Raw genomic sequence first — 115,101 nt, forward strand, 5'->3', positions numbered from 1 at the left:
GCGCTGCTCCATCCAGTACTCGTGCCACTTCTCGTCCTCGCCCGGCTTGACGAAGAACTCCATCTCCATCTGCTCGAACTCGCGGGTGCGGAAGATGAAGTTGCCCGGCGTGATCTCGTTGCGGAACGACTTGCCCATCTGGGCGATGCCGAACGGCGGCTTGCGCCGCGAGGTGGTCTGCACCTGGGAGAAGTTGGTGAAGATGCCCTGCGCGGTCTCGGGCCGCAGGTAGGCGATGGAGCCGGAGTCCTGCGTCGGGCCGAGGTGGGTGGAGAGGAGCCCCGAGAACTGCTTGGGCTCGGTGAACTGGCCCTTGTTGCCGCAGTTGGGGCAGTTGACGTCCGCGAGGCCGTTCTCCGGCAGGCGGCCGTGCTTGGCCTCGTAGGCCTCCTCCAGGTGGTCCGCGCGGAACCGCTTGTGGCAGGAGGTGCACTCGGTGAGCGGGTCCGTGAAGGTGGCGACGTGGCCGGAGGCGACCCAGACCTCGGGGGCCAGGATCACGGACGAGTCGATACCGACCACGTCCTCGCGCGACGTCACCATGTAGCGCCACCACTGGCGCTTGAGGTTCTCCTTGAGCTCGACACCCAGCGGCCCGTAGTCCCAGGCGGCGCGCTGACCGCCGTAGATCTCACTACAGGGGAATACGAAGCCACGGCGCTTGCTCAGGCTGACGATGGTGTCGATCTTGTCGGCGGCCACGGTGCTCTCTTCATTACGACGACGGGCGACGAAGCGAGATGCTTCCAGCGAATGATTCAGATTACCGGCGGGGACGGCCCCTCGACCAAATCGAGGCCCCCTTCGGGCCGCCCGGGGCCCGCCTCGTACGGGCTGCTCACGTGATTTGTTGACAATGGTTTCCATCTTTGCTGAAAATGAGTGTCATGAACGTACGACGACACCACATATCCGGGATCGCGGTCGCGGCGGCCACCGCTCTCGCGCTCGGCACCCTCTCCGCCTGCTCCGGCGACAGCAAGGCGGCCGGAAGCGCGGGCAACGCCGGCAACGCCGGCAACTCGGACAAGTTCGACGTCGTCGCGTCGTTCTACCCGATGGCCTTCCTCGCCGAGCAGATCGGCGGCGACCACGTGCAGGTCAGCAGCCTGACCGAGCCCGGCCAGGAGCCGCACGACCTGGAGCTGAGCACCCAGCAGCGTGCGCAGATCGAGGAGTCCGACGCGGCGCTCTTCCTCAAGGGCCTGCAGCCCTCCGTCGACGAGGCCGTCACCCAGTCCGGGGTCGAGACGAAGATCGACGCGGCGACGCTCACGAAGCTGGAGGACCTCGGCATCGAGGACGGCCACGGCCACGGCGGCGAGGAGGGCGAGTCCGAGGAGCACGCCCTCGACCCGCACGTCTGGCTCGACCCGGCGAAGTACGCCGAGATCGCCCAGGGCGTCGGCAAGGCCTTCGAGAAGGCGGACCCCGACCACGCCGCCGACTACAAGAAGAACACCGAGACGTTGGTCGGCAAGCTGAACGACCTCGACGCCCGGTTCGAGGAGGGCCTGAAGAGCACCAGGAGCAAGGTCTTCTTCACCAACCACGCCGCCTTCGGCTACCTCGCCCACCGCTACGGCCTGACCCAGGAGGCCATCTCCGGCCTGGACCCGGAGAGCGAGCCCAGCGCGGCCCGCGTCAAGGAACTCCAGCAGGAGGCCAAGGCGGACGGCGTGACCACCGTGTTCTGCGAGACACTGGTCTCCGACAAGACCGCGAAGACCCTCGCCAAGGACGCGGGCCTGAAGACGGACGTCCTCGACCCGGTCGAGGGCATCACGGACAAGTCCCGCGGCGACGACTACTTCCAGGTCATGGAAGCCAACCTCAAGGCCCTGCAGACGGCCCTGGGAGCCAAGTGATCGACCCATCGGAGGGCGGCATGACCGAGCCCGTCATATCCCTGCGCGGCGTCCGCGCGGAGCTGGGCTCGCGCCCCGTCCTGCGCGGCATCGACCTCACCGTGCGCCGCGGTGAGGTCGTCGCGCTGCTCGGCGCGAACGGTTCCGGCAAGTCGACGGCCGTGCGCGGCATCATCGGCCAGGTGCCGGTCAACGACGGCGAGATCGAGCTGTTCGGCACCCCCCGCCGCCGGTTCCGCGACTGGTGGCGCGTGGGCTACGTGCCGCAGCGCACCACGGCCGCGGGCGGCGTGCCCGCCACGGTGAGCGAGGTGGTCTCCTCGGGCCGCCTCTCCCGCACCCGCTTCGGCGTCCTGCGCAAGGCCGACCGCGAGGCCGTGCGCCGGTCCCTGGAGCTGGTCGGCATGGCGGACCGGGCGAAGGACTCCGTCGACGCCCTGTCCGGCGGCCAGCACCAACGCGTCCTGATCGCCCGGGCCCTGGCCCCGGAGCCCGAGCTGCTGATCATGGACGAGCCGATGGCGGGCGTCGACCTGGCCAGCCAGGAGGTCCTCGCGCGAACCCTGGAGGAGCAGGTCGCCCAGGGCGCGACCGTCCTGCTGGTGCTGCACGAACTCGGCCCCCTGGAGCCCCTGATCGACCGGGCGGTCGTCCTGCGCGACGGCTGCGTGGTGCACGACGGGCCGCCGCCCGAGGCGGTCGGCCAGCACGCGCTGCCCGGCCACGACCACGTACACCCGCACGCACCGGCGGGCACCGAACCGATCCGCACGGGACTGCTGAGCTGATGGACTTCCTCGACTACGCCTTCATGCAGCGGGCGCTCATCGCCGCCGTCCTGGTCGGCGTCACGGCCCCCGCCGTCGGCATCTACCTCGTGCAGCGCCGCCAGGCCCTGATGGGCGACGGCATCGGCCATGTGGCCATGACGGGCGTCGGCCTCGGCTTCCTGCTGACCTGGTCGCCGGTGTGGATGGCGACACTGGTCTCCGTGCTCGGCGCGGTGCTGATGGAGCTGATCCGCTGGTACGGCAAGACCCGCGGCGACATCGCCCTCGCGATGCTCTTCTACGGCGGTATGGCCGGCGGCGTGATGTTCATCAACCTCGCGCCGACCGGCTCCAACGCGAACCTGACGTCCTACCTCTTCGGGTCCCTGTCGACGGTCTCGCAGTCGGACGTGACGGCGATCTGCGTACTGGCCGCGTTCGTGGTGCTGGTCACGCTCGGACTGCGCCGCCAGCTGTTCGCGGTCAGCCAGGACGAGGAGTTCGCGCGGGTGACCGGCCTGCCGGTGCGCGCCCTGAACCTGCTGACGGCGATCACCGCCGCGGTGACGGTGACGGTCGCGATGCGTGTGGTCGGGCTGCTGCTGGTGAGCGCGCTGATGGTCGTCCCCGTGGCGGCGGCCCAGCAGCTCAGCCGCAGCTTCGCGGCGACGTTCGTGATCGCCGTGGCGATCGGTGTGAGCGTGACCATCGGCGGCACCGTCACCTCGTACTACCAGGACGTCCCGCCGGGCGCGACGATCGTGCTGCTGACCATCGGGGCGTTCATCGTGCTGACGGCGCTGGCAGCGCCGCTGGCCCGCCGTCGTGCCCGTGCCGCGGCCGCCGCGCACCCCGGCGGGGACCCCGCGGAGTGCGCGATTCCGGCCACCCGGAAGACCGCCGAGGACGTCGGCGTCTGACCGGGCCCGGCCCGGGCTGGCACAATGGCCCGGGCACAGGCAGTCAAAGGAGGCAACCGGTGACGACCGCTGGACCGTCCGTGAAGGGCCGCGCCACCCGGCAGCGTGCCGCCGTGGCGGCGGCCCTCGAAGAGGTCGACGAGTTCCGCAGCGCGCAGGAACTGCACGACATGCTCAAGCACAAGGGCGACTCGGTCGGGCTCACCACGGTCTACCGCACCCTCCAGTCCCTCGCCGACGCCGGCGAGGTCGACGTGCTGCGCACCGCCGACGGCGAGTCCGTCTACCGCCGCTGCTCCACCGGCGAGCACCACCACCACCTCGTCTGCCGCGGCTGCGGCAAGGCGGTCGAGGTCGAGGGCCCGGCCGTGGAGAAGTGGGCGGAGGCCATCGCCGCCGAGCACGGCTACGTCAACGTGGCCCACACGGTGGAGATCTTCGGCACCTGCGCGGAGTGCGCGGCAGCCTCCGACGGTTGAGCCGGGCGCCGTTCCGCCGTGGGGCAACGCCGGTCGGCGGGTGCGGGTCCGGTGTGGCTGGTCGCCGTAGCTGCGGGCGGTCGTGCCGCTGGGGCGGCGCGGGTGGGCACAACGGCACCCCGCCGGCGGCGCGGTGCGCGGCCCACCCCCCAGCTGCACGCCGGGTCCGCCGTCAGCCGCCCTCGGAGGGACGCCCCTCCATGGCCAGCAGCTCCTCGTTGGGAATGGCCCCGCCGAAGCGCCGGTCGCGTGAGGCGAACTCCACGCAGGCCCGCCACAGGTCACGCCGGTCGAAGTCCGGCCACAGCACGTCCTGGAAGACCATCTCGGCGTAGGCGCTCTGCCACAGCAGGTAGTTCGACGTGCGCTGCTCGCCGCTCGGCCGCAGGAACAGGTCCACGTCCGGCATGTCCGGGTAGTACAGGTACTTCGCGAAGGTCTTCTCGGTGACCTTCGACGGGTCGAGCTTGCCGGACCTCACGTCCTCCGCCAGCGCCTTGGCCGCGTCCGCGATCTCGGCTCGGCCGCCGTAGTTCATGCAGAAGTACAGCGTGAGCCGGTCGTTGCCCTTGGTCTGCTCCTGGGCGATCTGGAGCTCCTTGGCCACCGACCGCCACAGTTTCGGCATCCGCCCGACCCAGCGCACCCGCACACCGAGCTCGTCGAGCTGGTCGCGGGTCTTGCGGATGAAGTCCCGGTTGAAGTTCATCAGGAAGCGCACCTCGTCCGGCGACCGCTTCCAGTTCTCCGTCGAGAAGGCGTACAGGGAGATCGCCCCCACGCCCATCTCGATCGCGCCCTGGAGCACGTCCAGCACGCGCTCCGCGCCGACCTTGTGCCCCTCGGTGCGCGGCAGTCCCCGCTCCTTGGCCCACCGCCCGTTGCCGTCCATGACGATCGCCACATGGTTGGGGACCAGCTCACCGGGGAGCTTCGGCGGCCGCGCGCCGGACGGGTGCGGCTCCGGCGTCCTGTACTCCCGGCGCTGGCGCCCCAGGATCCCGCGTACGGCCATGTGTGTCTCGTCTCCTCGGGTGGATCTTCTCGTGGATCTACTTCTCTACGTAACGCAGCGAGCGCAGCCCGCGCTCCAGATGCCAGTGCAGGTACGCGGACACCAGCCCGCTCCCCTCCCGGACGTACCGCGGCTCGCACGCGTCTGCGGTCTCCCAGTCTCCCGTAAGCAGCGCGCCGAGGAGCTCCAGGGCCTGCGGCGAGGGTACGACGCTGCCGGGCACCCGGCAGTCGGCGCAGACGCTGCCGCCCGACGCCACCGAGAAGAACCGGTTCGGCCCGGGCATGCCGCACTTGGCGCAGTCGCCGAAGCTGGGCGCGTACCCGTTGACGGCCAGCGACCGCAGCAGGAAGGCGTCCAGCACGAGGTGCGGCGCGTGCTCACCCCGGGCGAGCGTCCGCAGCGCCCCCACGAGCAGCAGGTACTGCTGCACCGCCGGCTCCCCCTCGTGATCGGTGAACCGCTCGGCCGTCTCAAGCATGGCGGTCCCGGCGGTGTACCGCGCGTAGTCGGTCACGATGCCGCCCCCGTACGGGGCGATGGTCTCGCTCTGCGTGCACAGCGGCAGCCCGCGCCCGACCAGCTCACTGCCCTTCGCGAAGAACTGCACGTCGACGTGGGAGAACGGTTCGAGGCGGGCCCCGAACTTCGACTTCGTCCGCCGCACACCGCGCGCCACGGCGCGTACCCGCCCGTGACCGCGCGTGAGCAGCGTGATGATCCGATCCGCCTCACCCAGCTTCTGGGTGCGCAGCACGATGCCGTCGTCGCGGAACAGACTCATGGAGCCATTCTCACCCACCCGGAGCGCGCGAAGGGCCGTGCCCGGTCAAGGGACCTCACCGCGGCTGCGGGCGTTGGCGTACGCCGTCGCCGCGCGCAGCCGCTCGGCCGGGGTCGCGTGCCGCACGGCACGCGGGTCGGCGTCCCACTCCCTGCCTCCGCCGTACGGTCTCAGCTGGACGTAGGGCCCCTCGTGCCCCATGACGATGCCGACGCGCCCCGTAGAGGTGTCCACGACGTACGCCCCGACCGGCGGCTTCATCGGAGCACCGCCGCGTGCCGCCGGGCGGTCTGCATCGAACACCGGCCCAATTCGATGAGCGGACAGGGCGTCTCACGCGCAAGACTCACCGGGGCGATCCCCAGTGACGGCAGGGTAATTCCTGCCCTGGCGAGTTCCGTCCGCAATTCTTTCACCGCATCCTCCGCTTCTTCGACGCAGGGCGCCGAGGGCCGTACGTTCACCGTGCTCCCCTCCTGTTTCGGTCTTTACTCTTCGCGTCTCCACGGCGGGGCTCCGCCCTTACACTCGGGAAGGTTCTGTGCCCCTACAAGTGCTGGGCTGCGCAAGGGGGTTCATCAATGGCCAATGGTTCGCGCCAGGCATCCTGGGAGTTCTTCGGCACGCAGCTGAAGCGGCACAGGAAGGAGGCGGGGCCGACGAAGGTAAAGTCGGGGGCACGGGTGTGTGTCTCCGGCGGCTATACCGACCAATTCGAACATGCCATTCGTAAGCCGTACTCGGATGTGCCCCAGCGGATTGGAGAGGGCACTCCAGACCGACGCTGTTTTTCGTGCGGTTGTGCAGGAAACTCATCGACGACGAGCGGTATGCGGATTACTTCGCGAGGGCGGCGGATCTGGAAGCGCCGGCGACGAAGATCTGCGGGTTCGCTCCTGTGTTGTACCCGGGCTGCTGCAGACAGCGGCATACGTCCGCGCGGTAACCCTGGCGATGAACCCGTACGCAGCGGACGAGTACATCGAGGAAAAGGTGTCGGTGCTGGTGGTCGGGGCCGCTGCCGGGGCCGAGTTCATACGTACGGTCGGGGCCGACGGGGGGTAAACCCCCGGAAGAACAGGGACGTTGCCCGGATGGGGCGTCCGGGCAACAGCCGCGAGGCTGTTGCGCATGGAGCAGAGCACGCGCACACGCGCCCCGCAGAGCCGCCGCAACGCCGCCTACGTCACCTTCGTCGCCGCCACGGCCGCCCTCGCCGGGCTCACCACGCCGTTGGCGGCCTCCGGGTCCCCGCAGGCCGCTCCACCGCAGTTGCTCGAATGGACCGCTTGCGACGGCACGACAGCCGACCCCCGCCAGCAGTGCGCCACCCTCCGGGTCCCACTGGACCACGCCGACCCGGCCGGTCCCCAGATTGGCCTCGCGGTGTCCCGCATCCCCAGTGAGCAACCCGGCGCCCGTCGCGGTGCGCTGTTCCTCATCCCCGGCGGGCCGGGCGGGTCCAGCCTCAACGACCCGTCCGGCAAGGGGCAGAAGCTGCCGCAGGAGGTCCGCGACCGGTACGACCTCATCGGGTTCGCACCCCGCGGGATGGCGCCCTCCACCTCCCTCACCTGCGGGCTGGACCACGGCGACCTCGCCGTCTCCAAGCTGCGGCCCTGGCCCGCCCCCGACGGCTCCCTCACCGGGAACTTCGCCACCGCGCGGCGCGTGTCGGACGCCTGCGCCCGCAACGGCGGAGAGCTGATCAAGCACATCGACAGCGCCACCAACGCCCGCGACCTCGACCGCATCAGTGCCGCGCTCGGCGAACGCAAGCTGTCCGCCTGGGGCGTCTCGTACGGCACGTACGTCGGCGCCGTGTACAGCCGGCTCTTCCCGCACCGTACCGACCGGATCGTGCTGGACAGCAACGACAACCCCGACCACACCCGGGTGCAGCGTGCCTGGCTCGCCGCCTACGAGGCGGGGGCCGAGGACAACTTCCCCGAGTTCGCCAAGTGGGCGTCCGCGCCCGGCAACCCGGACCGGGTGGCCCGTACGGCGGCCGAGGTGCGGCCGCTGTTCCTGCGGCTCGCCGCCCGCCTGGACCACGAGCCGCTCCCCCGGCCCGGCGCCAACCCCCCGCGGGTGGACGGCAACGAGCTGCGCCAGACCATGCTGAACAGCCTCCACGACCCCGACGGCTACCCCACGCTGGCCCAGCTGATCAACGCCGCCCGCGAGGGCACCGTCCCGCCCGCGCCCCCGGCCCCCGCGGAGCCGGTGCTGCAGAACGTCACCGCGGTCGCCACCGCCACCGTCTGCAACGACCTGGCGTGGCCCGGCTCGCCCGCCGCCTACGAGAAGGACGTGGCCGAGAGCCGGGCCGCATACCCGCTCACCGCAGGCATGCCCCGCAACGGCACGGTCTGCGCCGCCTGGCCGTTCCCGCCGAAGCAGGCGCCGGTGCGGATCACCGACCGTGGCCCGTCCAACGTCCTGCTCGTCCAGAACGAGCGTGACGTGGCCACCCCGCTCAGCGGCGCCCTGAAGCTGCGCGAGGCCTTCGGCCGACGGGCCGTCATGGTCACCGTGAACGCCACCGGCCACCGCTCCTACCTCGACAACGGCAACGCCTGCGGCGACCGCCTCGTCTCCCGCTTCCTGGCGACCGGCGAGCGTCCCGAGCAGGACACGTACTGCCGTTAGGGCCGCGGCCCACCCGGCCCGCGCTGTCGACCGTCGGTCCACGGCGCCGCAACCGGAATCGGGGTTCCCGCGTCGATCACTGGCGAGATCGTTGACGCGTCCCGGACGAAGGAGAGCACCATCTTGAGCGCCCGCCTGTCACCGAGGTCCCCCCTGACCCGCCGTACGCTGCTCACGGCCGGCACCGCCACGGCCGCCGCCCTGCTGACGGCCCCGCCCGCCCGCGCGTCGGACGACGTCACCGCGCGGCTGCGCGCACTGGAGGAGCAGCACGGCGCCCGCCTGGGCGTTTACGCCCACAACCTCCGTACGCGGCGCACCGTGCGGTACCGCGCCGACGAACTGTTCCCGATCTGCTCGCTGTTCAAGACGCTGGCGGCCGCCGCCGTCCTGCGCGATTTGGACCGGCACGGCGAGGTCCTGTCCCGCCGGATCCACTACACGGCGGCCGACCTGCCGAAGGAGGGCTCCGACAAGACCAGGGAGCACCTGGCGGAGGGCATGACGATCGCCGAACTGTGCGACGTGGCGATCCGGTTCAGCGACAACGGCGCCGGCAACCTGCTGCTGCGCGAGCTGGGCGGCCCGACCGCGATCACCCGCTTCGCCCGCTCCCTCGGCGACCCGGTGACCCGCCTGGACCGCTGGGAGACGGAGCTCAACTCGGCCGAGCCGTGGCGGGTCACCGACACGACGAGCCCGCGCGCGATCGGCCGTACGTACGCGCGTCTGGTCCTCGGCGACGCGCTGAACCGCCGGGACCGGGCGCTGCTGACGCACTGGCTGGTGAACAACACCACCAGCGGCAACCGGCTCAGGGCGGGTCTGCCTTCGACGTGGACCGTCGCCGACAAGACGGGCGCCGGCTCGTACGGCACCAACAACAACGCCGGTCTCGCCTGGACGGAGGACGGCACCCCGCTCGTCCTCGCGATCCAGTCGACGAAGCCGGACCAGGACGCCCCGTGGGACCACCCGCTGATCGAGAAGACGGCGGCCCTGCTCGCGGACGTCCTGGTCTGACGGCCTAATCCGACGCGGCGCCGAAGCCGCGCACGTAGCGCCGCTGCCAGGGCGTCTCGACGGCGTGCCGGTCGTAGTTCCGGCGGACGTACGCCACCGCCTGCTCGGCCGGCACGCCGTCCAGCACCGCCAGACAGGCCAGCGCGGTTCCGGTGCGGCCCCGCCCGCCCCCGCAGGCGAACTCCACCCGTTCCCGCGCGGAGCGCTCCCAGGCCCGCCGCAGCACCGCGCGGGCGTCCGCCCGGTCCGCCGGGAGCCGGAAGTCGGGCCAGCGGATCCAGTGGGACTCCCACGAAACCTCGGGCGGCCGCCTGCCGAGCAGGTAGACGCCGTACGAGGGGACGGGCGCGGCCGGGTCGAGGGGGCGGCGCAGGGCCCGGCCCCGCACCAGCCTCCCGGACGGCAGCCGCAGCACACCGGCGTCCCGCTCGTCCCACTGTTCGCCCATCCACGCCTCCCCCCGTACGCCTCGGACTCCATTCCAGATCAGGTGCGGGAAACGGGCAACCGATTCCGCCGAAACCGTGGTCTGGAGGGCGAGGGGGTGACCGATGCAGGCCGAAGAAGAGGCCCGGTACCAGGAGTTCGTCCGAGCGCGCTGGGGGCATCTGGTGCGCACCGCGTACCTGCTCACGGGCGATGTGCACCACGCCGAGGACCTGACCCAGACGGCACTGGCGAAGGCGTACCGCTCCTGGCGGCGGGTCTCACGCAGCGACAACCCGGAGGCGTACGTCCGGCGGATGCTCGTCAGCTGCAACAGCGACCGTTTCCGCAAGCGCCGGGTCACGGAGGCGCTGACGGCGGCGCCGCCGGAGCGGGCGGGGCCCGAGGACGCGGTGTCGCGGGCGGACGAGCGGGGCGCGCTGCTGTCGGCCTTGGCCCAACTGCCGCCCAGGCAACGGGCGGTGGTGGTCATGCGGTACTGGGAGGACCTGTCCGAGGCCGAGGTCGCCGAGGTGCTCGGCTGCTCGACGGGCACGGTCAAGAGCCAGGCGTCCAAGGGCCTGGCGAAGTTGCGGACGTATCCGGGGCTCGCCCAGGTGGCGGGCGGGCCCGGTCTCAACCGGGTGGCGGCGAGCGGGCAGGGAGGCAGCAGGTGAGCGAGGAACAGCGCCGGGACGACCCGGGGCGACAGGAGGAGGCCACGGACTTCGAGGAGCGGCTGCGGGAGCTGCTCGCCGAGGACGCGTACACGATCCGCCCGTCACCGGCGCCCTATCCGGCGATCCGGCGCCAGGGCGTGGTGGAGCGGCAGCGGCGCATGGCGGTGACGGGAGCGGTGCTGGTGACGCTGGCGGCGCTGCCGGTGGGGGCGTACGCGCTGACCGGCCGGAGTGCCGGGACGGACACGGCGGCACCCACCCCGTCGGTCAGCGCCCCGCAGCGGACGGCGGCGAAGCCGAGCCCGTCCGCGTCGCCGTCCGGTCCCGCGGCGCCGGCCACCGAGGGACAGCTGCTGGACGGCATCACGTACGAGCGGGCCGTGTCCGGGCTGGAGTCATGCTTCGCCTTCGATCGCGCCCACACCCCGCCGGGCAGCCCGGGCACGAACCTGGGCGACAGCGCCGGCTACCGCATCCTGCTCGCGATGCGGAGCACCGGGGACAGCAACGCCCCGGGCGACGGCTACTTCGTCGTCGCCGTGAAGGAGCGGCCGACCCCCGTCCGGGTCATCTGCAACGTCAAGGACGGCGAGGGGTCCGGACTCAACGTCGACAGCGGCGATCCCGGGCTGCCGGACGCCGGTCCGGTCCAGCCGGACGCCAACGGGGGGAAGCTGTACATGCAGTCTGTCCTCGACAAGGGCAACTGGAAGCTTCCGTTCCGATGGGGCAGCATCGGCCGGGTCGACCCGTCGGTGGACAGGGTGACCGTCTCCTACGGCGGCCGGACCAGTGAGGCGGCCCTGGACCACGGCTGGTTCGTGGCCAGCGGCACCCTGACCGAACAGGTCACGCTCGCGCCGCACATCAAGGGCTACGGCGCTGACGGCAAGCTGGTCTACGACTCCGACGACGACAAGTCCTACCAGCCGGCCCTGCCGTAAGACCCGCCCCGGGTGGGGGCGCCGCACAGGGGACGGCGCCGCCACCCGGGGCCGGGGCCTGACACCCGTGCCAGGACGGAGGGCGTCGTGTCTCCGGCTCTCCCCCGCTCCTCTCCGTCGCCGGGCCTCTCGGCCGCGCCCGCGCCGGGACAGCGCTTGCGCTGCCACCATCGTGCGGAGGAGAACGAGTCGACCCGCGACCTCGTACGCCAGAGCACCACCAGGGAGCCTTGATGACCTTGCCCGCCCCGCTGACCGGTGTCGTCCCGCCCGTCTGCACCCCCCTCACACCGGACCGCGAGGTGGACGTCCCCTCGCTGCTCAGACTCGTGGACCATCTGGTGGCGGGCGGTGTGCACGGGCTGTTCGTGCTCGGTACGACGTCGGAGGCCGCGTATCTGACCGACCGGCAGCGCCGGCTGGTCGTCGAGTCGGTGACCGCGCACGTGGGCGGTCACCTCCCGGTGCTGGCGGGCGCGATCGACATGTCGACGCCCCGGGTCCTGGACCACGTACGGCAGGTCACGGCGGCGGGCGCGGACGCCGTCGTGGTGATCTCCCCGTTCTACAGCCGCACCCACCCGGCGGAGATCGCCCGCCACTACCGCCTGGTCGCCGCCGCCAGCCCGGTCCCGGTGCTGGCCTACGACCTCCCGGTGGCCGTGCACACCAAACTGGCCGCCGAGCTGGTGCTGGAGCTGGCCGCCGACGGTGTGCTGGCCGGGCTCAAGGACTCCAGCGGCGACCTGGCCGGTTTCCGCGCGGTCGTGACCGGGGCCCGCGACCATCCCGGCATCACCGGCTTCAGCGCGCTGACCGGCTCGGAACTGATCGTCGACGCGGCGCTCGCGGTGGGCGCCGACGGTGCGGTGCCCGGCCTGGCCAACGTCGACCCGCACGGCTACGTCCGCCTGGACGCGCTCTGCCGCTCCGGCGACCGGGAGCGGGCCCGCGCCGAACAGGAGCGCCTGTGCGCGCTGTTCGGCATGGTGTCGGTCGGCGACCCGGCCCGTATGGGCGCCGGTTCCTCGGCCATCGGCGCCTTCAAGGCGGCGCTGCACCTGCGGGGCGTCATCGACTGCCCGGCGACGGCGGAACCGCAGGTGCCGCTGTCGCCGGACGAGGTGCGGCGGGTGGCGAAGTTCCTCACAGGGGCGGGGCTCCTTTAGGCGCCGTGGCCGGCCGGCCCGGTCCACCGACCGTGTCCGGCCGGCTCAAGCCCCTTGTCCGCCCGGCCCCAGGCCCCCGGTCCGCCCAGCTCAAGCCTCCTGTCCACCCGGCTCCAGCCCCCCGTCCGCCCGGCCGGCTCCAGCCTCCGTCGCCCGGCTCCAGCTAGGCCCCCTGCCCGCCGGCGTCACCAGGCCCGACTCGTACGCCACGATGACCAGCTGGGCCCGGTCCCGGGCGCCGAGCCTGCCCATGATCCGGCTGACGTGGGTCTTCGCGGTGAGCGGGCTGAGCCCGAGTGCCTCACCGATCTCGGTGTTGTTCAGGCCGCGCGCCACGAGCGCGAGCACCTCCCGCTCCCGGTCCGACAGGCACGCCGGGCCGACGTCCGCGACCGGGGCCGGCGACGGGCTGCGCAGGAACCGTTCGATGAGCCGGGCTGTCGGCCCGGGGGACAGCAGGGCGTCACCGGCCGCCACCGTGCGGATGGCGTCGAGGAGGTCGGCGGGGCGGGTGTCCTTGACGAGGAAGCCGGAGGCGCCGGCGCGCAGCGCCTCCACGATGTTCTCGTCGGTGTCGTAGGTGGTCAGGACGAGGACCCGCACACCGGCCAGGTCCTCGTCGGCGGCGATCAGCCGGGTGGCCTCGATACCGTCCAGATCGGGCATGCGGATGTCCATGACGACGAGGTCGGCCCGCTCCGAGCGGGCCAGCGCCACGGCCTGCCGGCCGGTCGCCGCCTGGCCGACGACCGCCATGTCGCGGGCCGACTCGACGAGCATGGCGAAGGCCTCCCGCACGAGGGTCTGGTCGTCCGCGAGCAGGACACGGATGGTCACGCGACTCCTTCCAGGGGCAGTACGGCACGCACCTCGAAACCCTTGCCGGGCAGCGGCCCTGCCCGCAGTGTGCCACCGACGCTGCGCGCCCGTTCCCGCATGCCGACGAGCCCGAAGCCGGGGGTGGTGCCGGGGGTCGGCCCGGTGCCGTCGTCGGTGACCGACAGATGCAGGGCGCCGTCCCGCTCGTCGAGTTCGACACGGACGGCCGGCCGGGGCCCGGCGTGCCGTACGGCGTTGGTCAGCGCCTCCTGCACGATGCGGTAGGCGGCGGCGCCGACGGCCGACGGCACCTCCCCGGCCCGCACCGACAGCTCCGTCCTCGCGCCCGCCACCCGGGCGGCCTCCGCCAGGTCGGGCAGGCCGTGCAGGCCGGGCAGCGGGCCGCGGGCCTCCGCCGCGCCGTTCTCCCGCAGCACCTCCAGCGTCGTCCGCAGCTCTCCGCGGGCGGCCCGGCAGGTCTCGGCGATGTCGTCGAGGGCCTGGGCGACGGCGGCCCGGTCGAGCCGCTCCGGGTCGGCGTTGAGCACGTGCGCGGCGACCGAGGTCCGCACGCCGACGAGGGTGATGCTGTGCGCGAGCAGGTCGTGCAGATCGCGGGCGATCCGCAGACGCTCCTCGGCGACACGGCGGCGGGCCTCCTCCTCGCGGGTGCGTTCGGCGCGTTCAGCGCGCTCCACGATGGCGGCGACGTACTGGCGGTAGTACCGGACGTCGACGCCGAAGAAGAGCACCGCGATGACCCAGCCGGAGATCTGCAGCAGTTCGACGGCCTGGTGCGTGCTGACCGTGAGCATCAGGCTGGTGGAGACGCCGAGCACGGCGATGCCGGTGAGGATCGTGCGCAGCGGACGGCTGGTGGCGGCGACCGTGTAGAGGGCGACGTACGCGGCCGGGGTCGGCGCGGCGTGGTTGTTGTCGAGGGCGTGGTACGGCCCGATCAGCGCCACCACCGCCCACAGCACGAGCAGCGGGTGGTGCCGCCGCCACACGATCGGCACGTGCGCGGCGAGCAGCAGCGTCCAGCCCAGCGGGTCCGGGCGGCGGCCCTCGTCGGTGAGCAGGGCGAGGCAGACGGCCGCCACGGCGAGTGCCGCGGCGAGCAGGGCGTCGTTGCGGGTGCGGTGCGGCGCGGTCAGCGGATCGCGGTTGATCGCCGCCATGATCCGCTCGCCCGGGCGGGGCCGCGTCGCTGTGGTGGTCTGCTGCACGGTGCCCATCCTCCGGGAGGAGGGCGCCCCTCCGGGAGGGAGGGGCGCCCGCGCGTCAGGCACCGGCCGGCTCGCGCTCACGGCTCTGTGCCTGCTCCGGGGCCCGGGACAGCCGTCCCGGCCACCACACCGTCCGCCCCAGCGCGACGCTGGCACTGGTGACGAGGTAGGTCCGGACGAGGAAGGTGTCGAGCAGCACCCCGACCGCGATGACGAAGCCCAGCTCGACGACGGCCACCAGCCCCATGTTGGTGAGCACGGCGAACGTCGCGGCGAGCACGAGCCCGGCGGAGGCGATGACGCCGCCGGTCGTCCGGAGCGCGGTCAGCGCGGCGGTCACCGGCTCCGCGCCCCTCAGCGCCTCCTCCCGCATGCGGTGCATGAGGAAGATGCCGTAGTCGACGCCGAGCGCGACCAGGAACACGAAGGACAGCAGCCCCAGCCCCGGGTCCGTGCCCTCGAAGCCGAACAGCGGCCCGAACACCAGCCCACCGAGGCCCAGTGCCGCACCCCACACGGCGACCACGGCGGCCGTCAGGATCAGCGGGGCGACCAGCGAACGCAGCAAGGCGATCAGGACGAGCAGGACGGAGCCGAGGACGAGCGGTACGACGACGAGCGTGTCGCGGGCGTTGCTCTTCTCCAGGTCGATCTGCTGGGCGCTGGGCCCGCCGACCCAGGAGCCGTAGAGCCGGTCCCGCAGTTCCTCGATGGTCCGCGTCTCCCCGGCCGACTCGGGGGCGGCCTCGGCGATCACGGAGATCTCCGTCCAGCCGTTCCCCGTGCGTCCCTTCCGCGCGCTGTCGACGCCGTCGGTGCCGCGGATCGCGGTCAGTGTCTCGTCGGCCCGGTCCGCCGGGGTGATCACGTCGATGGGCTGGCTGGAGCGCTCGGGGTAGGCCCGGGCGAGCGTCTGCAGGGCGGCGACGGACTCGGGCTTGTCGACGAAGGAGTTCTCCTGCTTGAGCGAGCCGGGCAGGGCCAGGGCGCCGAGCGCGAGGGCACCGAGCAGGGCGGCGCCCGAGGCGAGCACCGTGACCGGCCGCTGCCCCGCCGAGCCGCCCATCGCGGCGAACAGCGACCGGCGCGCCTTGGGCGTGCTGCCGTACGCGGGGACCAGCGGCCAGAACACCCGGCGGCCCAGCAGGACGAGCACGGCCGGCAGCAGGGTCAGCATCGCGACCAGGGCGCACAGCACGCCGACGGTGCCGAGCGGGCCCATGCCCCGGTTGGAGTTGAGGTCGGCGGCGAGCAGGCACAGCAGCCCGGCGGCGACGGTCCCGGAGGAGGCGAGCACGGCGGGCCCGCAGCCGCGCAGCGCGGCCCGCATGGCGTCGTAGGGCCGCTCGACGCGCCGCAGTTCCTCCCGGTAGCGGGAGACCAGCAGCAGCGCGTAGTCCGTGCCGGCGCCGAAGACGAGGATGGTCATGATGCCGGCGCTCTGGCCCGAGACGGAGGTGCCGAAGGCCTGGTTGAGCCCGTAGGCGACGCCCATGGACAGGTAGTCGGCGATGCCCGCGACGGCGAGCGGCACGAGCCACAGCACGGGGCTGCGGTAGATGAGGATCAGCAGGACGGCGACGACGGCCACGGTGGTGTAGAGCAGGGGCCCGCCGAGCGAGTCGTACACCTTCGCGGCGTCGGTGGTCAGCGCGCTCGGCCCGCCCACCTGCACGCTGAGCCCGCCTGCGCCGCGGGCGACGTCGCGGACCTCCTCGACGAACGCATCCCGTTCGTCCTCGTCGGCGCCGGGCTCGTTGGTGGCGACCGGGTACATGAGCGTGGTGCCGTCCCGGGACGGGACGCCCCGCGGTGTCCCGGCGAGCGCGTGCTCTCCGGCGATCCGCGCGACCTGCTCCCCGGCCTTCTCGCGGTCGGCGGCGGTCAGTCCGCCGTCGCGGTGGTAGACCAGCACCAGCTGGGTGGTCTCGCCGCCCGGCAGCTGCTCCTGGATCTTGGCGACCTGCGTCGAGTCGGCGCTCACGGGCAGGTAGTCGGTGGGGCGGTCGCGCTGTACGTCGCCGAGTTTCGCGGCGAACGGCGCGACGATCGCCAGCACGCCGATCCACAGCGCGAGTACCGCCCACGGAACGGCACGCCACTTGCCTGTCGTCTGTCCGGCCCCCATGGAACGGGCCCTCCCTCCGGCACGGATGTCTGGATGCGGTCTCCAGGCTTCCGTCGGGCGGGAGCGGACGCGTCAGGCGTGAGGGCGAGGTGACGGGTACTGCCCTGGGCGGCCGGACGGCCGGACTACTCCCCGGGGAGTAGCGCGGGACTACGACGGGGTCCGCGCCGCCACGAGCAGCCGTGTCACGTCGTCCGAGCAGATGGTGAGGGCGGCGCCCACCGTGGCGAGGACGTCCCGCTCGGCCGGGGTGTACGGCCCGTCCGCCAGGGCGATGCGGGCCCCCGTCAGCAGGATCGATTCACGGCCGGTGGAAGCGAGGTGCGGGGCCAGCGGGTCCAGCGCCTCGTGCAGCTCTATGGCCAGCCCCGCGCCGCAGGGCTCCCCGGTGATCCGGCCGGTGTCCGCCTCCAGCGCCTCGACGAGGGCGGCCAGCTGCTCCTCGGTGCAGTCGTCGAAACCGGCCGCGCGCACAGCGCCGACGGCCGTCTCCAGGGCCGTACGGGAACTCGCCCCGCCCGCGGCGAGCACCGCCAGGGCGACGGTGTGCACGGCGTCGCGGAGCATCGCGGAGAAGCGGGTGGTGGTCGGATGGTCGAGGACGTCGGTGCCGAAGTGGCGGCGGCAGGCGGCGCACTCCACCACCGGCCCGGTCTCGCCGCGCGACAGCACCGGCACACCGAACAGGGCGAAGCGGCGCTGGCCGGTCAGCCGCTGGTAGTTGCGGTCGCCGCCGCAGCCGGGGCAGAAGAACTCCCCGTCGCCGACGGCCGTCCACGCGGTACGGGTGCCCAGGATGCGGGCAAGCCTGGTGGCACGGCCGTTTCGTCCCCGTCCTGGCAGCACGTCGCACCTCCGTAACGCCGCGCGGCGACGTCGCCGCGCTGGCGTGATGTTAGCCACATCCGTGAGGCGGAGTCAGTACCCCGGAGGAGACCTTTCCGTGACCTCCACAGCAATTGGCCGGTATACGACGGGGCTCTGTCCGCCGGACAACGGCGGACAGAGCCCCCAAACCCCCGATTCAGCTGGTCAGCGAGCCGCGCGGTTGACGGCCGAGACGACCGCCTTCAGGGAGGCGCGCGTGGTGTTCGCGTCGATACCGATGCCCCACAACACCTTGTCGTCAATGGCGCATTCGATGTAGGAGGCGGCCTGCGCGGAGGCGCCCTCGCTCATCGTGTGCTCCTGGTAGTCCAGCAGGCGTACGTCGATGCCGATGGACTGCAGCGCGTCGAAGAAGGCCGAGATCGGACCGTTGCCGGTGCCGGTCAGAACGGTGTCCTCGCCGTCGACCGTGGCCTCGACGGTGAGCGTGTCGATGCCGTCCCGGTCGGTGGTGGACTGGCCGTTCTTGACCTGGATGCGGCCCCAGGGGTTGTCGGGGTTGGGCAGGTACTCGTCCTCGAAGATGGCCCAGATGTCCTTCGGCGTGACCTCGCCGCCCTCGGCGTCCGTCTTGGCCTGGATGATCCTGGAGAACTCGATCTGCATCCGGCGCGGCAGGTCCAGCTTGTGGTCGTTCTTCAGGACGTAGGCGATACCGCCCTTGCCGGACTGCGAGTTGACCCGGATGACCGCCTCGTACGAACGGCCCACGTCCTTGGGGTCGATGGGCAGGTACGGCACGGCCCACTCGATGTCGTCGACGGTGACGCCCTTGGCCTTGGCGTCGGCCTCCATGGCGTCGAAGCCCTTCTTGATGGCGTCCTGGTGGGAGCCGGAGAAGGACGTGTAGACCAGGTCGCCCACGTAGGGGTGGCGCGGGTGGACCTCCATCTGGTTGCAGTACTCCCACGTACGACGGATCTCGTCGATGTCGGAGAAGTCGATCTGAGGGTCGACGCCCTGGGAGAACAGGTTCATGCCCAGGGTGACCAGGTCGACGTTGCCGGTGCGCTCGCCCTGCCCGAACAGGCAGCCCTCGACGCGGTCGGCGCCGGCCATCAGTGCCAGCTCGGCGGCGGCGACGGCGGTGCCGCGGTCGTTGTGCGGATGCACGGACAGGCACACGAACTCGCGGCGGGAGAGGTGACGGCCCATCCACTCGAAGCGGTCGGCGTGCGTGGAGGGCGTCGAACGCTCCACCGTGGCGGGCAGGTTGAGGATGATCTCGCGGTCCGGGCCGGGCTGCCAGACGTCCATGACGCCCTCGCAGACCTCCAGCGCGAAGTCCAGCTCGGTGTCGGTGAAGATCTCCGGGCTGTACTGGTAGCCGAAGTGGGTCTCCTCGCCCAGCAGCTTCTCGGCGTACTCCATCACCAGGCGGGTGCCGTCGACGGCGATCTGCTTGATGTCGTCCTTGGAGCCGCGGAAGACGACCCGGCGGAAGACCGGGGCGGTGGCGTTGTACAGGTGGACGGTGGCGCGGTGGGCGCCGCGCAGGGACTCCACGGTCCGCTCGATCAGGTCCTCACGGGCCTGGGTCAGGACGGAGATCGTGACGTCCTCGGGGATGGCCCCGGGCTCCTCGATGATGGAGCGTACGAAGTCGTAGTCGGTCTGGCCTGAGGCGGGGAAGCCGACCTCGATCTCCTTGTAGCCCATCTTGACCAGCAGGTCGAACATCGCGCGCTTGCGGGCGGGCGACATCGGGTCGATCAGGGCCTGGTTGCCGTCGCGCAGGTCGGTGGAGAGCCAGCGGGGGGCGACGGTGATCCGGTTGTCCGGCCAGGTGCGGTCCGGGATGTCGACCTGCTCGTAGCGGCCGTACTTGTGGATCGGCATGGAACTGGGCTGCTGGCGGTTGGCCATGATGCTTCGGGCTCCTCAGGGTGTCCGGATGGACGGCCGACGACGCAACGCCAAAGCTCCGCGGGGAGGGAGTCGGCCTCGACTACAGGCCCTCGCCGCGGCAGCTAAGGAGAAGCAGCCCGAAACGCATGATGCGCAGCATGCTAGCCGAGGCCCCTCCGGATGCGCGGGTCCGTATCAGTATGCGGGACCGGGGGCGCATACGGGACAAAAAGTGCGCCATACCACTTCGCCACGGAGCGTGAGTGCCTGTGTCCCCGTATTTCACCAATCATGGTGGCGGCTGGTGACAGGCCCGTGACGCAGTGCAAAGGTGCCGGGCATGACGACGACCCACGGGGGCTTCGAGCCCGTCTTCTGCGCCATCGTGCCGCCCCATGTCCTCGACCGGCTCGCGCAGGCCGAGGACCCCGCGCTCGCCCGCCCCGCGCGGCGGACCCTGGAGCGTGACGCCTTCGAGCGCACCCACCGCCGCCTGACCACGGTCGTCGGCGCCCCGCCCGCCGCCCCGCCCGCCGGCGCGGAGCCAGCCAGGCCGCACCGCACCGTCCACGACGCCCGGCACGGCACCGACCTGCCCGGCCGCAAGGTGCGCGGGGAGGGCGACGAGCCCGGCAGGGACGCCACCGTCAACCGCGCCTACGCGGGCCTCGGCGCCACCTTCGAACTGTTCCTGACCGCGTACGAACGCGACTCCATCGACGGCGCCGGCCTGCCGCTGAACGCGACCGTGCACTACGACCGCGACTACAACAACGCCTTCTGGAACGGCGAGCAGATGGTCTTCGGCGACGGGGACGGCGAGATCTTCCTCGACTTCACCCTCCCGATCGACGTCATCGGCCACGAACTCGCCCACGGCGTCACGCAGTACACGGCCAACCTCACCTACTTCGGCCAGCCCGGCGCCCTCAACGAGTCCCTGTCGGACGTCTTCGGCTCACTGATCAAGCAGTACACGCTCGGCCAGACCGCCGCCGAGGCCGACTGGCTGATCGGCGCGGGCCTGCTCGCTCCGCGCGTGACGGGCACGGCGCTGCGCTCCATGAAGGCGCCGGGCACCGCGTACGACGACGACGTGCTCGGCAAGGACCCGCAGCCCGCGACGATGGACGCGTTCGTGCGCACCGGCCGCGACAACGGCGGCGTCCACATCAACTCGGGCATCCCCAACCACGCCTTCTACCTCACCGCCACGGCCCTCGGCGGCCACGCCTGGGAGCGGGCCGGGCAGATCTGGTACGACGTGCTGACCGGCGGCGAGCTGAAGCAGGACGCCCTGTTCGCGGACTTCGCGACACTGACGCTGAAGGCGGCGCGGGCACGCTACGGGCAGGGCCAGGAGCTCGACGCCGTGACGAAGGCGTGGGAGCAGGTCGGGGTGCGCACCCCGTAGTTCCGTACTAGACAGGAACCCATGCGGATTCAGGTGAGGCGCACGGGCGGATTCGCGGGCATCGAGCGGCACGCCGAGGTGGACACCTCCTCGCGCCCCGATGCTCCCGCATGGCACGCCCTGGCCGAGAAGGCGGTCGCCGCCGCCCGGAGCACACCGCCGGTCGGGGTGCCGGACGGCTTCAGCTACCAGATCACGGTGGACGGGAAGACGGTGTACTGCGCGGATCCCCGGCTGACGGAGGAACAGCGCGAGCTGATCTCGCGGGTACTGAAGGAGGGGGCGTAAGTCGGGTTTCCCGTCGGGGCGTTGACTTCCGTTACCGCCGGTACGGATGATCCGCGCATGGCGACTGACGCAGGTACTCCGATCCCCCGCTTCCCGGCCGGCTTCCTGTGGGGCGTGTCGACCTCGGCCCACCAGATCGAGGGCGCGGCCGACGCGCGCGAACCGTCCGTCTGGGACGTCTTCACGGCCGAACCGGGACGGGTGAAGGACGGCTCGACGGCGGCGGTGGCCTGCGACCACTACCACCGCTACCGCGAGGACGTGGCGCTGCTGGCCGGCCTCGGCGTGGACGCGTACCGCTTCTCGGTCTCCTGGCCGCGCGTGAACTCGCCGGGCGGCCTCGACTTCTACGACCGCCTGGTGGACGAGCTGTGCGCGGCGGGCGTACGGCCGGTGCCGACCCTGTTCCACTGGGACCTGCCGGCCGGGCTGGACTGGCTGGAGCGGGACACGGCGGCACGGTTCGCCGACCATGTCTCGGCCGTGGCCGGGCGGCTCGGCGACCGCGTGACGACGTGGATCACCCTCAACGAGCCCGCCGAGCACACCCTGCTGGGCCACGCGCTGGGCACCCACGCGCCCGGCAAACGGCTCCTGTTCGACGCCCTTCCGGCCGCCCACCACCAGCTCCTGGCCCACGGCCTGGCCGTACGGGCCCTGCGCGCCCACGGCGCCGCCGGCATCGGGATCGCCAACTCGCACGGGCCGACATGGCCGGCGTCCGGGGAGGGGGCCGATCTGGAGGCGGCGGAGTTCTACGACCTGCTGCTGAACCGGCTGTTCGCCGAGCCGCTGCTCCTCGGTGCCTACCCCGGCGGCCTGGGCGAGCTGATGCCCGGGGACGTCGAGGCCGACCTCCAGGTCATCGCCGAGCCCCTCGACTGGTACGGCGTCAACTACTACGCGCCGACCCGGGTGGGCGCCCCGCAGGGCACGGAGATCGAGTTCGGCGGGGTGAGGATGCCCGCCGAACTGCCCTTCTCGGTCCGGGAGATCGAGGACCGGCCGGTCACCGACTTCGGCTGGCCGGTGGTGCCGGAGGGGCTGACCGAGCTGCTCGTGGGCTTCCACGAGCGGTACGGCGAGAAACTCCCCCCGGTCGTCATCACCGAGAACGGCTGCTCCTACGAGGGCGTCGACGACCGGGAGCGGATCGCCTTCCTCGACGGCCACATCCGCGCCCTGCACCGGGCGATCGAGGCCGGCGTGGACGTGCGCGGCTACTTCGTGTGGTCGCTGCTGGACAACTTCGAGTGGGCGGAGGGGTACGCACGGCGGTTCGGGCTGGTGCACGTCGACTTCGAGACACTCAAACGCACGCCGAAGGCGTCGTACGGGTGGCTGCGGGAGGTGCTGCGGCAGCAGAAGGGCCGGCACGGGGGCCGGTGACTCAGAGCGCTCCGGCCTCCCGGGCCGCCCACACGGTCGGATACAGCGGCCGGTAGCCGAGGTCCCGGCGGATCCGGTCGGTGGACATGATCCCGAACCAGGGATCGGGGTCGGTCCGGGTGGAGAGCTCGGCGGGCACCTCCACGCCGTTGAGCTGGTGCAGGTCGACGGCCGTGACGGGGGCGTCGTCGGCGATGTTGTAGATGCGGCCGACGGTACCGGGGGCGTACAGCAGGCGCAGCAGCCCCTGGGCCACGTCGGCGTGATGGCCCATGTGCAGCCGCTGCCCCGCAGCCCAGTGCGCGGCCCACCTCAGGGACTGGGCGAGGTGCGGGTCGCCGTCGCCGTAGACGAAGGGGAGGCGGCCGACGCGCACCTCTAGGCCCTCCAGGGCGAGCAGCTCCCGCTCGGCCGCCGCCTTGGACTCGGCGTAGGCGCCCCACATCTCGCCGCCGGGCCGGATCTCGTCGTCCTCGACCAGGGGGCGGCCCCGTCCGGTGCCGTACACGAGGCCCGTGCTGACGTGCACGAAGCGCCGCACACCGGCGGCCAGGGAGGCGCGGCCCAGTTCCACGGCGGCGTCCCGGTTGACCGCCCACGCCTCCTCGTCGGGCACCCCGCGGAAGGACGCCGCGACGTTGACGACCGCGTCCGCGCCGGCCACCGCCTTGCCGAGCGCATCGGCGTCCCGCAGGTCGCCGACCACGACTTCGGCTCCCCGTTCCGCGAAGTGCTCGGCGCGCGCCGCGTCGCGCACCAGGACCCGTACCTGCTCGCCCGGCCGCCGCCGCGCCAGCAGCCTCGGTACGAAGCGCCGGCCGACCTGTCCCGTCGCGCCCGTCACCAGTGTCAGCATGATCTGCTCCTCTCGACTGTGCTGCCACCACCCTCAGGCGGCCGGGAGCCCGGCGGGAGAGACCCGTCGATCAGAGGACCGGGAGTCCCTGGATAACCCGGCCCGCCTGCCGCAGCCTGGAGGGGTGAACCGAGCCGAACTCGCCGACTTCCTCCGCCGCAGCCGCGCCCGCCTGGAACCGTCCGACGTGGGCCTGGCCGCGGGCGCCCGGCGCCGCACCCCGGGCCTGCGCCGGGAGGAGGTGGCGGCGCTGGCCGGCATGTCGGTCGACTACTACACGCGCCTGGAGCAGTCGCGCGGCCCGCGCCCGTCCCGGCAGATGCTCACCGCCCTGGCCCGGGCCCTGCGCCTGACCGACGACGAACGGGACCACGTGTTCCACCTGACCGGCGCGGAGCCCCCGCGCCGCGCGACGGCGTCCGGTCATGTCCGCCCCGGACTGCTGCTGGTCCTGGACCGGCTGCACGACACACCGGCGCAGGTGGTGACCGACTGGGGTGAGGTGCTGGCGCAGAACGCGATGGCCAGGGCACTCGTCGGTGACGTGATCTCCCGCCCGCCGGGTGGGCGCAACCTGGCCCGTCTGTTCTTCCTGGACCCGGCCACCCGGGAGCTGTTCCCGCCGGAGGACCGGCCGGAGCACGCGCGCGGGCACGTGGCGAGTCTGCGCGCGGTGACCGCCGCCCGCCCGGGCGACCCGGAACCGGCCGCCCTGGTCGCGGAACTGCGGTCGGCGAGCGAGGAGTTCGCCCGCCTGTGGGAGGAGCACGAGGTGTCCCTGCGGCGCCGGAACACCAAGCGCTTCCAGCACCCCGTGGTCGGCCTGCTGGAGCTGGACTGCGAGGTGCTGCTCAGTCACGAGCACCACCAGCTGCTGATCATCCATACGGGCCGCCCCGGCACGGAGGCCCACGAGCGGCTGCGGCTGCTGCGTGTGGTGGGCCTGCAGGACCTCACCCCACGGCGGACAGCCGGCTAGCAGGCCAATGGGCAGGAAGAACAGGAGACGGGGAGACCGTGAGACCGGGAGGCTAGAACCCGAGCCGGCGCAGCTGCTTGGGGTCGCGCTGCCAGTCCTTGGCCACCTTCACATGCAGGTCGAGGAAGACCGGCGTGCCCAGCAACGCCTCGATGTGCTTGCGGGACTTCATGCCGACCTCCTTCAGCCGCTTGCCCTTGGGGCCGATGATGATGCCCTTCTGGCTGGGCCGTTCGATGAAGAGGTTGGCGTGGATGTCCAGCAGCGGCTTGTCGGCGGGACGGTCCTCGCGCGGGAGCATCTCCTCCACGACCACGGCGATGGAGTGCGGCAGCTCGTCGCGGACGCCCTCCAGGGCCGCCTCCCGGATCAGCTCGGCGACCATGACCTGCTCGGGCTCGTCCGTCAGATCGCCCTCGGGGTAGAGCGCCGGGCCCTCGGGCAGCAGCGGGATCAGCAGGTCGGCGAGCAGGTCCACCTGCTTGTTGGCGGTCGCCGACACCGGCACGATCTCCGCCCAGGTGATGCCCAGCTCCTTGCCGAGCTGGTCGACCGCGATCAGCTGCTCGGCCAGCGCCTTGGAGTCGACGAGGTCGGTCTTGGTGACGATCGCGACCTTCGGGGTCTTCCTGATCCCGGCGAGCTCCTTGGCGATGAAGCGGTCGCCGGGCCCGATCTTCTGGTCGGCGGGCAGACAGAACCCGATGACGTCGACCTCGGCCCACGTCGTACGGACCACGTCGTTGAGGCGCTCGCCGAGCAGCGTGCGCGGCTTGTGCAGCCCCGGGGTGTCGACGAGGATCAGCTGCGCGTCCGGCCGGTGCACGATGCCGCGCACCGTGTGCCGGGTGGTCTGCGGGCGGTTGGAGGTGATCGCCACCTTCTGCCCGACCAGAGCGTTCGTGAGGGTGGACTTGCCCGCGTTGGGCCGCCCGACGAAGCAGGCGAAACCGGCCCGGTGGAGGGCCTCGGCCGGTTGCTCGGATGACTGGGTACGAACGCTCATGCCGCCCATTCTCCCTGATCCCCGAAGGCCCGCCGTACCACCGGGGAGCGGGAGCGCACCGGCCTGGACCTTCCGGTGCGCGCCGGGGACGGCCTACGATCACGGGGTCCTGGGCCACGGCGCCCCGGCCAGCCCGTTCCCGTCCCCACCGCGCAGAAGGTCACGACCCAGGCATGAAGCTCATCACCGCGATCGTCAAGCCGTACCGCCTCGACGAGGTGAAGACCGCCCTGCAGGACATCGGCGTGCACGGCCTGACCGTGACCGAGGCCAGCGGCTACGGCCGGCAGCGCGGCCACACCGAGGTGTACCGGGGCGCCGAGTACCAGGTCGACCTGGTGCCCAAGGCGCGCATCGAGGTGGTCGTCGAGGACGCGGACGCCGACGCCGTGATCGACGCGGTCGTGAAGGCCGCGCGGACGGGGAAGATCGGCGACGGCAAGGTGTGGGCGGTGCCCGTCGACACGGTCGTCCGGGTCCGGACGGGCGAGCGCGGCCCCGACGCGCTCTGACCCCGGGGCCGCGCCCGCCCCCGGGTCAGTCGAACACGAACGGGCCCGGCGACTGCGGCCCGGTCGCCGTGCAGGTGATGGTGATCCCGAACACGGTCATCCGCAGCGAGCCGCCGAAGGCCTCCAGGCTGTCGCCGGAGGCCACGGTGCCGCTGAGCGGACCGACCTGCACCGGGTCCCCGGCGGCCATCGCCGGGTTCTCGGTGCCGGTGAAGACGGTGCTGCCGCCGCCTGCCTTGACCAGGGTGAGCGTCGACGCGATGGAGTCCTCCGCGAGCGCGATCGGCGCGGTGATCGCGGAGGTGTTGACGGTGAGGGTGGCGGCGGTGCCGTTCTGCGTCGCCGTGAGTGTGGCGGCGCCGCCGCCGAAGGTGCCGCAGTCGGCGGTGATCGTCGCCGTCTGGGGGGTGACGGCGACGGCGGTGGGCGCGAGGGCGAGGTGGCAGGCCGCGAGGGCTCCGGCCACCACGGCCGCACCTGCTCCGATTCGCTTGCCTCTCATGGGATTCCGGTTCCCTTTCCGTGGGGGGACCGCTCGGCAGGCGGGTGCGGTCTCCCTGCACGAGCGGTGGAAGTGACGGACCATCAGGACTGTCGGTTCCATTGATGCGCGAGGGGCAGGCGACGGCAAGGATGAATTCCGGACTACTGTGCCGCCCACGGAGAGCTCAGTACCCGGTGGGGTCAGGACACGGACGGGTCAGGACAGGGAGGGGTCGGGACACGGAGAGGTCAGTCGGAGCGGGTCAGGCCACGCCGCGTCAGGCCACGGAGACGCGGCCGGCGGAGACCCGGCCCCCGGTGTCAGCCCGCGGGAACCGTCTCCCGGACGGTCCCGTCCGGCCCGGCCAGCAGCACCGGCGTCCCGGCCCCGCCCAGCTCCCGTACGGCCGCCAGGTCCTGCGCCGACACCGACTCCGCCTCCGTGACCACGGCCGCCGCCTCCAGCGACTCGGCGCCGGAGGCCACCGCCATCGCCACCGCCGTCTGCAGGGCGCTCAGCTTCAGGGAGTCGAGGGCGACGGTCCCCGCGACATACGTCCGTCCGGTCTCGTCGCGTACGGCGGCTCCCTCGGGCACACCGTTGCGGGCCCGCGTGGAACGGGCCAGGGTGACGATCTTGCGGTCCTCGGGGTCGAGCGCGCTGCTGTCGGTCATGAGCTGAGCATACGTAACGCGCGGGACGGCCTCAGGGGCGGTCGAGGCGCAGACGCTCGGCCCGCGGCAGGCCGGCGACGACCAGGTCGTAGGAGTCCTCGACGAGCTCCCGGACCAGGCCGTCCGGGAGGTCGCCGTCGACGGTCACCGTGTTCCAGTGGCGCTTGTTCATGTGCCAGCCGGGGACGATCAGGCCCGGGTACTCCTCGCGCAGCCGGAGCGCGTCCTCCGGGTCGCACTTGAGGTTGACCGTCAGGGGCCGCGCGTCGAGGTGGGTCAGGGCGAACATCCTGCCCAGCACCTTGAAGACGGAGATCTCCGGGTTGAACGGGAAGTCCTCCACCGCCGCGTTGAACGACAGGCAGAACGCGCGCAACTCCCGCGGGGTCACTCCGGCTTCTCCTCCTCGGGCGGCTCCGCCGGGCCGACCGGCTCCACCAGCACCGTGACGATTTTGTTCCGGCGGCCGGCCGCGGCCTCCGCGGTCAGACGCAGATCCCGGCCGTCCGGCAGTTCCACGACGGACGACGCCCCGGCGATGGGCACCCGGCCCAGCGCCTTGGCCAGCAGACCGCCGACGGTCTCCACGTCCTCGTCGTCGAAGGACTCCAGGCCGTACAGCTCGCCGAGGTCGCCGATGTCGAGGCGGGCGGTGACGCGGTGGCGGCCCTCGCCGAGGTCCTCCACGGGCGGCAGTTCCCGGTCGTACTCGTCGGTGATCTCGCCGACGATCTCCTCCAGGATGTCCTCGATGGTGACGATGCCGGCCGTGCCGCCGTACTCGTCGATGACGACGGCGACGTGGTTGCGTTCCTTCTGCATCTCGCGCAGCAGGTCACCGGCGTTCTTGGTGTCGGGGACGAAGAAGGCCGGGCGCATCGCCGTGGACACCAGCTCGTTCTCGGCGTCCCGGCTGATGTGGGTCTTGCGGGCCAGGTCCTTCAGGTACACGATCCCGACGATGTCGTCCTCGTTCTCGCCGGTCACCGGGATACGGGAGAAACCGGAGCGCAGGGCGAGCGTGAGGGCCTGGCGGATGGTCTTGTACCGCTCGATCACGACCAGGTCGGTGCGCGGGACCATGACCTCGCGGACCAGGGTGTCGCCCAGTTCGAAGACCGAGTGCACCATGCGGCGCTCCTCGTCCTCGATCAGGGACTCGGCCTCGGCCAGGTCGACCAGGGCCCGCAGCTCCGCCTCGGAGGCGAACGGGCCGCGCGGGAAGCCCTTGCCGGGGGTGAGGGCGTTACCGATGAGGATAAGCAGCGGGGGGATCGGGCCCATGATCCGCGCCAGCGGCACCAGGACGTACGCCGCCGCCGTCGCCGTGTTCAGCGGGTGCTGGCGGCCGATGGTGCGCGGCGAGACACCGACGGCGACGTACGACACGAGGACCATGACCCCGATCGCGATCAGCAGCGCCTGGGCGGTGCTCTCGAACTGCTCCAGACAGGCGTACGTCACCAGGGCGGCGGCGGCCATCTCGAAGGCGACGCGGACCAGCAGCGCCACGTTGAGGTAGCGGGTGGGGTCGGCGGCGACCTGGGCGAGCTTGGCGCTGCCGCGCCGCCCGGAGCGGACGGCCTCCTCCGCACGGAAGCTGGACACGCGCGCGAGGCCGGCCTCCGCGCAGGCGGCGAGCCAAGCCAGCACGACCAGGGCGATCGCGCCGAGGACGAGTTGCACGGTCATGGGCGGCCTACGAGACGGTCGGCGCGGGCGACGGGCCGGTCATGCCCCGCTCGGCCCGCCAGCCGTCGACGATGGCGGCCTGGAGACCGAACATCTCGGCCTTCTCGTCCGGCTCCTCGTGGTCGTAGCCGAGGAGGTGCAGCACACCGTGGACGGTGAGGAGCTGGAGCTCCTCGTCCATGGTGTGCTGCGTCGGCGCCTCGGCGCCCTGCTTGGCGGCGACCTCGGGGCAGAGCACGATGTCGCCGAGCAGCCCCTGCGGGGGCTCGGCGTCGTCCTTGGACGGTGGCCGCAGCTCGTCCATCGGGAACGACATGACGTCCGTCGGCCCGGGCAGGTCCATCCACTGGATGTGGAGCTGCTCCATGGCGGCGGCGTCCACGATGATCACCGAGAGCTCGGAGAGCGGGTGGATGCGCATCCGCGCGAGCGCGTAGCGGGCGATGTCGAGGATCGCCTGCTCGTCGACCTCGGTGCCGGACTCGTTGTTGACGTCGATCGACATGCTGGTGCTCGGTCTACTTCCCCTTGTGCCCGGACTTGCCCCGGCCGCCCTTGTGGGCGCCGTTCTGGGTGCCGTGCTTGCTGTCGTACTGCTCGTACGCGTCGACGATACGGCCCACCAGCTTGTGTCGTACGACGTCGTGGGACGACAGCCGGGAGAAGTGGACGTCCTCCACTCCGTCCAGGATCTCCTGGACCTGCCGCAGGCCGGACTTCTGGCCGTCGGGAAGGTCCACCTGCGTCACGTCACCCGTGATCACGATCTTCGAGTCGAAGCCGAGGCGGGTGAGGAACATCTTCATCTGCTCGGGGCTCGTGTTCTGGGCCTCGTCCAGGATGATGAAGGCGTCGTTGAGCGTGCGTCCGCGCATGTACGCCAGGGGCGCGACCTCGATCGTGCCCGCGGCCATGAGCCTCGGGATCGAGTCGGGGTCGAGCATGTCGTGCAGCGCGTCGTAGAGCGGGCGCAGGTACGGGTCGATCTTCTCGTACAGCGTGCCGGGCAGGAAGCCGAGGCGTTCGCCCGCCTCGACCGCCGGGCGGGTCAGGATGATGCGGTTGACCTGCTTGGACTGCAGGGCCTGCACCGCCTTCGCCATGGCGAGGTACGTCTTGCCGGTGCCCGCCGGGCCGATGCCGAAGACGATCGTGTGTTTGTCGATCGCGTCCACGTAGCGCTTCTGGTTGAGCGTCTTGGGGCGGATCGTGCGGCCGCGCGAGGACAGGATGTTCTGGGTGAGCACCTGGGCCGGGGTCTCCTGGCCGTCGCTCTCCCCGTTCTCGCTCGCCTTCAGCATGGCGATCGAGCGTTCCACAGCGTCCTCCGTCATCGGCTGCCCGGTGCGGAGCACGAGCATCATCTCGTCGAACACGCGGGATACGAGGGCGACCTCCGCCGGGTCGCCCACCGCGCTGATCTCATTGCCCCGGACGTGGATGTCGGCCCCCGGGAAGGCCTTCTCGATCACGCGCAGGAGGGCGTCGCCGGATCCCAGCACGGTCACCATGGGGTGCTGGGCGGGGACGGTGAACTGTACTCTCGCCTGCCCCTGCGCGGGGGTGTGAGCTGTGGGTGTCTGAGTCATGGGCCGGCGCTGAAGGCCTGCGGTTCCTCCTCTTCACGGCCGCGTAGCTGAGGGCGGCCTCGCGATACCCAGGGTACGACGGTGGACTGACAAGACCGTAGGCTTTTTCGCCCACCCGGGTGCGTTGCCCGAGTGCGTCGCCCGGCACCGGGCGCCCGTGCCCTCAGGCCGACCGGCGGAACCCGATGGTCGGCACGGCTCTGCGCAGCGGCCAGGGCCGCACCAGCTCCGGCGGCACCAGGTCCGCCAGGAACGCGTACCGCCGCAGCGCCGCCTGCTCCTGGCCCTCGACCGACTGGACCCGGCGCCACCAGGCCGCGATCTCGGACCAGCCGGGCGCCGACAGCGACCCGCCGAACTCCTGGACGGACAGCGCGGCGGTCAGCCCCGCGAAGGCGAGACGGTCGGCCAGCGGCCAGCCGGCCAGCGTCCCGGTGACGAAGCCGGCGACGAAGACGTCTCCGGCGCCGGTCGGGTCGAGGGCCTCCACGGCGATGGCGGGGACCTCGGCGGTCTCGCCGGTACGGCGGTCGACGGCGTACGCGCCCTCCGGTCCGAGGGTGACGACGGCGACCGGCACATGGTCGGTCAGGGCGTGCGCGGCGGCGCGCGGGCAGTCGGTGCCCGTGTACCGCATGGCCTCCTGCGCGTTCGGCAGGAACGCCTCGCAGTACCGCAGGTCGGGCAGGCCCGCGAGGTCCCACGCGCCGGTGTCGTCCCAGCCGACGTCGCCGAAGATGCGGGTGCCCTTGCTCGCGGCCTGGGCGATCCAGGGGGCGCTGCGGCCGGGTGTGAGGGAGGCGACGGCGGCACGCGCGCGGGGCGGGCAGTCGGGCGCCGGCTCCTCGGGGGGCGGCTCGTGACCGTGGGAGACCATCGTGCGCTCGCCTTCGTACGCCATCGAGACCGTGACCGGGGAGTGCCAGCCGGGCACGGTGCGCGACGGGGAGAGGTCGATGCCCTCGCCCTGTTCGAGGGCATCCCAGCAGTACTCGCCGTAGTGGTCGTCGCCGAAGGCCGCCGCGAGGCAGGTGCGCAGGCCGAGGCGGGCCAGGGCGGTGGCCATGTTGGCGACGCCGCCGGGGCTCGACCCCATACCGCGGGCCCAGGACTCCGTCCCGCGCACCGGGGCGGAGTCGAGCCCGGTGAAGACGATGTCGAGGAAGACGGTGCCGGTGAGGTAGACGTCCCAGGGCGGGTCGTCCGGCACGCGCAGCGCGGCGAGGGGGTCGACCTGGGTCTGGCGGTGCGATCCCTCTCCGGTCGACACGATGGACGCGGTGGACGCGATCACGGTGCGCTCCCTGACGTGGTGCTGGTCTGGCCAGTGTGCACCACGCCACTGACAGCGCGACGGCGATCGCACCGCAGCCACCCCTGAGGGACGGCGCTACCAGCGGGGCGTCGGGGGTGTCTGCCAGCCGGGGTCGGCGACCCGCATGGCGGCCGCGTCGTCGCGGTCCCGGAGCGAGCCGTCGTCGTCCAGCCACCGCCGGTGCAGCGCGGCCAGCCGGTCGCGGTCGAGGTGGACGCCGAGACCGGGGGCGTCGGGGACGGCGACGGTGCCGCCCTGGAAGGTGAGGCGTTCGGTGAGGACGTCCTCCGCCTGCCAGGGGTAGTGGGAGTCACAGGCGTGGTGGAGGTTCGGCACGGTCGACGCCACATGGGTCATGGCGGCGAGGGAGACGCCCAGGTGGGTGTTGGAGTGCATGGAGACCCCGACGCCGAAGGTGCGGCAGACGGCGGCCAGGTGCTGGGTGTTGCGCAGGCCGCCCCAGTAGTGGTGGTCGGAGAGCACGACCTGGACGGCGTCCCGTGTGAAGGCCTCCTTGATCTCGGCGAAGGTCGTCACGCACATGTTGGTGGCGAGCGGCACGCGTGTGCGTGCGGCGACCTCGGCCATGGCGGCGGTGCCGAGCGCCGGGTCCTCCAGGTACTCCAGGACGTCCCCGAGTTCCTCGGCCACCTTCACGGACGTCTCCACGGACCAGGCGCCGTTGGGGTCCAGCCGCAGCGGATGCCCGGGGAACGCCTGCGCCAGCGCGCGTACGGCGGCGATCTCCTCGTCGGGCGGGAAGACGCCGCCCTTGAGCTTGAAGGAGGTGAAGCCGTACCGCTCGGTGAACTTCCGGGCCTGTTCCACCACTCCGGCCGGGTCCAGGGCGGCGCCCCAGTCGTCCGGCTCGGCCGCCACGCCCTCCGGGTGCCCGGCCCACTTGTAGAACAGGTAGGCGCTGTACTCGACCGTGTCGCGGACCCTGCCGCCGAGCAGGACGTGCACGGGCAGCCCGAGCGCCTTGCCGAGGGCGTCCAGGCAGGCCACCTCGAAGGCGGACAGGACGGACAGCCGCAGTTTGTCGGCGCTCTGCACGCCGCGCAGCCCGCCGACGTCGACGGCGTCCCGGACCCGCGAGGCGTCCACGGCGACCTCGTCGGCGAGCGAGAACAGGCCGTTGAGGTCGCCGACCCGCCGTCCCTTCAGCCGCTCGGCGAAGGGGCGGGCCAGTTCCAGGTACTTGGTGTCGCCGTACGTCTCGCCGACGCCCGTGACGCCGTCGGCCGTGACCAGCTCGACGATCAGGCGGGGGGTGTACGGCTGGTGCACGCCCTGTGTGTTCAGCAGCGGCGGGTCGGCGACCAGGACGGGGGTCAGCCGCACGTCGGTGATGGTCAGGTCGCTGTGCACGGGGCGGCTCCCACGAGGTCGAGTCCGGCGGCGAGGAGGGTCCCGAGGCCGGCCGGGTCGGCGGCCGGCGGGTCGGTGAGCGGGCCCGTACGGGGCCCACCGGGCGACCGCGCCGCCGGGCCGCTGCCTGCACGAGTGACACCGCGTACGGCCAGGGCGGCGAAGGAGGCGTCGGCGGTCTCGGGGGCGAAGGCGTGCACGGCGGAGGAGTAGGCGGGGACACCGACGGCGGCGATGGGGGTCCCCCCTGCGCGAGCGCGGTCGAGAGCTTGGGGGAGCGGGCCTGGACCTCGGCGGTGGCGGCGCCCTTGGAGAACAGGAAGTCCTCGGGGGCGGCGAGCGTGAGGCGTCGCAGCCGGCCGAGGTCGCTGTGGCCGTCCTTGAGGCCGATGACGTTCGGCAGGGCGGCGAGACGCTTCAGCGCGTCGACTCGGCAGGAGACCTGACCGCTCTGGTGGGCGACGAGCGGGAGCCGGGTGCGGGCAGCGATGCGTTCCGGCCGGACGACGCCCCCGTCCTGCGGGGCGGTGACGAGGGAGTGCGGAACCGTCGGTGTGGGAGCTGGTCAGCGGGAAGGACGGCACCCCGTGGGCCATCCCCTCAGGCAGCCGTCGCCCGACGGCCTCCGGTCCTGCCCGCTCGGCCACAGCCCCTCTCCCCACCGCCACCTCATCCACGTATGAAGACGAAGGTTAGATAGGCGAACAGGAGGCGTCAATGGCTCCGCCTGGGGGGCTTCGGCTCGCGCTGTGGTACGACAGGCCCGCGCAGGACGCGATCAGCTGCTCGTGGGCCGGTGGCTCGGCTGACGCCGGGGCACGAGGAGCGGATCGTCGCCGTGATGGGGGAAGTACGGGCCGATGGAGGCCACGGTTCCCGCGGGTGGCGGCTCGGTGCACTGGCGTCAGCGCGGAGTTGGCGCGGCCGGGGCGGTGACGCCGCCCCGGCGATGACGCGCGTCTCGACGGTGGCATGGCTCGGCGGGGACGCGTCTCGACGATGGTGCGGAACCTGCGGTGGCGCGCGCTTTTACCCACCCTTGTTAGCCCCAAACGCATACGTGGGCCACATCACACCCTCTCAGCTCCCGTCTCCCTCCCGCCGCTTGATACAAATTGCCCGCGCGTTCCTGTCCGTCGACGGTCGTCGCCCATCCCCCTTTCGACCAGCTTCTTTCGCATGCCCTGGGAACGCCCGTGTTCGCCCCCCGTACCACTCCCTGGCCCCTCGTCGCCCTTTTCACGGCCGGGTACCTCGCTCCGTATCTGCTGCCGACGACCGTCGGACGGCTGGACTCGGGCCTTCCGCTGACGGCCACGCAGGCGGGTGCCGTCGGCAGCGCGCTGCTGCTGAGCTCGGCGACGGCCGGGTTCGCCCTGGCGTCGAGGGTGGAGCGGATCGGCCCGCGCACGCTGGCCCGCGCCGGGCTCCTGATCGCGGTGCTCGGGTACGGCGCCGCCGCGCTCACCGAGTCGGTCCCGGCCGTCGTCGCCGGCGCGGTCGTCGGCGGGTTCGGATCGGGGACGGCCACCACGGTCGCCGCGACCCGGATCGCCGCCCAGCGCGATCCGCACCGGGCCTCCACGCTCGGCCTGCTCAGTGTCTCCGCGCTCGCGGGAGCGGTGTATCTGACGGTGCCGCACCTGGGCCCGGGGCACGGTCTGCCGCTGGCCGCCATCGCGCTCACCGCGCTCGCCGTGTGGCCGTTGACCGGTCGGCTCGCCGCCGAGACGGCGTCCCGGCCGACCCGGCACGACAACGCGCCGCTCCCGCACCGCCGTTCCGGGCTGGTGCTCGCCGCCTCGATGCTGTGCTGGTCGCTGGCGCAGAACTCGTTGTGGGGCGTGAGCGGCAGGATCGGACTGGCCCAGGCGCACCTGAGCGAGACCACCGTCGGTGCCGTGTTCGCCGTGGCGCTGGGCGCCGGGCTGCTGGGAGTGACGGGGGCGGGCGCGCTCGGGGCGCGGCTGGGGCGGGCCGCGCCCATCGGGGCCGGGACGGTGCTCATCGCCGGGTGCATCGCCCTCAGCGCGTCCGCGACCGGTCTGGCGAGCTTCGCGGCCGGTGAGATCGCCTGGAACGCGCTCTACCCGGTCGTCCTGTCGTACCTGATCGGGCTCGCCGCCTCGCTGGATCCGCGCGGCCGGTGGGCGGTGCTGGTCGGGTCGGCGTCCTCGCTCGGCACCGCGGCCGGGCCGCTGACCGGCAGCGCGCTGGCCGCTCAGGCCGGGTTCCCGGTCATGGGCGTGGTGCTCGGCGCCGGTCTGCTGGTGGTCGCCCTGCCGATGACCGCGGTCGCCCTGCACACCGGCGGGCGCCCGCTGCTGCCCGGCGCGGTCCGCCGCCGCGGCGGCACTCCAGGGGCCGTGGTCGCCGCCGCCCCCGGCACACCCACCGGCACGGTCCCCGAGATCGGCGCCCGGGAACAACCGGTGGTCGACATCCCGGTGGACGCTCCGGCCGTCCGCACCCGCCATGCCTACGACACGGCGGCGGCAGCCGCGGCGCCCCCCGGAGCCGGCTGACGGCACACGACGAACACCAGACGCCGTGCGGCGGCGGGCAGCGGACGGCAGCGGTCAGCGGCTCTTCGGGCCGGCTGCGCCCCGCGCCCACGGCGCCACCCCGTCAGTCGAAGGCGTACGCCTCCACCTCCGCCAGGTACCGGGTCCGGCGGTCCTCGTCGTGTTCCAGGAAGGACGCGAGGAAGGAGTTGCGGGCCAGTTCGCGCAGTCGGTCGGCGTCGAGGCCGAGTGTGCGGTGGACGGCGTCGAAGTTGTCCCCGACGTAGCCGCCGAAGTAGGCCGGGTCGTCGGAGTTGACCGTGCACAGCAGGCCCGCGTCCAGCATGGCGGGCAGGGGGTGGGCGGCGAGGGTGCCGACCGTGCGCAGCCGGACGTTGGACAGGGGGCACACGGTGAGCGGCACGCGTTCGCGCACCAGCCGTTCCACCAGCGCGGGGTCCTCCATGCAGCGCAGGCCGTGGTCGACGCGCTCGACGCCGAGGACGTCCAGCGCCTCGGTGATGTACTCCGGCGGGCCCTCCTCGCCCGCGTGCGCCACCCTCCTCAGACCCAGCGCCGCGGCCGCCTCGTACACCGCGCGGAACTTCGCCGGCGGGTGCCCGACCTCGGCCGAGTCCAGGCCGACACCCGTGATCCGGTCCAGGTAGGGCCTGGCGGCGTCCAGCGTCGCCAGCGCCGACTCGGCGGACTCGTCGCGCAGGAAGCACAGGATCAGCTGGGTGGAGACACCGTGGTTCTGCTCGCTGCGGCCCAGCGCCCGCCACAGTCCCTCGACGACCGTGCCCAGCTCCAGCCCCCGCTGGGTGTGCGCCTGCGGGTCGAAGAAGATCTCCGCGTGCCGCACGCCCTGCGCGGCGGCCCGGGCGAGGTAGGCGTCGGCGAGGTCCTCGAAGTCCCGCTCGGTGCGCAGGACGGCCATGAGCTCGTAGTACAGGTTCAGGAAGGACTGCAGGTCCTCGAACCGGTACGCCTCGCGCAGCTCGTCCGTGTCGGCGTACGGAAGCGTGACACCGTTGCGCGCGGCGAGCTCGAAGGCCAGCTCCGGTTCCAGGGTGCCTTCGATGTGAAGGTGCAGTTCGGCTTTGGGGAGGGGCATTAGATCATCGTACGGCCGTTTCACCGACGCTTCGGGAGCGGCACCCTGAGCAGATCGTGTGCCACGGTCAGCTCGCCCTCGTACCCGGCGGCCCGCGCCTGCCGCTCGAACTCGTCCGGGTCGGTGTAGCGCTGGCTGAAGTGGGTCAGCACCAGGTGCCGCACACGGCTCTCGCGCGCGACCCGTGCCGCCTGACCTGCCGTGAGATGGCCGTGCTCGACGGCGAGTTCCTCGTCCTCGTCGAGGAAGGTCGACTCGATGACGAGCAGGTCGCAGCCCTCGGCGAGCGCGTACACGCCGTCGCACAGCCGGGTGTCCATGACGAACGCGAACCGCTGGCCTCGGCGCACCTCGCTGACGGCTTCCAGGGGGACGCCGTCCAGCGCGCCCTCGCGCTGGATGCGGCCGACGTCCGGTCCCTTGATGCCGTGCGCCGCGAGGCGGTCGGGCAGCATGCGGCGGCCGTCGGGTTCGACGACGCGGTAGCCGTACGACTCGACGGGGTGCGACAGCTTCCGGGCGTGCAGCGTGTAGCCGGGGGTCACCGCGAGGACGCCGTCAGCGGCGACCGGCACCTCGGTCAGCTCGACGGTCTCCCGGTAGGCGGTGGCGTACCGCAGGCGGTCGAAGAAGCGGCGGCCCGAGCGCGGGTAGTGGGCGGTGATCTCGTGCGGCACCTTGTCGAGGTTGATGCGCTGGATCACCCCGGCCAGGCCCAGACAGTGGTCGCCGTGGAAGTGGGTGACGCAGATCCGGTTCAGGTCGTGCGCGGCGACGCCGGCGCGCAGCATCTGGCGCTGCGTGCCCTCGCCGGGGTCGAACAGGATGCCCTCGCCGTCCCAGCGCAGCAGGTAGCCGTTGTGGTTGCGGTGCCGGGTGGGGACCTGGCTGGCGGTGCCGAGGACCACGAGTTCGCGTACGGACAAGGCTGCTTACCCCGGGGGCCACTCGAGGCCGCGGCCGCCCAGCACGTGTGCGTGCGCGTGCCAGACGGTCTGACCGGCGCCGCTGCCCGTGTTGAAGACGGTGCGGTAGCTCTCCAGCTTTTCCTCTTCGGCGACGACCTGCGTCTCGCGCAGCACGTCGGCCGCGAGGTCCGGGGCGCCGGCTGCGAGGGCGGCCGCGTCACGGTAGTGCGCCTTCGGGATCACCAGGACGTGGGTGGGCGCCTGGGGGTTGATGTCCCGGAACGCGACGGTGGTGTCCGTCTCGCGGACGATCGTCGCCGGGATCGTACCCGCGACGATCTTGCAGAACAGACAGTCGTCCTGGGGTTCCCCTGCCATGCGTGTGCCTCCTCACGCCGGTGATCTCTTACGGGCATGGTAACGAGAGCGGCCGCCCACGGGCCGGGACGGCCTACGACGGGAGGCTCGGCGGCACCTTCGCCGGCGCTCCCTCCAGCGTCTCCAGAGCGATCCTGACCGCTTCGTCCAGCTGCGCGTCCCGCCCCGCCGCGTGGTCCTGCGGCCGCTGCACGACCTCCACATCCGGGTCCACCCCGTAATTCTCCACGCCCCACTCGTAGCCCTCCAGCCAGAACGCGTACTTGGGCTGGGTGACGAGCGTGCCGTCGACGAGGCGGTAGCGGCTGTCGATGCCGATCACGCCGCCCCAGGTGCGCGTGCCGACCACCGGTCCCAGCCCGAGCGCCTTGATCGCCGCGTTGACGATGTCGCCGTCGGAGCCGGAGAACTCGTTGGCGACGACCACGACCGGCCCGCGGGGCGCGTCGCGCGGGTAGCTCTCGGCGCGCATGCCGCGCGGCAGGTCCCAGCCGACGATCCGCCGCGCCAGCTTCTCGACGACCAGCTGGGAGGTGTGCCCGCCGCGGTTCTCCCGGACGTCGACGACCAGGCCCTCCCGGACGACCTCGACGCGCAGGTCGCGGTGGATCTGGGCCCAGCCGGGCGCCTGCATGTCGGGCACGTGCAGATAGCCGAGCCGGCCGCCGGACTTCTCGTGCACATAGGCACGCCGGTCGGCGACCCAGGCGTGGTACCTGAGCTGCTCCTCGTCGGCGACGGGGACGACCACGACGTGCCGTGGCTCGCCGCCGCCGGACGGGGAGACGGTCAGTTCCACCGGTTTGCCGGCCGTGCCGACCAGGAGCGGCGCGGGGCCGGTCACCGGGTCGACCGGCTGCCCGGCGACCGCGACGATCGCGTCGCCGGGGCGCACCGCGACGCCGGGAGCAGCCAGCGGGGAGCGGGCCTCCGGGTCGGACGTCTCCGAGGGAAGGATGCGGTCGACACGCCAACTGCCGTCCTCGTGGCGGGAGATGTCGGCGCCGAGCAGGCCCTGCCGGGCGCCGCCGCCGTGGCCGCCGCGCGGCATGACGTAGGCGTGCGAGGTGCCGAGTTCGCCCTGCACCTCCCACAGCAGGTCGACGAGGTCGTCATGGGTGGCGACCCGCTCCAGCACCGGCCGGTAGCGGTCCAGGACGCCGTCCCAGTCCACGCCGTTCATGTCGGGCCGCCAGAACTGGTCCCGCATGATGCGGCCTGTCTCCTCGTACATCTGCCGCCACTCGGCCGCCGGGTCGCAGAACTGGCGGACCCGGCCGAGGTCGACGGTGATGTTGGTGTCGCTGTCGTCGTCGTTCGAGGCGCGTCGGTCGCTGGGCACGACCTTGAGCCGGCCGTCGGTCCACAGCAGGACCCGCTTGCCGTCGCCGCTGACCTCGAAGTGGTCGGCGTCGGCGGCGAGATGCTCGATGCGCTGCTGGGCGAGGTCGTAGCGCTCCAGCTCGGTCTTGGGGTCCGGGTCGTCGGGCGTGGCCCGCGCGTGGCCGAGGACACCGCGCACCGGGTGGCGCAGCCACAGCACGCCGTCCTTGGCGGCCCGCAGGTTGGAGTAGCGGGCGGCCTCCACCGGGAAGGGCACGATGCGGTCGGCGAGCCCTTCGAGGTCGACGCGGGTGGTGGGGGTGCCCTCGCTGTCGGGGGTCTCCTCCCGGTCGGGCGTCTCGAAGGGGCGGCCGTGCCGCTGCGGCCCGAACGGCGACGGGGTCGTCGCGGCGAGCGTGATCAGATGCGGGCGGGCGCCCTCCACGAAGGCCAGGTCGAAGACGTGCTCGTCGTAGACCGGGTCGAAGGAGCGGGTGGACAGGAACGCCAGGTGCTTGCCGTCGAGGGTGAACGCCGGGGCGTAGTCCTGGAAGCGCAGCGGCGTCGCCTCGGTGACGGACAGGTCGGTGGTGTTGGCGAGTTTCAGCTGGCTCAGCGGGCTGGGCCCGGGGTGGGACCAGGCGAGCCATGCGGAGTCCGGTGAGAAGACCAGTCCGGACACGTCGCCGTTCTCGCTGCGGTCCACCTCCCGCACCTCGCCCGTCTCGCGTTCGACGAGCAGGAGGCGTCCGTCGTGCGAGGCGACGGCGGCCCGGCCGCCGTCGGGCGCCATGGCGAGCTCCAGGACGCGGCCCAGCTGTCCGGCGGCGAGCCGGCGCGGGGTGGCGCCGGGGACCAGGCCGGTGGCGGGCGCGAACTCCAGGGCGTCGTCGCCCTCGGCGTCCGTCACCCACACCACCCACTCCTCGCCGTCCGCGCGGAAGGCACGCGGCAGCCGGGCCCGTACGCCGGGTGCGGCGGCGAGCGCGCGGGCCGGTCCGGAGCGGTGGGTGACCCAGTGGACCGCGCCGCGGACGCAGACGGCGCTGCCGCGCGCGGTGTGGTCGGGGGAGGCCGAGCCGAACCAGCGGGAGGCGTTGACCGGGAACGGCTGGAGGTCGACGCGCTGCCCGCCGAGCCGGATGCCGAGCCGCCGCGGCTCTGCTCCGTCCAGGTCGTCCAGCAGCCACAGTTCACCGGCGGAGGAGTAGACGACGCGGGAGCCGTCGGTCGCGGCGTGCCGGGCGTAGAAGCCCTCCCCGTGCGGCGTGTGCCGCCGCAGGTCGGAGCCGTCCGCGAGGGAGGAGTACAGCGCGCCGGTGCCCTCGTGGTCGGAGAGGAACGCGATCCTCTCCCCCACCCACAGCGGGTACTCGATGTTGCCGTCCAGCTCCTCGTGGAGCCGGACGAACTCCCCGTCGCCGTCACGGTCGATCCACAGCTTGCCCGCCGTACCGCCCCGGTACCGCTTCCACCAGGCGGCCTCGCGGCCCATCGGCGCGGACAGCAGCACGGTGTGCGGCCCGTACGCGATGTCGCCGACGGGCCCGTACGGCAGGCGGGTGGCCGGTCCGCCGTCGAGCGGGACGGCGTGGGCCCAGGTGCGGCGCAGGCTGGCCTGGCCGTGGGCGGTGAGGGCGAGCACCTGCCCGTCGGGTGTCCAGCCGCGGACCTGGGTCCTGCCGCTGCCCCAGTGGGTGAGGCGTCGGGTGGGGCCGCCGTCGACGGGGGCGATGTGCACCTCGGGGGCGCCGTCCCGGGTGGAGGTCCAGGCGACGGTGGTGCCGTCGGGCGAGATCCGCGGCTGGGTCACCGGGACGTTGTCGGCGCTGACCCGCCAGGCCCGCCCGCCGTCGAGGGGCGCGAGCCACACGTCGTCCTCGGCGGTGAAGGCGACCAACTCGCCGTGCACGTGCGGGAACCGGAGATACGCAGGCGTTGCGGACTGTGTCACCCGATCACCCTATGCAAGGGGCGCCCTGCCCGACAGAGGTTTGGATCAGTTGCCGGGGCCGTCACCGTCACTTGCCTTCCACCGGTCGGCACTTGGGGTACTGGTCGCACCAGACGGTCGTCGTGACGGTCACGGTGACGGTGGGTCCGGGCCGCCCGTACGTGGGGTCGCCGCCGACGGGCGGGGGGCTGGTGGCGTCGCAGTCGCCGAGCCCCTTCACGTGGAACACCACCTTGCCGTCCACCTTGGCGGTGATGTCACCGCGGACGCACGCGCCGTCCACCGCGTGGGTGACCTTGCCGTCGACGGTGATCTCCTTGCCGTCGTTCGTCTCCCCCTGGCAGTCGACGGTGGCGACGGTGTCCTCGCTCGCCGACGGCGAGGACGTGCCGCTGTCCCCGTAGGAGCCGGTGCAGCTGAGCCAGCGCACCCCCGTCTTCTGCCGGTCGAGTTCCCGCGTCACGGTCTCGTCGGTCGTGTACGCCACGGACGCGGAGCTCAGTCCGCCCGGCTCGCACGCGACGACTCCGCCCACGGCGACGACCGCGAGCCCCGCCACGGCCGCCACCCTGGTCCCACGCTGTCGCCGCTGTCGCCGCTCTCGACACCAAATCGGCCTCAGTGCCCCCATGAAGGGCAGCCTGCCACCGGACCGGGGCGGCGCGGTAGGGCGCATACGGCCACGCTGCGCTCCCGCACGTCGCGTTCGCGTAGCCCAACTCCTGCTCGCCCAACGCCCCTCGCCCCCGCCCCACCGCCGCGCATCCGTCCCGCCGGACCGCTCGGCTGCCCGGCTGCCCGTGCAGCCGGGGTCAGCCGCGTGGCAGGAGCCACTCCTGGAGTTCGACCAAGTTGCCCTCCGGGTCCTTGAGGTGGGCGACGCGCATGCGGTCGGTCATGGGGGCGGGGCCGTGCAGCAGGGTGGCGCCCCGGGAGGTGATCCGGTCGCAGCAGGCGTCCAGGTCGTCGACGCGCAGGACGACCAGCGAGCGGTGGCCGGCCGCCGTCTCGCCGAGTTCGTCCAGGACCCCGGCCATCATCGCCCGGTTCTGCAGGGCGATACCCGCCGAGCCGGAGTCGGGGCTGAACTTCTCGTACGGTCCGTCGGCCGCGCCCGACTGCGGCGTGAGGGAGAGGACATCGGCGTAGAAGCGGTAGCAGGCCGGGAAGTCGGTGACGAAAAGACGTACTTGGGCGAGTTCCACGGTTCCCCCGGTGTCAGGACCAGCGGCCGGTGCGGCCGAGCAGCAGGGCGGCGGCGGCCGTACCGGCGGTCGAGGTGCGCAGCACGGTGGGGCCGAGCACGTACGCCTTCGCTCCCGCCCCCGCGAACAGCTCCAGCTCCTCCGGGGCGACACCGCCTTCGGGACCGACGACGAGCACGATCTCGCCCTCGGCGGGGAGTTCGGCCGTCGCCAGCGGCTCCTCGCCGCTCTCGTGGAGCACGGCGGCGAAGTCGGCCCGGGCGAGCAGCGCGGCGACCTGCTTGGTCGTCGCCGCGTCCGCGACCTCGGGGAAGCGCACCCGGCGGGACTGCTTGCCGGCCTCCCGGGCCGTCGCCCGCCACTTGGCGAGGGACCTCAGTCCCCGGTCGCCCTTCCACTGCGTGATGCAGCGCGCCGCCGCCCACGGCACGATCGCGTCGACACCGACCTCGGTCATCGTCTCGACGGCCAGCTCACCGCGGTCGCCCTTGGGCAGCGCCTGGACGACGGTGATGCGGGGCTCCTCCGGCGGCTCCTCGCTCACCGAGTCCAGCTGGACGACCAGCCGGTCCTTGCCTTCGGTGCCGAGCACCACGCAGTCCGCCCAGTGCCCGGCCCCGTCGGTGAGGATCACGTCCTCGCCGGGCCGCAGCCGCTTCACGGAGACGGCGTGCCGCCCCTCCGGGCCGTCGAGGACGTACCGTCCGCCGCCGCCCGCCCGGAAGTGCTCGACCACGAACACCGGCGCGGTCATCGGCCCGTACCTCCCGGGTATCCCGACAACGCTGTCCGGGCGACCGCGAGTTCACCGGCCAGCACCTCCACGAGCTGCCCCGCGGGCATCTCCCGCGCCATCCGGTGCCCCTGCCCGGCCCACAGCGCCATGCCCTGCGCGTCGCCCGCCTTGGCGGCGGCCTTGCGCAGCGGCGAGGTCAGGTGGTGGATCTCCGGGTAGGCGGCGGGCGCGTAGGGGCCGTGCTCGCGCAGGAAGCGGTTGACCAGGCCGCGGGCCGGACGTCCGGAGAAGGCGCGGGTCAGCTCCGTGCGGACGAACAGGGGGTTGGTCAGAGCCTGCTTGTGCAGGGCGTTGGCGCCGGACTCGTGGGTGGCGAGGAAGGCCGTGCCCAGCTGGGCCGCGCTCGCACCCGCCGCGAGTACGGCGGCGATCTGGCTGCCGCGCATGATGCCCCCGGCGGCGACGATGGGCAGGCTCACCGCCTCGCGGACCTGGGCGACCAGCGACAGCAGGCCGAGACCGGAACCGTCCGTCTCCGGGACGTCCCGGTGCGTGCCCTGGTGGCCGCCCGCCTCGACGCCCTGCGCGATCACCGCGTCGGCGCCCGAGCGTTCGACGGCGCGGGCCTCCTCGGCGGTGGTCGCGGTGACGAGCGTGAACGTGCCGACGCGGTGCAGGGAGTCGATGACCTCCCGGCTCGGCACACCGAAGTGGAACGAGACCACCGGCACCGGGTTGTCGCGCAGGACGGCGAGCTTGGCCTCGTAGCCGTCGTCGCGGCCGCTGTCGGGGTCGCCGAGCTCGGTCTCGTACCAGGAGGCCTCGCCGGCGAGCTGGTGGGCGTAGACGTCGACGGCGGCCGGGTCGGCGTACTCCGGCTGCGGCATGAACAGGTTGACGCCGAAGGGCCTGCCGGTGAGGCTGCGCAGCTGTTTGATCTCCTGGTACATCCCGTCGGCGGTCTTGTACCCGGCGGCGAGGAACCCGAGGCCGCCCGCCTCGGACACGGCGGCGGCGAGCTGCGGCACGGAGACGCCGCCCGCCATGGGGGCCTGCACGATCGGATGCGGGAAGAGATCGGTCAGCGCGGAGGACATGACCGCATGTTGTCACGTCCTCCGAGCGAGTCCGAATCCGGCCTTCCGACTGGCATGGACCAGCGGCACACCCGCGCGCCCCGGCCCACGGCCGCCCGCGTCAGCGCCCGTTGAAGGCGTCCTTCAGCCGCGAGAACAGCCCCTGCTGCCCGGGCTGGAACTGTCCCTGCGGGCGCTCCTCGCCGCGCAGTTTGGCCAGCTCGCGCAGGAGCCTCTCCTGCTCGGGGTCGAGCTTGCTCGGGGTCTGCACCTCGACGTGGACGATGAGGTCACCGCGTCCGCCGCCCCGCAGGTGCGTCACACCGCGCCCGTGCAGCGGGATCGACTGGCCGGACTGGGTGCCCGGGCGGATGTCGACCTCCTCCATGCCGTCCAGCGTCTCCAGCGGCACCTTGGTGCCGAGGGCCGCCGCCGTCATCGGGAGCGTGACCGTGCAGTGCAGGTCGTCGCCGCGCCGCTGGAACACCGGATGCGGGAGTTCGTGGATCTCGACGTACAGGTCACCGGCGGGACCGCCACCGGGCCCCACCTCGCCCTCGCCGGCGAGCTGGATGCGGGTGCCGTTGTCGACACCGGCCGGGATCTTGACGGTGAGGGTACGGCGGGACCGTACGCGGCCGTCGCCGGCGCACTCCGGGCACGGCGTGGGCACCACGGTCCCGAAGCCCTGGCACTGCGGGCACGGGCGCGAGGTCATGACCTGGCCCAGGAAGGACCGGGTGACCTGCGAGACCTCACCGCGGCCCCGGCACATGTCACACGTCTGCGCCGAGGTCCCCGGCGCCGCGCCGTCGCCGTTGCAGGTCGTGCACACGATGGCCGTGTCGACCTGGAGGTCCTTCGTGGTGCCGAAGGCGGCCTCGTCGAGCTCGACCTCGATACGGATCATCGCGTCCTGGCCGCGGCGGGTGCGCGAGCGCGGACCGCGCTGCGACGCCGTGCCGAAGAACGCGTCCATGATGTCGGAGAAGTTCCCGAAGCCGCCGGCCCCGAAGCCGCCCGCGCCGGCCGCGCCGGCCTGCGAGAGCGGGTCGCCGCCGAGGTCGTAGACCTGCTTCTTCTGCGGGTCCGACAGCACCTCGTAGGCGGCGTTGATCTCCTTGAACCGCTCCTGGGTCTTCGGATCGGGGTTGACGTCCGGGTGCAGCTCGCGCGCGAGCCGCCGGAAGGCCTTCTTGATCTCTTCCTGCGACGCGTCGCGGCGCACGCCGAGTACGGCGTAGTAGTCCGTGGCCACTACGACTCCGCCAGGATCTGTCCGACGTACCGTGCCACTGCGCGTACCGCTCCCATCGTTCCCGGGTAGTCCATGCGGGTCGGTCCGACCACGCCGAGCTTGGCGACAGCCTCGCCGCCCGAACCGTAGCCGACCGACACGACGGACGTGGAGTTGAGTCCTTCGTGGGCGTTCTCGTGACCGATACGGACGGTCACGCCCGGATCCTTGGCCTCGCCGAGCAGCTTCAGGAGCACCACCTGCTCCTCCAGCGCCTCCAGCACCGGCCGGATCGTGAGGGGGAAGTCGTGCGAGAAGCGGGTCAGATTGGCGGTGCCGCCGATCATCAACCGCTCCTCGTTCTCCTCGACGAGCGTCTCCAGAAGTGTGGAGAGCACCGTCGAGACCGTACCGCGGTCCTCGACCTCGAAGGCCTCCGGCAGGTCCTCGACCAGGCTCGGCACGTCCGTGAAACGACGGCCCGCGACCCGGCTGTTGAGCCGCGCGCGCAGATCCGCCAGCGACGTCTCGCCGAAGGGCGCCGGGCAGTCGACCACACGCTGTTCGACCCGCCCGGTGTCCGTGATCAGCACCAGCATCACACGCGCCGGCGCGAGGGAGAGCAGCTCCACGTGCCGCACGGTCGACCGGGTCAGCGACGGGTACTGCACGACGGCGACCTGCCGCGTCAGCTGCGCCAGCAGCCGCACGGTCCGGGCCACGACGTCGTCCAGGTCGACGGCGCCCTCGAGGAAGTTCTGGATGGCCCGCCGCTCCGGCGCGGACATGGGCTTGACGCCCGCGAGCTTGTCCACGAAGAGCCGGTAGCCCTTGTCGGTGGGGATGCGCCCGGCGCTGGTGTGCGGCTGGGCGATGTAGCCCTCGTCCTCCAGGGCGGCCATATCGTTGCGGACGGTGGCCGGGGAGACACCGAGGTTGTGCCGCTCGGTGAGCGCCTTGGAGCCGACGGGCTCCTCGGTGCCGACGTAGTCCTGGACGATGGCGCGCAGCACCTGAAGCCTGCGTTCACTGAGCATGCGCGCACACCTCCAGAAGTCGTCCGCCCGGTGTCCTGCCTGGTTTCGCCTGACACTCCTGGCACTCGGCGCGTGCGAGTGCCAGACTTCCCCGGCCCAGTGTACGGCGGTGGGGTACGGCACGGGCAAGGCCGGTGCCGTGGCGGCGCCACGGCGCCGCTCCCCGGCTAGCGTCGCCGTATGACGGTGACTTGGGAAGAGCTGGGATGGGAGCGGGTCGCGGCCGGGGTGGGGCGGTGCCGGCTCCCGGTGTGGGACTGCACGGCCGGGCTCGTCGTCGGGGAGGGCGCGGCACTGGTGATCGACGCGGGGTCGAGCCTGGCCGAGGGCGCGCGGTTGCGCGCGCAGGCGCGGGAACTCGCCGGTCATCGTGTGACGCATCTCGCGCTGACCCATCCACACTTCGACCACGTCCTCGGCTCGGCGGCGTTCGCGGGCGCGGAGGTGTTCGCGGCGGTGGGCGTGGACGGGGTGTTCACGCGCGCGCGTGACCGCGAGGAGCTGCGCGCGGACGCGGTGACCCACGGCCTGGACGCCCGGCAGGCCGAGGAGGCGGCCGACGCGCTGGCCCCGCCCCGCCACCTGGTCTCCGGGGAGCGGACCCTCGACCTGGGCGCGGGCCGCCAGGTGCTGCTGGCGAACGTGGGCCCGGGCCACACCGCCCACGATCTCGCCGTGCTGGTGCCGGGCGACCCGGAGGTGGTCTTCTGCGGCGACCTGGTGGAGGAGTCCGGCGCGCCGCAGGCGGGCCCGGACGCGGTGCCGTCCCACTGGCCGGCGGCCCTGGACCGCCTGCTGGACCTGGGCGGCGAGGACGCGCTGTACGTGCCCGGTCACGGAGCGGTGGTGGACGCGGCGTTCGTCCGGGCGCAACGCGACGCCCTCGCCGCGCGGTTCGGCGTGTCTCCGTGAACGCCCGCCGACTTCTCCTATCGTCATCCGAATGCGCCAGTACTCTCCGGACCTGACCCCGCCGTGGAAGAAGCCCAAGCCGGTTCCCGAGGTCCCGGCCGAGCCGGGCCTGGTGGTGGAGGAGCAGGTCACCGGTTTCTGCGGCGCGGTGATCGGCTGTGAGGCGGGCACGGTCACGCTGGAGGACCGCTTCGGCAAGCACCGCGTGTTCCCGATGGAGCCGCGCGGCTTCCTGCTGGAGGGCCGGGTGGTGACGCTCGTACGGCCCTCCTCGGGCGGTCCGGTGCGCCCCACCCGCACGGCCTCCGGTTCGGTCGCCGTCCCCGGCGCACGCGCGCGCGTGGCCCGGGCCGGGCGCATCTACGTGGAGGGCCGGCACGACGCCGAGCTGGTCGAGAAGGTGTGGGGCGACGACCTGCGCGTCGAGGGCGTGGTCGTGGAGTACCTGGAGGGCGTCGACGACCTGCCGTCCGTCGTGGACTCCTTCTCCCCCGGCCCGGACGCCCGTCTGGGCGTCCTGGTGGACCACCTGGTCCCGGGTTCCAAGGAGTGGCGCATCGCCCGGTCGGTGACGAGTGAGCACGCGCTGGTCGTCGGCCACCCGTTCATCGACATCTGGGAGGCGGTCAAACCGTCGTCCCTGGGCATCGAGTCCTGGCCGCGGGTACCGCGCGGCCAGGACTGGAAGACCGGGGTGTGCCGGGCCCTGGGCTGGCCGGAGAACACGGGGGCGGCCTGGCAACGGATCCTCGGCCGGGTGCGCTCCTACAGGGACCTGGAGCCGGAGCTGCTGGGGCGGGTGGAGGAACTGATCGACTTCGTCACGGCGCCGACGTAGCCCGACACCCGACCCCACTCCGCCGCCCGCGACCGTTCGGCTGAGGCCGCGGGCATGCGTGCCGGGCGCGACACGGCGCTGAGCCGCGGCACGCGTGCCGCTGCGTGCGACACGGCGCCGGGCCGCGGCGGCACAGGCGGGCAAAGCAGCACCCCACCCACCGCCGTTCGGTTGAGCCGCGGGCACACGTGCCGACCGGAGCTGTACAGATGGGCGAAGCGGCACCCGGCCTCGGGTGACCCCGCAGCACCTCGGGACACCGGCCGGGGCACCGGAGCTCACCGGGTCGTTGCCCCTCACCGCCGGGTTGCGGACCCACCCCCGCCTAGGCGGGGACGCCGAGCCCGCCCCTCAGTCCACCAGATCCCTGACCACGGCGTCCGCCAGCAACCGCCCCCGCAACGTCAGCACCGCCCGGCCCTCCTCGTAAGGCCCGCCTTCCAGCAACCCCTCGGACAACGCCCGGCGCGACGCCGCAAGCCCCTCCTTCCGCAGCAGCGACAACGACACGCCCTCCCGCAGCCGCAGCTCCAGCAGGATCCGCTCGACCCGGCGGTCCTCCTCCGACAGCACCTCACGCCCGGCCCCCGGCGACCGCCCCGCCGCCAGCGCCGCCGCGTACGCGCCCGGGTGCTTCACGTTCCACCAGCGCACCCCGCCTACGTGGCTGTGCGCCCCGGGCCCGGCCCCCCACCAGTCGGCGCCGCGCCAGTACAGCTCGTTGTGCAGGCAGCGCCCGGCCCGCGACGTGGCCCAGTTCGACACCTCGTACCAGTCGAAGCCCGCCGCCGACAGCGCCTCGTCCGCGATCAGGTAGCGGTCGGCGTGGACGTCGTCGTCGGTCATCGGGATCTCGCCCCGGCGGATGCGGCGCGCGAGCCCCGTGCCCTCCTCGACGATCAGGGCATAGGCGCTGATGTGGTCGGGGCCGGCGGCCAGGGCGGCCTCCAGCGACGCCCGCCAGTCGTCGTCGGACTCCCCCGGCGTGCCGTAGATCAGGTCCAGGTTCACATGGGTGAATCCCGCGGCGCGGGCCTCCGCGACGCACGCCTCCGGACGCCCGGGCGTGTGCGTGCGGTCCAGGATCCTCAGCACGTGCTGCCGGGCGCTCTGCATGCCGAAGGAGATCCGGTTGAAGCCGCCCTCCCGCAGCCGCGCCAGATACGCCGGGTCCACCGAATCGGGGTTCGCCTCAGTCGTGACCTCCGCGTCCGGCGCCAGCCCGAACTCGTCCCGGAGCGCGCCCAGCATGCGGACGAGGTCGTCCGCGGCCAGCAGGGTCGGCGTACCGCCCCCGACGAAGACCGTGCGGACCGGCCGCGGGTCGTCGCCGAGCACCTTGCGGGCCAGGCGGATCTCGTCGATCAGCGTCTCGGCGTAGTTGTCGCGGGAGGCGAGGACGCCGCCCGTGCCGCGCAGCTCGGTCGCGGTGTAGGTGTTGAAGTCGCAGTAGCCGCAGCGGGTCGCGCAGTACGGAACGTGCAGGTAGAACCCGAGGGGGCGGTCGGCGGCCCCGGCGAGCGCCCGCGGGGGCAGCGCGCCGTCGGCGGGGACGGGCTCGCCGTCGGGGAGTGCGGAAGGCATGTCTTCCATTGTCCAGCACCCCGGCCGGCGCCTCGCCCGCTCACCCGGAGGCTCACTGCGCCTGGAGCACCAGCAGCGCCAGGTCGTCCGCCGGAGGGCGCGCGCCGAACTCGTGCACCAGCCGCTTGATCCGCTCCGCTATGAGCTCCGCGTCCAGTCCCGCGCAGCCCGCCAGCGCCGCGGCGAGCCCGTCCCCGTCGTCGAACTGGCGTGAGCCGCTGCGCCGCTCGGTCACCCCGTCGGTGACGCACAGCAGCGTGTCACCGGACCGCAGCTCGAAGGTCTCGCTGGTGTACGTCGCGTCCTCGATGACTCCGAGGAGGGTCTGCGGCTCGGCCGCCGTACGGACCGTGCCGTCGGGGCCGAGGTGCAGCGGCAGCGGATGTCCGGCGGAGGCGAGGGTGCAGCGGACGCCGCCGTCGAAGGGCACCAGCTCGCCGTAGAGCAGGGAGAGGAAGCGGGTCTGCGGGCCGTCACCGGGTGTCGTGGGCCGGGCCCCGGCGGCCACCAGGGCCCGGGCCGCGGCGTCCGCGGCCTCCGTCGCGTCGTCGAGGAGGAGCTGGTTGAGGCGGTCCAGGACGTCGGCAACCCGGTAGCCCTCCCGGGCCAGCAGCCGCAGCCAGGGGCGGGCGAGCCCGATGACGACGGCGGCCTCGGGCCCCTTGCCCTGGACGTCGCCGACCGCGAAGCACCAGCGGCCGTCACCGGCGGGGAAGACGTCGTAGAAGTCCCCGCTCGGGCCGCCCTTGTCGTACGGCTCGTACACGAGGGCGCTGCGCACCCCGGGGATCTCGGCGACGACGCCGGGCAGCAGCCCGCGCTGGAGGACGGCGCTGATGGTGGCCTGCCGGGCGTACTGGCGGGCGGCGCCGATGGCGAGCGCCACCCGGCGGCTGAGGTCCTCGACGAGGCCGGTGATCTCGTCGGGGAAGCGGGGGATGCCGGTCCGCCCGATGACGAGGGTGCCCAGCGGGCGGCCCCCGGCCACCAGCCGGTAGGCGAGCGCCGCGCCGGTCCCGCCCAGGCAGTCACCGGGCCAAGGGTAGGCGGCGGGACGGGATGCCGGCGGGTCGTGCGGGTGCGGCGGGTTCTTCTCCAGGGCGTGGCGCAGCTCCTCGATGTGGTTCTCGCTGGTGTGCCAGACGCGGGCGAGGCGGCCTCCGGTACCGGTGCCGTCGGTCCAGCCTCCCCCGATCCCGGCTCCGTTCGAGCGGGGGGACCCCCAGTGTCCGGAGGTCTCGTCCTCCAGCCACACCGCGCACCAGTCGGCCAGCCGCGGCACGATCAGCTGACCGGCGAGGGCGGCGACCAGGTCCTCGTCGAGCTGCCCGGCGAGCAGGTCGGAGGCCTCGGCGAGGAAGGACAGGGCGCCGCGGCCGAGCCAGTCCCGGTCGTCCTCGGGCCGCCGCGCGTCGGGGGCGAGCAGCGCGGCGACCCTGAGCCCGCGCTCCAGGGCGCGTTCCTCCGCGTACGCCTCGATGTCCTGGCCGGGCGACCGGTCCGCGGCGGGCAGCCGCGCCCAGACCGTCTTGCTGCCCGTGCGGTAGGTGACCCCCCAGGCCTCCGCCAAGGTGGCCACGAGCCGCAGGCCGCGCCCGTACTCCGGCGCCTCGAACGCCGTCTCGGGCTCGCCGCCGCGCGGGGCGCGCGAGGGGTGGTGGTCGCGGACCTCGACGACGACGGCGCCGGTGTCCTCCAGGTAGCACGTCAGCTCCACGTCCGTGCCAGCGTGCACGACGGCGTTGGTGACGAGTTCGCTGACGACGAGCGTGGCGTCGTCGGCGAGGCGGTCGGTGAAGTGCTCGGTGCCGGGCAGGCCGAGGCCAATCCAGTCGGCGAGCGCCGTGCGCACCAGCGCGCGGGCGGAGCCGGGGGCGAGGGAACTGCCGGGCAGGGTGGTGTGCGCCCGCGCGTGCGTCGGCGCGCACGCCTCGGACGCGTGCGCGGGCACCTCGGAGGCACGGAGCAGCGTCTCCCGTTGCGTCGGAATGGCCCCCATGGGCAGCTCCCCGGACAGTTCGCACGAATACGCCTCAGTCGATGCCGACAGGGTGACAGACTGGCCGCGCCCATAAGCGCCGAGTTACCGAAGTGGGCCGTCATGAGTGAGAACACTGCTACGGGTGTGCTCGAAGAAGGGCAGGAAGACGGCCACATTCGAGCATCCGATCCACGTCCTCCACTCGACGCGCTGACCGCCGCCCGCGACGGCGGGTTCGCGAAGGTGCCGCGGACCGGCCACGGGATCGTGGCCGAACTCAACGCGCTCTACGGCCGGATCGTGGACCGCCCCCCTGCACTTCCGCACGGAAGTGCGGTGCGTCAGGCGGGAGTCGGCGCGGTACGACCGGATCGACGAGCGGCTCACCGCCGGCCCCGAGCAGGGCGTGTGGACGGCCCGCGTCAACGAGGTCGACCAGTCGCTCGACGCCTGGTCGCCCCGGCGGCGAACGCCACCCGGGTGCTGGACACGGTGGCGGACGGCGGTCTGATCCAGCGGGTCGATCCGCACGACGGCCCGGCAGTCACGCGGTGACCTGCGGCGTCTGGGCCGCGCCGTGCACACGGTGGTCGACCGGCTCTCGCGGTTCACGGGCGAGGTGAGGGTGCGGCACGGGTCGCCCGAGAGGTCGGCACCGAGGGGCGGTTCGCCGGCCGGACCGAGGTGCGGGGACCGTCCGGCAGTGGGCGGGATACGACCGAGGCGGTCTGCACGATGGCGGCCCGGTCGACGGCGCGGGCACGGGGACGCCTTCCGCGGCTACGCGACCGGCGCGGCAGACTGCCTGACCAAGGCGTTCGATCCCTGGGTCCTGCGCGCGAAGGTGTCCGTCTTCCTGCACCTGCACCGCAAGACCCGCGAGGGGGAGGTCTTAGGACGAGAGGTAACGGAGCTACGGCAACTGGTGGCCGAGGGGGCGGACGGACCTGAAAGGCGGGGAACCGCGCGGGCGACCACGACCGGTCCGCAGCCGCCGCGCAGCTCCCCGCCACCTCCCTACGCCTCGCGAGTCCCCTCGTACATCTCGTCGATGAGGTGCTTGTACTCGCGCTCCACGACCGGCCGCTTCAGCTTCAGGCTCGGTGTGATCTCGCCGTGCTCGACGTCGAGGTCGCGCGGCAGCAGACGGAACTTCTTGATGGTCTGCCAGCGCTGCAGACCCGCGTTGAGCTGCTGCACGTACTCGTCGACCATCTGCACGGTCTGCGGCGCGGCGACGATCTCCGCGTACGGCTTTCCTTCGAGCCCGTTCTCCGTCGCCCACTGGGTGATGGCGACCTCGTCGAGCGCGATGAGCGCGGTGCAGTAGTTCCGGTCGGCGCCGTGCACCAGGATGTTGGAGACGTACGGGCACACCGCCTTGAACTGGCCCTCGACCTCGGCGGGCGCGATGTACTTGCCGCCGGAGGTCTTGATGAGGTCCTTCTTGCGGTCGGTGATGCGCAGGTAGCCGTCGGGCGACAGCTCGCCGATGTCACCGGTGTGGAACCAGCCGTCCGGCTCCAGCACCTCGGCGGTCTTCTCGGGCAGTTTGTGGTAGCCCTCCATGATGCCGGGGCCCCGCAGCAGGATCTCGCCGTCGTCGGCGATGCGGACCTCCGTGCCGGGCAGCGGCTTGCCGACGGTGCCGGTGCGGTAGGCCTCGCCCGGGTTGACGAAGGACGCGGCGGAGGACTCGGTGAGTCCGTAGCCCTCCAGGATGTGGATGCCGGCGCCGGAGAAGAAGTATCCGATGTCGGGCGCGAGGGCGGCCGAGCCGGAGACGCAGGCGCGCAGGTTGCCGCCGAAGGCCTCACGGATCTTGGCGTACACCAGCGCGTCGGCGACCTTGTGCTTGGCCGACAGACCGAAGGGGGCGCTCGCGGTGCCGGTGCGGCGGAAGTTGTCCTGGGTGACCTTGGCGTACTCGCGGGCCACCCCGGCGGCCCACTGGAAGATCTTGTACTTGGCGCCGCCGCCGGCCTTCGCCTTGGCCGCGACCCCGTTGTAGACCTTCTCGAAGATGCGCGGCACGGCCGCCATGTACGTCGGCTGCACCACCGGCAGGTTCTCGATGATCTTGTCGACCCGGCCGTCGACGGCCGTGACGTGCCCGACCTCGATCTGGCCGGAGGTGAGCACCTTGCCGAAGACGTGGGCGAGCGGCAGCCACAGGTACTGCACGTCCTCGCCGCTGACCAGCCCGGTCGCGGCGATCGCCTTCGCCATGTACGCCCAATTGTCGTGCGGCAGGCGCACGCCCTTGGGGCGGCCGGTGGTGCCGGAGGTGTAGATGAGGGTGGCCAGCTGGTCCTTGGTGATGGCGCCGACCCGCTCCCTGACCAGGTCGGGGTCCTTCTCCAGACGGGCCGCGCCGCGCTTCTCCAGCTCGTCCAGGGTGAGGATCCAGTCGGCCGTCTCGACCCCGGCCGAGTCGATGACCACGACGTGGGTGAGGTCGGGCAGCTCGGCCCGCTTCTCCTTCGCCTTGGCCAGCTGCTCGGCGTTCTCCGCGATGAGCACCCGGCTCTCGGAGTCGGAGAGGATGTACGCCGACTCCTCGGCGTTGGTCTGCGGGTAGACGGTCGTGGTGGCCGCCCCCGCGCACATGATGCCGAGGTCGGCGAGGATCCATTCGATCCTGGTGGCGGAGGCGAGCGCGACGCGCTGCTCCGGCCGCACGCCCAGCTCGACCAGTCCGGCCGCGATCGCGTAGACCCGCTCTGCGGCCTGGCCCCAGCTCAGCGACTTCCAGTCGTCCGGGCCCTGGCCGGAGGCCGGGGGCACGGGATAGCGGTAGGCCTCGGCGTCCGGCGTGGCCGTCACGCGCTCCAGGAAGAGGGCCGCCACGGAGGGCGGACGGTTCTCGATCAGTGTCTGTGTGTCGCTCACGACATCCTCCGGGCCCGCGACAGCGCGGCTGGCTCAGGTGCGGCTGGTTCTACTCACGTTGTTTAACTCGCGAGTAACTATCGAGCAGGGATCAGAGTAAAGGTCGACCGGCCGGTGCGTAAGACTCCGCGCCCTGTCACTTCCTACAGAGAGCTACCCGGGGAACGCGCAGGGGCCCGCCGCACTTTCGTACGACAGGCCCCCCTTGGGCGCAATTTGTCGAAGTAACCAGAGGTAACCACTGGTCACAGCGAGTCATCGGGTGACTACTTCTTGGCCTTGCTCGATCCCGCGCTGTCGTCGCTCGACAGAACGGCGATGAAGGCCTCCTGCGGAACCTCCACGGAACCCACCATCTTCATCCGCTTCTTGCCTTCCTTCTGCTTCTCCAGCAGCTTCCGCTTACGGGAGATGTCACCGCCGTAGCACTTGGCGAGGACGTCCTTGCGGATGGCGCGGATGGTCTCGCGGGCGATCACCCGCGAGCCGATGGCGGCCTGCACCGGCACCTCGAAGTTCTGCCGCGGGATGAGCTCCTTCAGCTTGGCGACGAGCCGCACACCGTACGCGTACGCCTGGTCCTTGTGCGTGATCGCCGAGAAGGCGTCGACCTTGTCGCCGTGCAGCAGGATGTCGACCTTGACCAGGGAGCTGCTCTGCTCGCCGGTGGGCTCGTAGTCCAGGGAGGCGTAGCCGCGCGTCTTGGACTTCAGCTGGTCGAAGAAGTCGAAGACGATCTCGGCGAGCGGGAGGGTGTAGCGGATCTCGACGCGGTCCTCGGACAGGTAGTCCATGCCGAGCAGGGTGCCGCGGCGGGTCTGGCACAGCTCCATGATCGCGCCGATGAACTCGGTCGGCGCGAGGATCGTGGCCCGTACGACCGGCTCGAAGACCTCCTGGATCTTGCCCTCGGGGAACTCGCTCGGGTTGGTGACGGTGTGCTCCTCGCCGTCCTCCATGATCACGCGGTAGACGACGTTCGGCGCGGTGGCGATCAGGTCGAGCCCGAACTCCCGCTCCAGCCGCTCGCGGATCACGTCGAGGTGCAGCAGGCCGAGGAAACCGACGCGGAAGCCGAAGCCGAGGGCGGCGGAGGTCTCCGGCTCGTAGACGAGCGCGGCGTCGTTGAGCTGGAGCTTGTCGAGAGCCTCGCGCAGCTCCGGATAGTCGGAGCCGTCCAGCGGATACAGGCCCGAGAAGACCATGGGCTTGGGGTCCTTGTAACCGCCGAGCGGTTCCGTGGCGCCCTTGTGCTGGCTGGTGACGGTGTCGCCGACCTTGGACTGGCGGACGTCCTTCACACCGGTGATGAGGTAGCCGACCTCGCCGACGCCGAGACCGTCGGCGGGCAGCATCTCCGGCGAGTTCGTCCCGATCTCCAGCAGCTCGTGCGTGGCGCCCGTCGACATCATCCGGATCCGCTCACGCTTGTTGAGCTGCCCGTCGATGACACGCACGTACGTCACGACACCCCGGTAGGAGTCGTAGACGGAGTCGAAGATCATGGCGCGCGCGGGGGCGTCCTGGACGCCGACCGGGGCGGGGATCTCGGCGACGACCCGGTCGAGCAGCGCCTCGACACCCAGGCCCGTCTTGGCGGAGACCTTGAGCACGTCGTCCGGCTCACACCCGACGAGGTTCGCGAGCTCCTCCGCGAACTTCTCGGGCTGCGCGGCCGGCAGGTCGATCTTGTTCAGTACGGGGATGATCGTGAGGTCGTTCTCCATCGCCAGGTACAGGTTGGCGAGGGTCTGCGCCTCGATGCCCTGGGCGGCGTCGACCAGGAGGATGGTCCCCTCGCACGCGGCGAGCGACCGCGAGACCTCGTAGGTGAAGTCGACGTGCCCCGGGGTGTCGATCATGTTGAGGATGTGCGTGGCGCCCTGGTCGGGCCCCGTGGTCGGGGCCCACGGCAGACGCACCGCCTGGGACTTGATCGTGATGCCGCGCTCGCGCTCGATGTCCATGCGGTCGAGGTACTGAGCGCGCATCTGCCGCTGCTCGACCACACCGGTCAGCTGGAGCATCCGGTCGGCGAGCGTGGACTTGCCGTGGTCGATGTGCGCGATGATGCAGAAATTGCGGATCAGAGCCGGGTCGGTACGGCTCGGCTCGGGCACATGGCTAGGGATCGCGGGCACGCAGGGTCCTGATTCTTGAGGCGTCCGCAGTGTCTGCGGTCTCGGGTCGGATCGATACGTAGCTTCCATGGTCCCACGGGCGGGAGGCAGCGGTCGGTTTGCCCCGAAGCAAGCGTCGGCCGGCGGCCGGTTCACCCCGACACAAGCTGGCGTCACGCGGCCGGTTCACCCCGACGCAAGCGGCCTCCCACGGCCGGTTTGGGCCACTGAATGGGCCGCTGGTAGCCTGGGTGGCTGTGTCTCATGCCCTCTCGCAGGAGGCACGTCTTCAAGAAATCACCGGTACGGGACCCGTGCGGCCCCGTGCCAGAACCTGTAGAGGCTCATTCGTGGCGAACATCAAGTCCCAGATCAAGCGGATCAAGACCAACGAGAAGGCCCGGCTGCGCAACAAGGCCGTCAAGTCCTCCCTGAAGACCGCGATCCGCAAGGCCCGTGAGGCTGCTGCCGCGGGTGACGTCGAGAAGGCCACCGTTCTGCAGCGCGAAGCCGCGCGTCAGCTCGACAAGGCCGTCTCCAAGGGCGTCATCCACAAGAACCAGGCCGCCAACAAGAAGTCGGCGCTGGCTCAGAAGGTCGCCGCCCTCAAGGGCTGAAGCCTTACCTGATCTGACCGGGTCCCTCGCGGACCCAGCCGCCGGAAGGACCCAGAGCGGGCCCTCTCTCATCCGCTCCCGACCGGCACCCCGAGCTCGCTCGCGGCCTGCGTTCGCCACGCGGGAGCGGGCTCGACCAGCGGGACCGAAGGCCCCGCCTTCCGCTCTTCCCCAGGGCGGTGGGCGGGGCCTTCGGCATGGTCCGGGTCGGTGATCGGGGTGCCGTGGTCAGGGTTCAGGACCAGAAGTCGTTGACCTCGTCGATGTCCTCGAGGCACTCGTCGAGATCGGTCATCTTGTCCCCGACGATCCGGAAGACGATGCCTCCCATCGCGTCGATGTGCTTGCCGCCCCGGTCGGCGGTGACCCGGTGCACGGACACGGCGTGTCCACGCCCGTCGACGAACACGTTGCGCAGCTCCACCTGGAACGCCCCGTTCGTCTCCGAGTAGAGCCGGCCGTAGTACCCCTCGATGATCGAGTCGATCCCCTTGAAGTCCCCGGAGAGTTGGTGCGAACCGGGCACGTGCTGCGTACAGTCCCCGGTCATCAAGCCGCGCAGGGTGTCCATGTCTCCGCGCTGAAAGGCCTCGTAGCCCTTGCGGACGAGCGTGGCGTGCGGGTGCTCAGCCATGACGATCGCCACCTTTCGTAGTCGGGCGATGGGCGGCTGACAGGCACGATTCTCCTCTTCGGCTGGGTGAGAGCCACTCGATCACCGGGGAGCGTCGGCTTGAGCCGGGGGTGGCGGGGGCGGCATGAGGGGGTGGTTCGGGGTGCACGACCGTGCTGGCTGACCGCTCGGGCTGACCGGGTCGGGTGACGCCGGCTGCTGGCTGTCTGCCGACTGCTGGCCACTGACCGATGGTTTCTGGCTTCTGGTTTCTGGCCGCTGGCGGACCGTGTCACGCGGCGCCGACTGGAGGGGACGCCTCCCCCGCCACCCCATCCGTCCGGCGCGCCGCTGAAGCTACCCCCGCCCCCTGGACCGCGCCGCCCGCGCGATCGTCACCACGGCCTTCTCCAGGGCGTACTCGGGATCATCGCCCCCGCCCTTCACCCCGGCGTCCGCCTCGGCCACCGCCCGCAACGCCACCGCCACCCCGTCAGGCGTCCACCCCCGCATCTGCTGCCGCACCCGGTCGATCTTCCACGGCGGCATCCCCAACTCCCGCGCGAGATCGGCCGGCCGGCCCCCACGCGCCGACGACAGCTTCCCGATCGCCCGGACCCCCTGCGCCAGCGCACTGGTGATCAGCACCGGCGCCACCCCGGTAGCCAGCGACCACCGCAACGCCTCCAGCGCCTCGGCCGCCCGTCCCTCGACCGCCCGGTCGGCGACCGTGAAGCTCGACGCCTCGGCCCGCCCGGTGTAGTACCGCCCCACGACGGCCTCGTCGATCGTGCCCTCGACATCCGCGACCAACTGCGACACGGCGGAGGCCAACTCCCGCAGGTCACTCCCGATGGCGTCCACGAGCGCCTGGCACGCCTCCGGCGTGGCCGACCGCCCGGCGGTCCGGAACTCCCCCCGCACGAACGCCAGCCGATCCGCCGGCTTCGTCATCTTCGGGCACGCCACCTCCCGTGCCCCCGCCTTGCGTGCCGCGTCGAGCAGCCCCTTGCCCTTGGCACCGCCCGCGTGCAGCAGCACGAGCGTGATCTCCTCGGCGGGCGCCCCGAGATACGCCTTCACGTCCTTGATCGTGTCGGCCGACAGATCCTGCGCGTTGCGTACGACCACGACCTTGCGCTCGGCGAACAGCGACGGACTCGTCAGCTCGGCGAGCGTGCCGGGCTGCAACTGGTCGGGGGTCAGGTCACGCACGTCCGTGTCGGCGTCGGCGGCCTTCGCGGCGGCCACCACGTCCCGCACGGCACGGTCGAGCAGCAGCTCCTCCTGGCCCACGGCCAGCGTCACCGGGGCTAGAGGATCGTCGTTCGCAGTCTTCCTGGCCATCGCGACAAGCATCCCACGCGCCACTGACAGCGGCGTCCGCCCACCTCCCCCGTTGCCACGGGAGCCCTCGGAAGCTCGGCGCAAGGCTACGGCTCCTCCCGCCACCCCTCCCACTCGGCGGCGAACTCGTCCAGCTCCGCGGGATCCAGCCGCCCCTCCTCGTCGCGCAGCACCACGAGCCACTGCGCGTCCTCGGCGTCGTCCTCCCCGGCCAGCGCGTCGCGCACCAGCCGCGGCTCCTCGTCGACTCCGAACCGCTCCCCGAGCGCCGCCACCACCTCTTCGGCGGCATCACGGTCGGGCAGCACCAGCACATGTCGCACATCACTCACGCCGGCCATTGTCCGGTACCCCGCCGAGGGCCGGCTCGTCGGCTCAGGTTCCCGCAGCGGCACCACCGCGTCCGGCACCGGCCCGCGGCGCTCAGCCCTTGCGCACGACCTGCACGTCGAGGTCCACCGTGATACTCGGGCCCACCACCGCGATCCCCCGTGCCAGCATCGTCTGCCAGCTCACCGTGAAGTCGTCCCGGTGCAGCTCGGTCGTGGCGCGGCAGGCCGCCCGTACCTCGCCCTCCATGCCGTTGCCCAGCCCCAGGTACTCCGTGCCGAGGGTGACCGTCCGCGTCACCCCGTGCAACGACAGCGCCCCGGTGACGGCCCACCGCTGCCGCCCTTGTGCACGAACCGCTCGCTGTAGAACTCCAGGGTCGGAAAATGCGCCACGTCCAGGAAGTCCGCCGAGCGCAGATGGTCGTCGCGCATCCTGACGTTGGTGTCGATGGACGCCGCGTCGATCACCACGTGCATCGCCGACCGCTCCACCGGCTCGGCGATCCGCACCACCCCCGCGAAGGAGTTGAACCGCCCGTGGATCCGGGCGAGCCCGATGTGCCGCGCGGTGAAGCCGATCGAGGAATGCGCCGGCTCGATCTCCCAGTCACCGGGCGCCGGCAGTTCCGGCGGCCTGGCCATCTGCAGGGTCACGTCGCCGAGCGAGGCGAGCGTGTTCTCGGCCACCCTCGTGGTCGCCCGGTACGGCGCGTACCCCTCGGCCGACACCGCGAGCCGGTACTCCCCCGCGGGCACCGTGGTCATGAACGCCCCGAACGGGTCCGCTCCCCCGGTGACCACCGTGCGCCCCAGGGTGTCGCTGACCACGAACTCCGCGTGTGTCACCGGCTCGTTGACGAGGTCCAGCACCCGGCAGGTCAACACCCCGGCGCTGGGCGGTGTCTGCACCGCCGCCAGGGGGCTCGTCCATTGCTCCCGGTTGGTCCGGCTTCCCAGCCAGCGGCCGATCATCACGCCCCCTGCAGGACTCGAAACACCTGTTGATCACCGTTGCACACGGTTGATCACCTGTTGTCGGGGACGCATTCGACCACCGGTGAGGCTTTCGAGGCAACACGTGACCACATCACGGGAATCCGGCACATGTGCTGGGACTACGCAGGAGTAGCACCGTGTGCGCACTGGCGTCCGGATTAGCCGTTCCGTGCTGTGTTCCGCACGGTGGGCACGCTGCGCAGGCCGATACCGAACCGCTCCCGGTACACCGCGAGCACCTCCTCGTCCGACCCCAGCTCCCGCTCCTGTCTCGTTCCGTCGGCAGCCGTCCTGGTGAGCCTGCGGCCGCTGAGCGTGATCCGCCCGCCGTCCTCCGTGAGCCGTGAGCAGACCAACGACCGCACGAAATGCGACGCGGGCGAGGTGCTGTGCCACCACGCTCCGGTCCGGAAGTCGCCGAGCACGCGCGGCCGCGTCTCGAGGCGGTACTCGGGCCTGCCGTCGCGGATGACGTCCAGGTCCGCCGCCTCGACCGTGTCGTGTCCGCCCCGCACGCCGGCGACGTCCGGTCCCGCCTCGACGATCCGGAAGGTCCCGCCCGGGTCCGTCTGTTTCCCCCGCTCCCCGAACGCCAACGGGAAGTGACTGTGCGCCCCGAACCCCACATCGGCCAGCCAGTCGCCCCCGTCGACCGTCCGCACCCGCAGCGCCAGATGGTCGTACGGGATCCCGAGCCGCCCCTGCTCCCCGTACACCCGCGCCGCCAGCAGCGTGACGTCGTAGCCCAGCGCGGCGAGCAACGCCCCGAAGGCGCCGTTGAGTTCGTAGCAGAACCCGCCTCGCCCCGCACCCACGATCTTGTCCAGGAGCCGCTCCTCCTCCAGCACGATCTCCTCACCGAGGTGGATGGAGAGGTTCTCGAACGGCACGGCCCGAAGGTGGAGCAGGTGCAGCTCGCGCAGGGCGTCGACGGTGGGCCACGCCGGCTGCTCGGCTCCCAGGCGGCGGAGGTAGGCATCAGCCTGTGCGGAATTCATGCCCTCAGTCTCGCGCCACACGCAGCTCCCCGCCCCCGCCGAGCACCGCCAGCGCCCCGTCCCGGTCGGTGCGCAGCACGGTCGCGCCCCCGGCCCGCAGCGCAGCGACCGTGCTCGGCGCCGGATGCCCGTACGGGTTGTCCGCGCCGCAGGAGATCAGCGCCAGCCGCGGAGCCACCCGGCGTATCAGGTCCGGGTCCTGGTAGGCCGAGCCGTGATGCGCCACTTTGAGGACGTCGACGGCCTCCAGTTCGTCGGCCGCCGGTGATTCGGCCAGTGCGCGCTGGGCCGGGGGTTCCAGGTCTCCGAGCAGCAGCAGGCGCAGCCCGGCCGTTCGGACGAGCAGGCTGACACTGGCGTCGTTGGGCCCTTCCGGCTGCGGTGCCGGGCCCGGCGGCCACACCACTTGCCAGTTCAAGTCCCCGGTGCGCCGCTGCTCCCCGGCGACGGCCCGCGTCACGGGAACACGCCGTGCGTCCGCCTGCCGGCGTACGAAGTCGGCCTGGTCGGCGGGCTCCTGGAAGCCCGTCGTCTCGATGGCGCCCACCGAACGTCCGCGCAGCACGCCGGGCAGGCCCGCCACATGGTCGGCGTGGAAGTGGGTCAGTACGACGAGCGGGATCCGGGTGATGCCGAGTGAGCGCAGGCAGTGGTCGACGAGTACCGGATCGGGTCCGGCGTCCACGACCACGCCCGTGCCCTCACCCGCCGCGAGGACCATCGCGTCGCCCTGTCCCACATCGCACATCACCAGCTTCCAGCCGGGTGGCGGCCACCCCGTGATCACCCGGGTCAGCGGCGCGGGCCGCACCACGGCGAGCACCAGCAGCACCCCGCAGACGGCGCACCACCAGGGGTGCCTCAGCAGCCGCCGTCCGACGAGCAGCACCACGAACGTGACGGCGGCGAGCAGCGCCGCGCCCGTCCAACTGCCCGGCCAGTCCACTCCGCCGCCGGGGAGCGACGCCCCGGTGCGGGCCACCCCGGCGATCCACTCGGCGGGCCAGCTCGCGCACCAGGCGAGGGCCTTGGCGACCGGCATCGCCATCGGAGCCGCCGCCAGCGCCGCAAACCCCAGCACGGTCGCCGGCGCGACCGCGAACTCCGCGAGCAGATTGCACGGTACCGCCACCAGACTGACCCGCGCCGAGAGCACCGCGACGACCGGCGCGCACAGCGCCTGCGCGGCGGCCGCGGCGGCCAGCGCTTCGGCCAGTCGCGGGGGCACGCGGCGCCGCCGCAGTCCGGTGCTCCAGCGCGGCGCGAGCGTGAGCAGTGCTCCGGTGGCCACGACGGAGAGCAGGAACCCGTAACTCCGCGCCAGCCACGGGTCGTACAGCACGAGCAGCAGGACGGCCGTCGCCAGCGCCGGGATCAGTGACCTGCGGCGGCCGGTCGCCAGCGCGAGCAGTGCGACCGAGCCGCAGGCCGCGGCCCGCAGCACGCTCGGGTCGGGCCGACATACGACGACGAACCCGAGCGTGAGCGCGCCGCCGAGCAGTGCCGTCGTCCGCAGGGAGATGCCGAGGCGCGGTGCGAGACCACGTCGTTCGACGTGCTGTGCCAGACCGGGAGGGCCGAGGAGCAGGGCGAGGAGGATGGTGAAGTTGGCGCCGGAGACGGCCAGCGTGTGCGCGAGGTCGGTCTCCTTGAAGGCCTCGTCGAGCTCTGGAGTGATCCGCGAGGTGTCCCCCACGACCAGCCCGGGCAGCAGTGCCCGGGCGTCCGCGGGCAGCCCGTCGGTCGCCTCCCGCAGCCCGGCGCGCAGCCGGCCCGCGAACCGCTGAGCCCGTGACGGCTCGCCGACCACCTCCGGACGCACCTGTTTCCGTACGCGCAACACGGCCGCGACCCGGTCACCGCCCATCAGCGCGGGAGCCGCCCGGGCGCTGACCCGCAGCCGCGTGGACGGCAGCAGCCCGAGCCACGGCGACCGCTCCGGGCCGTCACCGGACAGCCTCGCACCACCTCCCGGGCCATCGGTGGCCCGGCCGCTCGCCCCCGGGTCGACGATCAGCAGCACCGGCGCACGCGTCGCCACCACCGCTCCGCCCGCCTCCTCGACCCGCCGTACCTCGGCGTTGATCAGCACGGCGGTCGGAGCGACGTGGTCACCTCTGACCTTGGGCCGGGTCAGCCGGGGATCGGAGGTGATCTCGACCTCGGCGGTCACCGCCGCGTACTGCCGTGCCAGCACCGGCACGGGTCCGCGGCGCAGATCCGCCCCGTGCAGCCCGGCCGTGCCGGCGGCCGCGGCGACACAGAGCAGTACGGCGGCGCCGGAGACGCGCGGCCACACGCGTGCGTATGCCTGCCCGTGCCCGCGCTCCGTTCCCGGGTGGGAGCTGCCCGGCAGCGGCGCAGGCTGTCCGCGCGGGCGGTGACGCCGCACCGACAGGAGCACTGCCGCCGCCACCAGACAGACCACCACGACACCGGTGACCAGGCCCGGCGGAGCATCCAGCAGCAGGGCCGCCGTCGCCCAGGCGGCCAACGCGGGCGGCACGAGCCGCAGATCCGTGGGACCTTCCCGCCTCGGACGGGCGGCACCGGGCGGCGTGTCCGGGGCGGCGTGCGGTGGCCGCGGGGCGATCGCCGCCCGCCCCGGCACGGCGTCGGGTTCCCGCCTCACGGCCGCACCAGGTTCCGCAGGTCGGCGAAGCGGCGGTCGCCGATGCCGTTCACCTCACGCAGCTCGTCCACCGAGCGGAAACCGCCGTGTTGCGTGCGGTAGTCGATGATGTGCTGGGCCAGCACAGGGCCGACACCCGGCAGGGTGTCGAGCTGGTCCACGGTGGCTGTGTTGAGGGAGACGGGGGCAGTGGGCCCGGCCCCTGCGATCGTCCCGCCGGTTGGTCCGGCGGCCGCACCGCCCGGGCCGGTTCCCGAGGCTGGAGCCGGGCCGCCGACGATCACCTGTTCCCCGTCCACGAGGAACCGGGCCCGGTTGAGGCCGTCCGTGTTCGTGCCGGGCCGCACCCCACCCGCGGCGCGCAGCGCGTCCGCGACACGCGATCCGGCCGGCAGGCGGTGAATGCCCGGGTCACGGACCTTGCCGCTGACGTCCACCACGATCTCGGGCCCGGGCGTACCGGTCGGCTTCGCGGCGCCGGCCACGGCGCGCGGCCCGTTGCCCTCCTCGTGCTGTGCGCCGCTGTCCCCGTACGGCGGCGCCGCGCGCACCATCTCGGGTGGCTTCACAGGCTGGGTCCGGCCGGTCCAGAAGTGCTGCACGGCGAACACCGCGGCGACGACCAGCACCACCGTCAGCGCGAGGACGCTGCGCCGCTCCAGGCCACACCTCCTCTGCAACCACAGCGGCATCCGCTCCCGCAGAGCAAGCCGGAGGCGCTCCCTCTCCCAGGCCCGCGGCTCCCGTTCACCCAGCCCGGCCCCTGCCTCACCGTCGACACGGGCAACGTCAGCGACCGCGGCAACACGGGCGGACGGCGCATCCGAGCCCCGGGCACCCCCGACAGGCGCCCCGTCAGGGCTGCCGGCTCCATCGGCCCCCGAGCACCCCGGCATCGCCCCGGCACCGTCTCCGCGCCGTCCCCCACCCGGCGGCCCCACTCCTGGCTCCCGCCACTCCTCGGTGTGTTCGGCGCCCTCGGCCCGTTCGCCGAAGAGCACCTCCGCGCGCCGGCGCAGCTCCTGGGCCGAGGCGTGACGCCGCCCGGCCCGCCCCCGGCCCCGGCCCCGGGGCGGTCGGCGGTGATGGCGGGCGCGGCCGTCGGACATGGGCGCACGGCCCGGGCCGCTGGTTGCAGTCGCAGTGCGTGAAGGTGATCGAAGTGTCATGCGACGAGAATCGGGCACGTCGACCCGACCGCGATGATCTTGGTCGATTCCCGGGGATCACCTCGTGGTTGTGGACAACTCAGCTACCCACACGAGTGATTTTGGCTCTCATCGAGGAGCCCTCACCGCGCCGAGACGACGACTCCCAGCAGTCCAGGGCCCGTATGCGCCCCGATCACCGCTCCGACCTCGCTGACGTGCAGATCGGCCAGGCCGGACAGGCGCGTCCGCAGCCGGTCCGCGAGGGCCGACGCCCGGTCTGGGGCGGCGAGATGGTGGACGGCGACGTCGACCGGGGCACTGCCCGCACGGTCCGCCGCGATCTCCTCGAGGCGGGCGATCGCCTTGGACGCCGTCCGCACTTTCTCCAGCGGTTCGATACGGCCCCCGGCCAGCTGCAGCAGCGGTTTCACGGCGAGCGCCGAACCGAGGAGCGCCTGCGCGGCGCCGATACGGCCGCCGCGGCGCAGGTAGTCGAGGGTGTCGACGTAGAAGTAGGCGGAGGTGGCCGCGGCACGCTTCTCCGCGGCCGTGACGGCCTCGTCCACCGTGCCGCCCGCCTCCGCCGTCTCTGCGGCGGCGAGCGCGCAGAAGCCGAGCGCCATCGCGATCATGCCGGTGTCCACCACCCGCACCGGCACCGGCGCCCGATGCGCCGCGACGACCGCCGCGTCGTAGGTGCCCGACAGCTCGGCGGAGAGGTGCAGGGAGACGATGCCGGTGGCGCCGGACTCGGCGACCCTGCGGTAGGTCTCCGCGAAGAGTTCGGGGCTGGGCCGCGAGGTGGTCACCGGGCGCCGCTTCTGCAAAGCCTGCGCGAGGGAACGGGTCGAGATCTCGGTGCCCTCTTCCAGGGCGCGGTCGCCGAGGACCACGGTCAGGGGCACCGCGGTGATGCCGTGGCGCTCCATCGTCCGGGTCGGCAGGTAGGCCGTTGAATCGGTGACGATCGCGACATGGCGGGACATGAGCTGGAGGTTACCTGGCGTAGCGTCCGTGCGGCAGTCCGGGCCCTATGCCCGGATGCGCGCCCCCCCGGATCAAGTGGTGCTCTCGGGGCGGGGCTTCTTCTGCCAGGGATAGGTGGGCCGCGGTGTCGGCGGGGTGATGGCGGGCCGCGTCGGCTCCTCCGCCGTGGTCGACCGTGATGTCTCCGGCCAGGTCTGTCCGGCCGCTGTGCGGTCCGCTGCCGGTGCCTCCGGCCAGGCGGGCACGACAGGTGCGCCGGGCTCGGACGGCTGGGACGGCTGGGACTCGGCCGTCGTCCAGTGCCGCAGCGCCCCGGCCTCCACGTCGATCTGGGTGCTGAGCGCCTCCAGGTCGTCGTCCGCGAAGCGGCGGGCACGGTCGCGGGCCGCCCAGCGCAGCGAGTCCGCCGACCGCGTGATGCGCTCGGTGCGCTCGCGCAGGTCGGGCAGCCGCTCGGCGAGCGTGGTGCGGTCCGGTTCGGACTCCAGGCGCCTGAGTTCGGCGTCGAGTTCGTGTCCGTGCGCGCTGAGCCGCTCGAAGAGGCCGAGGGACTCCTTCAGGGACTCGTCCTCGGCCACGCCCGCGTGCAGGGCGTCCTGCGTGGCCCGCATGGACGTACGCAGCTTCAGCCGCAGTTGGGCGATCTCGCCGCCCGGGCCGAGCTGGGCGAAGGACTTGGCCCGCAGTGTGTGGTCCTCGACCGTGCGGCGGGCCTGGGTGAGGGTGCGGTCCACGCCGCGCTTGGCCGCGCCGACCGCTTTCACCGTGGCGTAGGCGCCGAGCCCGAGAAGCAGCACGAAGAGCAGGGCGAAGACCACGAACACTGCTTCCACGAGCTCCTCCTCCGGCTGTCGCGGCGCACGCCGCGCCGCTCTTCCACGGTAAACGCAACGGGCAGGTCCGGAGTTCCGCCACGACCCCGAACCTGCCCGTAGGGGACTACCCCTAGCCAGGGAGTGCGCCCCGGTCCGGCGCTTACGCCGGAACGATGTTCACCAGCTTCGGCGCCCGCACGATCACCTTGCGGACCCCGGCACCGCCCAGCGCGGCGACGACCTTGTCGTCGGCCAGCGCCGCCTTCTCCAGTTCCTCGTCGGAGATTTCCGGCGACACCTCCAGTCGCGCCTTGACCTTGCCCTTGACCTGCACGACACAGGTCACGGTCTCGTCCACGACGTACGCCGGGTCGGCCACCGGGAAGTCCTGGTGGACGACCGAGCCGGTGTGGCCCAGCTTGCGCCACAGCTCCTCGGCGATGTGCGGGGCCAGCGGCGCGATCAACAGCACCAGCGCCTCGGCGACCGACCGCGGCACCGGACGGCCCGTCTTGGTCAGGTGGTTGTTCAGCTCGGTGACCTTGGCGATGGCGGTGTTGAACCGCATCCCTTCCAGGTCGCCGCGCACACCGTCGATGGCCTTGTGCAGGGCGCGCAGCGTCTCCTCGTCGGGCTCGGCGTCCACGACGGTCGTCTCGCCGGTGCTCTCGTCGACGATGTTGCGCCACAGCCGCTGCAGCAGCCGGAACTGGCCGACGACCGCGCGCGTGTCCCACGGCCGGGACACGTCCAGCGGGCCCATCGCCATCTCGTACAGGCGCAGGGTGTCGGCCCCGTACTCGGCGCAGATCTCGTCCGGAGTGACGGCGTTCTTCAGGGACTTGCCCATCTTGCCCAGCAGTCGGGAAACCTTCTCGCCCTGGTAGTAGTAGGCGCCGTCGCGCTCCTCCACCTCGGCGGCCGGCACCGCGATGCCACGGCTGTCGCGGTAGACGTAGGCCTGGATCATGCCCTGGTTGAACAGCTTGTGGAACGGCTCGGCCGAGGAGACGTGCCCCAGGTCGTACAGCACCTTGGACCAGAAGCGCGCGTACAGCAGGTGCAGCACGGCGTGCTCGGCGCCGCCGACGTACAGGTCGACACCACCGTGCGGCAGGCCCTCGCGCGGGCCCATCCAGTAGCGCTCGATCTCCGGGTCGACCAGCTTCTCGTCGTTGTGCGGGTCCAGGTAGCGCAGCTCGTACCAGCAGGAGCCGGCCCAGTTGGGCATGGTGTTGGTCTCGCGGCGGTACTTCTTCGGTCCGTCGCCCAGGTCCAGGGTGACGTTGACCCACTCCTCGTTGCGCGACAGCGGCGTCTCGGGCTGGGTGTCGGCGTCGTCCGGGTCGAAGGTGCGCGGCGAGTAGTCCTCGACCTCCGGCAGCTCCAGCGGCAGCATCGACTCGGGCAGGGCGTGGGCGACGCCGTCCTCGTCGTAGACGATCGGGAAGGGCTCGCCCCAGTAGCGCTGACGGCTGAACAGCCAGTCGCGCAACCGGTAGTTGACGGTGCCCTCGCCGATGCCCCTGTCCCGCAGCCACTCGGTGATGCGCGCCTTGGCCTCGACGACGCCCAGGCCGTCCAGGGAGATCTCGTCGTTGGAGGAGTTGATGATCTTCGCGTCGTACGACGCGACGGCGTTCTCCCACGTCGACGTGTCGGTGCCGCGGCCGTCGGTCGGCTCGACGATGCAGTGGATCGGCAGCTCGAAGGCGCGCGCGAACTCGAAGTCGCGCTGGTCGCCCGCCGGGACGGCCATGATGGCGCCGGTGCCGTAACCCATCAGGACGTAGTCGGCGATGAAGACCGGGATCTTCTCGCCGTTGACCGGGTTGGTCGCGTACGCGCCGATGAAGACGCCGGTCTTGTCCTTGGCCTCGGCCTGCCGCTCGACGTCGGACTTGGCGGCGGCCTGCGCGCGGTAGGCGGCGACGGCCTCGGCCGGGGTGGCGTGACCGCCGGTCCACACGTCGTGCGTGCCCTCGGGCCAGGCGTCCGGGGTGAACTTCTCGACCAGCGGGTGCTCGGGCGCCAGCACCATGTAGGTCGCGCCGAACAGGGTGTCGGGGCGGGTGGTGAAGACGGTGATGCGCTCGCCGTCGATCGGGAAGTCGACGCGGGCGCCCTCCGAGCGGCCGATCCAGTTGCGCTGCTGCAGCTTGATGGCCTCGGGCCAGTCCAGCTCCTCCAGGTCCTCCAGCAACCGGTCGGCGTAGGCGGTGATGCGCATGTTCCACTGGCGCAGCTTGGCCTTGAAGACGGGGAAGTTTCCGCGCTCGGAGCGGCCCTCGGCGGTGACCTCCTCGTTGGCCAGCACGGTGCCCAGGCCCGGGCACCAGTTGACCGGCGCGTCGGAGGCGTAGGCCAGGCGGTACTCGCCCAGGACGTCGGCCTTCTCGGTTGCGCTCAGCTCGCTCCACGCGCGCGTGCGGCCGTCGGCGCTCGGTACGGCGCGCTCACCGGACTCGAACTGGGCGACCAGCTCCGTGATCGGGCGGGCCTTCTTCGCCTCGTCGTCGTACCAGGAGTTGAAGATCTGCAGGAAGATCCACTGGGTCCACTTGTAGTAGTCGGGGTCGATCGTGGCGAACGACCGGCGCTTGTCGTGACCCAGGCCCAGCCGACGCAGCTGGCTCTGCATGTTCTTGATGTTGGCCTCGGTGGACACGCGCGGGTGCGTGCCGGTCTGCACGGCGTACTGCTCGGCGGGCAGGCCGAAGGCGTCGAAGCCCAGGGTGTGCAGGACGTTGTGGCCGGTCATCCGCTGGAAGCGCGCGAAGACGTCCGTGGCGATGTAACCCAGGGGGTGGCCGACGTGCAGGCCCGCACCGGAGGGGTACGGGAACATGTCCATGATGAACTTCTTGGGCTTGGCGGCCGTCTCCGGGTCGCCCGCCAGGTCGCCGCTCGGGTTGGGCGCCTCGTAGGTGCCCTCCGCGTCCCAGACGTCCTGCCAGCGTGCCTCGATCTCGGCTGCCATGGCGGCCGTGTAGCGGTGCGGCGCGGCCACCTCGGCAGTGGCAGCGGGGTTCGTCTCGCTCATGATCCTCAAAGCTCCATCGATCGTCTCTGCCGGCGGTGTGACGTTCAAGAAACGAAAAATCCCCTCACACAGGAGGGGACGCCGCGCCGATTCCGGCCACTCGACTCGTCCGGTGACCGGGAATGATCAGCGCGGCCCGCTAAGCAGAAGGCGTACGGCACGCATGGCGTCAGGGTACCGCAGCGCCGGAGCGTACCGCGACGGGCCTTCCGGAGCGCCCGCCGACTGAACAACATCGCACTCCGCGCCGTACGTCAGGGTGTGAAAGCCACGGAAAGCTGAACATGGTTCAAGTGTTACTTCGCGTAACAGCCTCTAAGGGGCATCACAACAACCACATTGTCCTTTGATAACAGCGCAATAACTCAAACCTCGTACCCATCGGTATGGCGCCGCTTAGAGTGCGGCAGCGGGACCGCTTTCCCGAACCGCTCGGAGTTGCCCCCATGAACCCTCGCCGCAGTAACAGCTCGCTCCCCCGGCCGGTCCGCCCGGTCTCCGGGGCGGCGACGGCTGCCGTTCTGCCGGTCACACCCCTCGCCGCGATGATGGGAGGTGTTTCGTGACGACGGACGACAGCACGGTGGACGACTCCTTCGCGGAGTTCCTCAACTTCGGCGTGGGCGTCCTGTCACTGGTCTGCCTCACCTGCTCGGTGATCTGGGGACTCGTCGCCCAGGACCGCGTCCTGCTCAACACGCGCCAGCGGATCCTGGCCCAGGCGGTGCACCGGATGACCGCGGTCGCCTCGATCGTCTTCCTCCTGGTGCACATCGGGGTCAAGCTCGCCCTGGACCACACCTCGTGGATCGCCGCGGTGATCCCCTTCGGGCTGCTGTTCACCGACGACGAGACCATCATGGGCAGGTCGTTCCTCATCGGCCTGGGCACACTCGCCAGCCTGCTCATGCTCTTCGTGGGCGTCACGGGCGCCCTGCGCAACCGTTTCGCGTCACCGGCGCCCGTCGCCGCCCGCTGGCGTGCCATGCACATGCTGGCCTACCCGGCCTGGTGCGCGGCGCTGGTCCACGGACTCTACGCGGGTCGCGCCGCCAAGCCGATCTTCGTCATCCTGTACGGCCTGTCCGTGGTCGGCGTCATGGCCGCCCTGGCGCTGCGTGCGGCCCCCCGCCCGGTCAAGCGCAAGGTCGCCGACCGGATCGCCGCACTGCTGGGCACCGAGGGCCGCTCCGCGCGCGAGGAGCTGGAGGAGAGCCGCGCCCGGGCCGCCGAGTCCGCGCTGCCCGGCTACGAGCGCGCCGCCGCGCCCCGTGCGATGCCCTCGGGGCCGCTGTACGAGACGGCCGAGCGCCCCGCCGCACAGGAGCCGGTCAACGGATTCGCGGCCGCCTACCGGGCCGTCTCGGCCCCTTCACGCCCCAGCGCGCAGCCGTCCTTCGCGGCGGACCAGACGGCCCGCATGGAGCTGCCGCTGGACATGCAGCCCACGGAGACCGTCCCGCGTGTGGACGGCACGGGGCCCATCCCGCGCGTCGACAGCGGCGGCAGCACCTCGGGCAACTGGCCGATCCCGTCCCCGCCGCCGGTCGGCGAGGCCCCGCCGTCGGCGTACGACCCGCTCCAGGACACCGGGTACAACATCCCGGCCTACGGCACCGCAGGCGTCGCGGGCGTCGCGGGCGTCGCGGGCGTCGCGGGCTACGGATCGAGTGACGTGTACGACACCGGTGAGACGAACGCCGTCTTCGGTACGTACAACCCGAACGACACGTACAACAACAGCGGTCCCGCCACTGAAACACTGCCCGGTGCCTCCTACGACTTCGACGCACCGGGTTCGGGCGAACCTTGGAACACGCCTTCCGGAGGCTTTAAGTGAACGAGGCCCTGCCCGACGTCCCCGAAGTCCGCGTGGTCGGCCTTCCCCAGCTCACGTCGGGCTTCGACCTTGTCGACAGACTTGACCTGCCCATGCACCTGAAGGTGCACGGGCCGCTCGAGCCGATGGGCGGCGAGCAGCTCGCCCAGCTCGCCGAACGCATCAACCTCAGGGGTCGCGGCGGTGCCGGCTTCCCCTTCCACAAGAAGCTGCGGTCGGTCGCCGAGGCGGCGATCAAGCGTGGCGTCCGGCCGGTGGTCGTCGTCAACGGCAGCGAGGACGAGCCGGCCTGCCGCAAGGACACAGTGCTGATCAACCGTGCCCCGCACCTCATCCTGGACGGCGCACTGCTGTGCGCGGAGGCGCTGGGTGCCCGCACGCTCGTGGTGGGGGTCACCCGGGAGTCCACCCAGCGGTCGATGGAGGCGGCGCTCGCCGAACGCGGTCTGAGCAACGGCCGCAGATCGGCGCTACGCGCGCGCGTGCAGCGCAATCCGGTCCGCATGGTCACCGGAGCGGCCGCCTCGCTGATCCGCTCCATCGACGGCGGCCCGGCCATCCCGCCCGGCCGCAAGATCAGCGCCTCGCAGAGCGGCGTCGGCGGGGCGCCCACGCTGCTGTCGAACGCGGAGACCTTCGCGCAGCTGGCGATCGCCGCCCGCATCGGCCCGGAGCGGTACGGCAACACCGGTCTGTACGACGAGCCGGGCACGGTCATGCTCACGGTCTCGGGCGCCGTCGCCCGCCCGATGGTCATAGAGGTCCCCACGGGCGTGCCGCTGCGCTACGTCCTCCAGCTCGCCGGCGCCCCGCCCGTCCCGCAGGGCGTGCTGACCGGCGGTTACCACGGCAAGTGGATCGACGCGGCGACGGTCAACGAGGCGATCGTCTCCCGCAACTCCCTGGACGCGGTGGGCGGTTCGCTCGGCGCCGGCGCGGTCCTGCCGATCAGTCAGGACACCTGCCCGCTGGGCGAGTCGCTGCGGGTGGCGCAGTGGCTGGCGGAGGAGAGTGCGGGCCAGTGCGGCCCCTGCTACCTGGGGCTGCCGGCCGCCGCGCGCGGCATGGAGGACATCCTCAACGGCGGCGGACCGGCCGCCTTGGAGGCCCTCAAGCAGGTCGCCAAGAACGTGAAGCGGCGCGGCGCGTGCTCGCATCCGGACGGCTCCGCGATGTTCCTGGAGTCGACCATCAAGGCGTTCACCGACGACCTCGCCGCCCATGTGCTCGGAAACGGCTGCGGACGGCCCGTGGAGGGCGTTCTGCCGCTCTTCGAGGGCAGCAGGGCCCCCACGGGCATCCCGGGCGGCGGCGAGTCGGAGCAGAACGGTCCCAGCCGCCAGAAGATCTTCGTGGACTGGACGCTGTGCCGGGGCCACGGCCTGTGCGCGGACATCCTCCCGGAGGTCTTCCAGCTCGGCGCCGACGGCTTCCCGACCGTGGCGCAGGCCTCGGTGCCGCGTTACGCCGAGGCCAAGGCGCTGCGCGCGGTGCGCCGCTGTCCGGCGCTGGCCCTGCGCATCGAGGAGGACACCCGCGGCCAGGCGCCGTCCCGTAACCTCCCGGTCCTCTCGCAGGGCCGCGGCCGCCGCGCCCTCGGCCGCTGAACACACGAAGTCGGCGGGCCGCCCCTCGTGGGTGGCCCGCCGACTTCGTCACCGCGTGTGAACGTCCGCGGGAACACTGCCGACATACGCCGAAGGCGGACCGTCCGTTCGGACGATCCGCCTTCGACTGCTGTGGAGCTAAGGAGAATTGAACTCCTGACCTCTTGCATGCCATGCAAGCGCTCTACCAACTGAGCTATAGCCCCTTGCTTTGTCCCGCCCGGTTTCCCCGGCGGCGACGCCAACATTACACGGTCCTCGGGGTCCAACACCAAATCGTTTCCGCTCCGTCCGGATTCGACCCGGTATGTCGACCCCCGTGGATCCGGTCAGGCCGTGACGAACGAGTAGAACCGCTTGAGGGTGCAGTGCTCCTCCAGGAGCCGGCCGTAGATCGGCTCACCCTCCAGTTCGCGGTACGTCTCGATCGGGTCGCCCTTTATGATCAGCGCCCGCGCGCACTCCTCGCACCAGTACTGGTAGTCGGGGTTGATCGGCTCCATGTCGCGGACGATCGGGGTCCCGCTGCCGCACCAGTCGCACTTTCGCCTGTGGGCACCCATCGATCAGCTCCAGCTGTGGCCGCAGGCCGTGCACACGTAGGAGATTCCGCCGTTGTCGCCGAGCATCTGGGCCACATGCGCGGAACCGCAGGAAGGGCAGCTGAGGCGGGTGGACATCTCCCGTGTCAACGGTGCTCCGAGGAGGTGGTCGACCTCCTCGTGGATGCTCGCAGGCATCGCAACTCCCTCCCGTCGGGCCGCGCCCCCTTCCGGCCGTTTGATTCTGCCACGACCGGACCAATACGGTCAGCGACGCCTCAGTACCAGTCCGGACACGGCACCCGCCGTGGCGGTTCCGGCCAGCGCGTACACGCACGTCGTCAGCGCCTCCGCGGAGGTATACGCCTGTGGGGCCCCAAGTGACTCAAGCCGGTTCAAGAACAGTGTGCCGAACACCGCGACACCGATCAGCTGGCCGAGCCGGGTGACCGTCGCGAGCAGCCCGCTGGTGTTCGCCGCCTCCTCGGGCCGCACCGTCGCCAGAGCGCGGGTGAGCGTCGGGCTGAGGGGGAGTGCCAGCCCTGCGCCGACGCCCGCGTAGGCGGCGAACACCAGGGCCCCGCCCTCGTCGCCGCCGTCCAGCACCAGGCCGACGCCGGCCAGGGACAGCGCGGTGAGGGCGAACCCGGCCGGCACCAGCGCCCGCTGCCACGGCACCAGCGCCCGCTGCCACGGCACCGGCCACGTACGCCAGGTCAGGCCGACGGCGCCGAAGACGACCGCGGTCGGCGCGAAGGTGAGCCCGGCGCCCAGCGGACTGTAACCGAGGCCCGCCCTGGACGTGGAGGGTGAGGGCGAACAGGAAGCCGCCGTTGACGGCCATGACCGCGAGGATGCGGAAGACGGCGAGCCCGACACCGGGGTGCCGCAGCACCCGGGGGGCGATCAGCGGGGCGCCACCGCGCCGCGCCAGCCGGGCCAGGTGGACGCGCCTGGACGGGGTGCCCAACACCCTGTGGTCGCTGTTCACGGTGCCGGAGGACGACTGCCCGCTGGTGTTCCGGGACGAGGAGCGGCCGGTGATGGTGGCGACCCTGCGCGCCGCGTACGGGCGGTATGCCCTGGAGCCGGCCTGGGAGGGCCTCATACGCCGGCTGTCGGCGGCGAGCCCGTACTTCGCGCGGCTGTGGGACACCGGTGACGTGGCGAGGCCGGGCGGCGTGTGCAGGTGTTCCGGCACGCGGAGGCGGGCGAGCTGCGGATGACGTCGCTGTCGTTGTCGATCAACGGGATGCCGGAGTGCCGGATCGTCGTCTCCACACCGGACGACGAGGAGACGGAGCGGCGGGCGGCCTGGCTGAACGAAAAATCCCGTTCCCCTCAGGGAACGGGATTCTGATCAACTGATCCTTGACAACTCAAGAGAGTCGATCCAGTGGAGCTAAGGAGAATTGAACTCCTGACCTCCTGCATGCCATGCAGGCGCTCTACCAACTGAGCTATAGCCCCTGGTCCCACGCGGCGGACCGCATGGTTTCTCGCCCCGCTCGGCGGGGCGAACAAGAAGAACTTTAGCCTGCGACCTGCCGGAAAGTGAAATCCGGTTCCCGGGGCCCCGCCGCACCGGCCCGACGCCACCCGACGGCGCCTCGGCCGCCCCCCTCGGGCGTCCGGTCCGCGCCCTCCGGGTGTCCGGTCCGCGCCCTCCGGGTGTCCGGTCCGGTGTCCGCTCCGGCCGTCCGTCTCAGTCGTCGTCGCCGAGCACCGGCTCCGGGAGGGTGCCGGCGTTGTGCTCCAGCAGGCGCCAGCCGCGCGCGCCTTCGCCGAGGACGGACCAGCAGCAGTTGGAGAGACCACCGAGGCTCTCCCAGTAGCGGGGCTCGAGGCCGAGGAGACGGCCGATGGTGGTGCGGATCGTGCCGCCGTGGCTGACCACGACGAGCGTGCCGTCCTCGGGGAGCTTGTCCGCGTGCCGGAGCACGACGGGGGCGGCGCGGTCGGCGACCTCGGTCTCCAGTTCGCCGCCGCCGCGGCGTACCGGCTCACCGCGCTTCCATGCGGCGTACTCGTCGCCGTACCGGGCGATGATCTCCTCGTGCGTCAGCCCCTGCCACACGCCCGCGTAGGTCTCGCGCAGGCCCTCGTCGAGGGTGACGTCCAGACCGGTGAGCGCGGAGAGCTCGGCGGCCGTCTTCGCGGCCCTCCGGAGGTCCGAGGCGACGATGGCGTCGGGCTTGAGGCCGACGAGCAGCCTTGCGGCACGGCGCGCCTGGGCCACGCCGGTTTCGGTGAGCTCGACGTCCGTGGTGCCCTGGAAGCGGCGCTCCACGTTCCACGAGGTCTGGCCGTGCCGCCACAGGATGACGCGGCGACCGCGGCCCGGCTTGCCGGCGGTCACCTCGCTGAAGGCGCTCACCGCCACTCACCGCCCAGGTCCGCCGCCTCCTCGGCCGCCTGCAGCTTGGCGTGCTCCTCGGCCTTGCCCCGGGTCGCCCGGGCGTCGGCGGGCAGCTCGAGCTCGGGGCAGTCCTTCCACAGCCGCTCCAGGGCGTAGAAGACGCGCTCCTCGCTGTGCTGCACGTGGACGACGATGTCGACGTAGTCGAGGAGGACCCAGCGGGCCTCGCGGTCGCCCTCGCGGCGTACCGGCTTGGCGCCGAGCTCCTTCAGGAGCCGTTCCTCGATCTCGTCGACGATCGACTTGACCTGGCGGTCATTGGGCGCGGAGGCCAGCAGGAAGGCGTCCGTGATGGAGAGCACATCACTGACGTCGTAGGCGACGACGTCGTGCGCGAGCTTGTCGGCGGCCGCCTGGGCGGCGGTGTTGATCAGTTCGACAGAGCGGTCGGTTGCGGTCACTACACGGCTTTCGGTCGGTGGTCTCTTGTCATCAAGGGTCTCACGGACCGCCGAGAGCACCCCACGTGATTACGGCAGCACGCCGCGGGGCCGCGTCACCGGTGGCGACGCGGCCCCGCGCTCGACTCCGCGCACAGCTCTCAGCACTGCTCCGCGCACTGCTCCGTCGGGCTACGACGACGGCTGGTAGTCCTGGCCGAGGACGACCGAGACGTTCGCGTTCCCCGGGACCTTGCCCTTGGTGACGGCGCTGGTGGGCAGGCCCAGGGTCTTGGCGACCTCGGTGGCGTTCTGCTTGTCGGCGGCGTCGGCGTAGGTGACCTGGGAGGTGGCCTGGCTCGCGGAGGGCGTGCCGCCCTCCAGGAAGGTGAAGCCGCCGTTGAGGAGCACGACCCGGGCCTTGTCGGTGTTGTCCTTCACGCCGCTGGCGTTCTGGACGGAGACGCTGACGGCGGCGTCCTTGTCGGGGCTCTTCGCGGTGCCGCCGAGGATGTCCTTGACGACGCCGGCACTGGCCTGGGCGCTGAGCGTGCCGTCGGCCTGGACGGGCAGCAGGGCCGTCTGGTAGTCGCCGCCCTTGGCGAGGTCGGCGAGCCGGGCGAGGAAGGCGGCGAGGTCCTTGTCGGTCAGCGGCGGCTCGATGATCTGGCCGAGGGTCTGGATCGTGGTGGTGGCGGCGCCCGGGTCGGAGGTCATCTTGCGCAGCACTCCCTGCATGACCTGCCCGAACCGCTGAAGCTGGGCGTTCTGGGCCTCGCCGGGGGCGCGGTAGGTGGCGTAGGCGACGGCCATCTTGCCGCTGAGGGTCTGGTCCGCGCCCTTGTTGACCAGGGGCGCCTCGCCCTTCTTCTTGGCGGCCGGGTCGGGCACGTCGGCGTTGGTGTCGATGTCGATGGTGCCCACGAGGTCGACGAGGTTCTGCAGGTAGGGGGTGTCCAGCCGCCAGGTGCCCTCGATGTCGGTGCCCAGGGCCGTGTCCAGGGCCTGGCGGGTGCCTTCGGAGCCGTCGTCGTCGACCGACTTGGCGAGCGTCGTCGTGGTGCCGTCGTCGCTGGTCAGCGCGAGGGAGTTGGGCAGCAGGACGGTGGTGCCCTGCTTGGTGGTGGTGTTGTCGACCAGCAGCGCCGTGGAGGTGCCGCCCTTCTTGGTGTCGTGCAGGTGGACGACGATCACGTCGCGCTTCTGGGCGCCCACCGGTGTCGCGGTGTCCGTCTTGGAGCCGGAGGTGGACAGTCCGGGCAGCTTCCCGGCGTACCAGAGGTAGCCGACGCCGCCGACCGCGGCCAGGGCCAGGACGACGGCCAGAGCGATCACGCGGGCGCGTGCGCGGCGCCGGGCCTCTTCACGGCGTTCGGTGCGGTTCTCCGTGAACTTCAGCCAGTCGATGACGTCCTCGGAGTCGTCATCGGGCTCCTCGACGAAGGCGAACTGCTCGGTGCGGTACTCCGGTTCGCCCGCGTCCCGGGCCGGGCGCCCGTGGTCACCGGATTCCTCGACCGGGCCGGCCTGCTGCGGGATGTAGGCGGTCTGTTCGGCGACCCGGGGCTGCGGGCCGCCGGCCGCGGTCCGGCCGTACGGGTCGTACGGCGTCGCGGTCCCTCCGGTGCCGCCGTGTCCCCCGGTCCCTTGGCCACCGGTGCCGTGGCCACCGGCGCCGTAGGGGTCGTAGGAGGGGGCGGGTGGCTGCCGGCCCGTGTCGTAGCCGCCGTACGGGGGCGCGGACTGCTGCTGTCCCGTGGCGTACGGGTCGTAGCCGTAGCCCTGCTGCTGCCCGTGCTCCGGGTACGGGTCGTACGTCTGCTGCCCGGTCGGCTGGGCCGGGATCTGGCGGTAGACGGGCCGGCCGTACTCGTCGTAGCCGACGAGTTCGTACTGGTCATCCCCGTAGCCCGACTGGTCGCCGCCGTAGCCCGCGTCGTATCGGTCGTTCACCGGTGCCCCTCTCGGCTCACTCGCCGCGGTACAGCTGGCGCTTGTCGATGTAGCGCACGACTCCGTCCGGCACCAGATACCAGATGGGGTCGCCCTTGGCGACTCTCGCGCGGCAGTCGGTGGAGGAGATGGCGAGGGCCGGGACCTCGACGAGGGAGACGCCGCCCTCGGGGAGCCCGGGGTCGTTCAGGTGGTGGCCGGGCCGGGTGACCCCGATGAAGTGTGCGAGGGAGAACAGTTCCGCGCTGTCCCGCCAGGTCAGGATCTGGGCGAGGGCGTCGGCGCCGGTGATGAAGAACAGGTCGGTGTCCGGGTTGAGGGCGCGCAGGTCGCGCAGGGTGTCCACGGTGTAGGTGGGGCCGCCGCGGTCGATGTCGATGCGGCTCACCGAGAACTGCGGGTTCTCGGCGGTCGCGATGACCGTCATCAGGTAGCGGTCCTCGGCCGGGGAGACCTTCCGGTGGGTCTTCTGCCAGGGCTGGCCGGTCGGCACGAACACGACCTCGTCGAGGTGGAACTGCGCGGCGACCTCACTGGCCGCCACGAGGTGCCCGTGGTGGATCGGGTCGAAAGTGCCGCCCATCACGCCGAGGCGGCGCTTGCCCGTGTTCGACGGGTCGCTTCCGGCGCCGTCGGCGCGGCGGGGCGCCGGGCGGTGCGCGGTGCCGCTCGCCGTGCCCTGGGCCGTGTCGTGCGGCGTGCCGTTCGCCGGACCGGTAGGCATGTCCTGCTCTCCCATGCGTGCAGACCCTACCGGCCCGGCCTGAGCGCCCCCGCCGTCAGTCCCCTCGGGCGCAGGCGCGCGGAGGGCACTCGCGGAACTCAGCGGTCGCGGTTGAAGCGGGTGGTGATCCACAGCATGAGCAGCAGGATGAACAGCGCGCCGCCACCGGTGAGGTAGGGGCTGAGGCTCTCGTGGTTGCCGCCGTGCTCCTGGCCCTCGGCGGCGAGGGTGACCAACTGGGCAGCGGTGCTGGGGAAGCTCATCTTCGGCAGGACCTATCGCGTGTGGGCGGGATAAAGACGTCGGCTCATCGTAAGCGGGTCACCGTACGACGATCACGCCGACTCCACCCTTGCGCGCACCCGGGCCGCCGCCGGGCACGGCATGTGCGGCCCCGTGCCGACGGCCCGGGCGGGGCTGGGGGCCTGGCCGGGAACCTTCCCGCCGGCTCAGTCGTCCTTCCGTCTGTAGCCCCGCAGCAGGAACCACGCGGTCAGCACACAGCCCACGATCATCACGACCAGCACGACCCGGAGCAGATCCCCGGCCCCTTGCTGCTCGGCGGCGCCCGCGGCCTCGGTGAGCCAGGCGGCCGGAGGGGTGTGCTCCATGACGCGGTCTCCTTCGCTGCACTGCCCGTCCACGGTATCTCCGCCTAGGCTGGGCTCTGCCTCGGGGACGCAAAGGGCCGCACAAGGGGCCGCAAAGGTCCGTACACACGCACATGGGGGAAGACATGTCCGACGGCCACGAGCACAGCGGGCACGGGAACGTGCCGAGCAGGCAGCGCAGGCGCTTCCCCGGAATCTCCTCGCGTGCGTACGAGCACCCGGCCGACCGCTCCGCCCTGGTGGCGCTGCGCAAGCTGAGCGGTTTCGACACGGTGTTCAAGGCTCTCAGCGGCCTGCTGCCCGAGCGCAGTCTGCGGCTGCTGTTCCTGTCCGATTCGGTGCGCGTCTCGGACCAGCAGTTCGCGCACCTCAACGACATGTTGCGGGACGCCTGCTACATCCTGGACCTGGAGAAGGTCCCGCCGATGTACGTCAACCAGGACCCGCAGCCCAACGCGATGTGCATCGGCCTGGACGAGCCGATCATCGTCGTCACCACCGGCCTCGTCGAGCTGCTCGACGAGGAGGAGATGCGGGCGGTCATCGGCCACGAGGTCGGGCACGCGCTGTCCGGGCACTCGGTCTACCGGACCATCCTGCTGTTCCTGACCAGCCTCGCCGTCCGGGTGGCGTGGATCCCGCTCGGCAACTTCGCGATCATGGCGATCGTGACGGCGCTGCGGGAGTGGTTCCGCAAGTCGGAGCTGTCCGCGGACCGCGCGGGTCTGCTGGTGGGCCAGGATCTGCAGGCCTCCATGCGGGGCCTGATGAAGATCGCGGGCGGCAACCACCTGCACGAGATGAACGTGGACGCGTTCCTGGAGCAGGCCGAGGAGTACGAGGCCGGGGGCGACCTGCGCGACTCCGTGCTGAAGATCCTCAACGTGCTGCCCCGCTCCCACCCCTTCACCACCGTGCGGGCGGCCGAGCTGAAGAAGTGGGCCGAGTCCCGGGACTACCAGCGGATCATGGACGGGCACTATGCGCGGCGGGACGAGGACACGGACACCTCGGTGCGGGACTCCTTCCGCGAGTCGGCGTCCAGCTACGCCAGCAACGTGCGCAGCTCCAAGGACCCGCTGATGAAGCTGGTCAACGACATCGCCGGCGGCGCCGGGGACCTGGGCGACCGGGTCCGCCGCGGCTTCGGCGGCTTCACGGCCACCGCCCCGAAGCCGCCCCGCGGCCCGGAGACGCCGGGCACGTCGGAGACTCCGGACGACCGTCCGCCGCGCGACGAGGAGTGAGCCACGGGGGATCCAGGGCGGCGGGACGCAAGCAGCTCAGGACGACGGGAGACCAGAGCCCGCAGCCCGCGGCCGATGCAGGACGACGGGACGCCGGCCCCCAGGACCGAAGCCAACCGAGGACAGGGGAACGCCAGCGCCCTGGCCCGCAGCCAACCCAGGACGGGGCGGAGCGCCAGACCCCAGGACCGTGGCAGCCGCCCCAGGACGGGGCGGAGCGCCAGACCCCAGAACCGCGGCAGCCGCCCCAGGACGGGGCGGGACGCCGAGGCCCGGGGCCGCGGCCGACAGGGCCGGCAGTGCGCCTGGCCGTGCCCGGCCACCACCCGCTCCCCTCACCGGCAGGCAGGGCTCACACCTTCGGCTGGGCACTCGTCGCCAGTGACCCGCACAGCGCCGTGGCGCTGCCCGTCGCATACGGGTCCGTGCCGGCGGGACCGCCTTCCTTGGCCGTCTGGCCGACCAGCAGCGGGCGCAGATGGTTCGTGGCGTCCTCCGCGCAGGACAGCGGGCCTGCCTGGAGGTAGGAGACGACGAGCTGGGTCTGGTGCACGCGCAGGTCGTCACGGTCGAAGCGGAACTGCAGCTCGCGCCGGACGGTGAACAGCGACGCCTGCGCCTCGGCGTCGGCGCCGGCCGGCCGCAGCGCGTACACGAAGGTGTGGTCCGCGGTGACCTCGAGGGTGGACGAGTCGGCCTCGGCCGCCTGCAGGGTGCCCTGAACGCGGATCTTGCGGTCGGCCAGCTCGGTGCGGGAGGGGTCGAAGCGGACGAGCCATCCGGTGGGCGCGTGCCGGCCGTCCGCGGCGGGCCGCGCGAAGCTCTCGTCGAACTGGTCGAGCTGGTCGGGGTCGAGCAGGACGCGCACGGGGCGGACCTGCCCGCCGACGACGACCTCCGGGTCGAGCGAGGAACGGACGAGGTACTCCTTGGCGGTGGTCAGCGCGGTGACGACCTGGCTGTCCGAGAAGTGGGCGGTACGACGGGAGGCGGGCAGCGGTATGCCCTCGGCACCGACCCGGAACTGCGCGGCGGGACTGCGCGCGTACAACCGTTCGACGTCGGTGGTGCCGGGCACCTCACCCTCCGGGGCGAGCGGGATGACGGTCATCCGCAGCGGCTCGGCCGCGACACGGTCGGTGGGGGTCTGGTACGGGTGCCGGACACCCATGTAGATCGCCGTGCCGAAGGCGACGGCGATCAGGACGACCAGGACCAGCACCTGCCGGGACAGGCCCCGGCGCAGCGGTGGGCGGCGGCGTACGGCGGGTGCGTGGTCGGCGATGCGCTCCTGGGCGGAGTACTCCTGGAGGCGCGCAGCGCGGACGAACGATTCGTCGAAGACGACGGACCGGTACTCGTCCTCTCCACCTCCTGGGGCTCCCTCGGGTGTCCCCTCAGGCGGGTCTCCAGGCCCTCCCATATCTTCAGAGTAGGTCGCCGGGAGCCCGGGTAAACGCCCTGCCGCACGACAAGTTCTGACAGGTTCTCAACAGCCTCGCCGGGGCATCACCGCCGGTCTGCCGAGCACCGCTCAGGGGTTGCGCGGGATCACGGAGACGGCCGGCTGGGAGTGGTCGGCGGACGCGGAAGGGACCGCCGCGCCGCCCTGTTCCAGGCCGGTCGAGGCGGGCGCCGGCACCTTGTCCTCGCGGCTGGAGGACGCACCCCGGTAGACGGCCGTGAAGGCCAGCGCGACCATGCCGATGCCCATCACGAGGGCGAGGATCCAGGCGACGGGGCGGCGCCAGCGGACCTGCTTGCCGTACCCCCCGGGGGCGCCGTAGCCGTCTTCCAGGAGGTCGGCGTCGTCCAGGTCGTCGAAGTCGAGGTCGCGGCCGAAATCGCCGCGCTCGTCGCGGCCGTACCCGTCGTCGTACCGCTCGCCGCGGGCGTGTGCCCGGCGGGCCTCGGCCTCGGAGGCCTCGGCTCTCGCCTGCGCGGCGGCCAGGAGGCGTTCGACGGCGGTCGGCTCGTGCACCACGGCCGCCCGTACGAAGGCCTCGTCGAAGACCACGGAGGCGAACTCTTCGTCCGACACCCCGCGGTCGTGGTCGTCGTCGGGCTCCCAGCCGTCAGGGAACGGCGTGCCCCCCACGTCCTCCGGCACGGATCCAGAGTAGACCGGGGGGGTCAATTTGGGCAGACGGTATGGAAATTCATCCGGCTGGTGAGACGGCTTTCAGGCGGCCCGGTGCGGCGCACGCGCTGTCCGCCGGCGCCTGCCACGCGCATATGCGCCGCCCGTCCGCCTCAGCGCCGTACGTGTCCGTCCCCGGTCACGATGTACTTCGTGCTGGTCAGCTCCGGCAGGCCCATCGGTCCGCGGGCGTGCAGCTTCTGCGTGGAGATGCCGATCTCCGCGCCGAAGCCGAACTGGCCGCCGTCGGTGAAGCGGGTGGAGGCGTTCACCGCGACCGTGGTCGAGTCGACCAGTTGGGTGAAGCGGCGGGCGGCCTGCTGCGAGGTGGTCACGATGGCCTCGGTGTGGCCGGAGGTCCACAGCCGGATGTGCTCGACGGCCTTGTCCAGCGAGTCGACCACCGCTGCGGCGATGTCGTACGACAGGTACTCGGTCTCCCAGTCCTCGGCCGTCGCCTCGACGACGGCCGCCCTGGAGTCCTTGGCGTACGCCATCACCCGCTCGTCGGCGTGCACGGTGACACCGGCGTCGGCGAGGGCGTCCAGGGCGCGGGGCAGGAACTCGGCGGCGATGTCCTGGTGGACCAGCAGGGTCTCGGCGGCGTTGCAGACGCCGACCCGCTGGGCCTTGGAGTTGATCAGGATCTCGACTGCCATGTCGAGGTCGGCGGCGGCGTCGACGTAGACGTGGCAGTTGCCGGTGCCGGTCTCGATGACCGGGACGACGGACTCCTGGACGACCGTGTTGATCAGCGAGGCGCCGCCGCGCGGGATCAGGACGTCCACCAGGCCCCGGGCGCGCATCAGCTCGCGCACGCTGTCGCGGCTCTCGCCGGGGACGAGCTGGATGGCGTCGGCGGGCAGCCCGGCCCCGCCCACGGCGTCCCGCAGGACCCGCACGAGCGCCGTGTTCGACCGGTAGGCCGAGGACGAGCCGCGCAGCAGTACCGCGTTGCCGGACTTCAGGCACAGGGCGGCGGCGTCGACGGTCACGTTCGGCCGGCCCTCGTAGATGATCCCGACGACGCCGAGCGGCACGCGGACCTGGCGCAGGTCGATGCCGTTGGGCAGCGTGGAGCCGCGCACGACCTCGCCGACCGGGTCGGGCAGCGCCGCGACGTCGCGCACGTCGGAGGCGATCGCGCGCACCCGCTCCGGGGTGAGCGTGAGCCGGTCGATCATGCCCTCGCTGGTGCCGGCCTCGCGCGCCTTGGCCACGTCCTGGGCGTTGGCCTCGACGATCTCACTCGTACGGACCTCCAGCGCGTCCGCGATGGCGAGCAGCGCGTCGTCCTTCTCGGCCCGCGGCAGCGGAGCGAGGCCGGCTGCGGCGGCCTTGGCGCGGTAGGCGGCCTGGGTGACCGGGGACATCGAGTCGTACGGCGAAAGCGTGGTCATGAGGGAAGAGTAGTGCGCTCGCGGGGTGGGTTCCCCGGTCGTTCCACACCCCGAGACAGGAGCAAGTGCAGCAAAACCCGCGTAGGGCTCAAAAGGGGTGAACACCGACCGGTGACGCCGGGGGCGGGCCGTACCCCTCGGCGATGCGCTGGTGGTAGGTGGCGCGGTCGATGACCTCCAGGCCGACGATCTCCCAGGGCGGCAGCCCGGCGGTCTGCCGGTGCTCGCCCCACAGGCGCAGGGCGACGGCGGCCGCGTCGTGCAGGTCGCGGGCCTCCTCCCAGTAGCGGATCTCGGCGTGGTCGCCCGCGTATCTGCTGGTCAGGAGGAAGGGATGGTCGTGGGCGAGCTGTTCCAAAGCGCGCCGGACCTCCGTCAGCGGGGCCTCCTGCCCGGAGACGCTGAGGGTGATGTGCCACAGGCGCGGGGTGTCCGCCGGCTGCTCACCGGAGAACCGGTCCCCGGCCGCGACGCTCGTCAGGGCGCGCTCCTCGCCGGCCGCCCGGGAGCCGGCACCACCGCGGGACGCCGTCGTCCCTGGGCGCACTCGTCTCACGACGGCCTCCTTCACACAGCGGTGCTCGTGCGGAATGTGTCCCTGGGACAAAGTTGAGCAGGCCGCAAGGGATCGCGTGGCGATTTCGCGGAACGTCCACCAGCGGGGATCGGACGTTTCGATCCATTACGGGCTGCCGTACGGAACCTTTACGGACCTCCGTGGGGATCGCCGCGGAGGCGCATAGGGATACCGCCCTGCCCCGCACGGACCGGATACGGACCGGCTACGGCCCCCGCGTGGTCCGACTGGCAGGCCGCGCGGCCTCGTCTACGGCTGCAGGAGCACCAGGTCGTCCCGGTGGACGACCTCGCGTTCGTAGGCCGGTCCGAGGTCGCGGGCGAGTTCCCGGGTCGAGCGGCCGATCAGAAGGGGGATCTCCTTGGCGTCGAAGTTGACGAGCCCGCGGGCCACCGCGCGCCCCTCGGCGTCCCGCAGTTCGACGGGGTCACCGGCGCTGAACTCGCCCTCGACGGAAGCGATCCCGGCCGGCAGCAGCGACTTGCGGCGCTCCACGACCGCCCGCACGGCGCCGTCGTCCAGCGTCAGCGAGCCCTGCGGGGTGGAGGCGTGCTGGAGCCACAGCAGCCGGTCGGCGGAGCGCTTGCCGGTGGGGTGGAAGTAGGTGCCGGTGTCCTGGCCGGTCAGCGCGTCCGCCGCGTGGATCGCGCTGGTCAGCACCACGGGGATGCCGGCGGCGGCCGCGATCCGGGCGGCCTCGACCTTGGTGACCATGCCGCCGGTGCCCACGCCGGCCTTGCCCGCGCTGCCGATCTCCACGTCCGCGAGATCCTCGGGACCCCGCACCTCCGCGATCCGCGAGGTGCCCGGCTTGCCGGGGTCGCCGTCGTACACGCCGTCCACGTCCGAGAGCAGGACCAGCAGGTCGGCGCGGACCAGGTGGGCGACGAGGGCGGCGAGGCGGTCGTTGTCACCGAAGCGGATCTCGTCGGTGGCGACGGTGTCGTTCTCGTTGACGACCGGGAAGGCGCCCATCGCCAGGAGCTTGTCGAGGGTGCGGGAGGCGTTGCGGTGGTGGGAGCGGCGGCTCATGTCGTCGCTGGTCAGGAGCACCTGGCCGACCCGGACGCCGTAGCGGGCGAAGGAGGCGGTGTAGCGGGCCACGAGCAGGCCCTGGCCGACGCTGGCGGCGGCCTGCTGGCGGGCCAGGTCCTTGGGGCGGCGGCGCAGGCCCAGCGGGGCGAGTCCGGCGGCGATGGCGCCCGAGGAGACGAGGACGATCTCCTTCTCCCCGCCGCTGCGCACCTTGGCGAGGACGTCGACGAGCGCGTCGACCCGGTCGGCGTCCAGGCCGCCCGAGGCGGTCGTCAGCGACGAGGAACCCACCTTGACGACGATCCTGCGGGCCTCGCCCACGGCCTGCCTTGCCCCTGCCACCTGTGCTCTTCCCCCTTGCCTGCGTTCCTTCCCTGTCCGGCAATCTACGCGAAGCGGATCGGGCGGCGCGCACCGGTCCGGCCTCCGGACAGCCACCGGCGTACGCGCGACCGTCACCGTCGGCTTTCCTTTGCTCACGCGTCGCATACGGCAAAAAGGTTGTGTTGGTTGCCTATAGAAATTAAAGGTCGCGCAAACATACGTTGAACGCTGTGTCACACAACGTTCGCCGCGTGAAGCGGATCCTCCTCCGATCGGGGAAGAGCCCCTACGACGTCGTGCCCGTGGAGGACGCCCTCCAGCGCGACGTCATCGCCACCAACTCGGGCAATCTCATCTTCAGCGACGCCGCGCACAAGATTCTCGAGACACCGCACACCGAGGTGGTCTCGAACGGCATCCGCACGGACGTGGCCGCGGCCGGCAGGATCAACGAGGAGTGCGACGCCTTCGTCGTCCCGCTCGCCAACGCCTTCCGGCCGTCCTTCGAGCCCCAGCTGAAGCGGCTGACGCGGCTGATCAGGAAGCTGCGGATCCCGGTGGTCGTGCTGGGCGTCGGCGCCCAGGCCGGGGTGAGCTACAACCCGGCGCGGCTGAAGCCGATGGAACCGGCCGTGCGCGACTTCGTCTCGGCGGTGCTCGACCGCAGCGCCTCGATCGGGGTGCGGGGCGAGTTCACCGAGACGTACCTGAAGAGCCTGGGCTTCAAGGACGTGGAGGTCATCGGCTGCCCGTCGCTGTTCCTGTACGGCAAGGAACTCGCCGTACAGAAGCGGGAGCAGGAGCTGACGCCGGCCTCCCTGATCGCGGTCAACGGCTCGCACAGCGCCGTGAAGAAGCAGGGCCTGGACCGGATCATCCGGCGCACCCACGCCCAGTACCCGAACCTGCGCTTCATCGGCCAGAACCTCAGCGACGCACGGCAGTTGCACTGGCGGGACCTGTCCGACCCGAACGGTCAGGTGACGGCGATGCCGACGCACCCCGACCACCCGATGTACCGGGAGGGCAAGGTCCGCGTCTACATCGACCCGGTCACCTGGATCGACGACCTGCGCGCCTTCGACTTCTCCTTCGGCTCCCGCATCCACGGCAACATCGCGGCGCTGCTGGCCGGTACGCCCGCGACCGTGCTGTGCGGCGACTCGCGCACGCTGGAGCTGTGCCGCTACTTCGAGATACCGCACCGGCGGATCGACGAGCTGCCCGAGGACCTCGACCCGGCACGGCTGTACGAGGAGGCGGACTTCTCGGGACTGACGGGGAATCACCAGACGCGATTCGAGCGGTTCACGGCGTTCCTGGACCGCAACGGGCTGGAGAACACCTTCACGCACGGCGACGGCGGGGCCGCCTTCGACGCCCGGATGCGGGCGCTGTCCTTCCCGCCGGGCATCCGCCCGTGGAACGACACCGACATGGCCTCGCTCGCCCCGCGCCTCGGCTGGCTGAGCGGTCGTGTGGCCGAACTGTCCGCGGACAACGAGCGACTGAGGCGCGAGCTGGACCGGGCCAAGGCCGCCGCCAAGGCGTCCGGGAGCACGCCCGTGACGAGCTCGGTGTACCGCAAGGCCCGCCGGGTGGTGGGCCGTCCGATCCGGCGGGCACTCCAGGCGGGGCGCCAGTAGGAACGGCGGCAGGGGAGACAGGCGGGGGCCAGGAGGAACAGCGGCAGCGGCTACCAGCAGGGCGTGGGCAGGGGCAGCAGCGAAAGGGGCCGGGGCCGGGAGTCCATAACATCTCACGGTCACTCCAGGGCTTCAGGACACGCGCGTGTCGTCCGGAGGTCGGTGCGCGTTAACCCGGGCGCCTGTCCCTCGACGAACCTGGAGTGACCGCAGTGCCCCTACCCCTGCCCCGGCGACGGCAGCCGGCCCCCCGCCCCCCGGCCCCCCGGCCGCGACCCGCGCCCGCCCTGACCGGCCGGGCCGTACGGTTCCTGCGGCGGCCTGCCGCCGGCCAGGCGCTGGTCGCCGCCGTCCTGGCCGCCGCGTTCGGCGCGCAGGCCGTGGCGGCGCTGCTGCCGCACATGCCGCTGCTGCTCGCGGCGACCGCCGCGTCCCTGGCCACCGAAGCCGCGCTGTGCCGGTGGCAGCGCGGGGTGCTGTCGCTGTTCGCGAAGTCGCACGCGGACGTCTCCGTGCGGCATGTCCTGCGGGATCTGCTGCTGGTGGTGGGTCTGCTGCGGCTCGGCGAGCAGGACCGCGAGTCGGTGTACGCCCCGCTCGTCGCCGGTCTGCTCGCCTTCTACGCGCTGCACTGCGCCGTCCAGGCGGTGTCGGTGCTGGTGCGCCGCACCCGGACGCTGCCGGTGGTGACCCGGAACATCGACGCCTCGGCGCTGCGGCTGTCCCCCGCGCCGCCCGCGCTGCTGCGCCGCCCCGGCCACCGGCTGCTGGCCTTCGGCCTGCCGGCGACGGCCGGGCTGCTCGCCACGGCCGTGGCCGACGCACCGCTGTGCGGCGCCGCGGGCCTGGCCGTCTCCCTCCTGCTGGCGCTCACCGGCCTGGGCGTGCTGCTGCTGCGGCTGCTGCCGGGCCGCCGTCCGGCGGGCGAGGAGGAGGTACTGGAGTGGTTCGACGCATGGCTGGCGGAGTACCGGCCGACCGTCGGCCTGTACTTCTCCGGCGGCGCGTCCTCCGCGTACCAGGCGAACATGTGGCTGGAGCCGCTCGCGAAGCTCGACGCCAGGCCCGTCATCGTCCTGCGCGAGCGGTTCATGGTGCAGAAGATCGCCGCGACCGACATCCCGGTCGTCTGCCTGCCGAAGGTCTCGACCCTGATGCGCCTGGAGCACTCCACGCTCCAGGTCCTCATCCACCCGTCGAACTCCGGCAAGACCTCCCAGGTGCTGCGCATCCCCACGATCAAGCACACCTTCGTCAACCACGGCGAGAGCGACAAGCTGTCGTCGTGCAACCCGTACGCGAAGGCGTACGACGAGGTGTGGGTGGCCGGACCCGCGGCGCGGGAGCGGTACGCGCTGGCCGACGTGGGCGTCGAGGACAAGGACGTCGTGGAGATCGGCCGACCGCAACTGGACGCCGTACGGCCGTACGACGGCCCGCCCACCGGGACGTACACCACGGTGCTGTACGCGCCGACCTGGGAGGGCTGGGACGGCAACCCCGGCAACACCTCGGTGATCGCGGCCGGGGAGAACCTGGTGCGGGCGCTGCTCGCGGACCCGGGTGTGCGGCTGCTGTACAAGCCGCATCCGCTGACGGGGTCGGTGGACCCGCGGGCGGGCGCCGCCGATCTGCGCATCCGGGAGCTGATCCGGGCGGCCAACCGGGAGCGCTCGTGCGCCCGTCCCGCTGTCGACGGTGGGGAACTGGCCCGTCTTACGGCGGAGTTGGACCGGCTCACCACGTCCGTGTTCCGGTCCGCCGCCGACCAGGTGGAGCGGATGCTGGTGCAGTGCGCGCCCGAGCCGGGGCGGGCCGATGCGGTGGCACGGGCCACGGCCGCCTGGGAGGAGGCGTACTGGGCGTCGCTGCCGGAGGGTGAGCACCAGATCGTCACGGACGCCCGGCCCGCGCTGTACTCCTGCTTCGACCGGGCCGACCTGCTGATCAGTGACGTGTCGAGCGTGATCAGCGACTTCCTGGCGAGCGAGAAGCCGTACGCGGTGGCGAACACCAGCGGACTGCCCAAGGACGCGTTCCGTGCGGCCTTCCCGACGGTGGCCGCGGCGACCGTGCTGACGCCGGACGGGGCCGGGGTGGCCGAGCTGCTGGAGACCGTCCGGCACCCGGAGAAGGACCGGCTGGCCGGGGCACGCGCCGCGCTGAAGCTCCGCCTGCTGGGCCCGGCCGAGCCGCCGTCCCAGGAGCGCTTCGACACGGCCGTCCGGAACCTGTGCGCCGCGGCCCGGAACCACCGGGCCCGGGTGACGGAACGGCTGACCGCGGAGCTTCCGGCGCAGCGGCGGGCGGTCGGCGAGGAACGGGCGGCCGTCCAGGGCACCGTGGGCGTCCCGGGGACCGAAACGGCGCCCTAGCGCGAGCCCCGGGCCGACTGGGTGCGACCCGGTCGGTACGGCGGGTGGGAAAGAGGCGGGCGGCGGGCGGCGGGTGCGCGGGCCGTCGGTACGGCGGGTGCCCGGGCCGACGGACCGCGGGTGCCCGGGCCGACCGGGGCGGGGTCTCCCGCGGTGCCGGTGTCGTCGGCTCCGAGACAGGCACGCCCAGTCGTGACCCGTCCCCCGGGTGCCCGGGCCGACGGCTCCGCCACCAGCCCTCCCGAAAGCCCCCGTACCGACGGCTCCGACACCAGCGCACCGTGGCGTGCCGTCCCAGGCCCCCGGCGCCGACGGCTCCGAAACACCGGCCACCCGGTCCTGGCGGGCCCCGCAAGCTGCCGTGCCGACCGCTCCGACACACCGCCGCACTCGGTCCTGGCGGGTCCCTGGGAACTGGCGTGGCTACGCCGCCGCGGCCGTTCCGCCCGGGGTGACCCGCTTCGACGACGTCAGCATCCGGCGGGCCTTGCGGGCCGCGCGGCGGACGAAGGAGTCCACCCCGCCCTCGCGGTAGCCGGGGAAGCCGCGGGCCTCGCGGGGCTCGGCGAGGTAGACCGTGTCGGGGATGCCCGCGGCCCGGTCACGGAAGTGCGGGTAGGCCAGGTACAGACGGCGGCCCCTCTTCTCCAGGAGGGCCGCCGCCTGCTTCTTGGCCCGGACGAACTCGATCACGTCGGGCAGGAGGTCGGGGCGCTGCTCGGCGACCAGGTGCAGCCGGAGACGTTCGTGCACCTTGAGGCGCCGGGCGACGCCCTCGGTCCAGTAGTCGTCCATCAGGGGCTTCGCCAGCTCGAACTTGTGGCGCCGTACCTCCTCGCTGTCCTTGAGGTACTTCGGGCCGAACTGCGGCAGCAGCGTGACGAGGAAGGGACGGACCATGAGCTGGTCGCGGCGGCCGCCGGCAGGCACGTGTTCGGCTATCAGGTGCATCAGGGCCCGCGCGGAGTCGAAGCGCAGGGTGTAACTGCCGCTCTTGGTGACGTGCTTGCCGTCGTCGCGGCCCACCAGGTAGTAGCAGGTGTAGTCCGAGATCACCGAGACGCCGTCGGCGCGCAGGTACGCCTCCATCGTGAACAGCGCGTCCTCGCCGGTGAACAGCGACTCGTCGAACCGCATCCCGTTGCGGGTGAGCAGTTCACGGCGGAACAGCTTCTGCGCGCTGAGCGTGAACTTGATGTTCGAGGAGAAGACGTCCGTGCGCTCCAGGGTCTTGCCCCACATCGACTTGGGCGCGGTGCGGTTGACGCCCTCCACCCGGCCGAGGACGACGTCCGTGCCGGCGCGGTCGGCCATCGCGACCATCCGCTCCAGGGCTTCGGTGCCCAGCCGGTCGTCGGCGTCGAGGAAGAAGACGTACCGCCCGGCCGCCTTGCCCAGGCCGACGTTGCGCGGGCCGCTCGGGCCGCCCGAGTTCTCCTGCCGGACCACCGTGACCGGCATGGGCGCCCGGTCGGCGAACTCCTCCAGGTACTCCCCGGTACCGTCCGTCGAACCGTCGTCGACGGCTATGACCTCGACGCGTTCCGGGCCGATGGTCTGTGCCTCGACGGACTCCAGGCACTCGATCAGATACGGCATCGCCTCGTACGCCCCGATGATCACGCTCACATCAGGCTGCGTCACGTTTCCCCCTTGTCACCGGGTTATTTCCCCCGAATCGCCTCATTCGCTACCTCGAAGACGGTTGACCCCCGCAAGCGGTTGCTCGACATCCTTCTTTTGGTGATGGGCATCACATGGTGAACCGACAGCATTCACCGTAGGCACCGGCGGTAAGAGCACCCATGCATACGGGTGAGGACGGGGAAAGGGTTCGGCCCCCGAGGAGAACTCCCCGGGGGCCGAACCCTGTAGGTCGCCGTACGGCCGGTCAGCCGGCGCCGACACCGTCCGTGTCACCGGCCGCGGACACCCGCTGTCCGGGTACCGCGTTGGCCAGTTCGGCCTCGGCGCCGCCGGCCGCGGCGCGCGTCGCCTGGCCGACGTTGCGGGCCTCGGCCTTCAGCGCGAGGTTGGCGACGGCGGTGTTGAACTGGTCGATGGACTTCGGCTCGTCGGGGCCCAGCAGGTACTGCTTGAGCTCCTTGCGGTCCTCGGCCAGCGGGTCGGCGGCGGGGTCGCGGACCGCGCCGAGCAGCTCGCCCAGCTCGGCGGCGCTGTTGGACAGGATCACCGCGGCGCGCACCGCCGTGTTCGCCCGCTTGAACTCCTCCACGCCCAGCTCCGCGGAGTCCGTGACGGCGTACGGCTTGCCGCTGGCGATGAAGTCGGAGACCACGCTGGAGATGTCGGAGACCATCGCGTCCGAGACGTTGAAGCAGTCGTACAGGCGCGGCTGGGCGCCGGTGATGACGCGGTGCTCCCAGGTGGGGAAGGAGCGCCAGTAGGCGGTGTTCCACTCGGCCCGCAGCCGGGCGATCTCCTCGTGCTTGTGCACGTCCACGATGCCGTCGCGGGTGGCCTCGGCCTCGTCGCCCTTGTCTCCGCCGGCGCCGACCAGCTGGGCGATCCGGGCCTCGATGCGGGCCATCTCGGCCTTGGCCTGCTCCTGGGCGGCGGTGTCGACGGTGAAGCGCGGGTCGGCGGCTCGCTCGGCGGCGGCCTGCGTGACCAGGGCGGTGATCCGCTGGTGGGCGGCCTTGGCGTCCTTGCTGCGGGTGCCGGTGAACGGGTGCGGCTTGTACAGGACACGCACGGGCGGGTCGGCGGTCACCAGGCGGCGGACGATGTTCTCGCCGGCCAGCAGGATCGAGGTGTTGCCCGGGTTGTCGTCCCAGCCCTCCCAGGTGGGGGCGTACAGGATCGTCGGGATACGGCCGTCCGGGACGCCCTGCCAGCTCTCGATGGGGGCCAGCTGCGGGCGGCCGACCTCGACGATGTCCTCGTCGCGGACACCGACGTCGGCGATGGCGTAACGGTCGCGGCCCGCGCGGCCGGCGGTCCACACCTCGTCGTAGACCTTGCTGAACGGGTTGACGCTGGCGAGCTTGTCGCTGTCGCCGTGGCCGATGAAGACGTGCTTCATGGTGGGCACGCGCAGCATGTGGATGTTCTTGCCGACGTTCGCCGCGTACAGCGCGACACGCACCGTGGACAGGTCCATGTTCATCAGGTGCACCCCTCCGGGCACGCAGATGACGGGGACCGTGGTGGGCGCCAGGTTGTTCAGGATGGCGCGCTCACGCAGGATGATCAGCGGCTTGCTCTCCAGCTGCTCCATGGTCTCCAGCCACATGTTGACCTGGTAGGCGGAGTCCTTGGAGCCGGAGAAGTACAGCACGGTCTCGGGCTTGTACGCGCGCAGCCAGTCGTCGACGGCGGCCAGGACCGTCTCGGCCCGCGGCGGCGTCTTACGGCCGCGTACGTACGGCAGGAGCGCGAGGACGTAGCCGGTGCTCAGGCCGAGGGTGATGCCGATGCCCAGGAAGCCGAACCCGGCGGAGCCCAGCTGCGCGGAGACGACGATGCCGACGACCGCCGCGAGGTCGAGGTGGAGCATCTTCTCCGCGGAGCGGTGCAGCAGCCGGCGCGGCGGGGCGTCCGGGATGCGGATGCGCGACTTGAGGTCGACGTTGCGGGTGGCGACCGGCATCCTGCGGCGGTTGCGGATCAGGGTGACCAGCGCGCCGTGCGGGGCCTGCAGGCCGTAGAAGGCGATGAAGCAGGCGATTGCCCCGTAGTAGATCAGGTTGTCCGCGAGGGACAGCCGGGCCAGCAGCAGGATGAGCAGCAGCTGCCGGATCAGGAAGCGGATCGACAGGCCGGCCCGTACCTTGCTGAGGCGGTTGATCAGGTAGCTGCCCTTGCGGTGCAGATAGTGATCCGCCAGGTACGTCACGGCCGCCGCGGCCGCGAAGGCGGGGACGCTCGGGACGAGCGCGGCCAGCATGAGGACGGGGAAGCCCGCCATCATGAGGGCCGCCGCGGCCAGCTCGGCCGCGCTGCCCACCCGGGCGACGCGAATAGCGGTGGTTATCACGGAGAAACCTGCTCTTGGAGGGGGAGGTGCCGGTTTGTTCTGAAATGCGGCTGGTCTGTGAAATTTACGTGGTGTACGGATTCAGGCCCCCGCGAAGACCCTGATAACGCCGAGACGTTAACGGGCATCCGCGAAGGCCTGAATTACGGAAGTCTATATACCGTCAATTATTACACGCCGTCCTGACGGTCCAGCACGGAGGCCAGCGCCTGCTCGAAGCCGGAGGCCCTGGCCGCGCCGGCGGTCGGGTCCTGCTGGCGGACGTCGATGACGTGGCCGGTCAGCTCGGACAGCAGCACGTCGAGCGAGGTGCGGGCCACGGCCTCGGAGGACAGCAGCGTGCCCGCGGGCTCCTGGCCGAAGGCCTTGGTGCGCATCGGCGTGGCGGTGCGCTCGGGGTTGATGCAGTTGACGCGGATGCCGTCGCCGGCCCACTCGTCGGACAGCGCCTGGGTGAGGTTCACCATGGCGGCCTTGGTCGAGGAGTACAGGCTGTACTCGGCGCGGCCCCGGGTGTAGCTGCTGGAGGTGTACAGCAGCAGCTGGCCCTTGGTCTCGGACAGGTACTTGTACGAGGAGCGCGCGATCTGCACCGGGGCCAGGTAGTTGACCTTCAGCGCCTCCTCGATGGTGGCGTTGTCGGTCTCGGCGAGCTTGCCTATGCGCAGCACGCCGGCGGTGTTGACGACGTAGTCGATGCGTCCGGTCTCGGCGTACGCCTTGGACAGCGCGTCGTCGACCTCCTCCGGGTTCTCCACGTGGGTGCCGGTGGTGGAGCGGCCCAGCGCGTACACCGTGGCGCCGTAGGACTCGGCGAGTTCGGCGATGTCCTTGCCGATGCCGTACGAGCCGCCGAAGATCACGACCGTCTTGCCGGTGAGCGCGGCGCGGTAGGCCTCCTCACCGTTCTGCTCGGGCGCGGCCGTGGAGGCCAGCTGGAACAGCTTGTCGGCGATGAAGACGTCGACGGGCTGGGTGACCTTCATGTTGTACTCGTCACCCGCGACGACGTGGATCGGCACGTCCGGCAGGTACTTGAGCACGACGGAGCAGTCGTCGGTGGCCTGGAAGTTCGGGTCCCCGGCGGCGACCTCGTAGGCCCGCTTGATCGTGGACAGCTTGAAGGCCTGCGGGGTCTGGCCGCGGCGCAGCCGGGAGCGGTCCGGGATCTCGGTGATGAACTCGCCGTCCTCGCCGTGGGTGCGCGTGACGATGATGGTGTCCGCGGACGGGATGGCCACGTCGACGGCCTGGTAGCGCTCCAGGGCGGCCACGCAGTCGTCGATGACGCGCTGCGACAGCAGCGGGCGCACGGCGTCGTGGAAGAGGACGTTGAGGTCCTCGCCCTCGGCCAGGCCCTCGCCCAGGGCGGAGATGGCGCGCTCGGTGGTCTCGTTGCGGGTGGAACCGCCCTCGATGATGCGCGAAACCTTCTTGAATCCGGCTTTCGCGACAATCTTCTCGACGTCGGGCACATAGCCCGGGGCCATCAGCACGATGACGTCGTCGATCGAGTCGGCGTTCTCGAAGGTGGTCAGGGTGTGCTCGATGACTGCCTTGCCGGCGATCTTCAGCAGCTGCTTGGGGATCGACAGACCCACGCGCTGACCGGTACCGCCGGCCAGGATCACTGCGGTGGTACGGGGCTTGGCTATGTGCTGGGACACAGGTGACCTACCTTGGGGCGACAGGGAACTTCGAAATGGTCCCACTTGTGGTTACCGCAGTGCAAGGTGAGCGACCTCGACCGCATATGTGCGCGCAACCTGTCATTCACCTTGCACCGCTGGTGATTGGCGAGGCCGTTGCCACGGTTGCGCCGACGCCCCTGGAAATTGCTGTGAGTAACTCCACAGGAGTTCACCATTGCTGTGCGTGACACCGGAGAAGCTCAGCGCCGCCGCGGCCGGTTGAGGCAGCGGCAGTCGAGGACCTTCACGAGTTCCTTGGACGATGTCCGGTGCACGGTACGCCCTTTGGCGGGCTCGACCCGCACGGCCGCCGCCGCGTCGGCCGCGATGCGTGCTCACCGGCCACCTCCCGCCCTCCGCGGGGGCCGATCTTCACGCCCTGGGCGCGGGACTGCACGCGTTCTTCATATGCGGGGCAGCGCCGTCGCGCACCGGCCGGGAATAGAGCGCGTCCGGCGGTCCATTGCCGCGGAATTCCTTATTAAGATTCCGCAGCATTTCGGTCTCGGCAAGGGTAAGGGCGCGATTCGCCGTGTCCGGACGGCTTCAGGACGACGGAACCGGCTTCAGGACTTTGTACGCCGACCCGGGGGCGCCTCACGGGACGCGACGGAGCCACCCGTTCACGGCCGCCGCCCAACTCGCGGACGCTGCGGACGATGCGGGCGCTGCATGCGATGCGGGCGCTGCATACGACGCCGGCGCTGCGGACGACGCAGACGCTGCGGACGACGCGGGCGGGGCGGGCGATCGTCGCGGGCAATCGTCACCTCGTCCCCGGCGTCGGCGAAGAAGCCACCGCTCACCAACGAGGTGCGCCCCTGGTCGGGGTTCACCTGGCCCAGCAGCCGCTCCCGTGCCGGTAGGTGGGCACCGGGTCGCCCGGCATCGCGGCGCGGCCACGGGCGGTCAGGACGGACTCCAGGAGGTGCCTGTCGGCAGGGGGGCGGTGAGAGGGCCGCCGAGGACGCCCTCGCCGCCGCACCGCGAGGGGCCTGGGACGGCCTGCCTGCAGGCTTCGTCCCAGGCCCTCGCGGTCGGTACGGGGGTCAGACCACCTCGACGCCGGGTCGGCCCGCCTCCACGCGCAGCCGGGCCAGTGTGCTGGGCGTGGCCGTGGGCTGTCGCACGGTGTCCACGATGCGCACCTGGGCGTCGATGCCGTCGCGGCGGACGTCGAGGAGGTGGTAGCCGCGGTGGGCGTCGAGCAGCTTCCAGTGCGGGTTGTCGGGCCGTCGCGGGTCCCACTCGCGGTGGAAGGCGGCCTGGTCCTGGTCACCGTTGCTGGAGATGGAGGTGCCGACGAACTCGGCGCCCACGACGCCCGAGTCGGGGTCGGCGAAGTCCTCCTTCAGGTCGCTGATCATCGTCAGGTGCCGGTCGCCGGTGAGCACGACCGGGTTGCGCACGGACCTGAACTCCTTCAGGAACTGGTTACGTTCGGCCTGGTAGCCGTCCCAGGCGTCGTAGAACCAGAGCTTGCCCTCGCCGACCTTCAGATCCGTCTCGGCCATCATGATCTGCGAGGCGATCAGGTTCCATCGGGCGGGCGAGTCGTGCAGCCCGTCCAGCAGCCACTGCTTCTGCCGCGCGCCCAGCATGGTCAGGTCCGGGTTCTGGGCGCCTTCCTGGCTGGTGGCCTGGTCGCTGCGGTACTGCCGGGTGTCCAGCACGTTCAGCCGGGCCAGGCGGCCGAACTCCAGGCGGCGGTACATCCGGATGTGCGGGCCGTTGGGGATCGCCGTCGCGCGCACCGGCATGTGCTCGTAGTAGGCCTGGTACGCCGCGGTCAGCCGGGCCACGAACGCGTCGTGCGGCTGCTTGTCGGGATCCTGCGGGATCTCCCCGGCGAAGTCGTTGTCGACCTCGTGGTCGTCGAAGGTGACGACGAAGGGCGCGTTGGCGTGCATCGCCGCGAGGTCCGGGTCGGTGCGGTACTGGGCGTACCGGTTGCGGTACTGGACCAGCGTGAACGGCTCGCCGGTGCCCTCGTGACGGCGCAGGGCGGTGGCCGACGGGGTGGACTCGTAGATGTAGTCGCCGACGAACAGCACGATGTCCGGGTCCTGGTCGAGCATGTCGGCGTACGGCGTGAAGTAGCCGTGCTGCCAGTTCTGGCAGGAGGCGAGCGCGACGCGCAGGGTGCCCCCGGAGCCGTACGGGTGGGGCGCCGTGCGGGTGCGGCCGGTGGGCGAGAGCTGGCCGCTGACGCGAAAGCGGTACCAGTGCGTACGGTCCGGACGCAGGCCGCGTACGTCCACGTGAACGCTGTGCCCGTACTCGGGCCGGGCCGTGGCGATGCCCCGGCGGACGACTCGTCTGAACCGGGCGTCCTCGGCGACCTGCCACTCCACCGGCACCGCGCGGTCGGGCATCCCGCCGCCGTTCAACGGGTCGGGGGCGAGCCTGGTCCACAGCACCACACCGTCCGGCAGCGGATCGCCGGAGGCGACGCCGAGGCTGAACACCCCGTCGGGCAGCGGTGTCTCGGCCGCGTGGGCGACGGCCGGCAGCCACAGCTGGGCGGAGGCCGCGGCGCCGAGCACAGCGGCACCGGCGGTCAGAAAGCGGCGTCGGTCGGGCGTCACGGCCCCGTTCTCTCCGGTCACGGCGAACTCCCTTGCCTCGCTTGCCTCGTGGGGACACTGCGAAGCTCGCCGTCCGGGCGGTCCGTCCGCTGAACACCGAGGTTCGCGTGCATGACAAACAAGCAGACAACAGAAGACCCGTAGCGACACGGCAACAACACGACAAACGTGATCTGGCCACAACGGATCCATCGGGTCGTCAGCCGACTGCCGACCGGTGGGAGTTGCCTCGGCCGGCCAGTGACGCCCCGAGCCGCGCACGGGTCGGCCCCGACCGGTACACGACATCACTGTCATGGGTCGGCTCACAGGCGCCCAGGGTGAAAGCCCCCCCCCGGTTGACGCCAGTTGACGACGACGGCGTATCCGTCGCCGATGCCGGTCAGTCGGGAGCGGACGGACGAGAGCAGGTCCGCGTACCCCTCGCCGTCGAGGTCCGCGCCGCACAGGACGGCGCTGTAGCCGCCAGAGCCCCCCGCCTTCCGCGTCCGGGACGGCCGGCCACTTCAGCACCTGCTTTGCACGAGGTGGACAGGCCGTACGAGCAGCCGTTACAGCACGCCGACCGCCCCGGCCTCGGCGGCACCGTCGACCGTGGTGCCGGGTGCGCCGATCGCCACGTGGGAGTCACCCTCGCCGTTGAAGTCGTCGTGCGCCGCCCGGTGCGGGGTACCGGCGGTTGCCCTGGGCACACGGAAGGGGCGGACCGGTCGGGCCGGTCCGCCCCTTCTGTCACGCTCCTGGTCTGCCGTCGGGCAGGAGCCTCGCCTAGAACGGCTCGAAGTCGTCGAACTCGCGCTGTGCCTCGTCGTGCTCGGCCTGCCGGTCCCGGCGGCGCTGCGCGGCCGGCCGCACACCGTCCAGCCGGTGGTCCTCACCGCGTCGTCCGAGCATCTCGGCTCCGGCCATGACGGAAGGCTCCCAGTCGAAGACGACCGCGTTCTCCTCGGGGCCGATGGCGACGCCGTCGCCCGTCCGGGCCCCGGCCTTCATCAGCTCCTCTTCCACACCGAGCCGGTTGAGCCGGTCCGCGAGGTAGCCGACCGCCTCGTCGTTGTTGAAGTCGGTCTGCCGCACCCAGCGCTCGGGCTTCTCGCCACGCACCCGGAACAGCGGCTCGCCGCCGACCTCCTCGCGCGTCACGGTGAAGCCCGCGTCGTCCACGGCCTTCGGCCGGATGACGATCCGCGTCGCCTCCTCCTTCGGCCTGGCGGCACGCGCCTTCGCGACGAGGTCGGCCAGCGCGTACGACAGCTCCTTCAGCCCGATGTGCGCCACCGCCGACACCTCGAACACCCGGTACCCGCGGGCCTCCAGGTCGGGCCGCACCATCTCGGCGAGCTCCCGGCCGTCCGGCACGTCGACCTTGTTCAGGACGACGATCCGCGGCCGGTTGTCCAGCCCGCCGTACTGCCGCAGCTCCTCCTCGATGACGTCGAGGTCGGAGACGGGGTCGCGGTCGGACTCCAGCGTCGCGGTGTCCAGCACGTGCACGAGCACGCTGCACCGCTCGACGTGCCGCAGGAACTCCAGCCCAAGCCCCTTGCCCTGGCTGGCTCCGGGGATCAGCCCCGGCACGTCCGCGATGGTGTAGACGGTCGACCCGGCCGTCACCACGCCCAGGTTCGGCACGAGCGTCGTGAACGGGTAGTCGGCGATCTTCGGCTTCGCCGCGCTCAGCACGGAGATGAGGGACGACTTGCCGGCGCTCGGATATCCCACGAGCGCCACGTCGGCGACGGTCTTCAGCTCCAGGACGATGTCCCGCACGTCCCCCGGCTCACCGAGCAGCGCGAACCCCGGTGCCTTGCGCCGGGCGGAGGCCAGCGCGGCGTTGCCGAGCCCGCCCCGGCCGCCCTGCGCGGCGACGTACGAGGTGCCGTGCCCGACCAGGTCGGCGAGCACGGTGCCGGCCTTGTCCAGGACGACGGTGCCGTCCGGCACGGGCAGGACCAGGTCCTGTCCGTCCTTGCCCGACCGGTTGCCGCCCTCGCCGGGCTTGCCGTTGGTGGCCTTGCGGTGCGGGGAGTGGTGGTAGTCGAGGAGGGTCGTGACGGACTGGTCGACGGTGAGGATCACATCGCCGCCGCGTCCGCCGTTGCCACCGTCCGGCCCGCCCAGCGGCTTGAACTTCTCACGATGGACGGAGGCACAGCCGTGGCCTCCGTTACCCGCGGCGACGTGCAGTTCGACGCGGTCCACGAAGGTGGTCATGGTGCAGTGCCTCCAGAAACGTATGGGGATGTCTCTTGCTAACACGCGAAAGGCGGACCCGCTTCCCGCCCGGGGAAGTGAGGTCCGCCTCGCGAAACGTTCGGTCGAGCCGTGAATCAGCGATTCAGGTGACTCAGGCGACCGGAACGATGTTCACGACCTTGCGGCCACGGCTGGTGCCGAACTGCACCGCACCGGACTGCAGCGCGAACAGCGTGTCGTCGCCGCCACGGCCGACGCCGGAGCCCGGGTGGAAGTGGGTGCCGCGCTGGCGGACCAGGATCTCACCCGCGTTGACGACCTGACCGCCGAAGCGCTTCACGCCGAGCCGCTGGGCGTTCGAGTCGCGACCGTTCCGGGTGGACGATGCGCCCTTCTTGTGTGCCATCTGTTCTCAGTCCCTTACTTCGCAGCCGTGGGGATCTCGGTGACCTTGATCGCCGTGTACTGCTGGCGGTGGCCCTGGCGACGGCGGTAACCGGTCTTGTTCTTGTAGCGCAGAATGTCGATCTTCTGGCCCTTGTGGTGGTCCACGACCTCGGCCTGGACCTTGATGCCGGCCAGCACCCACGGGTCGCTGGTCACGGAGTCGCCGTCAACGACGAGCAGGGTCGAGAGCTCGACCGTGTCGCCAACCTTGGCGGTGGAAATCTTGTCAACCTCAACGATGTCGCCGACAGCAACCTTGTGCTGGCGACCACCGCTGCGCACGATGGCGTACACGCGGAACTCACTCTCTCGCTCGGGGAACGGCACCCCCGCAGGCCAGCCGTCCGGCACGCGAACGGCCTCTCCTGAGCGCCCGGCGCCCGGGAGGATGAGGTTTACGGGGATGTGGCGCGTCAAGGGACACGCCGACCGACGGTCAAGGTTACGGGCCCGCGGCCGAAGGGGTCAAACCGGGCCGGGGCCCACGGATGTGCGACCGGTCACGCGGGCCGCGGTCCGGGGCGTGCGCGGGAAGCCCGCGCACGCCCCGGCGGGTGTCAGCCCTCGTCCGTGGAGGCCGAGACGGACGACGTGCTCTGCTCCGCCGCCACCGTCTTCTTGGACGCCGACTTCTTGGCGGCGGCCGTCTTGGCGGTCTTCGCCGCCTTCTTGGCCGTCGTCTTCTTGGCGGCCGTCTTCTTGGCCGCGGTCTTCTTCGTGGCGGCCTTCTTCGCCGTGGCCTTCTTCGCCGTCTTGCGGACGGCCTTCTTGGCCGGAGCCGCTTCCTCGGCGGTCTCCTCGGCGGCCTCCCCCGCGGTCTGCTCGGCGGTGACCGGCTCGGCAGGAGCGCCCTCGGCCCTCTCGTCCGCCGGGGCCGACGGGACGACCACGACGGCCGTCTCCTCGGACGCGGTGGGCGTGGTGGGCTTCCGGACGGCACGGCGCCTCGGGCGGGCCGGGGCGGCGGTCTCGGCGGGTGCCTCGGCCGCCTCAGCTGCCTCGGCCTGCTCGGCCGGCGTCTCCTCGGCCTTCGGCTCGGACGGCACGGCGGTGGTCTCGGGAACCGTCACCACGGCCGCCTCCGCCCCCGCCGGCGAACCGGCCGGAGCGGACACCTTGCGGGTCGCCCGCCGCCGGGTACGGCCCTTGGGCGCGGCCTCCTCGGTGGCCGGGGCCGGGGCGGTCTCGACGACCGGGTCCTCGACGGCCACCGGCTCGGCGTGCGCCTCGGCGGCCGGCTCCGGCCGCACCGGACGCGCGACCTCCTCCTCGGCCGTCACGTCCTGAGCCGTCGGCGCGGCGGCCTGGGTCTCCTCGGCCTTCACCTCCGCGCGCTGCGCCTCCGCGGCCTTCGCGGGCTTGGCGGAGTCGGCCTTCGCCGACTCGCTCCGCGGCGCGCCCGCCGGAGCCGACGCCCGCCGGCTCGCGCGGCGGCGGCCACGACCGCGGGTGGCCGCGGCCTCCGCCTCGGCGGCGCTGCTGTACAGCTCCTCGTCCGGCGCGAAGTCCGGCGCCGGCAGCGCGACCGGCTCGGCCACCTCGGCGACGACCTCGGCCTCGGCCTCCGCCTCCTGCTCGGCGGTCTCCGTCGCCAGCGCGACGGCCGCCTCGTGCTCGTGCGGCTGCTCGGCGGCACCGGCCCGCGCACGCTTCTTGCGCTTGCCGTTGCCCCCGGTGGAGGCCGCCTGGTCCAGGTGGACGATGACACCACGGCCGTTGCAGTGGACGCAGGTCTCGGAGAACGACTCCAGCAGGCCCTGGCCGACCCGCTTGCGGGTCATCTGCACGAGCCCCAGCGAGGTCACCTCGGCGACCTGGTGCTTCGTACGGTCCCGGCCCAGGCACTCCAGCAGGCGCCGCAACACCAGGTCCCGGTTGGACTCCAGCACCATATCGATGAAGTCGATGACGATGATGCCGCCGAGGTCGCGCAGCCTGAGCTGGCGCACGATCTCCTCGGCCGCCTCCAGGTTGTTCCTGGTGACGGTCTCCTCGAGGTTGCCGCCCTGGCCGGTGAACTTGCCGGTGTTGACGTCGATGACGACCATCGCCTCGGTCCGGTCGATCACCAGCGAACCGCCGCTCGGCAGCCAGACCTTGCGGTCCAGCGCCTTGGCGAGCTGCTCGTCGATCCGGTACGTGGCGAACACGTCGACCTCGGAGGTCCACCGCTGGAGCCGCTCGGCGAGATCCGGCGCGACGTGCGAGACGTACCCGTGGATGGTCTGCCAGGCGTCGTCGCCGCTGACGATGACCTTGGAGAAGTCCTCGTTGAAGATGTCGCGCACGACCCGGACGGTCATGTCCGGCTCGCCGTACAGCAGCGTCGGCGCGTTGCCGTTCTTGGCCTTCTTCTGGATGTCCTCCCACTGCGCCTGGAGCCGCTCGACGTCCCGGCGCAGTTCGTCCTCGCTCGCGCCCTCGGCGGCGGTGCGCACGATGACGCCCGCGTCCTCGGGGACGATCTTCTTGAGGATGGTCTTCAGCCGGGACCGCTCGGTGTCGGGCAGCTTGCGGCTGATGCCGGTCATCGAACCCTCGGGCACGTACACCAGGTAGCGGCCGGGCAGGGAGACCTGGCTGGTGAGGCGGGCGCCCTTGTGCCCGATCGGGTCCTTGGTGACCTGGACGAGCACGGACTGGCCCGACTTCAGGGCGGACTCGATGCGGCGCGGCCCGTTGGCCATGCCGAGCGCCTCGAAGTTGACCTCACCGGCGTACAGCACGGCGTTGCGGCCCTTGCCGATGTCGATGAAGGCGGCCTCCATCGACGGCAGCACGTTCTGCACCTTGCCGAGGTAGACGTTGCCGACGTACGAGGTCGACTGCTCCTTGTTGACGTAGTGCTCGACGAGCACGCCGTCCTCCAGGACGCCGATCTGCGTACGGTCGCCGTTCTGCCGGACGACCATCACGCGCTCGACGGCCTCGCGGCGGGCCAGGAACTCGGCCTCGGTGATGATCGGCACGCGGCGGCGGCCCTGCTCGCGGCCCTCGCGGCGGCGCTGCTTCTTGGCCTCCAGACGGGTCGAGCCCTTGATGGACTGCACCTCGTCGGACGGCTCGGCGGCCTTGCGGGGCTCACGGACCTTGACGACGGTCCGCTCGGGGTCCTCGGGGGTGGGCTCGGTGTCGACGCTCGTGTCACCGGCCCGGCGACGACGGCGGCGACGGCGACGGCTGCTGCTGGAGCCGCCGGCCCCGGCGCCCTGCTCCTCGCGGCCCTCGGCGCCTTCGTCCGTGTCCTCTTCGTCTTCCTCGACCTGCTCGGCCGTGTCCTCGGCGTCCTGCTCGGCCTGCTCGGCGGCGAACCGCTCGGACTCGGCGTCGGTGGGCTCACCGGCCTCGCCGTCACTCTCGGCGGACTCGCCGCGGCGACGGCGACGACCGCCACGGCGACGGCGCCGGCGGGACCCGGTCCCCTCGCTGTCCTCCTCGCCGCCCCGGTCCTCGGCCGACTCCTCGGGCTCCTCGCCCTCGTCGTCGTCCTCGTCCTCGTCCTCGGCGGAGGTGGTCTTGGCGGGGGTCTCGACGGCCTGGCCCTCGGGCTCGTCGCCGGAGCCCCGGCGCCGACGGCGGCGGCGCGACCCGGCGGGCTGCTCCTCCGGGTACTCCTCGGTCTCTTCCGGCTCCTCGGCCTCGGCCGCCTCGGCGGCCGCTTCGGCGGCGGCCCGCTCGGGCGTCTGGAACTTCGGCTCGGTGAACACGGGCGGCTGGAACACCGCGACGGCGGGCCGCACCGGCCGCTGCGGCGCCTCGGGCTCGGCCGCCGGGACCGCGGCGGGCTGCGCGGGCTCGGAGAACCCGGTGGCGGCCCGGCGTACGGCCCGGCGGCGGGCGCGGCGCGGAGCTGCGTCCTCCGCGGCGGGAGCGGCCTCGGCGGGAGCCTCGGGGGCCTTCGCGGACGCGGGCTCGGTCGCGGGGGTCTCGGTGGCGGGGGTCTCTGTCACAGGGGTGTTCGCCTCCTCGGCGGACGAGGAGGACGCGGCGGGCGCGGTAGACCCGGCGGGCGCGGTGGTCTCGGCAGACGCCGCAGTGGTGCCGGACTGGGCAACCTGCGCCGACGCAGCGGCGTCAGCGTCTTCGGCCGCCTCTGCGGCCTCGTCGGCCGAGGGGGCCCCGGCGGGGGCGGACACGCGGCGCGAGGCCCGGCGCCGGGTCCGGCGCGGAGCGGCCTCCGCACCGGTCTCGGTGGTCTCGGTGGTCTCGGCAGTGTCGGCGGACCGGGCGGACACCACCGGCTGCGGTGCTTCGGCGGAGCTCTCCGCCTCCGGTGCCGCCGCCCGCCCGGCAGCGGCCGTAGCCTCGGCGGTCTCGGCCGGCTCCGGGGTCGCGGCGGGCGCGGAGACGCGGCGCGAGGCCCGGCGCCGGGTCCGACGCGGAGCCGCTTCCTCACCGGCCTCGCTGCCCACGGCGGCGGGCGCCTCAACGGCCCCCGTGCTCGTGGCGGCGGCGGGCGCCTCAGCGGCCTCGCCGCTCTCCACAGCGGAAGGCGTCTCAACGGCCCCGGCGCTCTGCGTCGCAGTCGGCGCCTCGGCGGACGCGGCCTGCGCCGACGCCGCGGTCGGCGACGACACACTCCGCGTGGCACGGCGCCGGCTACGAAGAGGAGCGGTGCTCTCCACGCTCTCGGCTCCCTCGGCCGGCGCGGAAGCCGCAGCAGGCGCGGCAGACACGGCGGCGGTCTCGGCCGCCTCCGACGCGTCCGACGGCTCCCCGGCGGCCGGAGCGGCCGGCACCACGGTCTCGGCCGCCTCCGCGGCAGCCGGTGCCCCTGCGGGCGCGGACGCACGGCGGACGACACGACGGAGCTTACGACCGGCAGGCACGGCGTCGGCCTGCGCCGCCTGGTCGCCCTCGCCTTCCTTCTCTGCCGTCTCCGCGCTCTGGGGAGCCTCGGCGTGAGCGGCGGCCTCCCCGGCCTGAGCGGCCTCGGCGACCACCGCGGTCTCATCGGTCTCGTCGCTCTCGTCGGCCACGTCCGTCTGAGCGAGCGCGTCGACGGACTCCGCAGGCGGCAGGGCCGGTGTCACGGTCTCGGCCGGGACGTCGGAGGTGGTGTGGGCGGGCGGACCCGCCGGGCGGGACGCGGCACGGCGCCGACGGCGCGGCGGCAGAGTGTCGCTGGGGGTGTTCAGTTCGGAACCCTCGGTGGATTCGGTCGGCTCGAGCATGCGGGCATTTCTCCCGTCAGGCTCCCGGGCGCCGCGCCTGGTCCGGCATCGATCTCGTCGATCGCCGTTGACGTCCGCGGCTCGCGCGGTGCGCGGTTGCCGCCGTCCGGGGCGCGGGCGCCGCACGGGAGCTCTCTGTGTCCTGTCTCGCCGGTTCCGTACGCCGAATGCGTACGGCCTGGCGAAAGTCTTCTGGTCGGCGCGCTGCCCGACCCAGGTGGCTCCCGAGGTTCGAGGGCGGCGCTTCGACGTGCGTCCCTACGCGGGACCTTCCTTACGCCGGCGCCGGCGCGGCGGCAGTCGGATCGGCCGTTGAAAGGGCCTCCGCTGCCTCGCGGTCGGGCGCGAGCGGGTCGGTCACCGTGCCGGTCTCTTCATCGAACAGCCCCTGCGCCAGCCTGGTCACCGCTGCGGGGACCGGCGGCGCCAGGTCGGCCACGGCGCGGAGACCGGACAGGACGTCGTCGGGTCGTACGGCAGGCGTCACGTGCCGAACAACCAGCCGCAGTATCGCACAGGGCTGGTCGGTCGGCCTATCGGCCTGCGAACTGTGTGTTTCTGTTCTGTCGGGGCTTTCCAGGCTCACGACGGCGGGCCGGGCGTCGAAAGTGCGCACGCCGTTCTTGGTCAGGCGCTGCACCTCGACCGTCTCGGCCGCGTTGAAAGCCTCTACCGCGCGCCGGGCCTCGGCCGGGTCCACGCCGTCCAGCCGCAGCTCCCAGACGGAAGCCGTCAGCCGGTCGGCGAGCCCCGAGGTCCGGGCCTCGACCGCCTCGACGACGTCGAGCCCGGTGGGCAGTGACTCGTCGAGGAGGGCGCGCAGCTGTTCCGGGTCACGCGGCTCGGTGAGCGCGATCTCCAGGTACTCCGCCTCGCTGCCCGTGCCGGTGGGTGCGGCATTGGCGTACGACACCTTCGGGTGCGGCGTGAACCCCGCCGAGTAGGCCATCGGCACTTCGGCACGGCGCAACGCACGCTCGAAGGCGCGCTGGAAGTCACGGTGGCTGGTGAACCGGAGGCGGCCGCGCTTGGTGTAGCGCAGTCGGATGCGCTGCACCGCGGGTGCGGGCGGCGGGCCTTCGGGCTGTCGCTTGCCCAGTGTCCTAGTCCTTCGTGAGAGCGGTCGTACTGCTACCAAGAGTACGTGCCTCGCGGCCGAGAGGTTCCCGCCGGTCCACCGGCCGCGGCTCGCGCGGCTCCCCGAGCAGCATCCGCCGCAAGTCCGCGCGGGCCTGCCGCGCGGACTCCCGGGCCGAGGCCAGGGCCTGCCGGGTGGCCCGTCCCACGCTGCGCGCGGCTTCGGCGGCGGGGCGCAGCACCGTGTCCCTGATGACGTGCCCCACGGGGGTCAGCACCGTCCGGTACGCCCACCGCACCGGCTCCACGAGGGTCCACCGGAGGAGCGTGGCGAGGAACCGACCGACGGCGAGCGAGATTCGTCCGGCGATCCGCCAGGCGTGCCCGAACGCGTCCCGGACCTCCCGTCCGACGACGGCGAGGAAACGGCCGACGGGCACCAGCAGCCAGCGCCACACGGCGAGCGCCGGCAGCACGAACAGGATCCGGGCGGTCCAGTACAGGGCCATGCCGATCCCGGTGACGGTCTCGGTCACCAGCCACACGAACCCCCTCACGCACCAGGCGACGGCCCGCCCGACCGGCGTGAGCACCCACGTGTACAGCCACAGCGCGGGTACGACGACGAGGTACCGCACCAGCCACGCGACGGCCGTCCAGACGCCGATCCCGACGGCGGCGAGCACGGCGCCGACCCCCCTGAGGACCCACATCAGCGCGTGCCCCACGGGTGTCAGCACGCGCGCGTACACCCACGCCGCCCCGGCCCCGATGCCGCGCCCGAGCCACGCGAGGCCGTGCCCGACCGGCGTCAGCAGATACCGGTGGACCCACACCGCCGGGATGACGACGAGTACGTTCCCGAGCCAGGCCAGCCCCTTGCCGACGGGGAGGAGGACATACCGCCACAGCCCCACGAACGGCCACAGGAAGACCGCCCGCCCGAGCCACAGCAGCGCACGCCCCAGCGGCCCGAGGACCGTGGCGTTCAGGAACCGCCCGGCGACGACGAGCGCGTCCCAGACCATCCGCACCGGCACGACCAGCACGAGCACCACGATCCGCACGGGAATCCGGATCGCGACGGTCAGGCACCCCTCGGGCGACGGCTGCCGCACGACCGGCGCGGCCTGCTCGTGCAGCTGGTCGTACGCGGAGGGCGGCTTCTGTGGCTCCACACCGACGTAGACGCCTCAGCGACCCGTTCGGATGCGGTACCGCGCCATGACGGCTCACGCCGGGCGCACGCGCGCGTGGAGCAACCGGGGCGCAGCACCGTCTGGTCGTCGATACCCCGACGCCCACGTACACAAGGCCGGTCGGGCCTCGCGCGCGCGGGCCACGCCAGGTGCCCTGGGTCGAACGGCGGTATCTCGTCCGCATGCATCAGGGACGACGCCCTGAAGGCCGGCGCCTGCCAGCCCGTGCCCAGCAAGCCCTGCAAGGCAGCAACCTGGGCTTGGCAGCTCCTCTGTACGCCGCCTGGCGCGGGCAGGTCACCGCCCTCCGTGCGCCGTGCCGAAGCCCCGCCCCACAGGGGCGTCACCATGCCGCACACACCAAGCGAGCCCCCTTCGAGCCGAAGGGGGCTCCCATGGTCGCCAAAGGCTCAGCGAGGCGTCCGCGCTCGCCTCCGCCAGGGCGTCCCTCACCCGACCGAGCGCGTCGCTCGCCTCAGTGCCCGGGTCCGCTCGGAGCCGGGGCCGCGTTCTTGACCGTGAGGGGCAGCAGCTTCTTGCCGGTCGGGCCGATCTGGATGTGGGTGTCCATCTGCGGACACACCCCACAGTCGAAGCACGGCGTCCAGCGGCAGTCCTCGACCTCCGTCTCGTCGAGGGCGTCCTGCCAGTCCTCCCAGAGCCAGTCCTTGTCGAGGCCCGAGTCCAGGTGGTCCCAGGGCAGGACCTCCTCGTAGGTGCGCTCGCGGGTGGTGTACCAGTCGACGTCCACGCCGTACGGGGCGAGGGCCTTCTCGGCGCACTGCATCCAGCGGTCGTAGGAGAAGTGCTCGCGCCAGCCGTCGAAGCGGCCGCCGTCCTCGTACACCGCGCGGATGACGGCGCCGATGCGGCGGTCGCCGCGGGACAGGAGGCCCTCGACGATGCCGGGCTTGCCGTCGTGGTAGCGGAAGCCGATCGAGCGGCCGTACTTCTTGTCGCCGCGGATCTTGTCGCGGAGCTTGGCCAGGCGGGCGTCCGTCTCCTCGGCGGAGAGCTGCGGCGCCCACTGGAACGGCGTGTGCGGCTTGGGGACGAAGCCGCCGATCGAGACCGTGCAGCGGATGTCGTTGGAGCCGGAGACCTCGCGGCCCTTCTGGATGACCCGGGTCGCCATGTCGGCGATCTGGAGGACGTCGTCGTCCGTTTCCGTCGGCAGGCCGCACATGAAGTACAGCTTCACCTGGCGCCAGCCGTTGCCGTAGGCCGTCGCTACGGTCCTGATCAGGTCCTCTTCCGAGACCATCTTGTTGATGACCTTGCGGATACGCTCGCTGCCGCCCTCGGGGGCGAAGGTGAGGCCGGAGCGGCGGCCGTTCCTCGTCAGCTCGTTGGCGAGGTCGATGTTGAAGGCGTCCACCCGGGTGGAGGGGAGCGACAGGCCGATCTTGTCGTCCTCGTAGCGGTCCGCCAGGCCCCGGGCGATGTCGCCGATCTCGCTGTGGTCCGCCGAGGAGAGGGACAGCAGGCCGACCTCCTCGAAGCCGGTCGCCTTCAGGCCCTTGTCGACCATGTCGCCGATGCCGGTGATGGAGCGCTCGCGGACCGGACGGGTGATCATGCCGGCCTGGCAGAAGCGGCAGCCGCGCGTGCAGCCGCGGAAGATCTCCACCGACATGCGCTCGTGGACCGTCTCGGCGAGCGGCACCAGCGGCTGCTTGGGGTACGGCCACTCGTCGAGGTCCATCACCGTGTGCTTGGAGACCCGCCACGGCACACCGCTCCGGTTCGGTACGACGCGGGCGATGCGGCCGTCCGGGAGGTACTCGACGTCGTAGAAGCCGGGGACGTACACCCCGCCCGTCTTCGCCAGGCGGAACAGCAGTTCCTCGCGGCCGCCGGGGCGTCCCTCCGCCTTCCAGGCGCGGATGATCGCGGTGATCTCCAGGACCGCCTGCTCGCCGTCGCCGATCACCGCGCAGTCGATGAAGTCGGCGATCGGCTCCGGGTTGAACGCGGCGTGCCCGCCGGCCATGACGATCGGGTCGTCCACCGTGCGGTCCCTGGCCTCCAGCGGGATGCCCGCCAGATCCAGGGCCGTGAGCATGTTGGTGTAGCCGAGCTCGGTGGAGAAGCTCAGGCCGAGCACGTCGAAGGCGCGCACCGGCCGGTGGCTGTCCACCGTGAACTGCGGAACGCCGTGCTCCCTCATCAGCGCCTCGAGGTCCGGCCACACGCTGTAGGTGCGCTCGGCGAGGACGCCCTGCTGCTCGTTGAGGACCTCGTAGAGGATCATGACGCCCTGGTTGGGGAGCCCTACCTCATAGGCGTCCGGGTACATCAGCGCCCAGCGGACATCGCAGGAGTCCCAGTCCTTGACCGTGGAGTTGAGCTCTCCGCCGACGTACTGGATCGGCTTCTGCACATGCGGGAGCAGAGCTTCGAGCTGCGGGAACACAGACTCAGCGGCTTCGGCAGGCATCTCGCGGAACCTTCGTGTGCTGACAGGGGTGACCATCTAGCCTAACGCGGCCGGAGAGGTCCCCCGCACGCTTCAGCGCACCGCCCCGTCCACGATCCCGTCCGCGGTCCCGTGCGTGATCGCCCGCCAGGCTCCGGGCAGCTCCGCCTCCACGCGGGCCGCGCCGCTCCTCCCGCCCGTACAGCACCCCGTACGTGAAGGCGTTCTCCCCCGCCGCGTGTGCCTGCCGGGCCAGATCGCGCAGAGCCTCGCGGGTCATCACGCTGTCCTGGTGGTCGCCGAGCAGGCCCTGGAGGGACTTCATCGACCTCACGAGGTCGGCGGCGCGGGCCCCGAGGGCGCCGACGGCCGCCTCCGCCGAGTACCGCGTCCGCTTGGCCCTCTTGCGCGACTCGTGCAGGACGACGTCGCGCTCGTCACCGGGCGGCAGGGCGAGGGCCCGCTCCACGAGCACGGACAACTGCCGGAAGTCCTTCCGCACCGCCCGCCCGATCACCTTCTCCGGTCTGCCGGAGGCCGCCTTCCGCAGCGGCGGGTCGGCGAGCAGGGCGTCGAGCGTGTTCAGCAGCTCCAGGTACCGGCTGCCGTCCAGTACGGCGATCAGGCGGCGCCGTGATCCGCCGCGCCGGGCGTGGGACCAGGTGCGCAGGCGGGTGCGGACGGGGCCGGTCAGGAGCGGGCGCGGCAGTTCGTCGAGCGCGGCCGTCAGCCGCTCGGTCAGCACCTCCTGGTCGCGGTCGACGCCCAGCTCGCCCGCCAGCCACTTCAGCTCCGCACCGATCGGGTCGGTCACGGCCCGGTCGAGGACCGTGCCGTAGGAGCGGAAGGCGCTGCGCAGCCGACGGGTGGCGACCCGCATGCCGTGCACCGAGTCGTCCACGTCCCGCCGCACGGCCGGATCGAGCTCGACGATGGCGTCCCGCTGGGCACGGACGTACGCCAGGACGTGCTCGCCGGCGGTGACGAGACCGGCGGCCGGGGCCTCTGCAGCCGGCGCCCCGACCTGGCGTTCCCGCCGCTTCTGCTCCTTCTCCCCGCTCTTCCCCGCAGAGTTCTTCCCGGCAGAGCTCTTCCCGGCGGAGTTCTTTCCCGAAGTGCTCTTTCCCGAAGAGCTCCTTTCCGACTGCCGCTTCCTCTGCGGCGCGGTCTCCGCCAGGGCCCGGGCCAGCTTCGACGCCGCCGCTGACGGCCGTACGCCCGCCTTGCGCAGCCGTTTCTCCACCTTGTCGAGGAAGGCCGGGTCGCCGCCGTCGGCGAGTTCCACCTCGATCTCGGTCCACTGCGCTTGACCGCCGTCGCCGGTGAGCCGGTCGGCCCGTACGGCGTCCACGCTGACCTCGGCGAGCAGCCGGCCGTCGGCGTCGACGAGGTGGCGTACGTCGCGGTCGGAACGCAGCCGGACGACAGGCAGCAGCTCGGTGTCGCGGACGCGGGAGCGGACGAGCCCGGTCAGGGCGCGGGGGACGGTGTCGGACAGCGGGGCGCGGATCTCGTCGCGGACCCCGGGGGCCACGGGGAACTTCAGGTGCCAGCCGGCGTCGGAGCCACCGGTGCGGCGGCGCAGGGTGATGGCGGACGCGGCGAGGCGTTGGTCGGCGGTGTCGTAGTAGGTCGCGTCGAGATGGTCGACGCCCTTGTCGAGGACGGCCGCGACTCCGGCGACACCGGTCAGGTCGGGCAGTCCGCTGTCCTCGGACTCGTACTTCCGCTCGATCTCGCGCTTGGTGTCCGCCATGGGCCGAATCTAGTCGCGCGGGGGGCCGTGCGGCAGGGGTCGTGCCGGGGGGCCTGTACGGCAGGGGCCCGCCCGGCCCGCGCTCGCGTCTGCCGCGCTCAGCCGCCTCCCCTACGTCGGCCGCCCGTCACGCCGGCCTCCCCTCACGCCGGCCCCCGACAACTCCGACGCCGCTCACGCCGACATGGGCCGCTGCACCCGGATCGACTGCAGGAGGCCGACCGCTATCCACACCGCGAACATCGACGAACCGCCGTACGACACGAACGGCAGCGGCAGGCCGGTGACCGGCATGATGCCGAGCGTCATGCCGATGTTCTCGAAGGTCTGGAAGGCGAACCAGGCGACGATGCCGGCGGCGACGATCGTGCTGTACAGGTCGGTCGCCTCGCGGGCGATGCGGCAGGCCCGCCACAGCACGATGCCGAGCAGGACGATGATCAGGCCGCCGCCGACGAAGCCCAGCTCCTCCCCCGCGACCGTGAAGACGAAGTCCGTCTGCTGCTCGGGCACGAACTGCCCGGTGGTCTGGGAGCCGTGGAAGAGCCCGGCGCCGGTCAGCCCGCCGGAGCCGATGGCGATACGGGCCTGGTTGGTGTTGTAGCCGACGCCCGCGGGGTCGAGCTCGGGGTTGGCGAAGGCGGCGAAGCGGTTGATCTGGTACTCGTCCAGCACGCCCAGCTGCCACACGGTGAGCGCGCCGATCAGTCCCGCGCCGAGCAGCCCGAACACCCACCGGTTGGAGGCGCCGGAGGCGAGCAGCACGCCGAGCACGATCACCACCATGACCATGACCGAGCCGAGGTCGGGCATGAGCATCACGATGAGCATCGGCACCGTGGCCAGGCCGAGGGCCTGCAGGACGGTGCGGTGGTCGGGGTGCTGCTTGTCGCCGGCGTCGACCCGGGTCGCCAGCAGCATCGCCATGCCCAGGATGATCGTGACCTTCACGAACTCCGAGGGCTGGAGCGAGAAGCCGCCGCCGAGCTTGATCCACGAGTGGGCGCCGTTGACGGTGGAGCCGAGCGGGGTGAGCACCAGCAGGATCAGGAACACCGAGACGCCGTACAGGATCGGCACGGCCGTGCGCAGGGTGCGGTGGCCGAGCCAGACGGTGCCGACCATCAGGGCGAACCCGATACCGGTGTTCAGCAGGTGCCGGACCAGGAAGAAGTACGGGTCGCCCTGGT

95 protein-coding genes, 2 tRNA genes and 6 pseudogenes (2 of these 103 running past the window's edge) are annotated in these 115,101 nt (G+C 72.1%); 28 read left to right on the forward strand and 75 right to left on the reverse strand.

Annotation, left to right across the window (positions count from 1 at the left end; genetic code table 11):
• Nucleotides 1–702 carry the 5' portion of a glycine--tRNA ligase gene (locus ACFPZJ_RS01580; RefSeq protein WP_381016066.1) on the reverse strand. It extends 681 nt beyond the left edge of the window, so the window shows 702 of its 1,383 coding nt (coding positions 1–702); the start codon lies at nt 700–702; its stop codon lies beyond the left edge, outside the window.
• A 185-nt stretch (nt 703–887) separates the two neighbouring features.
• Between ACFPZJ_RS01580 and ACFPZJ_RS01585 the strand changes: the two genes are divergently transcribed.
• The 4 genes from ACFPZJ_RS01585 to ACFPZJ_RS01600 are packed head-to-tail and all read left to right on the forward strand — an operon-like array spanning nt 888 to nt 4,037.
• On the forward strand, nt 888–1,868 hold the full coding sequence (locus tag ACFPZJ_RS01585; RefSeq protein WP_381016069.1) for a metal ABC transporter substrate-binding protein: 981 nt from the start codon (nt 888–890) through the stop codon (nt 1,866–1,868).
• Nucleotides 1,869–1,888: 20 nt separating this feature from the next.
• Nucleotides 1,889–2,656 (forward strand): metal ABC transporter ATP-binding protein, encoded by a 768-nt coding sequence (locus ACFPZJ_RS01590; RefSeq protein WP_381016072.1) that lies wholly within the window; start codon nt 1,889–1,891, stop codon nt 2,654–2,656.
• Entirely contained in the window at nt 2,656–3,558 is a 903-nt protein-coding gene (locus ACFPZJ_RS01595; RefSeq protein ID WP_381016075.1) for a metal ABC transporter permease, read from the forward strand. Before ACFPZJ_RS01590 ends, ACFPZJ_RS01595 begins: the two co-directional genes overlap by 1 nt.
• 59 nt (nt 3,559–3,617) lie before the next feature.
• Nucleotides 3,618–4,037 (forward strand): Fur family transcriptional regulator, encoded by a 420-nt coding sequence (locus ACFPZJ_RS01600; RefSeq protein ID WP_381016078.1) that lies wholly within the window; start codon nt 3,618–3,620, stop codon nt 4,035–4,037.
• Nucleotides 4,038–4,209: 172 nt separating this feature from the next.
• On the opposite strand, the gene ACFPZJ_RS01605 is transcribed toward ACFPZJ_RS01600, so the two are convergent.
• From ACFPZJ_RS01605 to ACFPZJ_RS01615, 3 genes are read right to left on the reverse strand one after another with little or no spacing between them, the layout of a single operon-like run.
• Entirely contained in the window at nt 4,210–5,052 is an 843-nt protein-coding gene (locus ACFPZJ_RS01605) for an isoprenyl transferase (RefSeq protein WP_381016081.1), read from the reverse strand.
• A gap of 37 nt (nt 5,053–5,089) precedes the next feature.
• Nucleotides 5,090–5,836, reverse strand: a complete 747-nt coding sequence (gene recO / locus ACFPZJ_RS01610; RefSeq protein WP_381016083.1) for a DNA repair protein RecO — start codon at nt 5,834–5,836, stop codon at nt 5,090–5,092.
• A gap of 45 nt (nt 5,837–5,881) precedes the next feature.
• Nucleotides 5,882–6,097 carry a hypothetical protein gene (locus ACFPZJ_RS01615; protein WP_381017265.1) on the reverse strand — a complete coding sequence of 72 codons (216 nt, stop codon included), beginning with the start codon at nt 6,095–6,097 and terminating at the stop codon, nt 5,882–5,884.
• A gap of 320 nt (nt 6,098–6,417) precedes the next feature.
• Between ACFPZJ_RS01615 and ACFPZJ_RS01620 the strand changes: the two are divergent.
• The 3 genes and pseudogenes from ACFPZJ_RS01620 to bla all read left to right on the forward strand — a co-directional run.
• A pseudogene (locus ACFPZJ_RS01620) lies at nt 6,418–6,835 on the forward strand (Scr1 family TA system antitoxin-like transcriptional regulator); the annotation flags it as partial.
• A gap of 132 nt (nt 6,836–6,967) precedes the next feature.
• Complete coding sequence (locus ACFPZJ_RS01625) at nt 6,968–8,488, forward strand: alpha/beta hydrolase (RefSeq protein WP_381016084.1); 1,521 nt, start codon at nt 6,968–6,970, stop codon at nt 8,486–8,488.
• A gap of 123 nt (nt 8,489–8,611) precedes the next feature.
• Nucleotides 8,612–9,511, forward strand: a complete 900-nt coding sequence (gene bla / locus ACFPZJ_RS01630) for a class A beta-lactamase (RefSeq protein ID WP_381016087.1) — start codon at nt 8,612–8,614, stop codon at nt 9,509–9,511.
• A 4-nt stretch (nt 9,512–9,515) separates the two neighbouring features.
• Here the strand turns inward: bla and ACFPZJ_RS01635 are convergent, their stop codons facing one another.
• Complete coding sequence (locus ACFPZJ_RS01635; RefSeq protein ID WP_381016090.1) at nt 9,516–9,959, reverse strand: protein-tyrosine phosphatase family protein; 444 nt, start codon at nt 9,957–9,959, stop codon at nt 9,516–9,518.
• 103 nt (nt 9,960–10,062) lie between these two features.
• Here ACFPZJ_RS01635 and ACFPZJ_RS01640 point away from each other — a divergent pair, with 103 nt between their 5' ends.
• The 3 genes from ACFPZJ_RS01640 to ACFPZJ_RS01650 all read left to right on the forward strand — a co-directional run bounded on the left by ACFPZJ_RS01640 (nt 10,063) and on the right by ACFPZJ_RS01650 (nt 12,730).
• Nucleotides 10,063–10,614 (forward strand): SigE family RNA polymerase sigma factor, encoded by a 552-nt coding sequence (locus ACFPZJ_RS01640; RefSeq protein ID WP_381016092.1) that lies wholly within the window; start codon nt 10,063–10,065, stop codon nt 10,612–10,614.
• Nucleotides 10,611–11,561: a hypothetical protein gene (locus tag ACFPZJ_RS01645; RefSeq protein WP_381016095.1), complete on the forward strand. Its 951-nt coding sequence runs from the start codon at nt 10,611–10,613 to the stop codon at nt 11,559–11,561. Before ACFPZJ_RS01640 ends, ACFPZJ_RS01645 begins: the two co-directional genes overlap by 4 nt.
• A gap of 233 nt (nt 11,562–11,794) precedes the next feature.
• Nucleotides 11,795–12,730, forward strand: a complete 936-nt coding sequence (locus tag ACFPZJ_RS01650; protein WP_381016097.1) for a dihydrodipicolinate synthase family protein — start codon at nt 11,795–11,797, stop codon at nt 12,728–12,730.
• Nucleotides 12,731–12,820: 90 nt separating this feature from the next.
• Here the strand turns inward: ACFPZJ_RS01650 and ACFPZJ_RS01655 are convergent, their stop codons facing one another.
• The 5 genes from ACFPZJ_RS01655 to leuA form a co-directional block, all read right to left on the reverse strand.
• Nucleotides 12,821–13,567, reverse strand: coding sequence for a response regulator transcription factor (locus ACFPZJ_RS01655; protein WP_381016101.1), 747 nt, complete (start codon nt 13,565–13,567; stop codon nt 12,821–12,823).
• Nucleotides 13,564–14,787 (reverse strand): sensor histidine kinase, encoded by a 1,224-nt coding sequence (locus tag ACFPZJ_RS01660; RefSeq protein ID WP_381016104.1) that lies wholly within the window; start codon nt 14,785–14,787, stop codon nt 13,564–13,566. Before ACFPZJ_RS01660 ends, ACFPZJ_RS01655 begins: the two co-directional genes overlap by 4 nt.
• Before the next feature lie 46 nt (nt 14,788–14,833).
• Nucleotides 14,834–16,906, reverse strand: a complete 2,073-nt coding sequence (locus tag ACFPZJ_RS01665; RefSeq protein ID WP_381016106.1) for an MMPL family transporter — start codon at nt 16,904–16,906, stop codon at nt 14,834–14,836.
• A gap of 150 nt (nt 16,907–17,056) precedes the next feature.
• Nucleotides 17,057–17,752: a tellurite resistance TerB family protein gene (locus tag ACFPZJ_RS01670; RefSeq protein WP_381016108.1), complete on the reverse strand. Its 696-nt coding sequence runs from the start codon at nt 17,750–17,752 to the stop codon at nt 17,057–17,059.
• Nucleotides 17,753–17,938: 186 nt separating this feature from the next.
• Entirely contained in the window at nt 17,939–19,660 is a 1,722-nt protein-coding gene (gene leuA / locus ACFPZJ_RS01675) for a 2-isopropylmalate synthase (protein ID WP_381016111.1), read from the reverse strand.
• 322 nt (nt 19,661–19,982) lie between these two features.
• Here leuA and ACFPZJ_RS01680 point away from each other — a divergent pair, with 322 nt between their 5' ends.
• Genes ACFPZJ_RS01680 through ACFPZJ_RS01690 form a run of 3 tightly spaced genes read left to right on the forward strand, consistent with a single transcriptional unit; the run spans nt 19,983 to nt 22,733 of the window.
• Nucleotides 19,983–21,056 carry a M4 family metallopeptidase gene (locus tag ACFPZJ_RS01680; protein ID WP_381016114.1) on the forward strand — a complete coding sequence of 358 codons (1,074 nt, stop codon included), beginning with the start codon at nt 19,983–19,985 and terminating at the stop codon, nt 21,054–21,056.
• Nucleotides 21,057–21,077: 21 nt separating this feature from the next.
• The gene (locus tag ACFPZJ_RS01685) at nt 21,078–21,344 is read left to right on the forward strand and encodes a protealysin inhibitor emfourin (protein ID WP_381016117.1); all 267 of its coding nucleotides are present in this window, start codon (nt 21,078–21,080) and stop codon (nt 21,342–21,344) included.
• A 57-nt stretch (nt 21,345–21,401) separates the two neighbouring features.
• Nucleotides 21,402–22,733 (forward strand): GH1 family beta-glucosidase, encoded by a 1,332-nt coding sequence (locus ACFPZJ_RS01690; RefSeq protein WP_381016120.1) that lies wholly within the window; start codon nt 21,402–21,404, stop codon nt 22,731–22,733.
• Nucleotide 22,734: 1 nt separating this feature from the next.
• Here the strand turns inward: ACFPZJ_RS01690 and ACFPZJ_RS01695 are convergent, their stop codons facing one another.
• Nucleotides 22,735–23,589 (reverse strand): NAD-dependent epimerase/dehydratase family protein, encoded by an 855-nt coding sequence (locus ACFPZJ_RS01695; protein WP_381016122.1) that lies wholly within the window; start codon nt 23,587–23,589, stop codon nt 22,735–22,737.
• A 124-nt stretch (nt 23,590–23,713) separates the two neighbouring features.
• Here ACFPZJ_RS01695 and ACFPZJ_RS01700 point away from each other — a divergent pair, with 124 nt between their 5' ends.
• Nucleotides 23,714–24,568, forward strand: coding sequence for a helix-turn-helix transcriptional regulator (locus tag ACFPZJ_RS01700; protein ID WP_381016125.1), 855 nt, complete (start codon nt 23,714–23,716; stop codon nt 24,566–24,568).
• 52 nt (nt 24,569–24,620) lie between these two features.
• On the opposite strand, the gene era is transcribed toward ACFPZJ_RS01700, so the two are convergent.
• Nucleotides 24,621–25,574, reverse strand: coding sequence for a GTPase Era (gene era, locus ACFPZJ_RS01705; protein ID WP_381016128.1), 954 nt, complete (start codon nt 25,572–25,574; stop codon nt 24,621–24,623).
• 173 nt (nt 25,575–25,747) lie between these two features.
• Between era and ACFPZJ_RS01710 the strand changes: the two genes are divergently transcribed.
• A complete protein-coding gene (locus ACFPZJ_RS01710) occupies nt 25,748–26,086 on the forward strand; it encodes a P-II family nitrogen regulator (RefSeq protein ID WP_381016131.1) in 339 nt (112 codons plus the stop codon).
• Nucleotides 26,087–26,111: 25 nt separating this feature from the next.
• On the opposite strand, the gene ACFPZJ_RS01715 is transcribed toward ACFPZJ_RS01710, so the two are convergent.
• The 9 genes and pseudogenes from ACFPZJ_RS01715 to ACFPZJ_RS01755 form a co-directional block, all read right to left on the reverse strand.
• A complete protein-coding gene (locus ACFPZJ_RS01715; RefSeq protein WP_381016134.1) occupies nt 26,112–26,588 on the reverse strand; it encodes a hypothetical protein in 477 nt (158 codons plus the stop codon).
• A gap of 302 nt (nt 26,589–26,890) precedes the next feature.
• Entirely contained in the window at nt 26,891–27,244 is a 354-nt protein-coding gene (locus tag ACFPZJ_RS01720) for a cytidine deaminase (protein ID WP_381016137.1), read from the reverse strand.
• 31 nt (nt 27,245–27,275) lie between these two features.
• Nucleotides 27,276–27,635 carry an MmcQ/YjbR family DNA-binding protein gene (locus ACFPZJ_RS01725; protein ID WP_381016140.1) on the reverse strand — a complete coding sequence of 120 codons (360 nt, stop codon included), beginning with the start codon at nt 27,633–27,635 and terminating at the stop codon, nt 27,276–27,278.
• Nucleotides 27,632–28,936, reverse strand: a complete 1,305-nt coding sequence (locus tag ACFPZJ_RS01730; RefSeq protein WP_381016143.1) for a hemolysin family protein — start codon at nt 28,934–28,936, stop codon at nt 27,632–27,634. Before ACFPZJ_RS01730 ends, ACFPZJ_RS01725 begins: the two co-directional genes overlap by 4 nt.
• A 7-nt stretch (nt 28,937–28,943) precedes the next feature.
• Nucleotides 28,944–29,441, reverse strand: coding sequence for an rRNA maturation RNase YbeY (ybeY, locus tag ACFPZJ_RS01735; RefSeq protein WP_381016146.1), 498 nt, complete (start codon nt 29,439–29,441; stop codon nt 28,944–28,946).
• Nucleotides 29,442–29,454: 13 nt separating this feature from the next.
• A complete protein-coding gene (locus tag ACFPZJ_RS01740; RefSeq protein WP_381016149.1) occupies nt 29,455–30,525 on the reverse strand; it encodes a PhoH family protein in 1,071 nt (356 codons plus the stop codon).
• Nucleotides 30,526–30,688: 163 nt separating this feature from the next.
• Nucleotides 30,689–31,816, reverse strand: coding sequence for a carbohydrate kinase family protein (locus ACFPZJ_RS01745; protein WP_381017268.1), 1,128 nt, complete (start codon nt 31,814–31,816; stop codon nt 30,689–30,691).
• A 99-nt stretch (nt 31,817–31,915) separates the two neighbouring features.
• Nucleotides 31,916–33,211 (reverse strand): glucarate dehydratase family protein, encoded by a 1,296-nt coding sequence (locus ACFPZJ_RS01750; RefSeq protein ID WP_381016152.1) that lies wholly within the window; start codon nt 33,209–33,211, stop codon nt 31,916–31,918.
• Nucleotides 33,196–33,758 (reverse strand): annotated as a pseudogene (locus ACFPZJ_RS01755) (beta/alpha barrel domain-containing protein); the annotation flags it as partial. The gene ACFPZJ_RS01750 and the pseudogene ACFPZJ_RS01755, both read right to left, overlap by 16 nt.
• Nucleotides 33,759–34,407: 649 nt before the next feature.
• Here ACFPZJ_RS01755 and ACFPZJ_RS01760 point away from each other — a divergent pair.
• Nucleotides 34,408–35,736 (forward strand): MFS transporter, encoded by a 1,329-nt coding sequence (locus tag ACFPZJ_RS01760; protein WP_381016154.1) that lies wholly within the window; start codon nt 34,408–34,410, stop codon nt 35,734–35,736.
• Nucleotides 35,737–35,839: 103 nt separating this feature from the next.
• On the opposite strand, the gene ACFPZJ_RS01765 is transcribed toward ACFPZJ_RS01760, so the two are convergent.
• The 10 genes from ACFPZJ_RS01765 to hrcA all read right to left on the reverse strand — a co-directional run bounded on the left by ACFPZJ_RS01765 (nt 35,840) and on the right by hrcA (nt 46,686).
• Nucleotides 35,840–36,832 carry an adenosine deaminase gene (locus tag ACFPZJ_RS01765; RefSeq protein WP_381016157.1) on the reverse strand — a complete coding sequence of 331 codons (993 nt, stop codon included), beginning with the start codon at nt 36,830–36,832 and terminating at the stop codon, nt 35,840–35,842.
• 20 nt (nt 36,833–36,852) lie between these two features.
• Nucleotides 36,853–37,758, reverse strand: a complete 906-nt coding sequence (locus ACFPZJ_RS01770) for a ribonuclease Z (protein WP_381016160.1) — start codon at nt 37,756–37,758, stop codon at nt 36,853–36,855.
• A gap of 6 nt (nt 37,759–37,764) precedes the next feature.
• Nucleotides 37,765–38,118, reverse strand: coding sequence for a histidine triad nucleotide-binding protein (locus tag ACFPZJ_RS01775; RefSeq protein WP_381016162.1), 354 nt, complete (start codon nt 38,116–38,118; stop codon nt 37,765–37,767).
• 73 nt (nt 38,119–38,191) lie between these two features.
• A complete protein-coding gene (locus ACFPZJ_RS01780; RefSeq protein ID WP_381016163.1) occupies nt 38,192–41,395 on the reverse strand; it encodes a S41 family peptidase in 3,204 nt (1,067 codons plus the stop codon).
• 67 nt (nt 41,396–41,462) lie between these two features.
• Nucleotides 41,463–42,026 (reverse strand): hypothetical protein, encoded by a 564-nt coding sequence (locus tag ACFPZJ_RS01785; RefSeq protein ID WP_381016166.1) that lies wholly within the window; start codon nt 42,024–42,026, stop codon nt 41,463–41,465.
• Between the two features lie 181 nt (nt 42,027–42,207).
• Nucleotides 42,208–42,600 (reverse strand): VOC family protein, encoded by a 393-nt coding sequence (locus ACFPZJ_RS01790; protein WP_381016169.1) that lies wholly within the window; start codon nt 42,598–42,600, stop codon nt 42,208–42,210.
• 13 nt (nt 42,601–42,613) lie between these two features.
• A complete protein-coding gene (locus tag ACFPZJ_RS01795; protein WP_381016171.1) occupies nt 42,614–43,354 on the reverse strand; it encodes a 16S rRNA (uracil(1498)-N(3))-methyltransferase in 741 nt (246 codons plus the stop codon).
• A complete protein-coding gene (locus ACFPZJ_RS01800; RefSeq protein WP_381016174.1) occupies nt 43,351–44,433 on the reverse strand; it encodes a nitronate monooxygenase in 1,083 nt (360 codons plus the stop codon). The genes ACFPZJ_RS01795 and ACFPZJ_RS01800 overlap by 4 nt, the downstream gene beginning before the upstream one ends.
• Nucleotides 44,434–44,533: 100 nt before the next feature.
• A complete protein-coding gene (gene dnaJ, locus ACFPZJ_RS01805) occupies nt 44,534–45,670 on the reverse strand; it encodes a molecular chaperone DnaJ (protein ID WP_381016176.1) in 1,137 nt (378 codons plus the stop codon).
• Nucleotides 45,670–46,686, reverse strand: coding sequence for a heat-inducible transcriptional repressor HrcA (hrcA, locus tag ACFPZJ_RS01810; protein ID WP_381016179.1), 1,017 nt, complete (start codon nt 46,684–46,686; stop codon nt 45,670–45,672). The genes dnaJ and hrcA overlap by 1 nt, the downstream gene beginning before the upstream one ends.
• 180 nt (nt 46,687–46,866) lie before the next feature.
• On the opposite strand from hrcA, the gene ACFPZJ_RS01815 reads away from it, so the two are divergent.
• Nucleotides 46,867–47,598, forward strand: a complete 732-nt coding sequence (locus tag ACFPZJ_RS01815) for an MBL fold metallo-hydrolase (protein ID WP_381016182.1) — start codon at nt 46,867–46,869, stop codon at nt 47,596–47,598.
• Between the two features lie 31 nt (nt 47,599–47,629).
• Nucleotides 47,630–48,436, forward strand: a complete 807-nt coding sequence (locus ACFPZJ_RS01820; protein ID WP_381016185.1) for a DUF3097 domain-containing protein — start codon at nt 47,630–47,632, stop codon at nt 48,434–48,436.
• A 351-nt stretch (nt 48,437–48,787) separates the two neighbouring features.
• Here the strand turns inward: ACFPZJ_RS01820 and hemW are convergent, their stop codons facing one another.
• Together hemW and ACFPZJ_RS01830 are read right to left on the reverse strand one after the other, a co-directional pair.
• Complete coding sequence (gene hemW, locus ACFPZJ_RS01825; protein ID WP_381016188.1) at nt 48,788–50,020, reverse strand: radical SAM family heme chaperone HemW; 1,233 nt, start codon at nt 50,018–50,020, stop codon at nt 48,788–48,790.
• Nucleotides 50,021–50,072: 52 nt separating this feature from the next.
• Nucleotides 50,073–52,019 carry a SpoIIE family protein phosphatase gene (locus ACFPZJ_RS01830; protein WP_381016191.1) on the reverse strand — a complete coding sequence of 649 codons (1,947 nt, stop codon included), beginning with the start codon at nt 52,017–52,019 and terminating at the stop codon, nt 50,073–50,075.
• A gap of 102 nt (nt 52,020–52,121) precedes the next feature.
• Here ACFPZJ_RS01830 and ACFPZJ_RS01835 point away from each other — a divergent pair.
• Nucleotides 52,122–52,766 (forward strand): annotated as a pseudogene (locus tag ACFPZJ_RS01835) (HAMP domain-containing protein); the annotation flags it as partial.
• A pseudogene (locus tag ACFPZJ_RS01840) lies at nt 52,765–52,914 on the forward strand (response regulator); the annotation flags it as partial. The pseudogenes ACFPZJ_RS01835 and ACFPZJ_RS01840, both read left to right, overlap by 2 nt.
• Nucleotides 52,915–53,018: 104 nt before the next feature.
• Here ACFPZJ_RS01840 and ACFPZJ_RS01845 read toward each other — a convergent pair.
• Both ACFPZJ_RS01845 and lepA read right to left on the reverse strand, forming a co-directional pair.
• A complete protein-coding gene (locus tag ACFPZJ_RS01845) occupies nt 53,019–54,893 on the reverse strand; it encodes an AMP-dependent synthetase/ligase (RefSeq protein WP_381016194.1) in 1,875 nt (624 codons plus the stop codon).
• Between the two features lie 266 nt (nt 54,894–55,159).
• On the reverse strand, nt 55,160–57,034 hold the full coding sequence (lepA, locus tag ACFPZJ_RS01850; RefSeq protein WP_381016196.1) for a translation elongation factor 4: 1,875 nt from the start codon (nt 57,032–57,034) through the stop codon (nt 55,160–55,162).
• A 329-nt stretch (nt 57,035–57,363) separates the two neighbouring features.
• On the opposite strand from lepA, the gene rpsT reads away from it, so the two are divergent.
• The gene (rpsT, locus tag ACFPZJ_RS01855) at nt 57,364–57,630 is read left to right on the forward strand and encodes a 30S ribosomal protein S20 (RefSeq protein WP_381016198.1); all 267 of its coding nucleotides are present in this window, start codon (nt 57,364–57,366) and stop codon (nt 57,628–57,630) included.
• Between the two features lie 235 nt (nt 57,631–57,865).
• On the opposite strand, the gene ACFPZJ_RS01860 is transcribed toward rpsT, so the two are convergent.
• From ACFPZJ_RS01860 to leuS, 10 genes and pseudogenes are all read right to left on the reverse strand, one after another.
• A complete protein-coding gene (locus ACFPZJ_RS01860; RefSeq protein ID WP_381016200.1) occupies nt 57,866–58,264 on the reverse strand; it encodes a nuclear transport factor 2 family protein in 399 nt (132 codons plus the stop codon).
• A 336-nt stretch (nt 58,265–58,600) separates the two neighbouring features.
• Nucleotides 58,601–59,590 (reverse strand): DNA polymerase III subunit delta, encoded by a 990-nt coding sequence (gene holA, locus ACFPZJ_RS01865; RefSeq protein ID WP_381016203.1) that lies wholly within the window; start codon nt 59,588–59,590, stop codon nt 58,601–58,603.
• An 86-nt stretch (nt 59,591–59,676) separates the two neighbouring features.
• A complete protein-coding gene (locus tag ACFPZJ_RS01870) occupies nt 59,677–59,922 on the reverse strand; it encodes a hypothetical protein (protein ID WP_381016206.1) in 246 nt (81 codons plus the stop codon).
• Nucleotides 59,923–60,013: 91 nt separating this feature from the next.
• Nucleotides 60,014–60,894: pseudogene (locus ACFPZJ_RS01875) on the reverse strand (YceI family protein).
• A gap of 182 nt (nt 60,895–61,076) precedes the next feature.
• On the reverse strand, nt 61,077–61,916 hold the full coding sequence (locus tag ACFPZJ_RS01880) for an arylamine N-acetyltransferase family protein (protein WP_381016209.1): 840 nt from the start codon (nt 61,914–61,916) through the stop codon (nt 61,077–61,079).
• A gap of 4 nt (nt 61,917–61,920) precedes the next feature.
• Nucleotides 61,921–64,548 (reverse strand): ComEC/Rec2 family competence protein, encoded by a 2,628-nt coding sequence (locus ACFPZJ_RS01885; RefSeq protein WP_381016211.1) that lies wholly within the window; start codon nt 64,546–64,548, stop codon nt 61,921–61,923.
• Nucleotides 64,545–65,717 (reverse strand): ComEA family DNA-binding protein, encoded by a 1,173-nt coding sequence (locus ACFPZJ_RS01890; protein ID WP_381016214.1) that lies wholly within the window; start codon nt 65,715–65,717, stop codon nt 64,545–64,547. Before ACFPZJ_RS01890 ends, ACFPZJ_RS01885 begins: the two co-directional genes overlap by 4 nt.
• A gap of 122 nt (nt 65,718–65,839) precedes the next feature.
• Complete coding sequence (locus ACFPZJ_RS01895; protein ID WP_381016217.1) at nt 65,840–66,685, reverse strand: DegV family protein; 846 nt, start codon at nt 66,683–66,685, stop codon at nt 65,840–65,842.
• A 72-nt stretch (nt 66,686–66,757) separates the two neighbouring features.
• Entirely contained in the window at nt 66,758–67,519 is a 762-nt protein-coding gene (locus ACFPZJ_RS01900; protein WP_381016220.1) for a hypothetical protein, read from the reverse strand.
• A 142-nt stretch (nt 67,520–67,661) separates the two neighbouring features.
• A complete protein-coding gene (gene leuS, locus ACFPZJ_RS01905) occupies nt 67,662–70,544 on the reverse strand; it encodes a leucine--tRNA ligase (RefSeq protein WP_381016223.1) in 2,883 nt (960 codons plus the stop codon).
• A 562-nt stretch (nt 70,545–71,106) separates the two neighbouring features.
• On the opposite strand from leuS, the gene ACFPZJ_RS01910 reads away from it, so the two are divergent.
• Nucleotides 71,107–72,384, forward strand: a complete 1,278-nt coding sequence (locus ACFPZJ_RS01910) for a ferric reductase-like transmembrane domain-containing protein (protein WP_381016226.1) — start codon at nt 71,107–71,109, stop codon at nt 72,382–72,384.
• Nucleotides 72,381–73,991, forward strand: coding sequence for an NADH-ubiquinone oxidoreductase-F iron-sulfur binding region domain-containing protein (locus ACFPZJ_RS01915; RefSeq protein WP_381016229.1), 1,611 nt, complete (start codon nt 72,381–72,383; stop codon nt 73,989–73,991). Before ACFPZJ_RS01910 ends, ACFPZJ_RS01915 begins: the two co-directional genes overlap by 4 nt.
• 133 nt (nt 73,992–74,124) lie before the next feature.
• On the opposite strand, the gene ACFPZJ_RS01920 is transcribed toward ACFPZJ_RS01915, so the two are convergent.
• The 4 genes and pseudogenes from ACFPZJ_RS01920 to ACFPZJ_RS01935 all read right to left on the reverse strand — a co-directional run.
• Nucleotides 74,125–74,197, reverse strand: a tRNA-Ala gene (locus tag ACFPZJ_RS01920).
• A gap of 123 nt (nt 74,198–74,320) precedes the next feature.
• A complete protein-coding gene (locus ACFPZJ_RS01925; RefSeq protein WP_006136074.1) occupies nt 74,321–74,554 on the reverse strand; it encodes a hypothetical protein in 234 nt (77 codons plus the stop codon).
• Nucleotides 74,555–74,557: 3 nt separating this feature from the next.
• Nucleotides 74,558–74,731: a hypothetical protein gene (locus tag ACFPZJ_RS01930; protein WP_381016232.1), complete on the reverse strand. Its 174-nt coding sequence runs from the start codon at nt 74,729–74,731 to the stop codon at nt 74,558–74,560.
• 69 nt (nt 74,732–74,800) lie between these two features.
• A pseudogene (locus ACFPZJ_RS01935) lies at nt 74,801–75,473 on the reverse strand (MFS transporter); the annotation flags it as partial.
• A gap of 22 nt (nt 75,474–75,495) precedes the next feature.
• Between ACFPZJ_RS01935 and ACFPZJ_RS01940 the strand changes: the two are divergent.
• Together ACFPZJ_RS01940 and ACFPZJ_RS01945 are read left to right on the forward strand one after the other, a co-directional pair.
• Nucleotides 75,496–75,759: an MmyB family transcriptional regulator gene (locus ACFPZJ_RS01940; RefSeq protein ID WP_381016234.1), complete on the forward strand. Its 264-nt coding sequence runs from the start codon at nt 75,496–75,498 to the stop codon at nt 75,757–75,759.
• The gene (locus tag ACFPZJ_RS01945; protein WP_381016237.1) at nt 75,756–75,893 is read left to right on the forward strand and encodes a hypothetical protein; all 138 of its coding nucleotides are present in this window, start codon (nt 75,756–75,758) and stop codon (nt 75,891–75,893) included. Before ACFPZJ_RS01940 ends, ACFPZJ_RS01945 begins: the two co-directional genes overlap by 4 nt.
• A gap of 37 nt (nt 75,894–75,930) precedes the next feature.
• Here the strand turns inward: ACFPZJ_RS01945 and ACFPZJ_RS01950 are convergent.
• The 7 genes from ACFPZJ_RS01950 to ACFPZJ_RS01980 form a co-directional block, all read right to left on the reverse strand.
• A tRNA-Ala gene (locus ACFPZJ_RS01950) sits at nt 75,931–76,003 on the reverse strand.
• A 235-nt stretch (nt 76,004–76,238) separates the two neighbouring features.
• Nucleotides 76,239–76,910, reverse strand: a complete 672-nt coding sequence (locus ACFPZJ_RS01955) for a histidine phosphatase family protein (protein ID WP_381016240.1) — start codon at nt 76,908–76,910, stop codon at nt 76,239–76,241.
• Complete coding sequence (gene rsfS / locus ACFPZJ_RS01960) at nt 76,907–77,353, reverse strand: ribosome silencing factor (RefSeq protein ID WP_381016243.1); 447 nt, start codon at nt 77,351–77,353, stop codon at nt 76,907–76,909. The genes ACFPZJ_RS01955 and rsfS overlap by 4 nt, the downstream gene beginning before the upstream one ends.
• A 171-nt stretch (nt 77,354–77,524) precedes the next feature.
• Nucleotides 77,525–79,285: an LCP family protein gene (locus tag ACFPZJ_RS01965; protein ID WP_381016246.1), complete on the reverse strand. Its 1,761-nt coding sequence runs from the start codon at nt 79,283–79,285 to the stop codon at nt 77,525–77,527.
• Between the two features lie 16 nt (nt 79,286–79,301).
• Entirely contained in the window at nt 79,302–80,024 is a 723-nt protein-coding gene (nadD, locus tag ACFPZJ_RS01970) for a nicotinate-nucleotide adenylyltransferase (protein ID WP_381016248.1), read from the reverse strand.
• An 83-nt stretch (nt 80,025–80,107) separates the two neighbouring features.
• The gene (locus ACFPZJ_RS01975) at nt 80,108–80,272 is read right to left on the reverse strand and encodes a hypothetical protein (protein ID WP_381016249.1); all 165 of its coding nucleotides are present in this window, start codon (nt 80,270–80,272) and stop codon (nt 80,108–80,110) included.
• A 186-nt stretch (nt 80,273–80,458) separates the two neighbouring features.
• Nucleotides 80,459–80,620 carry a hypothetical protein gene (locus ACFPZJ_RS01980; RefSeq protein WP_381016251.1) on the reverse strand — a complete coding sequence of 54 codons (162 nt, stop codon included), beginning with the start codon at nt 80,618–80,620 and terminating at the stop codon, nt 80,459–80,461.
• A gap of 125 nt (nt 80,621–80,745) precedes the next feature.
• On the opposite strand from ACFPZJ_RS01980, the gene ACFPZJ_RS01985 reads away from it, so the two are divergent.
• On the forward strand, nt 80,746–81,867 hold the full coding sequence (locus tag ACFPZJ_RS01985) for a M48 family metallopeptidase (protein WP_381016252.1): 1,122 nt from the start codon (nt 80,746–80,748) through the stop codon (nt 81,865–81,867).
• A gap of 352 nt (nt 81,868–82,219) precedes the next feature.
• Here the strand turns inward: ACFPZJ_RS01985 and ACFPZJ_RS01990 are convergent, their stop codons facing one another.
• The 5 genes from ACFPZJ_RS01990 to proB all read right to left on the reverse strand — a co-directional run bounded on the left by ACFPZJ_RS01990 (nt 82,220) and on the right by proB (nt 87,361).
• Entirely contained in the window at nt 82,220–83,290 is a 1,071-nt protein-coding gene (locus ACFPZJ_RS01990) for an SCO2583 family membrane protein (RefSeq protein ID WP_381016255.1), read from the reverse strand.
• Between the two features lie 111 nt (nt 83,291–83,401).
• Nucleotides 83,402–83,977: an SCO2584 family spore wall biosynthesis protein gene (locus tag ACFPZJ_RS01995; RefSeq protein WP_461096995.1), complete on the reverse strand. Its 576-nt coding sequence runs from the start codon at nt 83,975–83,977 to the stop codon at nt 83,402–83,404.
• 143 nt (nt 83,978–84,120) lie between these two features.
• Nucleotides 84,121–85,407: a glutamate-5-semialdehyde dehydrogenase gene (locus tag ACFPZJ_RS02000; protein WP_381016259.1), complete on the reverse strand. Its 1,287-nt coding sequence runs from the start codon at nt 85,405–85,407 to the stop codon at nt 84,121–84,123.
• An 88-nt stretch (nt 85,408–85,495) separates the two neighbouring features.
• Complete coding sequence (locus ACFPZJ_RS02005) at nt 85,496–85,954, reverse strand: hypothetical protein (RefSeq protein WP_381017271.1); 459 nt, start codon at nt 85,952–85,954, stop codon at nt 85,496–85,498.
• 279 nt (nt 85,955–86,233) lie between these two features.
• Nucleotides 86,234–87,361 (reverse strand): glutamate 5-kinase, encoded by a 1,128-nt coding sequence (gene proB / locus ACFPZJ_RS02010; RefSeq protein ID WP_381016262.1) that lies wholly within the window; start codon nt 87,359–87,361, stop codon nt 86,234–86,236.
• A gap of 233 nt (nt 87,362–87,594) precedes the next feature.
• Here proB and ACFPZJ_RS02015 point away from each other — a divergent pair, with 233 nt between their 5' ends.
• Nucleotides 87,595–88,989 (forward strand): polysaccharide pyruvyl transferase family protein, encoded by a 1,395-nt coding sequence (locus ACFPZJ_RS02015; RefSeq protein ID WP_381016265.1) that lies wholly within the window; start codon nt 87,595–87,597, stop codon nt 88,987–88,989.
• Nucleotides 88,990–89,201: 212 nt separating this feature from the next.
• Nucleotides 89,202–91,364, forward strand: a complete 2,163-nt coding sequence (locus ACFPZJ_RS02020) for a hypothetical protein (protein WP_381017274.1) — start codon at nt 89,202–89,204, stop codon at nt 91,362–91,364.
• Between the two features lie 423 nt (nt 91,365–91,787).
• Here the strand turns inward: ACFPZJ_RS02020 and ACFPZJ_RS02025 are convergent, their stop codons facing one another.
• From ACFPZJ_RS02025 to rodA, 14 genes are all read right to left on the reverse strand, one after another.
• Entirely contained in the window at nt 91,788–93,008 is a 1,221-nt protein-coding gene (locus tag ACFPZJ_RS02025) for a glycosyltransferase family 2 protein (RefSeq protein ID WP_381016268.1), read from the reverse strand.
• A gap of 247 nt (nt 93,009–93,255) precedes the next feature.
• Entirely contained in the window at nt 93,256–95,364 is a 2,109-nt protein-coding gene (locus tag ACFPZJ_RS02030) for a hypothetical protein (protein ID WP_381016270.1), read from the reverse strand.
• Between the two features lie 170 nt (nt 95,365–95,534).
• Nucleotides 95,535–97,031 (reverse strand): D-ribitol-5-phosphate cytidylyltransferase, encoded by a 1,497-nt coding sequence (locus tag ACFPZJ_RS02035; protein WP_381016272.1) that lies wholly within the window; start codon nt 97,029–97,031, stop codon nt 95,535–95,537.
• 1,073 nt (nt 97,032–98,104) lie between these two features.
• Nucleotides 98,105–99,664, reverse strand: a complete 1,560-nt coding sequence (locus ACFPZJ_RS02040) for an alkaline phosphatase D family protein (RefSeq protein WP_381016274.1) — start codon at nt 99,662–99,664, stop codon at nt 98,105–98,107.
• A 530-nt stretch (nt 99,665–100,194) separates the two neighbouring features.
• A complete protein-coding gene (locus ACFPZJ_RS02045) occupies nt 100,195–100,335 on the reverse strand; it encodes a hypothetical protein (RefSeq protein WP_381016277.1) in 141 nt (46 codons plus the stop codon).
• Nucleotides 100,336–100,411: 76 nt separating this feature from the next.
• Nucleotides 100,412–101,857 carry a GTPase ObgE gene (gene obgE / locus ACFPZJ_RS02050; RefSeq protein WP_381016280.1) on the reverse strand — a complete coding sequence of 482 codons (1,446 nt, stop codon included), beginning with the start codon at nt 101,855–101,857 and terminating at the stop codon, nt 100,412–100,414.
• 133 nt (nt 101,858–101,990) lie between these two features.
• Nucleotides 101,991–102,245, reverse strand: a complete 255-nt coding sequence (rpmA, locus tag ACFPZJ_RS02055) for a 50S ribosomal protein L27 (RefSeq protein WP_381016283.1) — start codon at nt 102,243–102,245, stop codon at nt 101,991–101,993.
• A gap of 14 nt (nt 102,246–102,259) precedes the next feature.
• On the reverse strand, nt 102,260–102,580 hold the full coding sequence (gene rplU / locus ACFPZJ_RS02060; protein WP_004001309.1) for a 50S ribosomal protein L21: 321 nt from the start codon (nt 102,578–102,580) through the stop codon (nt 102,260–102,262).
• 263 nt (nt 102,581–102,843) lie between these two features.
• Entirely contained in the window at nt 102,844–107,460 is a 4,617-nt protein-coding gene (locus ACFPZJ_RS02065) for an Rne/Rng family ribonuclease (protein WP_381016287.1), read from the reverse strand.
• 274 nt (nt 107,461–107,734) lie between these two features.
• A complete protein-coding gene (locus ACFPZJ_RS02070; protein ID WP_381016289.1) occupies nt 107,735–108,517 on the reverse strand; it encodes a TIGR03936 family radical SAM-associated protein in 783 nt (260 codons plus the stop codon).
• Nucleotides 108,518–108,563: 46 nt separating this feature from the next.
• The gene (locus tag ACFPZJ_RS02075) at nt 108,564–109,715 is read right to left on the reverse strand and encodes a hypothetical protein (protein WP_381016291.1); all 1,152 of its coding nucleotides are present in this window, start codon (nt 109,713–109,715) and stop codon (nt 108,564–108,566) included.
• 496 nt (nt 109,716–110,211) lie between these two features.
• Nucleotides 110,212–112,176: a TIGR03960 family B12-binding radical SAM protein gene (locus tag ACFPZJ_RS02080; protein ID WP_381016293.1), complete on the reverse strand. Its 1,965-nt coding sequence runs from the start codon at nt 112,174–112,176 to the stop codon at nt 110,212–110,214.
• Entirely contained in the window at nt 112,157–113,911 is a 1,755-nt protein-coding gene (locus ACFPZJ_RS02085; protein WP_381016296.1) for a CYTH and CHAD domain-containing protein, read from the reverse strand. The genes ACFPZJ_RS02080 and ACFPZJ_RS02085 overlap by 20 nt, the downstream gene beginning before the upstream one ends.
• A gap of 174 nt (nt 113,912–114,085) precedes the next feature.
• Nucleotides 114,086–115,101 carry the 3' portion of a rod shape-determining protein RodA gene (gene rodA, locus ACFPZJ_RS02090; RefSeq protein WP_381016298.1) on the reverse strand. It continues 187 nt past the right edge of the window, so the window shows 1,016 of its 1,203 coding nt (coding positions 188–1,203); its start codon lies off the right edge, out of view; the stop codon is at nt 114,086–114,088.

Origin of the sequence: Streptomyces bullii (genome assembly GCF_042657145.1) — a bacterium.
Lineage (GTDB): Bacteria > Actinomycetota > Actinomycetes > Streptomycetales > Streptomycetaceae > Streptomyces > Streptomyces bullii.

Bases quoted from the DNA above. Each gene is read 5' to 3' on its own strand.
- ACFPZJ_RS01945 (WP_381016237.1), top strand. From the start codon at position 75,756: ATGACGTCGCTGTCGTTGTCGATCAACGGGATGCCGGAGTGCCGGATC.
- ACFPZJ_RS01730 (WP_381016143.1), bottom strand. From the start codon at position 28,936: ATGACCGTGCAACTCGTCCTCGGCGCGATCGCCCTGGTCGTGCTGGCT.
- ACFPZJ_RS01985 (WP_381016252.1), top strand. From the start codon at position 80,746: ATGTCCGACGGCCACGAGCACAGCGGGCACGGGAACGTGCCGAGCAGG.
- ACFPZJ_RS01625 (WP_381016084.1), top strand. From the start codon at position 6,968: ATGGAGCAGAGCACGCGCACACGCGCCCCGCAGAGCCGCCGCAACGCC.
- ACFPZJ_RS01650 (WP_381016097.1), top strand. From the start codon at position 11,795: ATGACCTTGCCCGCCCCGCTGACCGGTGTCGTCCCGCCCGTCTGCACC.
- ACFPZJ_RS01665 (WP_381016106.1), bottom strand. From the start codon at position 16,906: ATGGGGGCCGGACAGACGACAGGCAAGTGGCGTGCCGTTCCGTGGGCG.
- recO (WP_381016083.1), bottom strand. From the start codon at position 5,836: ATGAGTCTGTTCCGCGACGACGGCATCGTGCTGCGCACCCAGAAGCTG.
- ACFPZJ_RS01695 (WP_381016122.1), bottom strand. From the start codon at position 23,589: ATGCTGACACTGGTGACGGGCGCGACGGGACAGGTCGGCCGGCGCTTC.
- ACFPZJ_RS01765 (WP_381016157.1), bottom strand. From the start codon at position 36,832: ATGCCCCTCCCCAAAGCCGAACTGCACCTTCACATCGAAGGCACCCTG.
- ACFPZJ_RS01585 (WP_381016069.1), top strand. From the start codon at position 888: ATGAACGTACGACGACACCACATATCCGGGATCGCGGTCGCGGCGGCC.
- ACFPZJ_RS01660 (WP_381016104.1), bottom strand. From the start codon at position 14,787: ATGGGCACCGTGCAGCAGACCACCACAGCGACGCGGCCCCGCCCGGGC.
- ACFPZJ_RS01890 (WP_381016214.1), bottom strand. From the start codon at position 65,717: ATGACACTTCGATCACCTTCACGCACTGCGACTGCAACCAGCGGCCCG.
- ACFPZJ_RS01685 (WP_381016117.1), top strand. From the start codon at position 21,078: ATGCGGATTCAGGTGAGGCGCACGGGCGGATTCGCGGGCATCGAGCGG.
- ACFPZJ_RS01635 (WP_381016090.1), bottom strand. From the start codon at position 9,959: ATGGGCGAACAGTGGGACGAGCGGGACGCCGGTGTGCTGCGGCTGCCG.
- ACFPZJ_RS01690 (WP_381016120.1), top strand. From the start codon at position 21,402: ATGGCGACTGACGCAGGTACTCCGATCCCCCGCTTCCCGGCCGGCTTC.
- leuA (WP_381016111.1), bottom strand. From the start codon at position 19,660: ATGGCCAACCGCCAGCAGCCCAGTTCCATGCCGATCCACAAGTACGGC.
- ACFPZJ_RS01590 (WP_381016072.1), top strand. From the start codon at position 1,889: ATGACCGAGCCCGTCATATCCCTGCGCGGCGTCCGCGCGGAGCTGGGC.
- ACFPZJ_RS01795 (WP_381016171.1), bottom strand. From the start codon at position 43,354: ATGACCGCGCCGGTGTTCGTGGTCGAGCACTTCCGGGCGGGCGGCGGC.
- ACFPZJ_RS01615 (WP_381017265.1), bottom strand. From the start codon at position 6,097: ATGAAGCCGCCGGTCGGGGCGTACGTCGTGGACACCTCTACGGGGCGC.
- ACFPZJ_RS01640 (WP_381016092.1), top strand. From the start codon at position 10,063: ATGCAGGCCGAAGAAGAGGCCCGGTACCAGGAGTTCGTCCGAGCGCGC.
- rpmA (WP_381016283.1), bottom strand. From the start codon at position 102,245: ATGGCACACAAGAAGGGCGCATCGTCCACCCGGAACGGTCGCGACTCG.
- hemW (WP_381016188.1), bottom strand. From the start codon at position 50,020: ATGCCTTCCGCACTCCCCGACGGCGAGCCCGTCCCCGCCGACGGCGCG.
- ACFPZJ_RS01720 (WP_381016137.1), bottom strand. From the start codon at position 27,244: ATGACCGACAGCAGCGCGCTCGACCCCGAGGACCGCAAGATCGTCACC.
- ACFPZJ_RS01980 (WP_381016251.1), bottom strand. From the start codon at position 80,620: ATGGAGCACACCCCTCCGGCCGCCTGGCTCACCGAGGCCGCGGGCGCC.
- ACFPZJ_RS01595 (WP_381016075.1), top strand. From the start codon at position 2,656: ATGGACTTCCTCGACTACGCCTTCATGCAGCGGGCGCTCATCGCCGCC.
- ACFPZJ_RS02080 (WP_381016293.1), bottom strand. From the start codon at position 112,176: ATGCCTGCCGAAGCCGCTGAGTCTGTGTTCCCGCAGCTCGAAGCTCTG.
- ACFPZJ_RS01710 (WP_381016131.1), top strand. From the start codon at position 25,748: ATGAAGCTCATCACCGCGATCGTCAAGCCGTACCGCCTCGACGAGGTG.
- holA (WP_381016203.1), bottom strand. From the start codon at position 59,590: ATGGCCAGGAAGACTGCGAACGACGATCCTCTAGCCCCGGTGACGCTG.
- hrcA (WP_381016179.1), bottom strand. From the start codon at position 46,686: ATGCTCAGTGAACGCAGGCTTCAGGTGCTGCGCGCCATCGTCCAGGAC.
- ACFPZJ_RS01925 (WP_006136074.1), bottom strand. From the start codon at position 74,554: ATGGGTGCCCACAGGCGAAAGTGCGACTGGTGCGGCAGCGGGACCCCG.
- ACFPZJ_RS02065 (WP_381016287.1), bottom strand. From the start codon at position 107,460: ATGCTCGAGCCGACCGAATCCACCGAGGGTTCCGAACTGAACACCCCC.
- ACFPZJ_RS01895 (WP_381016217.1), bottom strand. From the start codon at position 66,685: ATGTCCCGCCATGTCGCGATCGTCACCGATTCAACGGCCTACCTGCCG.
- ACFPZJ_RS01785 (WP_381016166.1), bottom strand. From the start codon at position 42,026: ATGGGGGCACTGAGGCCGATTTGGTGTCGAGAGCGGCGACAGCGGCGA.
- nadD (WP_381016248.1), bottom strand. From the start codon at position 80,024: ATGGGAGAGCAGGACATGCCTACCGGTCCGGCGAACGGCACGCCGCAC.
- ACFPZJ_RS01975 (WP_381016249.1), bottom strand. From the start codon at position 80,272: ATGAGCTTCCCCAGCACCGCTGCCCAGTTGGTCACCCTCGCCGCCGAG.
- ACFPZJ_RS02000 (WP_381016259.1), bottom strand. From the start codon at position 85,407: ATGACCACGCTTTCGCCGTACGACTCGATGTCCCCGGTCACCCAGGCC.
- leuS (WP_381016223.1), bottom strand. From the start codon at position 70,544: ATGAGCGAGACGAACCCCGCTGCCACTGCCGAGGTGGCCGCGCCGCAC.
- ACFPZJ_RS01740 (WP_381016149.1), bottom strand. From the start codon at position 30,525: ATGACTCAGACACCCACAGCTCACACCCCCGCGCAGGGGCAGGCGAGA.
- ACFPZJ_RS01715 (WP_381016134.1), bottom strand. From the start codon at position 26,588: ATGAGAGGCAAGCGAATCGGAGCAGGTGCGGCCGTGGTGGCCGGAGCC.
- ACFPZJ_RS01880 (WP_381016209.1), bottom strand. From the start codon at position 61,916: ATGAATTCCGCACAGGCTGATGCCTACCTCCGCCGCCTGGGAGCCGAG.
- ACFPZJ_RS01820 (WP_381016185.1), top strand. From the start codon at position 47,630: ATGCGCCAGTACTCTCCGGACCTGACCCCGCCGTGGAAGAAGCCCAAG.
- ACFPZJ_RS01990 (WP_381016255.1), bottom strand. From the start codon at position 83,290: ATGGGAGGGCCTGGAGACCCGCCTGAGGGGACACCCGAGGGAGCCCCA.
- era (WP_381016128.1), bottom strand. From the start codon at position 25,574: ATGAGCGTTCGTACCCAGTCATCCGAGCAACCGGCCGAGGCCCTCCAC.
- ACFPZJ_RS02085 (WP_381016296.1), bottom strand. From the start codon at position 113,911: ATGGCGGACACCAAGCGCGAGATCGAGCGGAAGTACGAGTCCGAGGAC.
- ybeY (WP_381016146.1), bottom strand. From the start codon at position 29,441: ATGTCGATCGACGTCAACAACGAGTCCGGCACCGAGGTCGACGAGCAG.
- ACFPZJ_RS01800 (WP_381016174.1), bottom strand. From the start codon at position 44,433: ATGTCCTCCGCGCTGACCGATCTCTTCCCGCATCCGATCGTGCAGGCC.
- ACFPZJ_RS01775 (WP_381016162.1), bottom strand. From the start codon at position 38,118: ATGGCAGGGGAACCCCAGGACGACTGTCTGTTCTGCAAGATCGTCGCG.
- ACFPZJ_RS01860 (WP_381016200.1), bottom strand. From the start codon at position 58,264: ATGGCTGAGCACCCGCACGCCACGCTCGTCCGCAAGGGCTACGAGGCC.
- ACFPZJ_RS01930 (WP_381016232.1), bottom strand. From the start codon at position 74,731: ATGCCTGCGAGCATCCACGAGGAGGTCGACCACCTCCTCGGAGCACCG.
- ACFPZJ_RS01830 (WP_381016191.1), bottom strand. From the start codon at position 52,019: ATGGGGGCCATTCCGACGCAACGGGAGACGCTGCTCCGTGCCTCCGAG.
- obgE (WP_381016280.1), bottom strand. From the start codon at position 101,857: ATGACCACCTTCGTGGACCGCGTCGAACTGCACGTCGCCGCGGGTAAC.
- ACFPZJ_RS01605 (WP_381016081.1), bottom strand. From the start codon at position 5,052: ATGGCCGTACGCGGGATCCTGGGGCGCCAGCGCCGGGAGTACAGGACG.
- ACFPZJ_RS01680 (WP_381016114.1), top strand. From the start codon at position 19,983: ATGACGACGACCCACGGGGGCTTCGAGCCCGTCTTCTGCGCCATCGTG.
- ACFPZJ_RS01815 (WP_381016182.1), top strand. From the start codon at position 46,867: ATGACGGTGACTTGGGAAGAGCTGGGATGGGAGCGGGTCGCGGCCGGG.